Source organism: Ruegeria sp. BA12 (assembly GCF_056539625.1).
On the sequence record NZ_JBQFVF010000008.1, the window covers coordinates 57,672 to 172,326 of the forward strand.

A 114,655-nucleotide genomic window follows, 5' to 3' on the forward strand; every position below is an offset into this window, starting at 1 on the left:
CCTCGTTAACCCTGTAGCCGCAGGCATTCACCACAACATCGCAGTCGATGTCGCCATGTTCGGTATGCACGGTCCAAGTGTCGTCGCTGTGTTGTGTCAAGGCCGTAACGGGGGTGTTGCGATACACCTCGGCCCCGGCTTTGCGCGCCCTGCGCGCCAGCGCCTGACACAGCTGGGCCGGGTCGATGTCTCCATCCATGGGATCCCACAGCCCGCCAATCAGGTTCTCGGTCGAGATCAAAGGGTGGCGGCGGGCGCATTCCTCGGCGTCGATCACTTCGAATTCCACATCCATCCCGCGTGCCATCGATGCGAAATGGCGATAGCCTTGCATCTGGGCCTGCGTGTTGGCGAGACGGATACCACCATCGCCATGATGATAGTTGATCGGATAATCCGGGTCCTCGGCCAGTTCCTTATACAACCGGATCGAATGAGATTTCAGACCGACCATTGTCTGGTTCATGCCGAAATTCGTAACCTGTGCCGCCGAATGCCATGTCGTGCCCGAGGTCAGCTCGTTCCGCTCGACCAAAACCACATCCGTCCACCCTTCTTGCGTCAGGTGGTACAGCGTCGAACATCCGGCGATCCCGCCGCCGATGACAACGACCTTGGTGCGCGACTTCATGGCTCTGCTCCCTCTTGTCCCCGACAAGTCTTGCGGAAAAAAGGGCTGAGCCGACAACAGAGGCATCGACTGTATTGAAAAATCGAAACTGCGATTGAGGATTTTGAAATTCGCAAATCCCCTTTGCCGTAGACTGGATTTGCCGATTAGGGTTTCCGAAAGACGCGCGGGAAAGGAAAGGGATGTCCTCGGAAGGTGCTAAACGAAGCGGTCGGCGGGCCCGGCATGCGCAGCGCGCGGCCAAGCCTGTGATCGATCCCTGTCCGCCCGGTCAAAAGGGCGGCGCGTTCAAGCCATTGACGCAGCCCGAGATCACACAAATCTACGACACCGCCCTGCGCCTGCTGGAAACATTGGGCATGGGCGAGGTGCCGGATCGGCTGGCCACAGATCTGCGGGCGGCTGGTGCGCAGCCGGGTGAACAGGGTCGGTTGGTGTTTCCACGAGAAATGGTAGAGCGCGTAATCCAGGGCGCCGCCAAGACATTCACCCTCCACGGTCGGGACGAAACCCGATCCATTCAGGTTGGCGGCGACCGCGTGTTCTTTGGCACCGGAGGAGCCGCCGTACAGACCCTGGACATGGATACCGGTCTGTACCGGCCTTCGACATTGGCTGATCTGCATGATTTCGCGCGGTTGCAGGACACGTTGGCCAATGTCAGCTGGTTCACTCGCTGTTGTGTGGCAACCGACCTGCCGGATGTACGTGATCTGGATGTCAACACGGTCTATGCGCTGGTGCGCAACACGACCAAACCAGTGGCAACTTCATTCACGCTGGCCGAGAATGTCGCCCCGATTGTCGAGATGCTGGATATCGTGGCCGGCGGGCCGGGTGAGTTCGCAAAACGCCCCTTTCTGAAGGCCCATATCAGCCCGGTAATATCTCCGCTGCGTTACGGCGAAGATGCTGTGGACGTGGTCTATGAATGTATCGCAAACAACATACCCATGTCCTGCATCACCGCAGCGCAAGCAGGTGCAACCGCCCCTGCAACACTCGCGGGGTTTCTGGCGCAATCGCTGGCCGAGACACTGGCCAGTTTGGTCATGGTCAACGCGATCCAGCCCGGCTTTCCGATGGTGTTTTCCAACTGGCCCTTCATCGTGGACCTGCGCACCGGCTCGTTTGCCGGGGGCAGCGGTGAAACCGCCATCCTGAACGCCGCTTCGGCGCAGATCACCAACTGGCTGGGTCTGCCCTCGGGTGTGGCGGCGTCGATGGCCGACGCAAAGGCCATCGACGCGCAATACGGCGCGGAAAAGGGGATGACATCGCTGGCTGCCGCACTGGCCGGGGGCAACCTGATCTATGAAAGCTCGGGCATGACTGCCTCGCTATTGGGTGTCAGTTTCGAGGCTTTTGTGTTGGATAACGAAATGCACTCGCACACCTACCGGGCGTTGCGTGGGATCGAAGTGACTGAGGAAAACCTGGGCTTCGACGCGATCTGCCATTCGGTTCTGGGAGACGGTCATTTTCTGGGCAGTTCGCATACGTACGCGGCGATGGAGCGGGATTACTTCTACCCGGACCTGGCCGATAGGAACGAGCCGCGCACGTGGCAGGAAGAAGGCGCACCAGACGCTTGGTCGGCGGCACGCGAAAAGGCCAAAGAGGTGTTGGCCAAGCATCATCCGAAGTATCTGACCGACGCTCAGGATGCCGAAATCCGCAAACGCTTTCGCATTCTGATCTGAACGCGCCAAACCATTTTCAATCGACAATTCTGCCGCTAGGCTCACCCGCAACCGACAGAGAATGGGGACCTCATGACCAATTCGTTTTTTCAGCCGGTCTCGGCGATGGAGCTTGCCCGGTTCGCCGGCATTCCCACCTTCATGCGGCTGCCCAGCATGACACTGGATCACGACCGCATTGCCGAGGTTGAACTGGGTCTTGTTGGCATTCCTTGGGATGGCGGCACCACCAACCGCCCAGGCGCGCGGCATGGTCCGCGTCAGCTGCGGGATTTTTCGACAATGATCCGCGCGATGAACCCGGTGACCGGGGTCGCGCCATTCTCAATGGTCAATTGCGCCGATCTCGGCGACGTCGCGCCGAACCCGGTGGATATCGGGGATACGCTGGAGCGGGTGACCGCGTTCTACTCGGATTTGCAGGATCGCGGCATCACCCCCCTGACCGCTGGAGGGGATCACCTGACCACCCTGCCCGTCCTGCGCGCGATGGCCAAATCCGGCCCGCTTGGCCTGATCCAGTTCGACAGCCATACCGACCTGTTCGACACCTATTTCGGTGGTCATAAGTTCACCCACGGCACCCCGTTCCGCCGCGCGGTCGAAGAAGGACTGGTCGACCCGAAACGTTTTGTTCAGGTCGGCATTCGCGGTACCGCCTATAACACGGAAGACATCGAATGGGGCGAGGCGCAGGGCATCCGCATCATCCGCATCGAGGAACTGTTCGATCGCGGCATCGACGACGTCATGACCGAAGTGCGTAGTATTGTCGGAACGGCACCGACCTATTGCACCTATGACATCGACTTCGTCGACCCGACCTATGCGCCCGGCACCGGCACGCCCGAAATCGGCGGGCCGAACAGTTTTCAGGCGCAGCAGGTCATTCGCAAGATGGCTGGCGTCAATTTGGTCGGGGCCGATCTGGTCGAGGTCGCGCCGCCTTTCGATCCCGAGGGCGGCACAGCCTGGCTTGGTATTTCGCTGATGTTCGAACTGCTCTGCGTGCTGGCACAGGCAGTGGATGCGCGGCGGTCTTAGGCCGCGCTGACGTTCTCAGCGATCATCGAGATCATCTCGAACATCACCGCCGCTGCTGTCAGGGCGGTGATGTTGTTGGGGCTGTCCTTGGTGGGCATCATGCAGACGACGTCGCCGCCCACAATGTTCAACCCGCGCGCGGCGTGCAGAATGCCGACGGCTTCGTCTATGTCGAAGCCCTTCTCACCGGGCTCCAGATTGGACACCGCAGGCGCAACCGTCGGGTCGAGGCAATCTAGATCAAAGGTGATATAGACCGGACGATCACCCAGAACCTCTTTAGTCTGCGCCACCACATCTGCAAGCCCGCGCTGGCGGAATTCGCGCATGGTGACGATGTTATAGCCATAGTCGTATGAGGGTTGCAGCCAGTCCAGACTGCGCGGATGGCCACGAAGACCGATCTGCATGGATCGTGTCGGGTCGACCTGCCCCTGATCGGCCAGATAAGCCCCCCAATGCGCCGCAGATTTCTTGGCACCCAGAAAGTGATCGACCTTGGTGAACACATCCGTGTGGGCGTCCAGATGCAGAAAGCTAATCGGCTCACCGCCCGCCAGCTTGCCCCGGCCCAACGCTTGCACGATTCCGCCCGTTATGGAGTGATCGCCACCCACCGAAACAGGCCGCGCACCAGCTGCATCGATATCTTTGTAAAACTGCGTGATGCGCTCGATGCAGTCCTCGTTGTCATTGGCCCTGGGGAACGGCACGTCGCCCACATCGGCAATCCGCGCAGTGTTCCAGGGATCGATCCCAAACAGCGAATGAACACGGCGCTGCACGGCCGAGACATGGCGCAAGGCGCGCGGACCGAGATGCTGATCCCGCTCGGTCGTGCCATTGCCGGTGGAATGGGGCACGCCAGCCAGCGCGATATCCTGCCCTTCAGGCCCGACATTCGGGCAGCGGAACAAGGTGGGCACCCCCCACCAGTAAAGGTTTTCCATCATGGATTGTTCATAACGGTCTGTCATTGTTGTCCCCGGTAAAAGAAAAACGCCCCCGGCGGAAACCGGGGGCGAGTATGTTCAGAGTTTCTCGTCTTCTCGCCGGAAGGCCCCTTGCACGATCCGGTCCATGACCATGGCCAGGAACAGGATTGCAAAGCCGCCCAGCAGGCCCGGACCCTTGGCGGCGTATTGCAGCGCCTCAAGGATTTCCTTGCCCAAACCACCACCGCCGATCAGCGAGATGATCACCACCATCGACAGACACATCAGGATGGTCTGGTTCACCCCGGTCATGATGGACGGCAAGGCCAGCGGGATTTCCACATCTTTCAGCAACTGCCATTTGGACGCGCCAAAGGCGACGGCCGCTTCCTTGATGCTTTCCGGAACCCCGCGCATACCCAGCGCAGTCAGACGGATCACCGGTGGCATGCCAAAGATGATCGTGGCCAGAATGCCCGGCGGGTTACCCGTGCCAAAGAAGGCAATGATCGGGATCAGATAGACGAAGGCCGGAAGCGTCTGCATCAAGTCCAGCACAGGTTCCGCTGCGCGATAGGCGCGTTTGGACTTGCCAAACCAGATGCCCAGCGGGATGCCGAACACAACACACAGCAGAACCGCAGCCCCAACCAGGGCCACTGTCTCCATCGCCACATCCCAGTAGCCCAGCAAGGCGATATAGGCCAGCGAAGACGCGGTGAAGATCGCCACGCGCGGACCCGCCGCACGCCATGCGGTCACGCAGATGACCAGCATCACAACCGGCCACGGCGACCCGATCAACGCCACCGTCAACGCATCCAGAACCGAACGGACACCGGCGACAATCCCGTCAAAGACGTCTCCCCCAGCAGCGGCAGCAGCGTCAATCCTCGCCTCCATCCAACTGGCCAGGTTAGAAAACAGCGTTCCCTCGCCCGGGCCCAAAATGATCTCGGACACCTGTTCCTCGGGGAAGGCATCCAACAGGGGCAACGAAGCGTTCACCGTGAACTTATAGACGATCAATGGCGCAATCGCGGCCACCAGAATGGCACCCATCACTGTGTTGCGCGTGGAACGGCCGCTTTCCGTACTGGCCGGATCCGTCCGCCATTTCGAATACTGCTTTTCATAGACCCGATCCGCGTAAAACCCCTGCACCAGTTTGAACACCAGCAGCATCAGCAGGCCAGTGACCATAATACCCACAGCCTCGGACTGTGCAGCAGCAGCCTTTTCAAAGCTGGAATCGGCGGCCTTTTGGATGTTTTCAGCCAGTTTGGTGAATCGGTCTATGTCGGCCTTTTCCGTGGCTTCCCCAGCCCGTTCCAGCAACTCGTTCGCGCGGGCCTGCTGGCGCTCGGCACGCTCGGCCAAGTCGGCCCCGGGGTTACCCCAGGCACCTCTACCGATCTGAACCCACGCGATGATTTCCAGGATCAGGAAGGTCCAGAACATGCCCCAGATTGCGCGCGACGCCGACCAGAAAGGCCCAAGCACCGCTGCCCACAGGTTGAACGTGTTCGGAACCGGGCTGGTTGCGTCATGGATTTTGTGGAACGCGTTGACATAGTAATCACCGCTCGGCCCGACGAAATCGTGAATGGACTGGTCCAGCGCCTCGCGGTCGACCTCGATATCTGAGGCGGCCGTTACTTTGACCTCTGTGGTTGCATCAGTCATTTTTGCCCCCCTGAATTCCGCGCAGCAGGCGCGGTTTGGTCACAACGCCCACATCGGCACCCGCGTCAGTGATGATCACTGGCATATCCGTATTGACGGCCAGGTCGATCAACTGATCCAGATCCGCCCCTTCGTCTGCACGTGGCGCGCCCTCGGTCGGGCCGGAATAGCTTTCCATGGGTTCCATGATCGAATGCGCCTTGACCAGTTTGAGCTTGGAGATGCCCTGTACAAACTCGCGCACATAGTCGTCCGCCGGGTTCATGACGATGTCTTCCGGCGTGCCGATCTGAACGATCACGCCGTCTTTCATGATCGCAATCCGGTGACCGATGCGAATGGCCTCATCCAGATCGTGAGTGATAAACAATGTCGTCTTCTGCAACTGCGCCACCAACGCCTTGAACTGATCCTGCAATTGCAAGCGGATCAGCGGGTCAAGGGCCGAAAACGGTTCGTCCATCAGCAGAATTTCCGGGTCCGAAGCCAACGCGCGGGCAATCCCCACCCGCTGCTGCATACCGCCCGACAGTTCTTTGGGCAGGCGATCCTCATATCCAGTCAGGTCCACCAGACCCAGCGCGTGATCGGAAACCGCCCAGCGTTTCGATTTGGAAACCTTTCGAATTTCCAGCGGATAGGCCACGTTATCGCGCACCGAACGGTGCGGCATCAGCGCCATATGTTGGAACACCATCCCGATCTGCTGTGCCCGAATGCGCCGCAGTTCATTTTCGGAAATCTTGGACACGTCGTGCCCCAGAATTTCGATCTTGCCTGCGGTCGGCTCGATCAGGCGGTTCACGTGCCGCACCAGCGTCGACTTGCCCGAGCCCGATAGGCCCATGATGCAGAAAATCTCTCCCCGAGGCACTTCGAAGGTGGCACCCTGCACACCCACGACACAATTAAATCTTTCCAGAACTTCGGGCTTTCCTATGCCCTCGTTCCGCACTGCGGTCATGGCTTCTTCGGCCCGTGCGCCAAAGATCTTCCAGACATCCGTCAGTTTTACGACTGTTTCTGTCATTTTTGTCCCTTCGATGCAGAACAGGCCGCCGGTCAACTCCGGCGGCCTGTCCGAGTTTCAGCCCTGATTGGCGTCACTCACTGTGACATCCAGTCCAAAACGGCATCTTCGTTGGCTGCCACCCACTCTTCCGCATAGGCAGCAGGCTCTTTGCCTTCGATCACCAGCGCATAGGTCATGGCGGAAACCGAATCGGTATCCAGCTTCATGTTGGCCAGCAATTGGGCAACTTCGGGATATTCATCCTCAAGCGCCTTTGCATAGTGCAGGTGCAGATAGGCCAGATCCCAGGCTACACCGGCCTCGGACTTTTCAAGCCAATCCGGATCGTCGGTGGGCTGAAGCACATTCCACTTGGACGCGTCATAGGCCGGCTCTTCCAGAATCTGCATATCGTGCAGGGCAAACACGTAGTGCGGCGTGTAGCAGAACCCGACCCATGGGTCGCCTGCCTTGATCGCATTGTCGAGGTTCGCATAGGCGACGGTCTCGTCAATCTCGGTCAGCTCCATAACCTGATCGTAGCCGTAGGACTTGGCCCGGATTTTTTCGACATTGGTCGAGGCCCAACCCGGCGCACCGATCCATACTTCACCCTGACCGTCACCATTGCTGTCGAACAGCGCGGCAATGTCGGGGTTGGTCAGATCGTCGATCGAACGGATGTCGTTGGCATCCGCTGTCGCCTTGTCGACACACATGCCCTGGAACGCTTCAACACCATTGGGGTTGAACGCAACGGTGCCTTTGTCGGTCACATAGGTGTCGTGCAGGTTCTGCTGGTTCGGCATCCAAACTTCGGGGTGAACATGCATCGCGCCCGAATCCATCGCCTCAAAAACGATTGGGTTGGTACCGTTCTGCAGTTCGACCTCAAGCCCGAGGTTCTGTTCAATCGCTACCTTCAGGATATGCGCTGTCGCATTCACCGATGGCCAGTTCGGCACACCGATCACGATGTCCGCGGCCATAGCAGGCCCGGCGATCGCCATTGATGCGCCTCCCAGTAGCGTTGCAAATTTTTTCATCTGATATCTCCATGTTGGTCGTCTTTAGTGCTTATTGTTGTCCCCGGTCTGACCGAGACGCACCTTTCGAACAAATTCCGGAAAGCCGAATTACCTGTCTTCTTAGGTAAACAACTTGCTACTCCGGGATTGCCCGAAAATTCAAACATGCCAGCACGCCGCCCATCAAGAGCTTCGCGCGACAAATTCCTTAATACGACATTATCGTAGGTTAGTTTCGCTTTTTTGCAAATCGAATGGCTGTGACGTCTGAATTTTTTGCATGAAGGCTTCTGGCATAACTTTGTCCATTTTGTTTAGAAAGATAACAACCGTGATGATAACCATGAAACGGTTGCGGGTTGGACCTACCCCAACCGGAAGATCAATTGTCATGGCCGCCAGAATAGCCAACCCTTCAGGGTCGCTCAGCAATACTGCTTGGTCCTGGCAGTGCATCAACGGGCACTTTCAAATCTTTTCGAATAGAGCTGTCGCCTCTTTGTGGGTGGTCGATGGATGTCACCGGCGCATATTTTAGAGCAAACGGTTATTCTTCAGGAGCATACATGAACGCCAAGTATTTCGCGCCGCACGGGGGCCATCCCGCGCAGGACCAACTGTTGACTGACCGCGCTGTTTTTACGGACGCTTATGCCGTCATTCCCAAAGGCACAATGCGGGACATCGTGACCAGCTTTTTGCCGTTTTGGGACGACACGCGCTTGTGGGTAATCTCGCGCCCGCTGAGCGGCTTTGCCGAAACATTCTCGCAATACATAATGGAGGTGCAGCCGGGCGGGGGTTCTGACCGGCCTGAGGTCGACCCCGAGGCCGAAGGCGTTTTGTTCGTTGTCGAAGGAACAGCGACGTTGAACGTCGAAGGCGAAACCTACGAATTGACCCCTGGTGGCTATGCCTATTTGCCTTGTGCAAGTGAATGGACGCTGCACAACCACGCTGAAGAAACGCTGCGGTTCCACTGGATCAGAAAAGCCTATGAGGCGGTCGAAGGGCTGGATAAGCCCGATGTTCTGATCCTCAACGAAAACGATATTGAGCCGACAACCATGCCCGGCACAGACGGCAAATGGGCCACAACACGGTTTGTCGACCCAAGTGACCTGCGTCACGACATGCATGTCACGATTGTCACGTTTGAGCCGGGTGCAGTCATCCCATTCCTCGAGACGCATGTAATGGAGCACGGGCTCTATGTCCTCGAAGGAAAAGCTGTTTACCGGTTGAACAATGACTGGGTCGAGGTTGAGGCCGGCGATTACATGTGGTTGCGCGCGTTTTGCCCCCAGGCCTGTTACGCAGGTGGTCCGGGCAAGTTCCGGTATCTTCTTTACAAGGATGTAAATCGACACATGGCACTGAGACCGGGATCGGTTGCCTACCCTCAGCAAAAGCGCCTCAGTACGGCGGCTAAATAGCAACTATATAGCCAGGAACATACGATGGGCCGCCTCGATTTCGGGGCGGCTTGGTCGTTCAGCCTCTGGTTCCTCAAATCTGATCCTGACAGTAGGATTTAGGAACAAACAAAAGCGGCGTACCTCGGCACGCCGCTTTTTTTACTGTGTCACGTGGAATGCCAATTCAGGCATCATTAGACGTGATCGTCATGTCCAATCGACCCCTGACCGTGACCTGCCATACCACCTGAAACCTCTTCGGTTGCCTCGTCCGAAAGTTCCTCGGGCAGAACCAGGTTCAAAACAATCGCGATGACGGCGGCGGGAAGGATGCCTGAGGTGGCCAGAACCTTTAATGTGCCGGGCAGATACTGCAAAGCACCGGGCTCAAGCTGCAATCCAAGGCCAAGGCTCAGCGCAATCGCAAAGATCACCATGTTGCGACGGTTCCAGTTCACGTCCGACAACATCGAGACACCCGCCGCGACCACCATGCCGAACATAACGATTACGCCACCGCCAAGCACTTCGATCGGGATGGATGAGATAATCGCACCAATTTTCGGGATCAGGCCACAAATGATCAAGAAAAGCGCACCGATGGTGACAACCATGCGGCTCATTACACCGGTCATGGCGATCAGACCGACGTTCTGGCTGAACGACGTATTTGGCAACGCGCCAAATAGGCCCGAGATTGCGGTGCCGACACCATCGGCATAGGTCGCGCCCTGAATTTCCTTGTCGGTCGCTTCTCGTCCAGCGCCGCCCTTGGTGATACCGGACACGTCGCCCACCGTTTCGACCGCTGATACAAAGGACATCGCGCAGAAGCCAATGATCGCCGCGACCGAAAATTCAATGCCGAAATGCAGCGGGTTCGGCAGTGCGAAGGAAGCCGCGTTGCCAACATTGCCCAGATTCACCTGACCAAGTGCAAATGCCACCGCGTACCCGACCAACAGGCCGATCAGCACCGCCGACACAGACAACATACCCCGCGCAAAGAACTTCAGACCAAGCGTGACCACGATCACGGTGCTTGCCATGAACCAGTTCAGGCCCGAGCCGTATTCTTCGGTACCGATGGCGGGCACACCGCCAGCGGCGTATTGAACGCCGACCTTCACAAGCGCCAAACCAATCATGGTCACCACAAGACCTGTCACCAGTGGCGGCAGCGCAAATCGAAGACGTCCGATGAACAGCCCCAAGAACGCATGGAACAGACCACCAACAACAACGCCGCCCATCAGGACAGCAATGGCATCAACGCCCTTTCCAACCACCAGCGGGATCATGATCGGGATGAAAGCGAACGATGTTCCCTGCACGATGGGCAAACGGGCTCCGACAGGACCCACACCAATGGACTGGAACAACGTGGCGACGCCCGCAAAGAACATCGACATCTGGATCATGTAGATCATCTGCGGAAAATCAGGACTGTTCGAGCCGAACCCAAATCCGGCCGCGCCGCAAACGATAATGGCTGGCGTAACGTTCGAGACGAACATCGCCAGCACGTGCTGAATGCCCAGTGGGACCGCTTTGATAAGTGGTGGTGAGTAATTCGGATCGCGGAGCTGCTCCGGCGTTCCGATGGTTGCATCTGACATTTTGTCTTTCCTCCCTTGAGAGACGTTAACCGGCTCCTCTTCCGGCTAGGTTTCTCATTCTGTGATTGTGAAGGGCTCCTCGAACCAATGCTCCTGAAGGTTGGGCCCGGTTCCAATTCGGTCGACCACTGCAAAAAGCCCGGGCGCGTGGAGCGGGGTCAGAACCCCATGCCACGTGTTGCGGTGATAATTCACGCCCTGCCCCGGTGCTGTTTTGAATGCGATAGGCTGTCCGGGGACTCCATCTTCGTCGGGCGCCACGACCACAACAAAGGGTTTGTCCGACAAGGGCAGGAAGGCCTGACTTCCATCCGGGTGACGTTCGACCATGTCCAGTTTGATCGGCAGGCTGAACGCCTCGGACTGAAACACGCTGATCCCGGCGCGCCCGTCACGGAAATCCAGCGCGGCGCGGTCATGATACCGCGCGCACTTGCCCTGATTGATGTATTTGTCCACATCACCAGCCACTTCGATGACATCGCCGAATGGCGCAAAGGCCTCGGACGTCAGGGGCAGAAGATTCAGGACAGTCGTCATCCCGCGAACTTCTCGATCAGGCGCAGTTCCGCGATCCGTTCGACCTGGCGGCAGGCTTCGGCAAATTCGGTGTCGCGGTCGCTGTCGATACGGCGGTTGAAGGCGTCTAGAATGCTGGCTTTCGTGTTGTCCTTGACCGCGATGATGAAGGGAAAGCCGAACTTGGTTGTGTATGCCTCGTTCAGCGCTGTGAAATTCGCGCGTTCTTCGTCCGTCAGCATATCCAGACCGGCCCCGGCCTGTTCAGCCGTGCTTTCCTTGGTCAGACGACCTGCTGCGGCAAGCTTGCCCGCCAGATCCGGGTGGGCAGTCAGAACACCCAGACGTTTTTCGGCAGAGGCCGTGCGGAACACCCGCGCCAGCGCGTTGTGAACTCCGGCAGCATTGTCATGGGTCGGCCCAAGCTCCAGATCATACGCGCCTTCGGCAATCCATGGGCTGTGTTCGAATATGCCGCCGAATTCGGCAACAAAGGTGGGCTGGTCCATTTCGGAAGGGGGCAAGCGTTGCATCGGGGGGTTCTCCTTTGCCCAGTGATCGGCAATCTGTTCGCGCGTCGCGAACCAGACACCGTCATGTTTCATGAAATGCTCCAACGCGCGTTTCAGCGCCATGGCGCGGCCCGGCCGGCCAATCAACCGACAATGCAGACCAATTGAGAGCATCTTGGGCGCACCGGCTTCGCCTTCGGCATACAGCATGTCGAAGCTGTCTTTCAGATAACTTTCGAACTGGTCGCCAGTGGTGAACCCCGCCTGAATCGCAAAGCGCATGTCGTTGCAGTCCAGCGTATAGGGCATGATCAACTGATCTTTGCCACCGGCCTTTGTCCAATAGGGCAAATCGTCGGCATAGCTGTCTGCGATATAGGCAAAGTCGCCTTCCTCGGCGGCCAGATCGACTGTATTCATCGAGCAACGGCCCGTGTACCAACCGCGCGGCGGCTGGCCCGTGACCTCGGTATGCAGACGGACCGCTTCGCGGATTTGCGCGCGTTCTTCGTCTGGGCTCATGTCTTTGTGTTCGATCCACTTCAAGCCATGGCTGGCGATTTCCCACCCTGCGTGCTGCATTGCCGCAACTTGTGCCGGTGCGCGGGCCAACGCAGTGGCCACGCCATAAACAGTGATGGGGAGGTCTTGGAGAAGCTGGTGAACGCGCCAGAATCCGGCACGGCTGCCGTATTCATAGATCGTCTCCATGTTCCAGTGTCTTTGGCCGGGCCAAGGGGCGGCACCGGTGACCTCGGACAAAAATGCCTCGGACGCGGCATCACCATGTAAGATGTTGTTTTCACCGCCCTCTTCGTAGTTCAGCACAATCTGAACCGCGATTTTGGCATCATTGGGCCAATTGGCTGTGGGCACTTGCCCACCATAGCCGGTCATATCTCGTGGATAACGCGTCACATCAATTTCCTTCTTCTTGAAATGATGAATACCCCAGATAATCGACGATGTTTTTCAAAAAATACAACAAAGAGTTTCGGCCAGTCAGCCTTTGCCTCTAGGGGAGTAATCGGATTAGTAATTTCCAAGTTTTAGAGAGAGGCGCAAATGTCAGGTTACCTAACTACACATGTTCTGGACACGGCGCGGGGGTGCCCTGCCGAGGGTCTGAAAATCGAACTTTTTCGAATTGAGGGGACTGGCCGTACATTGCTGAAAACCCTGGTCACCAATGACGACGGCCGCACGGATGAACAAATCCTGCCCGAAGCCGAGTTTTCATTGGGCGAGTACGAATTGATTTTCTACGCCGGGGAATACCTGGACGCATCTGGCACTCCGCCCGAGGATCCACGTTTTCTGAACATAATCCCAATCCGCTTCGGGATGTCCGAACAGTCGCATTACCATGTGCCGCTGCTTCTTTCGCCCTTCGGGTACTCAACCTATCGCGGCAGTTGAGCCGACTTTTAGGGCGTGTTTGTCTCAGCAATCGTTGAACCAATACGCTCGATTATGAACTCCATGAACAGGCGTGTCTTGGGGTCCTGCATACGACGGTGGGTAAACAAACACGCCATTTGAATCGGTTCCGGTGGTGTTTTAACCGCGACCGGAACCAAGGTGCCGGCGTTGAGGTACTTTGAAATCTCAAATACCGGCTTCAACGCGATGCCGTGCCCGGCCAGGGCCCAATCCGTCAACACGTCGCCATCGTCTGACTCGTACCGCCCTGAAACACGGAATCGCTTTGGTCCGGTTTCGGTTCTCAAAAGCCACTGGAATTCAGTTGCACCGGGAAACCGCAGGCTGAGGCATTCATGCCCGTTGGCGACAATATCGTCGCCACTTTCTGGCATCCCATGTTTCTTGATGTATTTCGGGGAAGCACACAGAACCCGTTCCACGTCAGCAATCTTTCGAATGCGCAAATTGCTGTCTTCGGGCTGACCAAGGAAGAAAGCCAAATCCAGGCCTTCGGTCGTGATATCCACATTTCGATCAGTCAGCCTTAGCCGAACATTCACCTCAGGGTATTCTGCCAGAAATTTTGGCACCTGCGGAGCTATCAGACGCCGACCAACCCCCAAGGGGGCGGCGATATATAGCGATCCCTTGAGGTTCTCTGTGATATTGACGATTTGCGCTTCGGCGTTCTGGACGGCTTCAAGAATTTCCGTCGCCCCCCGATAAAACGATTTTCCCTGTTCTGTCGGCGTCAGGCTGCGCGTTGTACGTTGAAACAGACGTACACCAAGATGTTCTTCAAGCTGGGAAATCCTAGCCGAGGTTACAGCCGGTGAAACCCGCAAATCGCGGCCCGCGGCAGACATGCTGCCCAATTCATAGACACGGACAAAAGTGCGGATGTTATCGAAGTAGGACATTTTTTTGCATTTTTTGATACTGCTTGGTCTTTCGCAGCAATACCAGAACAAACCTCTATCGCATAGAGTGCACAGGAACTTTGAACTTTAGGAGCAATGCCATGTACGACTTGGCCGTAATGTGGGAGTGGATCGCCTTTTCTGTCCGCTGGCTGCATGTGATCACCGCGATGGCGTGGATTGGCGCGTCATTCTATTTTATCGCGCTGGACCTCATGCTTAAGCCAAACCCTGCCCTACCGGACGGGGCTTATGGCGAGGAATGGGAAGTACATGGCGGCGGGTTCTATCACACCGTCAAATACCTTGTGGCGCCTGCCCGGATGCCCGAACATCTGACCTGGCACAAATGGCAGAGCTATACGACCTGGCTATCTGGAGCGGCCCTTCTGATGATCATCTACTGGGTCGGCGGTGAGCTGTTCCTGCTTGATCCAACCAAGGTGGATTTGGCGCTGTGGCAAGGCATCCTGATCTCTGGCGGTTCACTGACTATCGGATGGTTGCTGTACGATCAGATGTGCAAATCCAAGCTCAGCGACCACCCGACCGTGTTGATGCTGTTGCTATTCGTGATCCTGGTGATCATGTCTTGGGGTTATAACCAGATCTTCACTGGCCGCGCTGCGCTCTTGCACCTTGGTGCGTTCACGGCAACGATCATGACGGCCAACGTGTTTTTTCAGATCATGCCGAACCAGCGGATCGTGGTCGAAGACCTCAAGGCCGGTCGGACGCCCGACGCGAAATACGGCAAGATCGCCAAGGTGCGTTCGACGCACAACAACTATCTGACCTTGCCGGTCGTGTTCCTGATGTTGTCGAACCACTACCCTCTGGCTTTCGGAACCGAGTATTCGTGGATCATTGCCAGCCTGATCTTCCTGACAGGCGTGACCATCCGGCATTACTTCAACACCATGCACTCGACCGGGGAAGGCCCGCACTGGACCTGGGCTGTCACGGTCATTCTCATGGTCATAATCGCTTGGCTGTCTTCGGTCAGGCCAACAGAAACATGGGAAGACGCCGAAGCCCGCGAGCTGACGCCATATGAACAGAAATATGCGTCAGCCGCCGGTTTTGAGGCCGCGTATGACACGGTGCTGGGCAATTGCTCCATGTGTCATGCGCGCGAGCCGGTCTATGGCACAATGAAATGGGCACCCAAGAAGGTTTACCTTGAAACACCCGGTGACGTGGCCCGGCAGGCCGACCAGATTTATCTGCAGGCCGGGATCAGCCACGCGATGCCGCCACCATCGGCGGTTCAGATGGATGAAGAAGCACGCCAGACCATTGTTGCGTGGATCAACGAAGTCAGAGATGAATAGCACCAACAGAGAAATTGGTGACAGGCAAACTGGGTTTTCATACCCAGTTTTTTGTTTTTCAGCCCGGCGCGAAAAAGCGTTTGCTGTGCTGCGCGATATGTTCGACGAACAGGCGCACCTTGGGGTCCTGAAGCTTTTTATGCGGATAAAGGCACCCGAAAATCGTCTGCACTGGGGGTGTCTTCGGTAGGACCTCGACCAGTCGACCGTCCTCAAGATAGTCCCGCACGTCAAAGCGTGGTTTGTTAACGATCCCTTTGCCCGCCAGCGCCCAGTCCGTCAGCACGTCCCCATCATCCGCATCGTATTTACCGTGAACTTCCAGCTTTCGCGGTCCCATGTCGGTGTTGAGGGTCCAGAAGTATTCGGGCGATCTGGGATACCGCAGCAAAAGGCAGTTATGGGGCGTATGCAGAAGGTCATCCGGCGTATTGGGCACGCCAAAGTTCGACAGATATTCCGGAGACGCACACAGCACGCGATCGCAATCCGCAAACTTCCGCAGTTTCATGGTGGAATCGCCGGGCTCACCGATAAAGAACGCGATGTCCAATCCGTCGGCCATCATGTCCACCTTGCGGTCCGAAAGACGCATGCGAATCTCTGTTTCGGGGTAGAGTTCCGAGAATTCCGGCACCAGAGGCGCGACGATTCTACGCCCGACACCCAGCGGCGCGGTGATGCGAATGGCACCTCGCGGGGCATCGGAAAAGCTCGCAACGCGCGCTTCGGCGTGATCGATCGCCAGCAGAACGGCTTTGGCCTCATCGTAGAAAACTGATCCGACTTCGGTTGGGGTCATCGACCGGGTCGTTCTGTTGAACAGCCGCACACCCAAATGGTTCTCAAGCTCTTTCAATCGTTTGCTGGCCACCGCCGGGGTTAACCGCAGGTCGCGCCCGCCGGATGTAATGCTGCCCAGCTCCATCACTCTGACAAAAACACGCAGGCTTTCGATGTACGACATTCGATCCTCTCCTTGCGGAAAGACTGCGCCATGGCGTTTTATTTTTCAACGATCTGTTGAAAGTATTTGCCGTTTCCGGCGATTTTAAGACTCAATCGTTGCGCCTATGGTCCCCCCGATCACCCACCTGAAAGGCAGGGGCATAGGGAGAATACCATGACGCATCGCACCGACATCCAATTTGTCCTGAATGGCAAGGATGTGTCCGTTCCAAACGTATCCGCAGACCAGACGCTTCTGGATTTCCTGCGGTTGGAGCGTCGGCTGACAGGCACAAAAGAAGGCTGCGCCGAGGGCGACTGTGGCGCGTGCACCGTTCTTGTTGGACGGCTTGGCGGTGAAGGTCTGGCCTATGTTCCCGTGAATGCCTGCATCCGGTTTCTTGCCTCGGTCGATGGCTGCCATGTCGTGACGGTCGAACACCTGTCCGGCCCGGACGGTCGTCTGCACCCGGTACAACAGGCGATGATTGATCACCACGGCAGCCAGTGCGGGTTCTGCACGCCGGGCTTCGTCATGGCGCTATATGCACTGTGGATGCAAACGCCCGAGCCGACCAAAGCGCAGGTTGAAACCGCGCTGCAGGGCAACCTGTGTCGCTGCACCGGGTATGAGCCAATCATCCGTGCCGCCGTTGCCGTCAGCCGCTATGGCACCCCGGCATCGGACCACCTGAATACCGAACGTGAAACCATGACCGCACGTCTGGCCGCGCTCAAGGACGATCGGCGCGTTGTATCCGGACCGGAAGACAACCTGAGCATTATCCCCTCCAGCGTTGATGACCTTGCCGATTGCCTGCAGAACTATCCCAAGGCCACGATCGTGGCCGGTGCCACGGATGTGGGTCTTTGGGTCACCAAATTCCTGCGTAACATCGGGCCTGCCATCTTCACCGGTCATCTCGAAGACCTGAAAACAGTCGAAAGACAGGGTTCCCTCCTCCTGATCGGTGCTGGCGCCAGCTACACCGATTGCCAGGAACTTCTGTCTGAACACCTGCCACACCTGTCCTCCTACTGGGATCGCATCGCAGGGTGGCAGGTGCGGAATATGGGAACCGTCGGCGGAAATATCGCCAATGGCTCGCCCATCGGGGATACGCCGCCGGTTCTTATCGCGCTTGGAGCGGAAATCACGCTGCGGCGCGGTTCCGAAAGCCGGACGCTGCCTCTCGCTGAATTCTTCATCGACTACGGAAAGCAAGACCGCCAACCCGATGAGTTCGTCGCAAGCATCCATGTGCCCCTGCCCGGACCCGATGATCTGAATGCGGCCTACAAGATTTCCAAACGTCGTGACGAGGACATCTCCTCGGTCGCTGCTGGCATTCACATTACGGTCAAGGACGGCACCATCAGCAATGCGCGCATCGCATTCGGCGGTATGGCTGCCACGCCCAAGCGAGCCACTGCTGCCGAGGCGGCGCTGAACGGTCAATCCTGGTCGCGGGAAAGCTTTGAGGCCGCCGCCGAGGCGCTGGCTGAAGATTTCAGCCCTCTCACCGATTGGCGCGCATCGTCTGACTACAGAATGCTATCCGCCCAAAACCTGCTGCGTCGCTTCTACCTTGAAAACGACGCCCAAACCGACGCCCCCGTTCAACTGGCTTGCGCCTGATAAGGAGACAAAAAATGAAAGATAACGTTTCCATCACCGGGGCGGCCCACACCAATGTCAAACATGACAGCGCGATCAAGCATGTCACCGGACGGGCCGATTACACCGACGATATTGCCCAGCCCGAAGGCACGCTGCACGCGTATCTCGGCGTCTCGGACGTAGCGCACGCCAAGCTATTGGGCATCGACTTCACCGACGTTCTGGCCACGCCCGGCGTTGTCGGAGTGTTGACCGCGGATGATGTGCCGGGGGCCAATGATATCAGCCCGACACATCTGAACGATGAACCGGTTTTCCCGACCGATGCCATTCAGTTTCATGGGCAGCCTTTGTTTGCCGTTGTTGCCGAAACCCGCGACATCGCGCGCCGGGCCGCGGATCTGGCAAAAATCAACTACGAAACTCTGCCCCATGCGCTGGACCCGATTGCCGCGCAGGAGGCCGGTTACCCGCATGTCACGGCACCGCTCAAGCTGGAGCGCGGAGATGTCGCCCCGGCGCAGGCTACCGCCCCCAACCGGATCAAGGGCCGCATGAGCGTTGGCGGCCAGGATCACATGTACCTCGAGGGTCACATCGCCTTTGCCATTCCGGGCGAAGACGACGATGTGGTCGTGCATTGCTCAACCCAACACCCGTCCGAGGCGCAGCATATGGTGGCGCATGTCCTGGGCGTGCCGTCCAACGCCGTTGTGGTCAACGTGCGCCGTATGGGCGGTGGCTTTGGCGGCAAGGAAAGCCAGATGAACCTGTTCTGCGCGGTTGCTGCCATGGCTGCCAAAAAGTGGAACCGCGCCGTGAAAATCCGCCCCGACCGGGATCAGGACATGACGGCGACCGGCAAACGCCATGACTTTGTGATCGATTATGACGTCGCCTTTGACGATGATGGCCGCATTCAGGCTGTCGAAGGCAGCTTTGCCGCGCGCTGCGGGTTTTCAGCAGACCTTTCGGGGCCCGTGACCGACCGGGCGCTATTCCACGCAGACAACGCCTATTTCTATCCGAACGTGCGCCTGAACAGCCACCCGATGAAAACCAACACGGTTTCGAATACCGCATTCCGTGGGTTTGGCGGCCCCCAAGGTGTGATCGCGGCAGAGCGGATGATCGAAGAGATTGCCTATGCCACCGGGCAGGACCCGCTGGATGTACGCAAGGCCAACTTCTACGGCACCACGGACCGCAACATCACCCCCTACCACCAAGAGGTCGAAGACAGCATTCTCGACCGGTTAATCGGAGAGCTGGAAGAGACATCGGAATATCGCAAGCGCCGTCGGGAGATCATCGAATTCAACAAGACGTCGCCGATCCTGAAAAAAGGCATCGCGCTGACACCAGTCAAATTCGGCATTTCCTTTACAGCGACTTGGTACAATCAGGCTGGCGCACTGGTGCATGTCTACAATGACGGTTCGATCCACCTAAACCACGGTGGCACCGAAATGGGGCAAGGCCTGAACACCAAGGTTGCGCAGGTCGTGGCCGAAGCCTTTCAGGTCGATTTCAGCCGGATCAAGATCACCAAAACGACCACCGAGAAGGTTCCCAACACCTCAGCCACGGCTGCCTCGAGCGGGACTGATCTGAACGGCATGGCTGCGTTGAACGCGGTCGAGCAGATCAAAGCGCGTCTGGTGAAATTCGCCGCTGAGAACTGGGATGTTACACCCGAGAACGTGGCCTTCCACGCCAATCAGGTGCATATCGGCGACGAAGTTCTGCCTTTCGACACGTTCATCAAACAGGCCTATCTAGCACGTGTGCAACTTTCGGCGGCCGGGTTCTACAAGACGCCGAAAATCCACTGGGATCGGGCCAAAGGACAAGGCCGCCCGTTCTACTATTACTCCTATGGCGCGTCCTGTTCGGAAGTGACAATTGACACCCTGACTGGTGAGTACCGGGTAGAGCGTACTGATCTTTTGCACGACGTTGGACGCTCGTTGAACCCTGTGCTGGACAAGGGCCAGGTCGAAGGCGCGTTTATTCAGGGCATGGGGTGGCTGACCACCGAAGAGCTTTGGTGGGACGACGCGGGCCGTCTGCGCACCCATGCGCCGTCGACCTACAAAATTCCGCTCGCGTCCGACCGTCCGCGCATCTTCAATGTGAACCTTGCCGACTGGTCGGAAAACCGCGAGCTGACCATCAAACGCTCCAAAGCTGTCGGAGAACCGCCGTTCATGCTGGGCATTTCGGTGTTCGAGGCGCTGTCGATGGCCGTGGCCTCTGTCGCTGATTACCGCGAATGCCCGCGCCTTGACGCGCCAGCCACCCCCGAACGTGTGCTGATGGCAGTTGCGCGGCTGCAAGCGGGGCCCTGAGCCATGACTGCCCCCGGTTCCCTTAGCGAATTCCTGTCCACGCAGCACAGCGTGATCCGCGTAGCACTGACACGTGTGCGCGGGTCGTCGCCGCGCAATGAAGGGACAGAGATGTTCGTGGCACCCGGGGCGCTGTGGGGAACCATCGGTGGTGGCCAATTGGAGTTCATGGCCATCAACGCCGCCCGCGACATGCTGCGCGACGGGGTGTTGCATCAGGATCTGGATGTGCCGCTTGGCCCGGAAATCGGCCAGTGCTGCGGTGGGCGGGTCGAGATGAAACTGACCCGCATGCGTGCGTCCGACAAATGGGCCGCCACGGAACGCGCGACCCAGCGCGACGAGGCTTTGCCACACGTCTATGTCATGGGCGCAGGTCACGTGGGGCGCGCTTTGGCCAATCAGTTTCAGCATCTGCCGGTGCGCTGCATCCTCGTCGACACCCGACCCGAAGAGGTCGAGCTTTGCACAGCCAATGTCGAAACCCGCGTCAGCGCGATCCCCGAGACGGATATCTGGGGTGCGCCTGCGGGCAGCGCCTTTATCGTTCTGACTCACGATCACGGGCTTGATTTCCTGCTGACATCCGCCGCGCTGGAACGTCAGGACACCGCTTATGTGGGGATGATCGGATCCGCCACCAAGCGAGTGAAACTTAAGAACTGGGCGCACAAACACTGTGACGGACAGTCTATCGAACACTTGAAATGCCCTATCGGGGCAAGCGGTAGCCGCGACAAGCGGCCCAGCGTCATCGCCACCTTCGTGGTGGCCGAGGTGATGGCTGAATTGACCTCTGAAACTGCCGCGACCGCCCCGACCGGGGCAAACCAGGCGCCCCTGCGGGGCCACCATCACGACCGGAAAGGGAGATCGGCCTGACATCTGTCGGGCCATTCCGGTCACATCAGAGGAGGAGACCGTCATGGACGGGAGGACCTACGAATACAAGCTGTTTACCCGCAGCGACTTCAGCGCTTTCTGGGCGCTGTTTACTGACAACCTCGTGAATCTGCTGATCCTTTCCGGGGTCTGCCAGTTCGTGTTTCAGATGCCCGCCGAAATCGTGTTTGGCCGCATTGTTCCCGGTGCCGCCGTCGCGATTTTGGCCGGTGTTGCCGTTTATACGTACCTCGCCAAATGGGCCGCAAACAAACGGGGTGAAGACGTCACCGCCTTGCCCTACGGCATCTCGACGCCGGTTATGTTCGTCTACTTGTTCGGTGTGATCGGACCCATCTACTGGGCGACCAATGATCCCATGCTGGCATGGCAAGTGGGCATTGGCGCCGGGTTCATGGGCGGCATCGTTGCGGCCTTGGGTGCCATTGTCGGGCCTTATCTGAAGCGGATCACGCCGCGCGCCGGGATGCTGGGCACGCTGTGCGGTATTGCGCTGGTCTTTATCGGTTCCGTTCCGTTGGCCGAGGTGTTCGAAAACCCCATCATCGGCTTCACGTCGCTGCTGTTTATCCTATGGGGTCTGATCGGGCGTTTTCGCCTGCCGGGCAATGTTCCGGCCGGTCTGGTCGCAATTGCTGCCGGTACGGTGATTGCTATCATCCTTGGTGAATCCAAAATCGACGTCAGCGGCATCGGCTTTTACCCGCCGGTCCCCTATTTCGGTGACCTCATCGCCGGTGTGCAATACCTGTTCGCCAACCCCGAGCTGTTCCTGGTGCTGATCCCGGTACAAATCTACAACTTCATCGAAACCATGAACAACGTGGAATCGGCCGAGGCTGCAGGCGACCACTACCCGGTTGGACTGTGCCAAGTAACGGACGGCGCAGGCACAATGTTGGGTGCGCTTTTTGGTTCGCCCTTCCCGACAACCGTTTACATCGGGCACCCTGCCTACAAGCGGCTTGATGCACATGCCGGTTACATCGTTGGTGTGGCTGTTGTGATCGCTGCCGCCGCTTTCCTGGGCTTCTTGTCCTTCCTTGCGGGCCTGATCCCGATTGCCGCCGCGGCTCCGGTCCTGGTCTTTGTTTCGGTCAGCCTGATCACCAACACGGCCTGGGCTGTAAAGCCGATGCACATGGCTGCCGTATCCTTTGCGATCCTGCCTCACATCTCGGCCTTCCTGATGGTCAAGTGGGGGTCTCTGATGAACGCTCTGCGCAGCACCGGTGTCGAGGGACTGCCCTCGCTGGGTGACGAAGGCCTGACCGCAGCACTACTGATGGAAGGTGCCCATTACGAAGGACACCTTGCCCTGAGCCAAGGTGCGATCATCACGGGTCTGGTCTGGGGTGCCATTGTGGCCGACGTAATCGACGGCCGGTTCCGGATGGCGGGCGCGTTTGCTGTCGCTGGTGGGCTGATGTCCTCTGTTGGGATCATCCATTCCTACACGTTGCAGGTGCCTCAGTTCGACGGGATCACCATTGGTTACTTGATCATCGGCGCGTTCCTCTACGTCTATCCGATGTTCGCACCCAAAGAGGATCTTGAGCATCGTGTAATCGTACCGGATGAGCCTGATCTGATCGACGACGACTCACCTGCACAACAGGCCTAATCCATAGCGGGGCAGTCGCAGGGCTGCCCCCTACTCTTTCCCTATCCTACAAACGAGACCTTTCATGACACAGAGATTGCTTCGCGGTCGTCTGCTGACCTTTCATCGCGAACCCCTAAGCGGCGAAGATTCCGGCGCGTATACCTATCTTGAGGACGGCGCCCTGCTGATCCAGGACGGAATCATTCAGGATACCGGACCCTTCGCCGAGATCAGCGCGAAAGCCGGGGATGTGCCTGTGACAGACCATCGCCCACACCTTATGATGGCCGGGTTTATCGACACGCATATTCACTTCCCCCAAGTGCAGGTGATCGCCTCATGGGGCGCACAGCTTTTGGACTGGCTCAACAATTACACCTTCCCGGAAGAAACCCGTTTTGCCTCGGATGCACACAGCGCGAACATGGCCCGGGCATTCTACGATCAGCTCGTCACGCATGGCACCACGACCGCGGTGGCCTATTGCTCGGTCCACAAAACCTCGGCGGATGCGTTTTTTACTGAAGCGACCAGACGAAACATGCGCATGCTTGGCGGTAAAGTCCTGATGGACCGCAATGCGCCAGAAGGTCTGCAGGACACGCCGCAAACCGGGTACGATGACACCAAGGCGCTGATTGCGGACTGGCATGGCAAGGGCCGCAACGGCTATGTCATCACACCTCGGTTCGCGATCACATCGACGCCGGAACAGATGGCCATGACGCAGTCCTTGGCGCAGGAGCATCCGGATTGTCACATCCAGACGCATCTGTCGGAAAACAAAGATGAGATTGCCTTTACCAAGCAGCTTTATCCGCAGGCGCGCGATTATCTGGATGTCTACCAATCCTTTGGTCTGCTGGGGCAAAAGACTCTGTTGGGGCACTCGATCCATCTGGAGGCACGCGAGATCGACGCGCTTGCAGAAACCGGTGCACATCCCGTGTTTTGCCCGACCTCGAACCTGTTCCTGGGCAGCGGCCTCTTTGATCATGGCGGGCTGAGCGCGCGCGGTATCTCAAACGGGATCGCAACGGATGTCGGTGCTGGCACCAGCTACTCGATGCTGCAAACCTTGAACGAAGGGTACAAGATTCTGCAATTGCAAGGGCTGGCTCTGCATCCCCTGCAGGCCTTCCACTGGGCTACGCGAGGTAATGCCTGCGTTCTGGGTCTGGAAGACAAAATCGGAAACCTCGACCCCGGAACCGAGGCCGATGTCGTTGTTCTGAACGCCCGCAGCACCCCCGCCATGGCCCTGCGTATGGATCGCGTTGGCAGTCTTGCAGAAGAATTGTTCGTCCTGCAGATGATGGGAGACGATCGCGCTGTTGAAGAGGTCTATGTATCGGGTACGCCCAGCAAATCTGTGACCGGCCAAACCTCCGAAACCAACTTTGCGTTCGATCCCGCGTAAATAATAACTGACCTGTGTTTGGCCGCTCCGTAACCGGTTAACGGCCAAGCATTTCAACGAACTGCCGGTGCAGCCCGGTGCGGCCCGGCGCAACTAACGATCCTTTCCGCTTTTCATCATTACTAACCGAGATCGGGTTTTCACCGCTCTCAGTTCGAAAATAAATTGTCATGGTTGACAAAGTATATTTCTCGCTTATTTGTCATTCGTGACAATAAACGAGATCCTGATGCCCAGACCTTCGCTAAAAGACCAAAGATCGCACGAAATACTCGACGCCTATCTAACCTGCGTGGCGCGGTTCGGGCTGGAAGGCGCGACCCAGGCGCGGATCGCCGATGAAGCCGGCGTCAAGCGACCGCTCTTACGCCATTACCTTGGAAACAAGGACGAAATGATAACCGCGCTGGCCGAATACGTGATTGCCGGATTTACCGCGTCATTGGACGGTTTGCGTCAGGCTTTGCCAGACACGGCGACACCTTCGGACCTGGTAGACACCTTGTTTTCCGAAGATAGCGGAACCGATCCACGGCTGATGCTGGCCTATCAGGCACTGGTCACCACAGTGCCCGATCGCCCCGATCTGCGCCAAGGTCTGATGGACAGCCTCACGGATTTCTTCGACGTGGTCGAAGCAATCCTGCGGCGCGCGGCCCCAATGGCACCAGACGCAACCTTACGCGCAGCAACACAGGGCATTTCGGCAATCTTTGTCAGTATGGACGCCCTGTCCCCGTTGGACCCACCCGAAGCATGGCGCGCCGAATTGAAACTGGCCGCCTCTCTACTGGCATCGACACTGGAGGCTAAAGTATGACCCCGACGCGAACGGTGAACTACATTGCCCTGCCCATCCTGCTGGTGGCCACTGTGCTTGGTCTCTACTGGGTTTGGGGGCTGCTCTTTGTCTGGTGGATCGTCCCAACCATCATGAACGGACAAGCCTTTCTGGTGTTCGAAATCAACCGCGACGATGACCCGGTTCTGTACTGGGCCATCGTCGGCCTCTGGGCTGTGCTGGGTCTGATGATGATCGCCGCCAGCCTGTTTCCCCAATATGCCCATCTTCTTGCCTGAGGTACTCTGATGACCAAAATGTATCACCATCTACCGGTCGAGGCTTACACCTCGCAGGACTGGTTCGACCGCGAACAGCGCCAGATCTTCTCGCGCACTTGGCGTTTTGCCGGGCTGGTTGAAGATATCGAAGGACCGGGCCATTACCTGTCGATTCAGGCCGGGCTGAACAATCTGTTCATCGTCATGGGGCGCGATCACCGGCTGCGCGCCTTTCACAACATCTGCCGGCATCGGGGTACCCAGTTGATCCGCGCGGTCGGCAAGACACAAAAAGCGCTGACCTGCCCTTATCACGACTGGACCTATGATCTTGAGGGCAACCTGATCTCGGTCCCGGATGAGGCGTCGGAGTTTCCCAACGGTGTCGACAAATCCTGCCTTGGCCTCAAACCGGCCAGCGTGGATGTCTGGCGCGGGATGCTGTTCGTGCATCCGGACCCTGACGCCCCCACCCTTGCCGAATGGTTCGGAGAGGTCGATCCCCTGTTAGGCCCGCACAAGCCCGAGGAACTGGTCGAGTATACCGACGGGCGCAACACCTATGAAATCAAGGCCAACTGGAAGATCGTTGTCGAGAATTACATCGACGTCTACCACTTGAGCCATCTGCATTCGAATACGCTGCATATGTATGACCATGCCAAGGCGGAATACGGATGGAAGGGGCCGCATTACCACTTTTGGGAACCCCCGTCCGAGGCCTACGCGAAGGACCACGAAGCCAAACTTCCTATGCCGCGTGTGATCGCTGAACCTCATACCGGTGCGTGGGTTCCTATGCTGTTTCCCGGCATTGGTATCGGGGCCAGCGAAGAAAGCTGGAATCTGTTCATCATCACACCGTTGGCCCCCGATCTGACACGGATCGAGAACCGCACAAAGGTTGCCAACGCTTCGAACTGGGAATTCCAGAAGCAACAGTGGAAAAGCGCGGGCTTTTGGAGGGATTTTGGCGGCCCGAAATATCAAGGCGACGATGCAGCAGGCGCAGATGATCCGATGACATCGGGCGATTTCACGACCGAAGATATCTATGCCTGCGAACAGCAGCAGAAATCGCTGAAAAGTCCGTATCTGGAAATCGGCCCCGCTGGGATTGGCGAAAGCCCGATCACGCAGCACCAGAAAGTGGTGCTGGATTTCATGCAAGACAGCTGAATGCCCCGGAGATTGATCATGAAACCAATCCAAGCCACCCTGATCGGAGTTGCGCTTGCATCGGTTCTGGTGCTGACGGCGCAAGCTGACGCACCGGAAGACATCGCCGCGCGTATCCTACAAGCGCAGGATGAACAAAGCCTGCTTGCCACCTGGAGCGATTGGCACCCCGATGCCACGCATCAGATCATCCTCAAATACGGGATGGGGCAGCCGGACGACGTGTTCTCGTACCGTGTCGGGGATGACACCGACGCGGAAGACCCCGAGATCGCGAAGGCGTTGGAAGGTTACTCAGAAACAGCCCGATCAGCGCCCGTGATTTCATCGCACACCGAGGATGGCGTGTCGCACGTCACAGCCGTGACCGATGTCGATTATGATTGGCAGGGATACAGCGGCAGAATGCGTCAGACAGACAACTTTGTCTTTGCGCCTTATCTTGGCGGGACGGTGATCCAGTCCTTGACCACGACCTATGATTACCGATGACGGGACCTTGTTATGCAACGTGACTTTCATACCCTGACCGTGTCCGACACTCGCCGAGAGATCGGCGGCGCGGCCACCAGTGTAACTTTCGACGTCCCGCCCGATCTGACCGATCTGTTTCAATGGACGGCCGGGCAACATCTGACGCTCAGGTTTCAGATTGCCGGTGCGGAGCAAAGGCGCAGCTATACCATCTCGAACCCGCCGGGATCGGCGCTGCGTATCACGGTCAAGCGTGTAAAGGATGGGATCGTTTCCAACCACATAGGCGACACCCTGTCGCCCGGTGGCACGGTCGAGGTCATGCCCCCATTCGGGCATTTCACCTTACAGCCCGGAGCCCTGAAACGCCGCACCCACTATTTCTTTGGAGCCGGCAGCGGTATCACGCCGCTTTACGCGATGATCAATTCCGTTCTGACCGATGAACCCCATTCTTCGGCCCATCTGGTCTTTGGCAATGCCAATGCGAACAGCATCATTTTCCAGGATGAGCTTGAGCAGTTGCTGGAACAACATCCGAACCAGTTCACCCTACGCCATGTCCTGTCGCACCCCTCCATGCTCAGCTGGTTTTCACCGTGGCGCACAGGGCGGTTGGACGCAGATGTCATTCAGGCGGCAATCACTGAAACGCCTCCGGTGGCGCAAGACACTCACTATTGGATCTGCGGCCCCGGCAGTATGAATACGGATATCCGGGCGGCGCTGCGGAATCTGGATGTGCCAGACGATCGCATCCACATGGAAAGCTTCGGCGGAGACGCCCAAGACGACCTGAGCGAACCCGGCATGGCCGCAACCGCCCGGATCAGGCTTGACGGCAAGGTCTCGGAGGTGCCTGTTGCTGCTGGGCAAACCCTCCTTGACGCGGCGATTGCAGCCGGTCTGAACCCACCGTTCAGCTGCCAATCCGGTGTGTGTGGTGCCTGCGTCGCCCAGCTTGAGGACGGCGCCGTTCATATGCGCAACCGGATGGCTCTGGAGGATCGTGACGTCGAGAAGGGGTTGATCCTGTGTTGTCAAAGCGTCGCAACACAAAAGGAGCTATCCCTGCAGTTCGAAGATTAGGTTATGTCAGGGCGTTTTGACATAACCCACCTTACTTGAACGTCAGATCAGGTGCGCCGCGCGTGACATTTTGCGTGCGGCTTTTACCAGCTTGATCAACCCGCACGGCCAGATTTTCAGCCGTCGGGAATCGTTCGAAATATGCAAAGTGGATGGCCTCAATCACGTCGATATTCTTGCATCTTATCAGGTATTCAGCCTGAAATTCGTTTGTGTCATCACCATCCGTCCGCGTGGTGTCTGTGTCTTGCCCCAAACCTATGGCCGAAAGTGTGACATTGGCCATCGCGGCAAAACACTCGGCCTCTTCGGGCACAACAAACAACTCCAGAGGTTTGGACAGGTCGGAAATGGCGACGGCAATAGAGTCCCGCCCTTCATCGTTTTGTGCAGGCTTCTCGGTGCCAAGAATGCCGGCGGCGGGGACTGCCAGTGACAAGGTGAACTCGGCCCCGGAAACCACAATGTCCAGATCAATCGCGGTATGATCCTGCGCGACAGCGGTATGCGCCTGCGACACAAAAACCGCAGAGATCAGGATCAGGGCGAAAGCTGCGCTTTTCATAAACAGGCACCACTAAACAAAGAATCACCCGGATTATTCTAATATGTTTCAAATCCCGTGCAATCTTGGGCCCACGCATCGCGCCCCACCAATATTGGGGAGTATCGGGGCGACCAATATTATCCGACTATAAAACTCAGGTTGACATAGGTGACTATTTCACTCAGTTAATACATCATACGCGCCACATAACCGGCGTATGAAAACCTTTTTCTGACTGGAAAGTGTCACCCCCATGACCCGATTTTTCACCGCCACCAGCATCCTTACAATTGGTGCTGCCTCCGCAGCTTTTGCAGCTGACGCACCCTCGAAAGCCGAAGTTCTGAATACCTACGCAAACATCGCCGAAGCCAAATATGACGATAGCCTGATCGCTGCCAAAGCGCTGCAAGAGGCCGTAAACGCCCTGATCGCCGACCCATCCGATGCCACCCTGAACGCGGCCCGCGCCGCCTGGGTCGCCGCGCGCGTGCCCTATCAACAGACCGAGGTCTACCGCTTTGGAAACGCCATCGTTGATGACTGGGAAGGCAAAGTGAACGCCTGGCCGCTGGACGAAGGCCTGATCGATTATGTCGATGCCTCCTATGGCGGACCCACTGATGAAAACGAGTTTGCCGCGCTGAACGTGATTGCCAATCCAAGCTTTGAGTTGTCGGGCGACGCCATCGACGCCAGCGAAATCACCCCCGAACTGCTGGGCGAAACCCTGCACGAGGCTGACGGGATCGAGGCAAACGTCGCCACCGGCTACCACGCCATCGAATTCCTGCTATGGGGTCAGGACCTGAACGGTAACGGCGCGGGCGCGGGCAACCGCCCGTATACCGATTATGTTCAAGGTGACGCCTGCACCGGCGGCAACTGTGATCGCCGCGCCCAGTATCTGAGCGCCGCGACCGCCCTGCTGGTCAGCGACCTGGAATGGATGGCCGCACAATGGGCCGAAGGTGGTGAGGCGCGTGCTGCACTGAACGCGAATGAAACCGCTGGTGTCAGCGCGATCCTAACCGGCATGGGTTCGCTGTCCTATGGCGAGCAAGCAGGTGAACGTATGCGCCTTGGCTTGATGCTGAACGACCCCGAAGAAGAGCATGATTGCTTCTCGGACAACACCCACAACAGCCACTATTACGACGGCTTGGGCATTCAGAACGTGTATCTGGGCAGCTATACCCGCATCGACGGCACCCCGGTTTCGGGCGCTTCGCTATCGGACTTGGTGATCTCGTTCGATCCGTCGCTGGACGCCGAGATGAAGGTCAAGCTGGCCAAAACCATGCAGGCCCTGGGCCGCCTGAAGTCGACCGCCGAGGCCGGTTTCGCCTATGACCAGATGCTGGAACGCGGCAATGAGGGCGGCGAGCAACTGATCATGGGCGGCGTCAACGGTCTGGTCGATCAGACCAAGACGATCGAGCGTATCGTGACCGCTCTGGAACTGGATCAGATCGAGTTTGAAGGCTCCGACAGCCTGGATAACCCTGACGCGGTTTTCCACTAAGCAAACCCCGGATCGGGGCGTGCGCAAATTCACGCCCCCGGCTTTCCTGTCACGCAAAATTGTGACTTTCAGCTGGACCCGAAACAAATAACTTACTAATTAAGTAAGAAATCTATCGAGCACAGATTCGCTATGATCGTATGTCACTGCACAAATATAACTGACCATGATATCCGCGCCGCGATCGATTGGATGCGGACAGCAGATGCACACACGATCATCACCCCCGGCAAGGTCTACCACGCCCTTGGAAAATCAGCGGATTGTGGCGGCTGCATGCCGCTTTTTCTGGACACAATGCGATCGAACGATAATCTGGAAGTCCCCATGCAGCTCCGTGCCCTACGCACCAGAGCAACTCAGGAGAAAGCAGATGAAGGGCAACCCCAAGGTAATAGAATACCTCAACAAATCTCTGCGGCATGAGCTGACAGCCGTCAGCCAGTACTGGCTCCATTACCGCCTGCAGGAAGATTGGGGCCTTGGCCACATGGCCAAGAAAAGCCGTGAAGAATCCATCGAAGAGATGGGGCATGCCGACAAGCTAATCGAACGGATCATCTTTCTGGAAGGCCATCCCAACCTGCAGAAACTGGACCCGCTGAGAATTGGTCAGAACCCCAAGGAAACACTGGAATGCGACCTGGCAGCCGAGCAGGACGCGCGCGCGTTGTACGTAGAAGCGCGGGATTACTGTAGAGAAGCACAAGACTATGCCTCTATGTCGCTGTTCGAAGAATTGATCCGCGATGAAGAAAGTCATATCGACTTTTTGGAAACGCAGCTCGACCTGTACGAAAGGATTGGCGACGCCAATTATGCGCAACTCAACGCATCGAAAATGGACGAGGGCGAGTAGCCTTTTCATCCTGTCGGTGGTCGCCCTTGCGGCCACCCAAACCCCAGCCGCCGAGCTGCGGGACTATCACCTGAATTTCGAACCCAGAACCGAGGATGAGCGTGCGCGCATCGCCCGTGTCACCGCTGCGCCCACCGATTTCAGCACGCTCCAAAGGTTCGAGGACTTGCCCGCCGGTGCCGCAACCGTTCGCACCCGTGCCGACGCTGATGCATTTTCGCAGCCCTCGGGCAACCTGAGCTTTGAGCAAGAGCTTGACTTTAAGGTTGGAAACGGGCTGTTCAAGAAAATCTGGGTGTCTTCTCCGGCCTCAACTCTGGCCTCGGATGGGCTGGGACCGCTGTACAACGCCCGCTCGTGCCAGCGCTGCCATATCAAGGACGGGCGCGGGCACACGCCCAACGGTCCGGATGACAATGCAATTTCGATGTTCCTGCGGGTCTCGATCCCCGGTGGCGGCGGATATGACGAGATTGAGGATTACATCGCCACCCAGCCCGAACCAAATTACGGCGGCCAGATGCAGGATTTGGCACTGCCCGGTCATCCGGCTGAATATCGCCTGGATATCACTTACAAAGACGTCCCGGTCACTTTGTCAGATGGCGAAACCGTCACTTTACGCAAACCGACCTACGCGGCGGCTGACCTTGGATACGGGCCGCTGCATCCAGAGGCGATGCTCAGTCCTCGTGTGGCGCCACAAATGATCGGCCTTGGATTGCTCGAAGCGATCCCGGTCGCGGATCTGCTGGCCAACGCTGATCCCGACGATGCCGATGGGGATGGGATTTCCGGGCGTCCCAATATCGTCTGGGCGATGGAATATAGCGCCCCGATGATGGGTCGGTTCGGGCACAAGGCCGGGATGCCCACGATCATGGAACAATCGGCGGCGGCTTTTGCCGGTGATATCGGCATATCAAGCCCACTTTACCCCGCCAGCCACGGCGATTGCACCGATGCTCAGATTGGTTGTGCGACCGCCCCGCACGGGGACGGTGACGTGCGCGAGTTCGAGATCGACCAGATCGGAATGGACCTTGTTGCCTTTTACAGCCGCAACCTGGGCGTTCCCGCCCGGCGGGACGTGGACGACCCTCAGGTGCTGCACGGTAAGCAGGTGTTTTACGACACTGGCTGCGCGTCCTGCCACACGCCTGCCTTTGTCACCCATCGCATGTCAGACCGGCCCGAACAGAGTTTTCAGCTGATCTGGCCTTATTCCGACCTGTTGCTGCACGATATGGGCGAAGGGCTGGCTGATAACCGCCCCGAGGGTCGCGCCACAGGGCGCGAATGGCGCACGCCACCGCTTTGGGGCGTTGGGCTGACTGAACAGGTTTCGGGCCACACCCAGTTCCTGCATGATGGTCGCGCGCAATCCTTGCTGGAAGCCATCCTCTGGCATGGGGGTGAGGCACAGGCAGCCCGCGATACGGTCGTGGCCATGCCCAAACCCGACCGCGATGCCCTGATCCATTTTCTGGAAAGCCTCTGAAACATGCGTATCCTTGTTGCTGCTGTTGCATTGACGCTGCCCCTAACTGCGCTGGCGCAGGACCATGGGCCGATCTTGTCAGATGCGGTCGAAGGGCACATCCTTCCAGGCTTTGCCTCACTGGCTGAAACGACCGGGGTGTTGGCCCAAACAGCACAAACCGATTGTACCCAAACCTCGCCCGAATTGCGGGGCGCCTATCACGCGGCCTTTGACGACTGGATCTCGGTCAGCCATCTGCGCTTTGGCCCGTCCGAGGTGGACGACCGCGCCTTTGCGCTGGCCTTCTGGCCCGACACCAAAGGGTTCACCCCCAAAGCCCTGTCCAGCCTGATCGCGACCGAGGATGCGGCTGTGGAAAGCCCCGAAGGTTTTGCCGAGACATCCGTCGCCGGACGTGGCTTTTTTGCGTTAGAGCAGATGCTTTATGAGCCCAATTTTGCCGATCAGGGCAGCGCCACATATCGCTGCGCGTTGATACAGGCCATCACCACCGATATCGTCAGCAATGCCCGCGCGATAAACGCAGATTGGGGCGGCTATGCAACTGCCCTAACCCAACCGGGCGACGACAGCCCCTATCGGTCCGACGATGAGGCCATGCAAGAGCTTTACAAGGCGTTGGTGACCGGACTTGAATTCACTGGCGACACCCGCCTTGGTCGTCCGATGGGCACCTTCGACCGCCCGCGCCCCAACTGGGCCGAGGCACACCGTTCGGAACGCGCGCTTCGTCATGTGGAACTGTCCCTGACCGCCCTGCGCGATCTGGCCGCGCGCCTGTCAGCGGACCACCCCAAGATTGCCGCCGATCTGGACAGCGCCTTTGACAAGGCCATCATCCGCGCGCAATCGCTGGACGACCCGGTGCTGGCCGGGGTCGCCACTCCGCAGGGCCGCCTTAGGGTCGAGGCGTTGCAGCAAGCCATCAACGATATCCGTGCGATTGCCTCGGCCGAGCTGGGTCCGACGCTAGGCATCAGCGCCGGGTTCAATTCACTGGACGGGGACTGACCTGTTGCCCAGCCGTCGTCATTTTCTGGCCGGTCTGGCCGCGACCAGCCTTTCGCCGATACAAAGCTGGGCCGCAGTTGGTTCGCCCGACTATCTCGCCGCTGCCCTGTTCCCGGATAGCAGCTATCGACTAGCCGGGCTGGATACGGGTGGAAACATCCTGTTTTCCATACCTCTACCTGCGCGCGGCCACGCGGCGGCAGCCCATCCGCACCGCGCAAAGGCTGTGGCTTTTGCCCGTCGTCCCGGCACATTTGCGGTGGTCATCGATTGCGCCACAGGCACCGAAGTCACCCGACTTAACGCCCCACACGGTCGCCATTTCTATGGCCATGGCGTCTTTTCCCCCGACGGCACTCGTCTGTTCACAACTGAAAACGACTATGATTCCGGAGACGGCGTGATTGGCGTCTGGAACACAGACAGCTACACCCGCATAGGCGAGTTCACTTCGGGCGGGATCGGTCCGCATGACATGCGATTGATGCCCGATGGTCAGACGCTGGTCATCGCCAATGGCGGCATCGAAACCCACCCCGAGACAGGGCGCACCAAGCTGAACCTGCCAACCATGCAGCCACGGCTGACCTATCTCGATTTATCCGGCACGGTTTTGGAGCAGGTGGAACTACCACGCGCGCTGCATAAGAATTCGATCCGCCATTTGGCTGTACGGCACGACGGTATGGTGGCATTTGCGATGCAGTGGCAGGGGGACAAGGTGCATCACCCCCCTCTGCTGGGCCTACATCGTCGGGGCGAAGCACCGCGTTTGCTTTCAGCGCCTGATGCCGCGCAAAGCACATTGCAAGGCTACGCGGGCAGTGTCGCCTTTGCCGGGGATGAAACCACGGTTGCCATCACCTGCCCACGCGGCAACGCCTTGCACCGGTTCGACGTCGCGAATGGCCAACTGAACGGGGATTTCCCGTTGGAAGACGTCTGTGGCCTTGGCTTCGGCCCCAAAGGGTTCGTTTTCACCACCGGCACCGGGATAGTCGGAGAGCTGACATCCACCCCCCGCATTTCAGCCTGGCCGGACTGTCATTGGGACAATCACCTGATCCCAATTCGCAAGCCTGCATAAACTCGGCAAATCCCCCCACATAGATTACACTTGGAAGAATCAAAATGCTGCCGTATTGGCGGGCGCTAAACCGGCACTTTAACCGCAAGGACTGACCTGATTGAAACAGACGCCCGACGCACCGCATTCCATCTACGGGGTAGAGAAATGGGGCAAACGCCTCATTGAGGTGACGGAGCAGGGCGAGATCGGTCTGCGCAATCCCCTAGTGCCCGAGGCGGCGGCAATCAGCCTGCCAGGTATCCTGCATGATCTGGATGAACGCGGTATTAAGGCACCGATGTTGCTGCGCATCAGTTCGTATCTGGAAAACGAGATTGCGCATATCAACGAAAGCTTTCACGATGCGATTGCACGTGTCGGCTACAAAGGCAGCTATCGCGGCGTATTCCCGATCAAGGTGAACCAGCAGGCCCAGGTGGTCGACCGGATCGTCGAGTTCGGTAAAAAGTACGACTATGGGCTCGAGGCTGGCTCCAAGCCCGAACTGGTTGTCGCACTGGCGCACCGTCTGGCCCGCGAGGCGCTGATTGTCTGCAATGGCGTCAAGGATGCCGAGTTCATCCAACTGGCCATCCTCAGTCGTAAGATTGGCTTCAACACGGTCATCGTTCTGGAAAGCCCGAAAGAGGCGGACACGGTGATCGAGGTCTATAACGAACTGAGCATCGAACCCCTGATTGGTGTGCGGGTCAAACTGACCAATCAGATCAGCGGCAAGTGGGAAGAAAGCTCGGGCGACCGGTCTGCCTTTGGCATGAACACTGACCAACTGGTCGCCACGGTGGACAAGCTGAAAGCGGCAGGTTTGCTGCATTGTTTGAAGCTGCAACATTCACACCTGGGCTCTCAGGTGCAGGACGTCAACGACGTGCGCCGCGCCGTTGGCGAGGCCTGCCGGTACTACACCGAACTGACGCGCGAGGGCGTGCCGTTGACCCATCTGGACCTCGGTGGCGGCATGGGTGTGGACTATACGGGTGAGAAAAAGGCTGCCGAGAACTCGATCAACTACACGGTCGAGGAATACTGCGCCAACGTGGTTGAAACCGTGGCCTACGCGATGGACGAGGCCGAGGTCGAACATCCAACGCTGGTGACCGAGAGCGGGCGCGCCGTGGTGGCGACGTCGTCGATGCTGGTGTTCAATGTGCTGGAAAGCACCTTGTATGACGCACCGAACGGCCCCGAGGTCGAAGCGGACGATCACCATCTGGTCTCGGACCTTGCCGCGATCAACGGGTACCTCAGTACCGAGCGTTTGCAAGAATGCTGGAACGACGCAAATTTTTACCGCAACGAGCTGCGCGCGTTGTTCCGCCGCGGCTATGTCGATCTGCGTCAGATGGCCCGCGCCGAACGCATCTATTTATCGCTGATGGCCCGCCTCAAGGCGCTGGCAGCAAGCGATGATTTGGAAACGGATGTGGACGACCAACTGGAAAAAGTGGCCGATATCTACCACTGCAACTTCTCGCTGTTCCAGTCGCTGCCCGATGTCTGGGCCATTGACCAGTTGCATCCAATCGTGCCTCTGCAAGGTCTGAACCAAACTCCGGACCGCCGCGCGGTCCTGTCCGACATCACCTGCGACAGCGACGGTAAGATCGACCGGTTCATTCTGGCCGACGGTGTCTCACCCAGCCTGCCGGTGCATACCCTGCCCGAGGACCAGGAATACCTGATGGGCGTGTTCTTTGTCGGTGCTTATCAGGAAACACTGGGCGATCTGCACAACTTGTTCGGGGACACCAATGTCGTAACCATCGACCTGCGCGCTGACGGTGGCTTTGACCTGCTGCACGAACAAGAGGGCGACACCATCAGCCAGGTCCTGTCCTATGTCGAGTTCGACCCCAATGATTGCGTCGCCGCCTTCCGCAAAATGGTGGACGAGGCGATCTCGACCGGTACTCTGATGGCCAAGGACCGCAAAACCCTGATGAGCGCCTATCGCGACTCGATCAACGGCTACACCTATTACGAATAACCCCAGAGAGGAGATTACCCCCATGGGAACTTTGAGTGGCAAAACACTGGTTGTCGGCGCGGGCGGCGTATCCCACGCCGCCGTGCACAAGATGGCAATGAATTCGGACATCTTCACCGAAATCACTCTGGCCAGCCGGACCAAATCGAAATGCGACGCCATCGCCAAAGCGGTGAAAGACCGCGTGGGTGTTGATATTGCCACGGCCGAGTTGGATGCCTACAAAGTCGAAGACACCGTCAAGCTGATCAAGGAAACCGGGGCCGAACTACTCGTGAACCTCGCCCTGCCCTATCAGGATCTGGTGCTGATGGACGCCTGCCTTGAGGCCGGGATCCACTACCTCGACACAGCGAACTATGAGCCCGAGGATGAGGCCAAGTTCGAATACCACTGGCAATGGGCCTATCAGGAGCGGTTCAAAGAGGCTGGGCTGACCGCCATTCTTGGATCGGGCTTCGATCCGGGCGTGACCAGCGTCTTTGCCAAATGGCTTAAGAAACACAAGCTGGACACCATCCGCCAGATCGACGTTCTGGATGCCAATGGCGGCTCGAACGATCAGGAGTTCGCCACCAACTTCAACCCCGAGATCAACCTGCGTGAAGTGCTGGCCGAAGTGCGCCATTGGGAAAACGGCGAATGGCACCATAGCCCGGCGCTGACCAACAAAGTCGAATACGACTTTCCTGCCATCGGGCGGAAAAACATGTACCAGATGTACCATGAGGAACTGGAATCGCTCTCAACCCATTTCCCCGAGATCGAGCGCGCCCGATTCTGGATGACGTTTGGCGACGCCTATATCAAACACGCGACCGTACTGCAGAACGTCGGCATGACACGCATCGATCCGGTCATGCATGACGGCAAGGAAATCATCCCGATCCAATTCCTGAAAACTCTGCTGCCCGATCCCGGCGATCTGGGTGCCGAAACCAAAGGCAAGGCCTGCATCGGCGACATCGCTACCGGTCAGGCCAAGGACGGCTCGGGTGAGAAGACCTATTACATCTACAACATCTGCGATCACGAGGAATGCTATGCTGAGGTCGGCAGCCAGGCTGTCAGCTACACCACCGGCGTCCCTGCCATGATCGGCGCGGCGCAGGTGATCAAAGGCAACTGGTCCGAGCCCGGCGTGTGGAACATGGAACAGCTTGACCCCGACAACTTCATGGACATGCTGAATGAGCATGGCCTGCCTTGGCAAGTCCACGAACTCGACGGCCCGGTCGAGTTCTAAGTCCACTCATTTCATCTTTTGCCAAATACTCCGGGGGTCCGGGGGCGGAACCCCCGGCCTCTCCACCACAAGGAAACGCCGGACATGTCCGACATGATGACCACACAGGCTGGCGACGCCGGAGCCTTCCGCAATTTCGACCTGAACCGTGTGCCAACCCCCTGCTTTGTGGTCGATGAAAAAGCGGTCGAGCGAAACCTGACCATCCTCTCCGTTATCGGCACCCTGTCCGGCGCGCATGTCCTTTCGGCGCTCAAAGCGTTTTCCATGTTCTCGTTGGCCCCACTGGTGCGCCAGCACCTCGGTGGCACCTGCGCCAGCGGCATTTACGAGGCCCGGTTAGGCCGCGAAGAATATGGCGGCGAAGTCGCCACTTTCTGCGCCGGGTACAAAGATGCCGACATGGACGAAATCCTGTCGCTGTCCGACCACATCATCTTTAACAGCCCGGCACAAAAGGACCGGTTTTTGGCCAAAGCACAGGCCGCAAACGTGCAGGTTGGGTTGCGCATCAACCCCGAGCATTCCGAAGGCGAGATTGCCAAATACGACCCCTGCGCGCCCTGTTCACGTCTGGGTACCCCGATTAGCCAGTTGACCGCCGAGACCATGAACGGCATCGATGGCCTACATATGCACACACTCTGCGAACAGGGGTTCGATCCCTTGCAGCGGACATGGGCCGCCGTAGAACCAAAAATTGCGCCCTATATCAATCAACTCAAATGGCTGAACTTTGGTGGTGGCCACCACATAACGCGCGACGACTATGACCGTGAGGGACTGGTGGGCTTCATCAAGAGCATCCGCGAAACCTATGGCATCGACGTTTACCTTGAACCCGGCGAGGCTGTCGCTCTGGATGCAGGTATTCTGGTCGGCGAAATCCTCGACCTGCCCACCAACGGAATGAACCTTGCCATCACCGATATCTCGGCCACCTGTCACATGCCTGACGTGATCGAAGCCCCTTATCGCCCCGCGCTGATGGACGAGGCCGAGGCAGGTCACACCTACCGTCTGGGCGGCCCGTCCTGTTTGGCCGGTGACGTGATCGGAGACTACACATGGGACAAACCGCTGGAGATCGGCCAGCGTTTTGCCTTCCTTGATCAGGCGCATTACTCAATGGTGAAAACCAACACGTTCAATGGCGTACCCCTGCCCACCATCGCCCTGTGGAACAGCGAAACGGGCGAGTTGAAGATCATCAAACAGTTCGGCTATGACGACTTTAAGGACCGACTCTCATGAGCATTTTCCTCGACAGTGAACTGACCGCAACTGAGCGCACCGAAGATGCCCGGTTCCGCGTGATCCCGGTACCGCTGGAGCGCACGGTATCTTACGGTTCGGGAACGGCCAAAGGCCCCGAGGCCATCATTGAGGCCAGCAATGAGCTGGAACGTACCACCGGCCACGCCGAGCCCTGCGTCGAGGGGATTTTCACCGAAGAGCCCGTAGATTGCGATGCGTCCCTGTCCGAGATCATGGAGCGCCTTGCCCAGCGCACCGAGGCCGCCATCCGCGCGGGCAAGGTGCCGGTCACTTTGGGGGGCGAACATTCGCTGAGTTACGGCGCTGTGATGGGTGTGGCTCGCGCCTTGGGTCAACCCATAGGCATTGTCCAGATCGATGCCCATGCCGACCTGCGCAATGCCTATCAGGGGGAAAAACACTCCCACGCATCGGTCATGCATCTGCTCGCTGAAGAAGGTATCCGATTGGCCCAGTTTGGCGTGCGCGCCCTTTCGACCGAAGAAGTGCAAAGCCGCCTGAAAAATCACGTTTTCCACGTGGATGCTGAGGAATTGGTCACCGGTAATATCCACGCCGTCGACCTGCCCGAGGGTTTTCCTGAGCTGGTCTACGTCAGTTTTGACGTGGACGGGCTGGATCCCGCCATCATGCCCGCCACCGGGACACCGGTGCCCGGCGGGCTGGGCTACTATCAAGCGCTGCGGTTGGTCGAACATACCCTGAAAGGCCGCAAATGCGTGGGCTTCGACGTGGTCGAACTGGCCCCCAATGGCAATGCCGCCTGGGACTTTACCGCAGCGCAGATCGTCTATCGCCTGATGGCTGCCTGTTAACCCTCGGCGGTCTCGTTCAACTCCATGTGCCCCTCACCCTTGTTCAGGACACGACGCAACATGGGTTCGAAGAACTCCAGCGGTTTGGTCGGGTAATCCGGGTCGAACGCCTTTTGGTCGTATTCATGGCAGAAATAGCGGCAGTCCTCCCAATAAGGGCTGTCGCGATACTTGTCGCGGGCGTTGCGGTCGCCTCCTAGATGATGGTTGTAATAATACCCCTGAAACACACAGTGATGTTTGAGAATCCAATAAGTTTTCTCACTGACATAGGGCTTCATCATCGCCGCTGACAGCTCACCATGGTTATAGGGTGACAGAATATCGCCGGTGTCGTGGATCAGTGCTGCGACCACGATTTCCTCGTCCGCGCCGTCTTCAAAAGCGCGCGTCGCGGCCTGCAGGCTGTGCTGATAGCGGTTCACGGGATAGGGCGTCCAGTCTTCGTCCAGCGACCGGATCGCGTCCAGAATCCGGTCAGGCAAAGCGGCATTGTATGCCTCTTCATACTCCATGACGGCGTCCCAGTCGGCCTTGGTGGCCTCTTCGAAACTGGTCCAGGTGGGTTTGTGGCTTTTGTCCAGCATGGCGCGGTCCTTTGGCTGATCTGTTGGAATCAGAGTAACGCATCCCTCCTGCTCAAAAAAATGAATTGATTTTATCAATCTGATGAAAAAATAGTATCGCCATGCAATTCAAAGCAATCGAGACCTTTCTATGCGTGGCCGAGACCGGGGGCTTCCATGCCGCCGCGCGCAAACTGAACGTGACACAAACCGCCGTCAGCGCCCGTATCCGGCTGATCGAAGACGAAACCGGCAAGGCGTTGTTCACCCGCGGTGCAGGCGGCACCAGCCTGACTGAATTCGGGCAACAGTTCCGACCATATGCCGAACAGATGCTGTCGCTTTGGTCATTTGCATCGCGCGAGCTGCCAGCCCAAACGCAGAACCGGATCGCGCTGCGTCTTGGTGCGCAACTGAGCATCTGGGACCCGCTGCTAGTCGATCTGGCCGTTCAGTTCGAACAGCGCCTCGGGCAACTTTTGCTGACGTTGAACTATGACCACGATCTGAACATGGTCGACGCGGTCGCCACCCATGTTCTGGACGCCGCATTGACCCACGAAACACCCAACGATCCGCGCGTGCAATCGCACGAGTTAAACCCCGAACGCCTGTTGCTTGTCAAAACTCCGGAAACGGACGATCCAGTTTTCGTCAATCTGGAACTGGGAGAGGTCTATCAGGACCACGTCCGTTCGGCTGCGCGGCAGGCCACGGGGCAAACGGTGTTTCTGGGCAATTGCCTGATGGCCCTGCGTTATGTCCTGCGGCGGGGCGGAACCGGGTATTTCCCGGAATACGTCATCCGAGATCATCTGTCCGCGGGTCAACTGACACCCGTGGCCGGGGCCATTGACCTGCTGCTGCCGCTGCATCTGGTAACCCGCAGTGACAGCACAACCAGCGACGATGTTCTGACCTGCCTGACCGAGCTGCGCGCAGCCTAGGCTTGAGAGATCGCGCTCGAGGCATCTCTGTGGCGCCTGCGCAGCAACGGCCGCCCGGCAACCAGCAAGAACAGACAGGCGACCGCGATGCCGATGACCGCCGGCAGATACAACAGTATCCACAATTTCGGTTCTTCGATTACAACGGGTGAAACAAAGCCCCGCACGCCTTCCAGCACGACCAGAATCGAAAACGCCCCCAGAATCTGCGGCCACAGACCAAATCGCGAAAAGCTACCCAACATCAACGTGGCATACCCGGCCATTGCCACGGCGATACAAATGGCAACCCACGAAAACCGCTGATGCAATTCGTCAACCAATTCCCCGACGGGAAAGCCTTCGGCCGTACTGATGGCGGCGCGGTCTCGCAAAAGTTCAACGGTGGGGATGGCTTCGAGACTGCGCTCTGCCATGACATTCGAATTCGTCAGTGCGGAAATGTCATATGAGGCGTCCTCGAACAGCGTCGAGGACAAGGTTCTGCCCTCCTGATCCAAACGCAACGCGATCCCGTCCAACATCACCAAGTGGATCCCAGATTCATTGTTGACCAAATAGGCCGTTTTTGAGGAATAGCTGACCGGGTTCAGCGCATCTCGCCGATCTGATACGAAGACCTCAGACAGCGTGCCGTCCAGGTCAATCTTGCCGATATAGACAGTAACGCCAAAGGCGGGATGCAGGAATTCGCCCTCGTTCAGCAATTGCGCGGTGACGTCCCCTGCAACCTCGGCCTGGCGCTGCTCAAGCTGTTCGACCGATGCGGGGCGCAAAAAGACGCTGATGACTGCCATCATCAGCCCGGTCACCAACCCAAACAGGAATACCGCACGGGCCAGCCGCCATGGGCTGGAACCGGTGGCCAGCATCACCGTCATCTCGCTTTCGCGGCTCAGCCGGTTGGTGGCATAAACAGCGGCGGCAAACACCGCCATCGGCATCACCGTGCGGATCAGCGTTGGCAATGTCAGCGCCGAGAATTCCAGAAACACCATGGCCGATTGGCCACCGCTGATGACTCGGTCAAACAGGCTAACCGATCGGGTGATCCAGAACACACCGACCAGAACCAAGGTGAAAAAGCCGAACAGAATCAGCAATTGCCGCAGGAAATATCCATCAAAGCGCGACATGGGTCCTCTTACGTGTGTTCGTGGTGGTCGGACATTATGTCATTCCGTCGCTGTAGGAAACCGGGATTGGCCAATTGTCACCACCACGAAAAGCGCGGCAATGGCCTGGCTTGCTGAACCCAAGACTGTGGCGTGGCCGATTCACGCGAACTATACCTCTGGAAACTCTTACATTCGGATCAAGGTGTGTCCTCCTTACCCGCCCATCCCGCTGTATCTCGGCGCTGTGTATCTACCTCTTCGAATTCCTGCTAAACATAAACAAAACAAAAAAACATCATTGAGCAGACGAGCAGATGAGAGGTCTAACGGCAGCGTTGGCAGTGCTCTTGACTATGAGCACGCCATTGGCATCGAAAGAAATACAGGTTGGCAATGATCCAGGCGGGCGGATTCTGGACCGCAAGGTTCAGATCGAAATCGCCAATAGGACCAACGCGCGCATACACATTGTCGGGGATTACTGTAACTCCAGCTGCACCATGCTGTTGGGGGCAGACGATGTGTGTGTATCCTCCGAAACGCTTTTCGGGTTTCACGGCCCGTACCGAGTAAACCGGACAAAGATGACCGAAATGGAATTCGACCAGAAAAGCACTTCGCTTGCCACGTACTACCCGCGCCCGATAAGAAACTGGTTCATGTCCAAGGCAAGGTTTGTGGGCCCGGATGAGTTTCTGTATGTGTCCGGTGAATATCTGATAAGCATCGGCGTGCAAGAGTGCGCGTAAGACTTCTGCAGGCTGTCACATCTCACAACAACCCATATACAAGTCGCACGACTGTTGCGCATCCATTGAAACAGCGATTTGAGTGGAATGGCAGGGGCAGCAGGGTTCGAACCCGCGACCTACGGTTTTGGAGACCGTCGCTCTACCAACTGAGCTATACCCCTAAGGTGGGCCTCAGATATGCCAGCCGCGCGACGGACTCAAGAGGCTTTTTCAGATTCCGCGCGACAATTGCATTCGACAAACAAGTTGCGTGCGGCGTTGAGTTCTATAAGACACGGTTTGGTCAGTACGAGGGACCCCATCCGTGAGTATCCGCAAAAAGATCGCCGACAGCGAAGCCGTTCTGAACTGGGCTGCGCGCCGCATCGCAAGCTATATCCGGATGGTCAATCGCAACACCAAATGGCAACGCATCGGGTACGACGAACTGGACCATCTGGTCGAACAGGGTGAGCCGGTGATCGTGGTGCTGTGGCACCAAAGGCTGGCGCAATCCCCTTATTTCTTTCCTTTGGAAAAAGGGCCGATCTGTTCGATCACCTCATCCGCAAGAGCGGGTAGTATGGTGGGCCGAGTGCAGAAACTGTTCGGCATGGATACCATCGCCATGACCAGCAAAAACGCAAATAACATTGCGATATCGCGCCAAGTGATCGGCAAGATTAAGCAGGGCATTTCCATAGGCATCGCCGCGGACGGTCCGCGCGGTCCCGAACGGGTACTGTCCACTGTGCCTCTGGTCTGGGCGCGCACCTCGGGCAAGCGGGTGTTCGGCATCACCTTTTCGGCAGAACATGGCCGCGAGGCGGGGACATGGGATCGCCTTTTGATGCCGCGCCCCTGGCGGAATAAGGGTGTCTTTCTGTGCCGGGAATGGACTGAAACCGTGCCGCGGAAAGCGTCCGAAGAACAGGTCGAAACCCTGCGCCAAAGCCTTGAGCAGCACATGAACGACATCACCGCCGAAGCCGACCGCATGGTCGGGCGCGAACCGTGGTCGCCTAAGGGTTAGCCGCCCCTCAGCCGTTGCATCAGATAGATTTCGCTGCCTTCGGGGATCGGTTCGGTTAACCCGCTGGCGATAACCCGCCCGTCGATGGCGATGGACACCCCCGCATCAATCGGGGCCTGCAATTGCGGATGGATCTTCACCAATTCTCGCAGCAACTCGCCTGTGGTCTTGGCCTCAACCTCCACCACCTGCTGGCCCCCGGTCAGTGACCGGAGGCTGGACCAGAGGTGAACCTCAACCATTGTCCTTTAGCGCCGCCAGAATGCGGGGCGGTGACATCGGCAGTTGCTTCATCCGAACGCCCGCCGCATGCGACACCGCATTTGCGATGGCGGCCAAAGGTGGCACGATGCCCGTCTCACCCACACCACGCACGCCAAACGGATGGCCAGGGTTGGGCACTTCGACAATCACCGTGTCGATCATCGGCAAGTCACTGGCGACAGGAATACGGTAATCCAGGAAGATCGAGTTCTGCAGGCGGCCATCCTCGCCATAGATATATTCCTCGTTCAGTGCCCAGCCGATGCCTTGCGCGGCACCGCCCTGATACTGGCCTTCCACATAGGTAGGATGGATCGCCTTACCCGCGTCCTGAATGACCGTATAGCGGGTAATCGCAGTCTTGCCTGTTTCCGGATCGACCTCAGCATCAACGATATGGGTGCCAAAGGATACGCCTGCGCCTTCTGGCGTGGCCTCGAAATGGCCCGAGATAGGCCCGCCGGTTTGACCCATGTGGGCGGTGATATCGGCCAGTGGGCGCGGGTCGAAATCACCCGCGTTTGGACCCGAAGGTACAGCGCAGCCGTTTTCCCATTTCACCGCATCCGCCGGAATTCCCCAGCTGGCGGCAGCTCGTTCGCACAGCTTTTCAACCGCGTGTTTTGCTGCCTTGATGGTTGCCAAGCCGCTTGCATAGGTCACGCGCGAACCATGCGAAACGTCGTTATACCCCAGCGTCGCAGTATCGGCGACGGTCACACGGATGTTCTCATACGGAATGCCCAGAACCTCGGCCGCCATCAGCGCCATTGACGCGCGTGAGCCGCCGATATCGGGCGTGCCCACCATCAACTGTGCCGAGCCATCCTCGGACAGCGCCAGCGAAACCGACGTTTCACCCCCGTGGTTGAACCAGAACCCGCAGGAAATCCCACGACCCTGCCCCGGCTTCAGCGGGGCTGAGTAATGCGGGTGGGCCTTCGCGGCCTCAAGCGTTTCCACCAAACCGATCCGCTCATACGTCGGGCCATAGCTGGCTTTGGTGCCTTCATGGGCGGCGTTTTTTAGACGAACTTCGATCGGATCGAGGCCCAGCTTCTTACACAGCTCGTCAATCACCGATTCAACCGCAAAAGCCCCCATCGGCGCACCCGGCGCGCGGTAAGCGGCCTGTTTCGGGCGGTTGGCCATCACGTCATACCCAATCTGGCAGACATTGGTCAGGTTATAGGGTGCAAAGGCACACATGGCGGTCATGTCACCCGGGGCGCCCGGAAACGCCCCGCCCTGCAGGCGGAACACGCCTTGGGCTGCCGAGATGGTGCCATCCTTCTTCATCCCGATCTTGATATCCATCGACGCCGAGGATGTCGGGCCAGTGGCCCGGAACACCTCGGACCGGGTCATCACCAGCTTAACCGGGCGGTTCGCCTTGCGGCTCAGTGCCAGCGCGACAGGTTCGATGAAGACTGTGGTTTTACCGCCAAAACCACCACCAATCTCGGACGCAGTCACGCGCAGTTGCGAGGTTTCGATACCCAATAGCGCCGCGCAGGTCTTTTGCGCGATCCAGTGGCCTTGAGTGGTACACCACAGCTCACCCTTGCCGTCGTTGCCCAACATGCCCAAACAGGCATGCGGCTCGATGTACCCCTGATGGGTCGCCTCGGTGACAAAGCTGTCTTCGATGATCAAGTCAGCTTCGGCAAAGCCAGCTTCTACATCGCCGTGCCCGCTTTCGTGGTACCGCACGACGTTTGGGTGCATCCCCTCGGGTACGGAATAATCCGCAGCACCCTCGCGTAAGACCGGCGCATCCGGCTCCATCGCTTTGTCTACGTCGGTGACGTGCGGCAGCACCTCGTATTCAACCTCGATCAGCTTGAGCGCATCGCGCGCCGCCAAAGCCGAGGTCGCCGCCACAGCCGCAACTGCGTGCCCGTCATAGAGCGCCTTTTCACCCGCCATGACGTTTTCCAGAACATTCCAGAATTCACCCTCAAGGCCGGGTTTGAACGGCACTTCGGCAAAATCCGCGCGGGTGACGACGGCTTTGACATCCTTGTGCGCTTCGGCCTGCGAGGTGTCGATCTTCACAATCCGTGCGTGGGCGTGGGGCGAACGCAGGATCGCGCCGTGCAGCATGCCTGGCGCAGAAACATCCGCCCCGAACTTGGCGCGACCAGTGACCTTGTCCAGACCATCGGGCCGATCCGGGCGCGTGCCGACGAAGGTGAATTGCGTTTTACGATCGTCGAGTGCCATTATGAAGCCTCCCGCAGTTCTTCGGCCGTTTCCATCACGGCGCGAATGATCTTGTCATACCCAGTGCAGCGGCACAGGTTGCCTGCCAGCCAGTACCGGGCCTCTTCCTCGGTCGGGTTGGGGTTCTTCTCCAGCAGCGATTTGGCCGCGACCAAAATGCCCGGCGTGCAGATACCGCATTGCAGGGCGGCATGCTCGATGAACTTTTTCTGCAGCGGATGCAGAACGTCACCCTCCGCGATGCCTTCGACGGTTTCGATCTGCTTGCCATCGGCCTCGACCCCTAACATCAGGCAGGAACAGACCAAACGGCCATCAACCGTGACCGAGCATGCGCCGCAATCGCCGGTGCCGCAGCCCTCTTTCGCACCAGTCAGGTTCAGCTTGTCGCGCAGACAATCCAGCAGGGTTTCGCGCGGATCGCAAAGGTAATCGACCGCGTCACCATTCACGGTGGTGGATACGTGGAACTTGCTCATGCTTCCTCTCCCTTGGCGCGGGCATAGGCGATTTTCGCGGCGCGCTTGGCCAGAACGCCGGCGACCTCGGTACGGAATTCGATAGTGCCGCGTTTGTCGTCAATCGGGTTGCAGGCGGCGGATGCCGCAGCGGCCAGTGCATCCAATGAAGCGTCGTCCAGCGCGCTGCCGATGATGGCCTTGGCACAGTCCTCAACCAGCAGCACGGTCGGCGCGACAGCGCCCAATGATACGCGCGCCTCGGTGACGGTGTCCCCGTCCAGACGCAGGCTGACGCCAACGCCAACCACGGCAATGTCCATCTCAGTGCGCGGGATAAAGCGCAGGTATGCGTCGCCGCCATTGTCGCCCCGTGCGGGGATGTGGACGGCCGAGATCAACTCGCCCTTGGCCAGCGACGTTCTACCGGGTCCGGTTGGGATGTCTTCGACCGCTACCTCACGGTCGCCATCCGGGCCGGTCACCGTGACCGTGACACCCGCCGCAACCATGGCAGGCACCGAATCCGCCGCCGGAGAGCCGTTGCACAGGTTGCCGGTCAGCGTCGCGCGCCCCTGAACCTGGGTCGAGCCGATCAGATCCATCGCCTCGACCACGCCGGGCCAGTCGCGACCCAGTTCCAGATGTTCGCTCATCTCGGCACCAGTGGCAGCGACGCCCAGCGTCCAACTGCCGTCGGCGTTGCTGTTGATATCGCGCACGCCGTCGATCTTCTTTATGTCGATCAGCGTATCGGGCGTCACAAGTTCTGATCGCAGTTGCACCAGAACATCGGTGCCGCCTGCCAGAAACCGTGTGATGCCCGTCGCGTTTGCGGCCAGTGCCGAAGCTTCGGCAAAGCTGGCGGGGCTGTGATAATCCATGAAATACCTCGCACCTGTTGATCAGGATTCACTGGGTTCAGAGGGGACGTTAGTGCAGCAGCATGGCCGCGTCCATGGCAGGAGCGACCAAATTTCATGTTACCCGATGTCGTTTCCAGACCTGAGGTCAGAGGTCGATCTCGATCACGCCGTCTGGCTGCGCCGCGCGACTTTGGCACAGGATCATCGCATCCGCGCGTTGCTGGTTCGACAGAACGAAATCGCGATGTTCAATGTCTCCCGAAATCACACCGCATTTGCAAACCCCACATATGCCGTCTGAGCATTTGACGTCCACGTGAATCCCCGCCTCGGTCAACACCTGTGCGGCGTCCTTTTCCACAGGTACGAACAATTCCCGACCCGATTTTGCCAGCCGTAAGGTGAACGGATGGTTTTCATATTCAGGCTGTTCAGGGACCGAGAAATACTCCAGATGCCGCGCGTCCTCGGGGAAGCCCTGCGCCTCGGCCGCTTGTATCACACTGTCCATGTAGCGGTCCGGCCCACAGGTATAAACGTGCCAACCCGGTTGGTAGCCTGACAGAACCGCATCCAGATCGGCGCGGGTGCCTTCGTCCGAGAAATGAAAATGTACATGTTCCGCCCAGGGCATCGCCGCCAAATCGTCCAGAAACCCCGCACTGGCGCGGGTTCTGGCTGAATAATGCAGCGCGAACGGCTTGCCCAGCGCGTGCAGGCGGTGGGCAAAGGCGATCATGGGGGTAATGCCAATCCCGCCGCCCATCAAAAAGGTCTTGGTGGCCGTCTCATCCAATTCGAAATGGTTGATCGGTTTTGAGATGAACACCTTGCGCCCTTCGTTAAAGATGCGGTGCAAAAGGGCTGAGCCGCCGCGCCCGTCATCCTCGCGCAGCACTCCGATTTGATAGGAGGACCGGTCAGACGGATCGCCAGACATAGAATACTGCCGCAGGAATTCCGGCGCGACCAGCACGTCCAAATGCGCCCCTGCGGTCCAGTCGGGCAAGGGCGCGCCGTCGATGGCCGCAAATTCGTACTTGGTCACATCCGCCGTCATCTTGTCGACTTTGGTCAGCTCAACCCGCATCACTGGCGCGTCGCCCGCAATAGTGTAGCGGTGGATTACCGACACATCACCGGCCGCTTTGCGGGCCTTGTATTCCTCAGCCGTGACCATCGCCTGATAGGCAGCAATCCCAGCCTCGCGGTCCATCGCAAAGGGATAGGGCCACGGGTGCGGCGCCAGATAGGCGGGGTAGACGGCCAAAGTCTGATCTTCGTATTTCAGGTCAAGGTCTGTTTGCAGACCACGCCGGTTCAGCGGGTGAGCGGTGGGGCGATAGGCACCATCAGTCTGCAGTTCGATATCCCACCACCACTTCTTGACGTCGTTCAAACCGCCATTTCCGACCGCATCATCCAGCTTTGCCAAAACAGCTGCGGCCTGAGGCAGGTTAATCGCGGCCCAGCGAATGGGCCGCTCTTGAAATATACCTTCAAGGTTCCACGGGCAGGTTTTCATGCACCGCCCGCACATGGCCCCACCTGACGTGCCGATCCGGTACGTGGCACATTTCTGGCTGTCAGATTTCCAGATTTCATAGCCATTGAACATCAGTTTCGGCCCGGCCGTGATCGCCCCCGAAGGACATTCACGCGCACATTTGTTGCATGCCTCACAAAAGCTCTGCAGACCGAAATCGATGGGCTTGTCGTGACTAACCGGCATATCCGTTGTCACCACACCGGACTTCAGGCGCGGCCCCAGATAGGGGTTCAGGATCACCTCTCCGATCCGACTGACCTCACCCAGACCAGACAGAAGCAACAGCGGCGGTTGCAGCACTTCGCCGTCCATGACGGTATGCGCCTTGGCCTTGTATCCGAGGTTACGGATTTGCTGCGCAATCACGCCGCCAAGAAGGGAAAACCGCAAGTAAGCCCGCATGGACTGGCTGACCGCGATCCAGTCGTCACCACTGGACCCTTCCATGGTTTCACGCCCCTGGTCGATGATCATACTGATCGCCTGATCATGCGGGGGGGTGATTTCCTCTCCAGCAGCGTCGTGGGAATACCAGCTCCATTCAGGGCACCGGCTGAGGCCAACGGCATCGGCACTTAGAAAATAGCTTGCGGCCTTAATATTCGCGGCATTGCGCGCGGCATCGGTAGGCTGCGACACCTCAGCACTTTCACCATCCTGCAAAAGCACGAAGGCCCCAAGCGCCCGGCGCTGCGCAAAACTGGGGGCAGATTTGCGGACATAATGCCCACCCTTTGCCGCGTCCTGCAGCGGTTTGCCCATATCGCCAAACAACGCACGGGCGAACATGTCAGCACGCTTGGGGACGCGGGCGACATTTTCTTCGTCGATATAAGTGGTAGGGCTCTCAACGCGTTTAAGCTTTTCGAACGGATGTGCGCCGTCCACATAGCGCCGTTTGGCGTAAACGTCGCGGTTCAAGGCGTTCTTGGCAAACCCGGTGCCCAACCACCAGGCCGGACCCTGTGTGTGAAACCACGGCTGTTGCGCCATGGGCAACAGAGGCTGGTCATGCGTGATCTCTAACTCGGTCGTTACGGCGGCCAGACCGAACCGTTTGCCCAACCACGGGGCCACTATGTCGCCACCCTCAACCGTGGCTAGACCCGCCGCCACTGCCAGCCGGCCCAGATCAACCTCGGACGACATCGCGGTATGCGCCCGCGCATCATAACCCAGCAGGCGGATGTAATTGGCGATCACCACCGCGTTCTCGGTCGCCAGCAGACAGGCACGATGATCCTGCGCGTCGATGATCCACTCGGCCCCTGGCTCGGCCGGGTCTGGATCACGATTGTGTTCGTACAGAAAAACGATGGTGTGGCGATGCGTGTCCATCGGTTTGGGCGCGGCCTCCATGCTTTCCTTCAGGTCCGCCATGATCAGGTCGATCCCCGAAGCCAACGTTTTGGTCTGTCGCGTCTTCAGCGCATGGGCCAACCGGTCGATATCGGGGTTGCGACGTGGCTCAGGCAACAACGCCTCAGACGGCAACGGGCCGCAGCCCATCATCGAGGCATCATTGAAATAACCAAATGCCTTAAGGTGGTTGGCGCGCTCGGACGGGTCCTCCGGAATCTCTGATCTCACCGGGTTCACGAACCCGTCGCGGATGGCGTCCATCATCGCCTGAAACTCACCCATCGCGTTGACGATGCTTTCGGGTTGGTCCGGTTGGCGAAATCTCAGCTTTGGCATCGGGGGCACTACAGACAGATCCGGCATCTCGATCTGCCGCTCCAACCGCTCCAGCGGATACCGGCCCATATGGACAGGTCTGTTCTTATCCGAGAAAAAGCGGATTCCCATTGCGCGCCTCCTGTTGCTGACTGTCACCTAATGCGCCGTAGACAGCAAATCCATTCATGAATAGTCATAGATGATATGAGCAAAACTGATTTCACCGATCTAGACGGCAAAGTCTTGCGCACCTTTCTGACGATCCTCGAGGAAAGCTCGGTTTCAAAGGCTGCCGACCGGCTGGGTGTGACGCAATCAGCAATCAGCCACACGCTGGCCAAACTGCGGCAGGTTCTGGGGGATCCGTTGTTCGTGCGCTCGGGTCAGGGCCTGACCCCGACCGAGCGCGCCTTATCGCTGAAAGAGCCGGTACAACAGGTGCTGGACGGCATGCGGGCGCTGACTGACGAGCGTCCGTTTGATCCGCTGGCCGATGAGATCAGCATCCAGATCGCCACCAACGACATGCCGCGCGACCTGATCTTTCCGCCATTGCTGCACGCACTTCGGGCCGAAGGCGTGCGCCTGCGGCTGGGTTTCATCCCGTCCGGCGTCCCCGACCCCGACCTGCTGCGCAGCGACCGGTGTCAGTTGATGCTGACCCCGCTGCCGCCCGATGGGCCGGATATTTTTCAAAAACGCGTACTGATCAGCCCGCTAATGATTTTCTACGATGCCGATCAGCGCAATCCGCCAGACAGTTGGCAGGCCTATTGCCAGTCTGAGCATATCGAGGTGCGATTTACCGACGGACGCAGTTCCCGCGCGGTGATGCGTGGTGTGGACCAAAGCCAGATCCGGCCACCCACCGTCACCCTGCCGCATTTCCACGCGATTCCGTCCTTTGTGAAGGGCAGCGACCTGATATCGACGGACACTGTGCTGATGAAACACGGGCCTTTGGCGGCACTGGACTGCGCGCCATTGCCGTTCGAGTGCGAGCCGGTCTCGATCTACATGGTCTGGCATCAACGCTCGGCCAATGACCCGGCCCATCGCTGGTTGCGCGCACGGATCGAGACCATCGCCACGACGCTGCAGAATTGATCACCGGGGCGGTCGCGGATCAGAACCGTGCTTTGATCAGATGCATCAACGTCGCGCCGGTCTCAAAATAAGCACGTCGCAGGGCGGTCCAGCTTTCGCGGTATTCAGGAACCGCAGGCACAGGCAGCAGGCTCGGGTCGTCCTGCAGCAGGCTTTCTGCCATCAAGCGGCCAAAAACCGTACCCGGACCGATGCCCCGTCCAGAATATCCGTGTGCTGAAAGGGCCCTGGGGCCGATCTGCGTGATCTTGGGGATGTGGTCCGAGGTCATGGCGATGCGCCCATGCCACCCCTCGGTCAACGGCTGATCTGTAAGTTGAGGAAACAACTCGGCCAGTTTGCGCCTGCACCATGCCGCGTGAACCGCCCGGCCCGCCTGGCCCAGATCACCCATGCCCCCGATGATCAGCCGCCCTTCGGCATCCATACGGAAAGAGGTCATGACCAACCCGGTGTCCCAGCACCCCTCCGCCCCCGGCAGAATACTGGCCCGCAGATTGTCCGACAGCGGAGCCGTAAAGAACTGGAAGTAATAGACCGGAACATAGTCTGGGGCTGTAGCTTGAAGACCCTGATGATAGGCATTGGTGGCCTGAATTACCGATTTCGCCCGCACCGAGCCATGCGGGGTTTTCAGCACCCATTGACCGTAGTCGTACTGCATCGACTGCACCGGGCATTGGGTGACAATCCGCGCCCCGGCCTCGGCAGCGGCACGGGCCAGACCACGCACATAGCCCAATGGGTGAATCGTCCCCGCACGCGGATCAAACAGCGCGCCATGGAATGCCGCGCTGCCAGTCCGTTGGGTAGCCTGATCGGCGGGCAGCAATTTAACCGGGGCTCCCGTGGCGCTCAACTGGGCGTGACGCCTCTGCAAATCCTGCAGGCCCGAGGCGGAATGCGCGCAGTGTAACGTCCCATTGCGAACAGGATCACAGTCGATGCCATGCCGTTCGATCAGGTCAAACACATCCGCAGGTGCCGCCGCCAAAAGATCGATCAACCGATCCCCGGCCCGCTTGCCCAGATGCGCGCGGATATCCTCGGGCGGCAACCACAGCCCCGCATTCGCCAGACCGACGTTTCGGCCTGAACCGCCGTGGCCAATGCCTTGCGCCTCCAACAGGCAGACCGACGCCCCGGCCTGCGCTGCCGTCAATGCTGCGGAACAGCCAGTATAGCCGCCGCCGATTAAGGCCAGATCAACCGTTAGATCACCGCTTAGGGGGCGGTCTTCCACATGCTCGCGGCAGGTTTTCAACCACAGGGATTGGTCGTGGTCACTCACGCTGGGCTCCAGAATTTTGCGCGGATCATCGGGGCTGATTCAGCCGGTTGCAAGTGCCCTTTGATCATCACGGCCCATTGCGATCAGAAACGGCTCGACCTGTTGCTGCGTCTGAAACGCCGCCTTGTCCGATATGCCCTTCCAATCGGCCAGTACCAGTGATTGCGCCACGGCACCCCCCAGGGTCGCGCCCGGGCCGGTGACGATGAACAGGTCCGGAGCGAACTCGCGCGCAGCGGTCTGGATGGCCCGGGTAAAATCATAGGTCTCGGTCACCTGATGGCCCAGAGTGTAATCCCACAGCGCCTGCGTATCTGTCGCGCCCGGCCACCAGATTTTGCCGCGCCCATCGATCAAGGGGCGATCAGGCTGCGCAAACAGATCCGGTGCCAGTCGCGCGCGCCCTTCTGCAGCGACCGGAGTCTGCAAGGACGTATGAAACGCCGCGTGGTTCGCCAACCGCATCGGAAAGCGTTCCTGTACAACAGGCTGAGAAGCTTCGAACGCCTTCAACCCCGCTTCGTTCCCGGCCAGCACCAACATCCCACCCAGATCAATGGACAGCGCCAAATCACACCCGTCGGTTGCGTTGATCCTTGCCACATCCACCAGCAACTCGGCCTTGCGCGTTGGGGCGTCCCGCCAATCGTCGCCCGCGTATGGATAGACAAGCTGCCCGCCAATCAGCTGTTCCTGCATCAGCGTGCCCATCGTGTTCACCACCCGAAAACCATCCTGCGGCGACAGCGCACCACCAGCGGCCAGGGCAATATACCAGCCCATCGAATTGCCGGTGACCGCGATAACCTCGATATCGTCCGCCAACGCCAGCGCATCGGCAAACGAGGCCGCATAGATTAAGGGCGAGGCCACATCGCCCCGCGAATACTTGGACATCGTATACCGGCCTGCACCATCCAGGGCGGTCACGGCGTCCTGCCCCGTCTCGGCACGGATGGCGTCGAAGCTGTGGAACAGGTCCATCCGCTGCGCGTGATGGCGGTGCAGAAAGCCCAGCTCGGGCTTGTTATAGGTGCCCCGACCGGGGCAGATGACGACGGCTGTGCGGGTCATTGGCGGCCTCCGGCCAGTTTCAGCGCGGCGGCAACGATACCGCCCCTGGATGGCAGTGGCGCGGCATAGGCCGGACCCGTGGCGATAAAGCAATCCTCGGCCACAACGCGTGCGGTTGGCGTTGCGGGATTTTCTTCGGCGAAGAACGTCATCAGCGCCTCGGACTGGCTGCCGGTGCGGCGGCATTCATCCACGACCAGAACATGTGCGCAGGGCTTGGTGGCCTCGCGCAGGGCCTCGACTGGCAAAGGCGCCAGCCAGCGCATGTCGATGATGCGCGTCTTTATCCCGGCTGCGTCCAGTTTGGGCAGCGCCTGTTGCGACAGATAATGCCCGTTGCCATAGGTCACGATGGCCAGATCGGTGCCATCCCCATGCACGCCAACCTCACCCAACGAAATACGTTGATCCGGCGAAGGGTAGGTGCTCATCCATCCGCCATCTTGCGCCCCGTGCAAATCGCGCATCGGATACAGCGCGATGGGCTCTAGAAACACCACCACCCTTTGCTCTTCCCGCGCCAACCGCACGCATTCACGCAGCATCTGTGCCGCATCTGCACCAGAGGACGGACAGGCAATGATCACGCCGGGAATGTCGCGCAGCACCGCCAGGGAATTGTCGTTGTGGAAATGCCCGCCGAACCCTTTCTGATACCCCAGCCCCGCAATCCGCAGCACCATCGGGTTCGTGAACTGCCCGTTCGAGAAGAACGGCAGCGTCGCGGCCTCGCCCCTGATCTGATCCTCGGCATTGTGCAGGTAGGCCAGGAACTGAATTTCGGGGATCGGAACAAAGCCGTTGTGCCCCATTCCTATCGCCAGCCCAAGTATGGATTGCTCGTCCAACAGCGTGTCGATCACCCGATCCGGACCAAAGCGTTGTTGCAATTTCTGCGTCACACCATAGACGCCTCCCTTACGGCCCACGTCTTCACCCATACAGACGACTTCACCGTGTTCCAGCATCAGATCTGTCAGCGCCCAGTTGATCAGGCGGCTCATGGGCTGGGGGTCATTCATCGCCCGCAAATCGCCGCCAAAGGCTTTGGCGCGCGCCTCGGCATCTGGGCCGTTGGTGGGTTTGCAGATACGTTTCGGTGGAACCAGACTGGCCACCACCTCGGCGGCATCTGACAAGTGAGGGCGGGTGGCGGCCTCGGCGGCGATGCGATCCGTGCGGGCGCAGGTGTCATTGTAAATCTTCAACGCCTGATCCGGCTGCAACGCGCCCGCTTGATCCAACAAACGCACAGTATGCAGCAGCGGGTCGTTGGCCTCATCAGCTTCGACCTCGGTTTTAGACAGATAGGTGGTCGGCACATCCGCCCCGGCGTGACCGTAGAGGCGCACTGTTTTCAGGTGCAGAAAGGCGGGTTTTCGGCGGGTTCGCACGTAATCAGCGGCTTCCTTGGCCACGGCGTAAGTCTCGAATATGTCTAACCCATTGGCTTGGAAATACTTGACGCCCGGCCGATGCTCCATCGACGATTGAATCCAGCCCTTCGGTGTCTTTACCGAGATTCCGATCCCGTTATCCTCGCACACGAACAACAACGGTAACGGCGTCGATTGCACGCTGGTCCAACCGGCCGTGTTGAGCGCCCCCTGCGCGGTCGAATGGTTGGCCGAAGCATCCCCAAAAGAACAAACAGCAATCCCGTCCAAGGGCAACTCGCGGTGTTCCGGATCATGCCGCCGCGCCGCGCCCAGGCTATAGGCCGCGCCCACCGCTTTGGGCAGGTGGCTGGCAATGGTCGAGGTCTGCGGCGGGATCGTCAGCGCATTTGAACCCAGCACCTTGTGTCGCCCGCCCGAGGTCGGGTCATCCTTGGAACATGCAAAGCTAAGCAACATGTCCCAGGCGATCTGCTGGCCCGGCACCTGTTCGGCCCGGGCAATCTGAAACGCCGCATCGCGATAATGCAGAAAGGCAATGTCGGTCGGGCGCAGCGCGTGGGCGACGGCTGCCATCCCCTCGTGCCCCGAAGAGCCTATCGTATAGAAGCCCTGCCCCGCCTTTTGCATCGCACGGCTGGTGCGGTCCAGCGCACGGCTGAGGACTTGCGACCGAAACAATGACACCGCATCGGGGTTGCTCAGACCCGGTCTGGGGGCGGCCCCGTCGGGTAAATCGCGCTGTGCGACTCGGGTCAGGAAATTCTCGTGAACGATCTGAGCGCGATCCATGGCCAGTTCCCTGATCCTGTGTGACTTAATCCGGAGTGTTGCCGCAGCAGCACCCCCCCTTTCTTGCAGGCATTCGAGGGCAGAGGCAAAAGAAAGTCGCAAGCACCCGGGAAATAAACCTCCGATCCGATGCACAGGCTTACACGCACATACCCTGAAGAAATACCTGCATTTATATCGGGCTGGCGCGCGGCAAAAGCCAGTGATATTCCTTTCGAAAGGTATGAGGATTTGTCATATGATCGCCCCGCGCCGCTTTTTGCCCTCGATCCCCTCTTTGCTGGCGCTTGAGGCCGTTGATCGCCTTGGCAGCGCCTCTGCCGCCGCCGAAGAGCTGTCACTGACGCAAAGCGCAATCAGCCGTCAGCTCAAGACGATGGAGGAACAGCTTGGCGTCGCCCTTATCCAGCGCAGCCAAATGCGGTTGCATCTGACGCCTGCGGCAAAGGAATATGTCCAGGTCGCCCGCAAAGCGCTGAACCAACTGGCGCAGGCGTCGCTGAAGCTCAAGGCCAACCCGACCGGAGGGTCGCTAAACCTGTCGATCCTGCCTGCATTCGGCATGCACTGGCTGGCGCCACGCCTGCAGGATTTCGCCCGCCGCCATCCAGAAGTCACGGTAAATCTGAATACGCGGCTGCGGCCCTTTGATTTCGACACGGAACAATTCGACGCCGCGATCCACTTTGGTCAACGCGACTGGGCCGGCGTGAATTACCTGCCCATTATGCGCGAAGATGTGGTGCCCGTTTGCGCACCCGATATGCTGCCCGACGACAGCGATGACATTGAGTGGTTGATCAAAGCGCCCCTGTTGCATTTGGAAACACGCCCCGAAGCCTGGGAGAAATGGTTCGCCGCACAAGGCCGCGAGGTTTCTGGGATACAGGGAATGCTATTCGATCAATTCTCGACCATGGGACAGGCCACTATCCACGGGCTGGGCGTGGCATTGCTCCCAAGTTACTTGATCGATGCTGATCTGGCAGCGGGGCGGCTTGTCCCAGCGTGGCACGGTCCGGGTGTCAGCCTTGGGAATTTCTATCTGGTCTGGCCACAATCGCGGGCGGAATCCGAACCACTCAGATCATTCCGAGCGTGGCTGCAAGGTCAGATTGATCAGGCCCCCAACACGTAAGCCAGAGGTGCAATGCGGCTCTGCGCCGCCTTCGGCCTTGCGTCCTGCCTGGCCCAACGGGAGGAGATGTTTCGTCAGAAACATTGATGACGGGCGGGAGTAACCGGTCTGATTAAGTATCCAAAGATCGGGCAATGAGTTCCTTCATGATCTCATTGGTGCCGCCATATATCATCTGAACGCGGGCATCCGCGTAAAGGCGGGCAATCGGGTATTCCATCATGAACCCATACCCACCGAACAGCTGCAAGCATTCATGCATGATTTCGTTTTGAACTTCCGACCCCCAGTATTTCACCATCGAAGCGGTCGCCGCATCCAGCGTGCCAGCTTCAAGCCGTGCGATGCAATCATTGACGAAGCTGCGCAAAACCTCGGCCTTGGTCTTGCACTCGGCCAGCTTGAAGCGGGTGTTCTGGAAATCCATCACCCGTTGACCAAATGCCTTGCGTTCTTGCGTGTACTTCACCGTCTCAGCGATGGCGAAATCAATTGCGCCCAGCGCACCGATGCCAATCGTCAGGCGTTCCCAGGGCAATTGGTTCATCATTTGGTAGAACCCCTGCCCCTCTTCCGCGCCCAGAAGGTTGGTCATAGGCACCTTAACGTCTTCAAAGAACAGCTCAGCCGTGTCATTGGCCTTCATCCCCAGCTTCTTGAGGTTGCGCCCCTTGCGAAAGCCCTCGGCGCTCTCGGTCTCAACCCCAATCAGTGAAACCCCTTTTGAGCCCAGCGCCTTGTCCGTCTTGCACGCCACAAGGATCAAGTCTGCCGATTGCCCGTTGGTGATGAATATCTTGGATCCGTTCAAACGGTAGGAATTTCCATCCTTGTCGGCCGTCGTGCGAATGGCCTGCACATCCGAGCCAGTCCCGGGTTCGGTCATGGCAAGCGCGCCGACCATCTCGCCCGACGCCAGTTTCGGTAACCAGTTTTGCTTTTGATCCTCGCTGCCATAGGCGTTGATGTAGTGAATGACGATGGATTGGATCGCATAACCCCATCCGGAATCCCCGTGCGAGGATTGCGCGTACATCGTAACTGCATCAAATCCGATGCCACCACCTACACCGCCGTAAACCTCGGGGATCGCGCCTGCCATTAGCCCTATGTCGCCAGCCTTGCGCCACATATCGCGATCCACGACACCATTTTCGATCCAGCGTTCGATATTGGGGATCAGCTCATCATCCATGAACCGATCCGCCATTTCGGCAAACATCCGGTGTTCTTCGGTTACCCAACTGGCGGTCGTGGTAAATAGCTGCATGCGGTATCCTCCCCAAATCTTCCGTTGATCAAGGTAGCTTTGGAGGCATTGCAATCCAATCCATCCAACGCGTTGGAACGTAACGTTCTTTTGAATGTTCGGGTCTGGTCAGGCCAGCGCCGCGTCCAGCAAGACCCGGGCAGCCGCCTTAGCATCCCCCGCCGGGTCACAGGTTTTCAAGAACACAGCCGTCACAATCGCGCCTTCCTGCAATAGAACAATCTGGCAGGCCAGATGTTCTGGATCACGGGCACCGGCCTTCCGCGCCAGATCGATAAAATGATCGAGCAATATGCGCTTGTGCTCGGCGGATTGCTTGTGGATCGGGTGGTCAATTTCCTGATACTCCGCCCCTGCTTTGATGAACATGCAGCCGCGGTATTCTTTCTCATCAAACCACTCGCCCAGCGCATCGAAACTTGCGAGCAACTGGCCGACAGGGGTATCTGCGAGCTCCTCGATCCGAGAAAAGAACTCTTTTCGGAAGTTCTCATCCCGCAACTGCAAGGCAGCCAGAATCAGCTCTTCCTTGGTGCGAAAGTGTTTGTACATCGAGGTTTTTGACACGCCCGTTTCCACCACCAGCTTGTCCATTCCGGTGGCGTGAAATCCGTCACGATAAAAGACCTGCAAAGACTTGCGGACCAGTTCATCGCGTTTGTTTGGGCGCATGTGTCACCTCCTACATGTACAGATCAGTACATAATACCGCACTGTCCTCACGGCAACCGTAGAGTGCGCTGCGGTGAAATTTCAAAATAAGACTTGCAAAAGTTTACAGATCGGTACACATTGCCAACAAGATGTACCGATCAGTAAACCATGGAGCGTTCAGATGAGACACCATGCCAGCCTTTTCCCACCCCAGTACGTCCCGGTTGTTTTAACCTTGGCGATGCTTGCAGCCATACTGACATGAAAGACCACGCAATGAGCCGACCCCCGCTGCCCCCGTTCAGTTTGGAAACCGCCAAACAGAAAGTCCGAATGGCGGAAAACGCTTGGAACAGCCGCGACCCGGATGTGGTCACTCCGGCCTATACTGATGACAGCCAGTGGCGAAACAGGGCAGAGTTCCTAAACGGTCACGCCGAAATCCACGCCTTTTTGACCCGAAAGTGGAGCAAGGAACTGGATTATCGCTTAATAAAGGAACTGTGGGCCTTTTCCGGCAACCGTATCGCCGTGCGCTATGCATACGAATGGCGGGACGACAGCGGACAGTGGTTTCGGTCCTATGGCAACGAGAACTGGGAATTTGCACAAGATGGGCGGATGGCCAAACGCTATACCTCATTAAACGACTTACCAATTTCCGAGGGCGATCGCCTGTTTCATTGGCCACAAGGGCCCCGTCCCGATGATCACGCCGGGCTGTCTGACCTGGGGTTGTAAAGGGGTAAAAACATGCCGCGTGCCTTTTCCGAACTGACATTTACACCAGCCGTCCGTGCGCATCAGGAAAGGATGGGCTCAGCCAAGACTTACGCCAAGTTTGTTGACGGCGGTCCGCAGCAAGGCCATCAGATCGGACCGGTTGAAAAGGCCTTTATCGAAGCGCGCGATGGATTCTATCAGTCCACCGTTTCCGAGACCGGCTGGCCTTACGTTCAATATCGCGGCGGACCGATTGGGTTTCTAAAGGTTCTGGCCCCACAGACCATCGGATACGCCGATTTCACGGGGAATAAACAGTATATTTCGCGCGGGAACCTGGATGGAAACGACCGGATCGCCCTGATCCTGATGGACTATGCCAACCAGAGGCGCCTCAAGATTTTGGGTCGGGTGGAGTTTACTGAGGGCGCGGCCGCCGCCGCCGACCTTTATCCCGAAGGCGCAAAAGCCCCCACCGAACGCGCCGTCCGAATTCGGGTCGAGGCGCTGGACTGGAACTGCCCCAGCAACATCACACCCCGCTTTACCGAAGCCGAGTTGCGCCCGCATCTTAACGCGCTGGGCCAGCAACTGGCTCAGTTACAGGCCGAGAACGAAAAACTAAGACAGCAACTAGCGCAACGGTCCTGACCCCGTTGCACCCAAAATTCGCAAACTAAATCAGATAATAGGGTCCACAACCATGCTACGCTTTGCCTTGAATGTTGTTCATCTCGGCCTGATTGGGGCGCTGTTGCTGGCTATGGGCCTTGCGTTGGCGTTTTTTGCCTCGCCTGAATCCGTGCGCTCCCCCCTTCCCTTTTCGCACGATTCCCTTTTGCTTGATCAGCTATCGAACAATTGATCTGCGCTGCGGAATTCTACGGATATCTGACATGACCCCTTGACCTTCCCGTGACTGGAACCCTCATCTGGAGGGTAAAAGTGACGATAGGATGAGTCGGATGGCTGCGCCGCAGACAACTCAGTTGAAAATCTCAGGCATGGGATGTGCCTCTTGCGTCGGTCGGGTGGAAAGCGCCTTGCTGGATGTGCCGGGTGTGTCTGACGCATCGGTCAACTTTGCGACGGAAACCGCGCAGGTTACCTATGACGGTCAGGTCGGCGGTTTGATCAACGCACTGTCACATGCCGGATATCCCGCTGCGACCCGGCAAACGACCCTGAAGATCGCCGGTATGAGCTGTGCCTCGTGCGTCTCTAAAATCGAGCGCGCGTTGAAATCTGATCCGGCAGTGGTCGACGCTCAGGTCAATCTGGCCACGGAAAGCGCGCAAATCACCTATGTAGACGGCGCAACCGATCCACAGGTGCTGGCGAAACGCTGCGAAGAGGCCGGGTATCCGGCGCGCGTGGCGGACGCTGCCGACCCCCAGACCGATGGGCGCAAAACCGAAGAGGCCCATGCGCTGACCCGCGCCACCCTGTTTGCCGCCATCCTGGCCCTGCCCGTGTTCGTATTAGAGATGGGCGGGCATATGATCCCGGCTTTCCATCACTGGGTGCAGGCAAGCATCGGCGCGCAAACCAGCCATCTGATCCAATTCGCGCTGACCTCTGTGATTTTGCTGGGGCCCGGGCGGGTTTTCTACGCAAAAGGCATCCCCTCGCTGCTGTGCGGATCGCCGGATATGAATGCGCTTGTGGCAATGGGCACGGGCGCGGCGTACTTGTTCTCGGCCACGGCCACCTTTGCGCCGCAGATCCTACCGCAGGGCAGCGCAAACGTGTATTTCGAGGCCGCCTCGGTCATCGTCGTTTTGATCTTGCTGGGTCGCGTGATGGAAGCCCGCGCAAAGGGCCGCACCGGGGCCGCAATCCGCAAACTGGTAGGCTTGCAACCCAAAACCGCGCGGGTCGAAATGGACGGTCGCTTCATCGACCGTCCGATCGCCGACATTACTGTTGGGGACATCCTGCAAATCCGCCCAGGTGAGCGGGTTCCTGTGGACGCAGAGGTGCTTGAAGGCACCTCCTACGTGGATGAAAGCATGATCACGGGCGAGCCCGTTCCTGTGGGCAAATCCCCAACCGATCAGGTTGTTGGCGGAACGGTCAACGGCACCGGCGCGCTGCGTCTGCGCGCCACGCGGGTCGGGGCTGATACGGTTCTGGCGCAGGTCATTCGGATGGTCGAACAGGCGCAAGGGGCCAAGCTGCCGATTCAGGGGCTGGTCGACCGGATCACCGCATGGTTCGTGCCGGTGGTCATCGCCGTCGCGCTGCTGACGATTGTCGTCTGGCTGATCTTTGGCCCTGCGCCTGCGCTGCCGATGGCACTGGTCACCGGGGTCTCGGTCCTGATCATTGCCTGCCCCTGCGCGATGGGTCTGGCAACGCCAACCTCGATTATGGTCGGCACCGGGCGCGCAGCTGAACTGGGGGTTTTGTTCCGCAAAGGCGATGCGCTGCAGCAATTGCAGCAGGCTAAGGTCATCGCGCTGGACAAGACCGGAACCCTGACGCAGGGGCGGCCCGAACTGGAAAGCGTCACCACCACGAACGGCTTTGATCGCGACACCGTTCTGCGGTTGGCCGCAGCGGTAGAGGCGCAGTCAGAACACCCCATCGCCACCGCAATCACCCGCGCGGGCCCGGACGATCTGCCCGCAATATCCGCATTTAAATCCCTAACCGGGCTAGGCGTTCAAGCGACGGTCGACGGACACGATCTGTTGATCGGGTCGCCGCGGCTGATGGCGCAGAACGGGGTGGACTTAACCACCCTGACTGCCGAGGCCGATCTGCGCGCCAGCGAAGGTGCCACACCTCTGTTCGTCGCCATTGACGGTCAGGCGGCGGCTCTATTGGCGGTCTCGGACCCGGTGAAACCCGGCACGCAGGACGCGTTAGAACGATTGCACGCGATGGGCCTGAAACTGGCGATGGTGACCGGCGACAATGCCCGCACTGCACAAGCACTGGCCGACAGGCTGGGCATCGACCATGTCACGGCCGAGGTTTTGCCGGACGGTAAACTGACCGCGATTACCGCGCTGCGTGAACAATTCGGCACATTGGCGTTTGTCGGCGACGGTATTAACGACGCCCCAGCGTTGGCGGCGGCGGATATCGGCGTGGCCATCGGAACCGGCACTGACGTGGCGATTGAAACGGCGGATGTGGTGTTGATGTCGGGTGATCTGCGCGGTGTGGCCAATGCGGTCGAGATCAGCCGCCGCACCATGCGCAACATTCGCCAGAACCTGGGCTGGGCCTTTGGTTACAACATCCTGCTGATCCCGGTGGCCGCTGGGGTGCTGTTCCCGTTCAGCGGGCATCTGCTATCCCCTGCCCTCGCTGCCGGGGCAATGGCGTTGTCCAGCGTCTTCGTGGTCGCCAACGCGCTGCGCCTGCGCCGTGTCCGGGCTGCACTGCCCGAAACATCCCAAGACCACACATCCCAAACGGTGACGCCATGAATATCGGAGACGTTGCAACCCAAACCGGCCTGCCCGCCAAGACGATCCGGTATTACGAGGATATCGGCCTGATCAAACCTATGCGGGACGACAACGGCTATCGCCGGTTCCGCGAACAGGACGTGCATAAGCTGAACTTTCTAGGCCGCGCCCGCGCGCTGGGGTTCACGATCGAGGATTGCCGCACTCTGATGGCCCTTTATGAGGATGAAACCCGCGCCAGTGCCGATGTCAAAAAGGTTGCCCGCGCGCATCTGGCGCAGATCGAAACCAAGATCGCCGACCTCAACGCGATGCGCTATACGCTGGGCCACCTGATCGACGCCTGTGCCGGAGATGACCGGCCTGATTGTCCGATCCTGCAGGATTTGGGTGGCAAACCCTGACACGGGGTTGCTCTTTGCGCGTGGCTTTGCTTTGTCTCTGCCTGGCAATCCGGCCCGCCAAATGAAATGGCCCGGACAACAGAGAGGATCACAATATGGCAAAAGTTGCGTTTCTGGGTTTGGGCGTCATGGGCTATCCAATGGCTGGTCACCTGCAGGCGGCGGGCCATGAAGTAACCGTATACAATCGCACTGCCGCAAAGGCCGAAGCCTGGGTTGCCCAACATGGTGGCGCGATGGCGACCACCCCGAAAGAAGCCGCCCAGGGCGCGGAGTTCGTCATGGCCTGCGTCGGCAACGATGATGACCTGCGGATGGTTTGCACGGGTGAAAATGGTGCCTTTGACGGAATGGCCGACGGCACAACTTTCATTGATCACACCACCGTTTCCGCCAAGGTGACCCGTGAGCTTTATGCGGCGGGCCAAAGCAAGGGTATCGCATTTGTGGACGCCCCGATCTCGGGCGGTCAGGCGGGAGCCGAGAATGGCGTCTTGTCGATCATGTGCGGTGGTGATCAGGCCGCCTATGATGCGGCTGAACCGATCATGCAGGTCTATTCCAAGATCTGCCGTCGGATCGGCGACAGCGGCGCAGGGCAGATGACCAAGATGAGCAACCAGATCGCCATTGCCGGTCTGGTTCAGGGTCTCAGCGAAGCGCTACATTTCGCTGAAAAAGCCGGATTGGACGGTCGATCCGTTGTTGAGGTGATCAGCCAGGGCGCTGCGGGCAGCTGGCAGATGGCGAACCGCTATGAAACCATGCTGGATGATCATTTCGAACACGGTTTTGCGGTTGACTGGATGCGCAAGGATCTGGGGATTTGCCTTGAGACGGCAAACGAAACCGGGGCGTCCCTGCCGGTTACGGCGTTAGTCGATCAATTCTACAAAGATGTGCAAAAGCTGGGCGGCGGACGGTGGGATACATCTTCGCTGTTCAAGCGGTTGCGCGCGTTGGACTGACGGCATTGGGGGGCTGTCTGCCCCCTTTTGGACCGTTCGGCCAATTCACCCCCGAGGATATTTTCGGCCAGATGAAGGGGAACCTCGTGAAAATTGGACAGGGAAGCGTATGAGCGACTTGACCGTATTCTGGGCGGATGCCCTGCGCGCCCATTGGGGGCTGGACGCCAAGCTGACGCGGCTGGATGGCGAATATGATCTGAACTTTATGGTGCGGGCTACCAATGGTCAGGATTATGTACTGAAAGTCTTGCGCCCCGGATGCGAAGCAGAGTTCGTTGATCTGCAGGTCAAGGCATTGGCCCATATCGCGGGTGAGGCGCCGGGGCTGCCATTCCCTCAGGTCTATCCCGCCCTTACCGGGGCGCAGCTGCCGCAAATTGCCGATCAGCAAGGGCAGATGCGGCTGGTCTGGTTGCTGGAATGCCTGCCGGGGCAATGTTACGCCAAGGCCGCGCCTAAATCCGAGGCGTTGATCTTAAAATTGGGGCGTGTTTTGGGTGCCACCGACAAAGCGTTGGAGCGGTTTACCCATGACGGGCTGCATCGTGCAGATTTCAAATGGGACCTTACGCAAGCCGGTTGGATCGCCGATCGGCTGGATGCGATCACTGATCCTGCTCGTCGGGTTTTGCTGTCCGAGATTTGTGACCAGTTCGCGGCGATCTCGGGTCCGTTGGCGGAACTGCCGAAACAGGCGATCCATAATGACGTCAACGACTACAACATTCTGGTTGAGGGCGAACTGGGTCAGCGTCAGAGTATCTCGGGCCTGATTGATCTGGGCGATATGTGTGCTGCGCCGCGTGTCTGTGATCTAGCGATTGCGGGGGCCTATATCGTTCTGGATCACCCTAAACCGGAACGCGCGCTTGCCGCTCTTGTGCAGGGCTATCACGCGGCTAATCGGCTGCGCCCCGATGAGATTGATTTGATCTGGCCCTTGCTGCGGATGCGGCTGGCGGTGTCCGTTGTAAACTCGACCCTTATGGCGATCGAGAACCCGGACGATCCTTATGTGACGATCAGTCAGGCCCCCGCATGGCGGTTCCTTGAGAATGCAGGCGTGAACGGTGACCTGATGGCGGCGCGGCTACGAACGGCCTGCGGTTTGCCCGTTACTGACGGGGCCGAACGCATCCACGCCTATCTGTCCGAACATCGCGGCCAGTTCGCCCTGATGTTCAATCAGGATCTGAGCGATGCGCCCATGGGCTCACTGTCGGTTGAGAACTCGACCTGGCCGCAGAACCCGTTCTACATGCCACTGGAAGAGGCAGCGCGTGTGGGTGAGGAATTTGGCCAAGGCCTTTGGTTGGGCTATTACAACGAACCCCGCCTGATCTATGCCGAGCCCGGGTTCCGCAAGGGGCCCTGGAAGGCTTCGGACCGGCGCACCGTGCATTTGGCGGTGGATGTGTTTGCCCCGGCAGGCACCGTGCTGCACGCGCCGATGAGCGGCCGGGTCGAAGCGGTCGAGAACCGCGACGCCCATTTGGACTATGGCGGCGTCGTGATCCTGCATCATGAAACGCCCGAGGGCGATCCCTTCTATACTCTTTATGGTCATCTGGACCCCGAAGTTTGTGACCGTCTGAAGCCGGGCGATCCGGTGGCGCAAGGCGCGGCATTTGCCCGGCTGGGCGATGCTAGTCAGAATGGCGGCTGGGCCCCACATGTGCATTTCCAACTGGCGCTAACCACGGATGGGATGCAGACCGACTGGCCCGGTGTCGGCGATCCCGATGAGATGGAGCTGTGGCACGCCGTCTGCCCCAACCCCGCGGCGCTGTTGAATCTACCGGATGAGAAAGTGTTCTATCGCCCCACCGACAAGCAAGCGATCCTGCAGGGGCGGCACGATCATTTCGGCGGCAACCTCAGCCTGACCTATGACGATCCGGTCATGCTGGTGCGCGGTTGGAAACATCACCTGTTCGACGAATGGGGACGGCCCTATCTGGACGCCTATAACAACGTCCCCCATGTGGGCCATGCGCATCCGCGAATTCGGGCGGTGGCGGCGGATCAGCTGAAGCGAGTGAATTCAAATACGCGCTATCTGCACCCTGCCCAAACGACCTTTGCCGACAAGATTCTCTCGAAACTGCCGGATCATTTCGAGGTCTGCTTTTTTGTCAACTCAGGCACCGAGGCGAACGAGTTGGCCTTGCGTCTGGCCCGCGCCCATACCGGCGCCAAGGGCATTGTCACCCCGGATCACGGCTATCATGGCAACACCAACGCGGCTGTTGCGATCTCGGCCTATAAGTTCAACAAACCCGGCGGTGTCGGTCAGGCCGACTGGGTCGAGTTGGTTGAGGTTGCCGACGACTATCGCGGGTCATTCAAACGTGACGACCCGGACCGCGCTACAAAATTCGCGAATTTTGTAGACCCTGCAATCGCTGCTCTGCAAGACAAGGGGCACGGGGTCGCAGGATTTATTGCCGAGACCTTCCCCTCGGTCGGCGGCCAAATCATTCCGCCCAAAGGTTACCTGCCAGCGGTATATGAGAAAATCCGCGCTGCGGGCGGTGTGTGCATTGCCGATGAAGTACAAACCGGGCTTGGGCGACTGGGTGAGTACTATTTCGGCTTTGAACATCAAGGCGCGCTGCCGGACATCTTTGTCATGGGCAAACCTATCGGTAACGGCCATCCGCTGGGCGTACTGGTTACGACCAAGGAAATCGCCCAGAGCTTTGACAACGGGATCGAGTTCTTTTCAACCTTTGGCGGCTCGACCCTGTCATGCCGGATCGGCAAAGAGGTGCTGGACATCGTCGATGACGAAGGCCTGCAGGACAACGCCCGCGATATGGGCGCGCGCCTGATGGATGGTCTGCGTCAGATTGAGTCCGATTTCGGATGCGTTGGCGATGTGCGAGGAATGGGCCTGTTCCTTGGGGTTGAGCTGATCAACCCGGATGGGTCCGAGGGCACCGAAATCTGCAAATACGTCAAAAACCGGATGCGCGATCATCGTATTCTGATCGGCAGCGAAGGGCCCAAGGACAACATCCTGAAAATCCGCCCACCGCTGACGATCGAGGCCGAGGACGTCGACATGATCCTCTGGGCTTTGCGGGACGTTTTGACCGGAGTGGGTGATTTCACCCCTGCCCCAGCCTGCGATCAGGGGCATCACCATGCTGGGTGCGGGTGCTGCTGAGAAATAAACCCCGGCCTAGGGAGGGCCGGGGTTCTGCGCCACGCTGCTGCTCAATGCAGCAGGGCTGCGGGGGGTTGGTGCCCGGTTGTGGGCAGCGGAATCGACGCGGTCATACGACGCAGCGCCAGTCCAAGTTCTTCTGATAATGAGGCCAGAGCGGGGGCAAAATCCGGTCGCACAATCAGGGACGCCATCATCATCGCGTCTTCACGGGAACCTTCAGAGGCCGCTGCGATCATCTGCGCAAAGCAATTTTCGTCAGCGCCAAGACAAGAACACCCCAATCCGTGACGGATCAACGGGCGGCGCCCGTGATGCGCGCACAGCGAACACAGGCGGTCAAGCGACATCATCGCAGCGCGCCCGCATTCTGCGCCCAACGCAATTTCAAAATCGCTGGCGGCATCTGCGCGGCCCTGGGCACCATCACCCCAAAGCCGCAAGTACATCACAGCTCCGGCTTCGACGGGGCCAAGGTCAGTTAAGCGGCCAACAGCCGCCCCACCCCGAGAGGAATTCGCGCTCATTTCGTCAGGATCAATTTGCCTGCGCGGGTGATGCGCAGCGTATACAGCTGGTCGCCCAATTCGATATGGGCCAGGTTACCGCCATTGGTCAGTTCTTCGGCCTTATGCGATGGCAGCATGGATACAGCATAGGATTGGCTGGGATTCGGGGTCTGCATATTCATCAGGACAACTCCAGAGGGGGCTGGGGCGAAATGCCTTAATCTGTTCGCGTTTCACTTGATCTGGCTGACCCTGACAGGGGTTGGCTGTGGACTTAAATAATAATCTGATTAAAATAGTCAGGTATGTCAAGGCCCGTTCTGGTGAATTCTCCAACCTCGCACGATTGCACCAAAAATTCAGGCAGGGTACCACTTTCTCAGAATATCAAACCAAGGGGGCAGTCAATGGCCGCGACTATCATGTTTGACCTGGATGGAACGCTCGTGGACAGTCTTCCTGATCTTGCAGCGGCCGCGAACAATATGTTGCGTGACGCCGGCGTAGCGCCCTTATCACAGGACCAGATCAAACAATTTGTTGGCAACGGGCTACCCAAACTGGTCGAGCGTGTGATTGAGCATTGCGACCTGCCGATGGTCCAGCACGGTGATCTGACCCGGTTGACGCTTGCCCATTACAACGCCGCCTCCAGCGATAAAACCGTGGTCTATCCCGGTGTGTTGCAGGCGCTGGAACATTTGCTTGACATGGGCTGCGTTCTGGGGGTTTGCACCAACAAACCCGAAGCCCCTGCCCGCCATGTGCTTGAGGCGATGGGGCTTGCACCCCATTTCGATGCCGTCCTTGGAGGTGACAGCCTGAACACCCGCAAACCCGACCCGGCCCATCTTGAGGCCAGCTTTGCCGCCGTTACCGCAGCCGGTCCGCAGTTGTTTGTCGGAGATAGCGAGGTGGATGCCGAAACCGCTCAACGCGCACAAGTGCCGTTTTTGTTGTTCACCGAAGGTTATCGAAAATCACCGGTTGCCGACATTCCACATACAGCAAGCTACGACCGATCCTCTGAATTGCCCAATCTGGTTGCACAAGTACTGCTATCTCTGGAGCAAAGCGCCTGAGAGCCTATTTCTAGAGGGGGATCGAAACGGGTCGCGGCCAGTGACTGAGGGGCCGGCCGAGGGGGTAAGTAGCCAGCCCCTCACAGGGGAAAAGTGGTATCGTCCGATATGACCCGTTCGATAAAACACAGTTAACGAATCGGCCTGAATTTCGATATAGGGGGTTTCCCGTAGCGCGCCGGACAGTGTTGAAATCACAGTTAATTTTTTCGCCCATTTTAGCGCAAACAGGGATTTTGCCCTGAAAACAGATAAAATAGGCGAACCCTTAACGCGCTTGTAAGGCAGGACCGTGCGGCTGCCTGTCCTACCGGGCAAATGACGTTGGACGGTACAGTCCACCACCTTGGCGTTGAACTGGAAAATACGCTGGATCACAGATTTTTTTGGATCACACCGCACGGCCGTGGTCGAAAAATCCGCCGGTTCAGCGGCCATTCATCTTCCACTCTATACATCCGGTTCGTCTCTCGGTAAGGAGCGTGCTTCGACAATGATCCGTGTGTTGGACGCTCTGAGGGTGACCGCATCACCCAAGAGAGCCGAGCTATGAAACAGACAATCGCAGATGCGCTGAAGCGCAAAGGATATGACACCCTGACCCCGGTCCAGGAGTCCGTGTCCGCACCTGAATTGCAAGGAAAAGACCTGCTGGTTTCGGCACAGACAGGATCGGGAAAAACCATCGGGTTCGGCCTGGCCATCGCGCCGACCATTTTGGGCGATGCGCAGGTTTTTGGCACCTCAGACGCGCCTTTGGCACTGGTGATCGCGCCAACGCGAGAGCTGGCAATGCAGGTCAAACGAGAATTGGGATGGCTTTACGCCGACGCGGGGGTGTTCATTGCCTCGTGCGTTGGCGGAATGGATATGCGCGACGAACGCCGGGCCCTGTCACGTGGGGCGCATATCGTGGTCGCGACACCGGGGCGTTTGCGCGATCATATCATGCGCGGGTCGATTGATCTGACGGCCGTGCGCGCTGTGGTTTTGGATGAAGCCGACGAAATGCTTGACCTTGGGTTCCGCGAGGATCTGGAGTTCATTCTCGACGAAACGCCCACAGACCGCCAAACACTGTTGTTTTCCGCCACGGTTCCGCGCGCCATTGCCACCCTTGCCACCCGGTATCAACGGGATGCCGAGCGTGTAAGCACCGTCAGTGAACGGACGCAACACGCCGATATCGAATACCGTGCAATGAATGTGGCCCCGCGCGATGGTGAAAACGCGATCATCAACGTGCTGCGTTATTACGAGGCCCCGAACGCCATCGTCTTTTGCAACACACGTGCGATGGTTGCACGCCTGACTGCCCGCTTGTCGAACCGTGGGTTCTCGGTTGTGGCTTTGTCCGGTGAACTGACCCAAAGCGAACGCTCAAATGCCCTGCAGGCCATGCGCGACGGGCGTGCCCGCGTCTGTGTGGCGACCGACGTGGCCGCGCGCGGGATTGACCTGCCGAATCTGGATCTGGTGATCCATGCCGAACTGCCCAACAGTCACGAAACTCTTCTGCACCGTTCAGGTCGAACCGGGCGCGCGGGGCGCAAAGGGGTCAGCGCCCTGATCGTCGCACCGGCTTCGTTCAAAAAGGCTCAACGGCTGTTGAAATTCGCCAAACTGACTGCTGATTGGGGTCCGGCACCTTCCGCAGACGCAGTCAACGCACAGGATCTACAGCGGATGTTCGGCTCGGACGACTGGCAGGTGGATCTCGTCGAGAGCGAGCGCACATCGGTCGACGAACTGGTGGCCAGATTCTCGCCGGAACAACTCGCCGCGGCCTATGTCCGTCAATACAAACGTCAGCATTCTGCTCCGGAAGAGTTAAGCGACGTCAAAACCACAGGGACAAAGTCAGAGGCACCTTTTGGCCCGAGTGTGTGGTTTTCGCTGTCGGAAGGACGCAACGATAACGCGTCTCCGCGCTATGTTCTTCCCATGGTGTGCAAGGCCGGGAACCTCACCAAATCCGATATCGGCGCGATCCGCATCGCTGACGATGTGACCTTTATCGAAATTCGCGAGAGCAGCGTTTCCGGATTTTTGGACGCGATCGGACCTGAGATGAAGGTCGAGGGCACAAAAGACATCGTGCGGTTGGACACGGCCCCCGACTTTTCGAAACCGACAAAGACAGGCCCAAAACGAGGTGTGAAAGGCAAGAGAGACCCGCAAAAGTCTGAGCGCAGACCGCCTCGCCTTGTCGATCCACAGCCTGCGAAGGCGCGAAAAAAGACGGCATCAAAGCCGCCTGAGAAAACCAAAGTCGACACTAAGCCCAAGCGCGATGGCGATAGCCTAAGCAGCAAAGGCAAAAAACCAAACCGCGGCCCAAAGGGCCCGCCGCCGCCCAAGGGTAAGCCAAACAGCAAGAAAAACCGCGCACGCGCTGCCGCGGCAAAGGGCGGCAATTCTGTACCGAGACGTTCCAAGTAAGCTGAAACGTTCCCCCGACCCGAATTCGCCTGGGTTCGTTCTTGGGAGGCAAACAAGCCGCACTGAAAATGCAGCTTTTCTCGCGCTGTCAGAAAAGGTTTAATCCACCCGTTCTAAGCTTTTGCTAAATGGGTCAGTGGCATGAATATTGCAGACATCGTCGACTTTGGGCGTTACCCTCTGGGAAATGAAGATTTCGGTACGAAGGCAAGATCGTCACTGAATGAAAACGGTGTCTTGGTCCTTGAGGAATTTATCCGCCCCGAGGCACTGGCAATGATGCAAGCCGAGGCTTTGACGGGACAAGACCAGGCATATTTCTGCACTCAAAGCCACTCGGTCTACCTAACGCCGCCAAATCCAGAGTTTGACGCATCACACCCGGCAAATCGGCAAGTGGAGTCATCCAAAGGATGTATCTGCGACGACGTGGTGTCACCGACATCGCCCCTGCGCACTCTGTATAACGACCCATTATTCCACAGCTTCATCAAGCAGCTCACGGGCGAGACTGAACTGCACCCTTATGTCGATCCGCTGTCGTCAATTAACATTCACTACGCAACCCGAGGGCAAGAACTCGGTTGGCATTTCGACAATTCCTCGTTCGCAATCACATTGCTGATCCAGAAACCCGACGCCGGTAGCCGTTTCGAATATGTAAAGGACCTGCGGGACGCGAGCGCAGGCGACATGAACTATGAAGGTGTCAGGGCCGTTCTGGACAAAGAATTGAAGCCACAAATCCTGAACATGGATCAAGGAACGCTGGTTCTGTTTCGCGGTAGAAACTCCATTCACCGGGTCTCACCGAATGAGAGTGACAAGACAAGAATGCTCGCCGTGTTGGCCTATAACTCGGAACCTGATGTGGAACTGTCAGAGAGTGCCCGCATGACCTTTTACGGTCGATTGAACTGACGTCGGCTTACTGCAATGCAGTACGAATATGCGCAAGATGGGACCTGGAAGGCCGCCAGTTATTCCACTGAGTCCAATTCTGAGGTGGCTCGTAGAAGCGCCGTCTCGCTATTTAAGATATCGATTTAAAATCAAAATGACTTGGAAACATCGACTGCAAGACAAACAAGCAGATTTTCAAAGCCTCTTCGGGTTTGAAAATCTCAGAGTGTAAATGGAAGTCGGTCCAGAGCCCTTCCAGCAAAGCAATCAATGCATCTGTTGCAAGTTTGGCGTCTACGTCTTTGTACCCACCTTCGCTTATGATTTGCTGCAACAGTTCAAGGATCACTGCCCGGAAACTTTTGTCCCGTGAGTCGATGAAAGGAAATATGTCGGGGTTCGAGAGAGCTTCGGCCCGAAATGAAAACCAGATCGCAACGTCCCGTGCATTCAGGACCAAAGGGTCGAAATCCGCCTTGAGGATTGAGATTAACTTGTCCGCAGGGCCTAATTCCGGACTGTCCGCGATTGCTTTCCACTGCCCGGCATAGCGCGCCGACAATTCCTCGGCCACGGCAAGCAGCAGTTTCTCTTTGGAACCAAAGTGCAGGTTCACCATCCCCCTCGACAGTCCTGACAGCTCCTGGATTCTGGCCGAGGTCGTACCGCGAATACCGTATTTATGGATGGCATCCGCAGCCGCCTGAATCAGCTGCTGTCGGTTCTGCAACTTACTCAGATCGCGGGCATTGGTCGGAGTATCGGCCTCGAGAGTAATCTTGATTTTCCTTCGCTGGGTTACTCGCCTTTGCTTTCTCGCATCTAGTGAAGCGAAAGTTCAAGGATTGACATTGAATGAATGTTTGTTCATTTTGTGATATATGTTACATCAAGGTGCCCCATGACTCTGTTCAACTCCGACTTTCAGCCCGTACGTGACTGGGACAACGAACACTTCCTGCATCCGTGGGAAGGGATGTCATTCCTTGGCCAAAATGAACGGACCTTTGCCGAAAGTGGCCAAGGCGTTCACATCGTGACAGAGGACGGAAAACGCTTGATAGATGGGCCTGCGGGGATGTGGTGCGTTCAATTGGGCTATGGGAACGCTGAAATTGCAGATGCGATGGCCCAGCAAGCGAAAGAGATGGCGTATTTTTCGCCCTTCAACAACGCCAACTCGGCCCCAGCCCGGCTGGCACATGAGATCGCCAAAAGAACGCCGGGTGACCTGAACCATGTGTTCTTTACAACCGGCGGCTCAACAGCCGTTGATAGCGCCCTGCGGTTTGTGCAGTTCCGCAATAACCTGCTTGGCAAACCTGAAAAAAAGATCGTGATATCGCGGCAAAAGGCCTATCACGGTTCGACTTATTTGGCGGCCTCAGTATCTGGAAAAGAGCGCGACAAAGGGTGGTTGGACCAAGCCTCTCACCTGACGCGCTTCCTGCCGAATGTGAACCCGTACACGCGCCGCGCCGATCAAACCGTTGAAGATTTTCTAAACGAAAAAATCGCTGATCTAGAGAACATGATCCTGGAAACCGGCCCTGACAAGGTCGCGGCTTTCATCGCTGAACCGATCCTATGTTCTGGTGGGGTCATCGTGCCTCCGCAGGGGTATCATCAGCGCTGCTTGGATATCTGCCGGAAATACGATGTCCTGTATATTTCAGATGAGGTTGTGACTGGATTTGGGCGGCTTGGGCATTGGTTTGCATCCGAAGATGTCTTTGGTATTCAACCAGATATCATCACCTGTGCCAAAGGTATGACGTCTGGCTATGTCCCCATGGGGGCCTGCATCATCTCTGATCGACTGATCGAAGATGTGAGCGGTGAGAACGCACAGGAGGCTACGTTTTCAAACGGGTTCACCTATTCGGGCCACCCGGTAAGCGCGGCAGCTGGTTTGAAAACCATAGAAATCATGGAGCGCGACGGTATTCTGGAACATGTCCGCGCGCTTACGCCGCTGTTCGAAGAACGCCTTCAGGCTCTGGCGGCCTTGCCGCTTGTGGGTGACGCCCGAGGTATGGGGCTGGTTGGCTGCGTCGAATGCGTTGCCGATGCTAATGCTGATAATCTTTTGGACCTTGATAAGTCTGTTGGCGCATTGATTGACCAGCATTGCCAGGAAAACGGGCTGATCCTGCGACCGATCATCAACATGTGCGTGTTTTCCCCACCGCTGATCATCACGGAAGGCGAGTTGAACCGGATGTTCGATATCCTTGAGAAAGGTATTCGGTTGGCGACTGAAGACCTGACACAGCAGGGTGCGTTTAAGGCTTAGAAGCCGTCTTGATGCGGCATCACTATTTTACAAGTTTCAATACCGCATCGCCTTCCGCTGTCCTCAACCCGCCTGCATCGCCTCAGGCGGTAATTTAATCGGAAACTTGGCCCGCACCTCTGCATCAGCCTTGCTGCCAAAGTAGTTCGGATAGTGATTGGATAGGATGTCGTTGACCACCGACCGACTCCGCTCAAACATGTCCTGTCGACCTGCCTTTTCCCAAGTATCGGTCAGTTCCCGATCCAGCAGGGTCGGGTAGACATATTCCGTCTCCATATATTGCAGGGTCTGCGCGTTACCAAGGAAATGACCAGGATCAATTGCGCATTCATGGATAACGTCGACCGAAAGCGTGTCGTCGCTCACCTCAATCCCGCGCAGCGTTCGCGAGATCATGCCCGCGGCCTCGTTGTCGATGACCATAGACTCAAAGCTGCAGCCCATCAGACTGCCAAGCATACCGCCAAATTCGCAGAGCCTGTTGGCACCGGCATGCGCCGCCAAAGCAAAGGTCAGTGCCTTTTCCAAACCGTATTGCGCATCCGGGATTTTAGAATCCGTCATACCACACCCAACACTGGTCGGCAGGTTATAGAAATTGCCCATCTGGATGGCCGCAGCTGAAATTAACGCCTGTTCGCCACTGCCGCCAGTAAAGGACCCAGTACGCAAGTCGGTGATGAAAGGCCAAGCTGCAAAAACGACCGGAGTGCCCGGATTGATGAGGTTCGCAATAGCGACGCAAGACAAGGTCTCAGCAACCGCTTGCGCTAAGGTTCCTGCCAAAGGCGCCGGCGAAGTCGCCCCGGCCTGTGGGGGAACGGCAAGATCGCACACCAGCCCCATCTTCGCCGTATCGATCAAGATCTCCAGATTTTCGCGCCCGAACCTAAGCGGGGATACGATGGGACAGCCTCCAAAGATGACCGAGGGCTTTTCAAGGAACTTGCCCTCGCCACCCGATGCCAGATCGAACAGATGGATCGCATCCTGAATGTGCTCGCGGGTTCTGAAGGTCAGGCAGGAAGGTTTTTCGCTGCCTGCCAGAATGGCGTAGAGCATGCTCATGTCATGCTCATAATCCTGTGGCACATCCGTCGCCAAAACCGTGTCACCGGTCATGTGAATATTATCGAGCCGGTCGACCAAGCGGGTGAAGTCGTAAATATCCTTAAGCGTTGATGGCCTGTAACTGCGAGTCTCGGCATCAAAGGTTGTCACCGCCGTGCCGGAATTTGCGTAATACACCTTGTCCTTGGTGCAGTGCATGTCGTCCTTACCGGCCCGCGATCCGCGTGCATGGACAAAGAATTCACTGGCGGCTTTGGCCAACAGATCTTCCATCAAGGCGCGAGGAAAGCACAACCTGCCGTGCGCGTTCAATGTCGCCCCTTTTGGCACCACAAGATCGAGAACTTCCTGCGTTGGGTCCCCCACGCCTGTGCGTTCCAGAATGCTAAGCGCGGCCTCGTGAATGCGCGACATGTCCGCGTCTGACAGGGGCTTGTATCGCCCACCCGAAATACCCGGCCAGATTGCTTGCGAGGCTGCGTTGCTGGTTCGCACGGCTGCGCGTGCCTCACGCCCGCCCCCGCGCCGTCTTGATCTGCGCTGCGTTAGCTCTGTCATGTTCTTTCTCCGAATTTTGCGCGTCTCAGATCATGCTGAAGTAGTTGCGATAGAAGCCCGAAATGCTCCATTCCATCTCGGACAATGGCCCGGGGACGAAATGGTGCGAGTTCACGCCTTCCTGATTGTGCCGGATGATCCGTTCGTCATCGAGCGACGTGACATGCCACAGCCATGTCAGGGTATCCTTGTCATAGTCGCGCCCCTCTTCGGCGTCGCCGCGTACGTACCAGACGATCTGAATATCGGTGTCTTGCAGAGCACGCGGCACGAACCGATACCCGACCACGTGATCGGCATAAACGAGGAAATAGTTTAGCGTACCGATCCCCAGATCGGTGGCCCCGCCGTCTTGGGATTTCAGCTCACCCAATGGCGGCGCCAAGGGCGCGCCATCCTTGCTGCCGGTCAAGTAGCCGGGGAACAGTGGGTAACGCCGCCAATAGACATCTGCGCCCGGTGCGACTGCGTTTTCTCCAGTCAGATCAAGCTCCTCGAGGGGAACCCCGGCTTCTTTCATCCGCTCGTGCAGGGCCCCGCTGAACTCAAGAACCTGGGCCGGATCTTTCAAGGAATGACTGCGCGAATAGTCCTGATGAGATGGCGCGCAGTGATAACATTCCAAGTAATTCTCCAGAGCAAGCTTCCAGTTCGCCGGAACCGGGTATGAGGCCTCATGGGCAATCTTCAGATTCTCAAAACCGAACGGCTTTGACAGCGGGGCCAGCCTATCCAAAGCGGCGTCCAGCGGCGGCGCGTCTTCGGACGGGCAAACAAAAATCAGACCCTGAAATATCTTTACCTGAACCGGAAACAAACCGTACTGGCCCGGGTCAAAATCCGCCCCCATTGACCGCCCGTTTCTGAGCTTACCGTTCAGGTCAAAGGTCCACGCGTGATAGGGACAGATGAAGTTTCGCGCCTTGCCTTTCTGTTCAATGCAAACGCGCGATCCCCGGTGTCGGCAAACATTTTGATGCGCGCGCACCTCACCCTCGCGATCCCGAACGATGATGATGGATTCAGGTCCGTAGTCGAACAGGAAATAGTCGCCCGGCTCGGCAATCTGGCTGATATGTCCGACCCAGATCCAGTTGCGATTCCAGAACGTGCTGATATCGTTTTCGTATACTGCCTGAGACGTATAGAAATGGCGCGGCAAGGCGAACCCTTCCCGCTGCGCTTCCATCAAGTCGCGCATTACTTGCAAGTCATCTTTTGGCATAGCGCACCTCATGCAGATTCAAGGGAAACGATTTCCCGACGGAAAAATTCACGGTCGATGTCGCCCGCGTCGCGTTCAAAATTCCTGGCTGCCATGTGGCCCGAATATACAGCGTCAGCGATCAAACCGGGGTTTGCCGCATCACCGATCAGTTCCAGACTTGTCAGTGGCTTGTCGGGCAAATTTCGCAGTTCCTCATAAAGGGCAGTCTCTCGCGCGCGCTGCGTGACCAAAACAACTGATGCGCACTCGACGCTTTGTTCGCGTCCGGTATAGGCGCATTGAACTTTCGCCATTCCGGGCGTGATTTCGACCAGGGTCTGGGACAACACCAGCCGAACACCTTTTTCCAACAAGCCGCGTTGCACTTTGACCTGTTCCAAGGTCAATTCAGTGAAAGGTGAAACCATCGAGGCCGGGGTTACAAAGACGACCTCTCGCCCGGCCTGCGCCAGATGATCCGCCAACACACCACCGAGATAGGCCTGATCATCATCGTAGACCATAATCGGGCCATCCCCCGGCATTACCCCTGACATGATGTCGTCCGGAGTGAATACTTGTGAACCTACCTCTATCGATACGCCCCGGAACGCAGACTTCCCGCGACCGTCTCGCCGCCATGACGCGCCAGTTGCCAGAAAGACATTCGGAATGCCCAACTCGATAACCTCGCTTGCTGACAAGGAACTGTCGGTGAACAGTTGCACGTTCCCGCGTTGCTGCAAGTCATAGATCCTGTGATCTGTCACGCGCCTCCATGCGGATAGCCCGGCCAGACCGGATTCTTGCAACACGCGCCCCCCAAGCTCTTGCTTGGCTTCGGCCAAGGTTACGTCATAGCCCCGACGCGCCAATTGCATGGCGCATTCAAGCCCGGCGGGACCGCTGCCGACAACAAGCGCCGCTTCTTCTTTTCCTCGGCTCTCTATGATTTCAGGATGCCATTTCCGGCGCCACTCCTCCCCCATCGTCGGGTTTTGAGTACATCGGATAGGAACGCCCAGCGCGTCGGAGGACACACAGATATTGCAGCCAATACACTCGCGAATTTCCTCGATCCGACCTTCCTTTATTTTGTTGGGAAGAAACGGGTCGGCAATGGATGGTCGCGCTGCGCCGATGAAATCAAGGATACCTTTCCTGACAAGTGACACCATCAAGTCCGGAGACGTGAAACGCCCGACACCCACAACAGGCTTGGACGTCACCTGTTTGACGAATTCAATGTATGAGGTTTGAAAACCGTCGCGGGGCTCAAAACGTGTCGTCGCCGAGTCATTGCTCCAGTCCGCGACGTTGACGTCCCATAGGTCTGGCAGGTCTGCCAGCAATTCGACTACGGCACGGCCTTCTTCCTGCGCCTGCATCCCGTCTGATCCCAGCATTTCATCAACTGCGAAACGCAAGGCGATAGCACACTCATCCCCGACCTCTTCTCTGGTTTCTTCCAGAAGCTCTCGGGTTAAGCGCACCCGGTTCTCCAACGAGCCTCCGTATTCATCCGTTCGGTCATTGAACTGAGGCAGCAGAAAATGATGCGGCAGGGTCATGTGATGACCGGCATAAACATACACGATGTCAAAGCCCGCCTCGCGCGACCGCCGCGCCGCCGCGCGGTGCCACTTGCGAAACTCGCGAATGTCCGACTTATCCATCGCCCGAGCCTGTTTGGGATACGCTGTTTGCAAGGCAAGTTCTGACGGGCCTAGCAAAGGCGCGCGGCTCAGGTGGTTCTGCGCATGGTGGCCGTTATGTGCCAATTCAATGGCCGCCAACGAACCCTTGGCATGAACTGCATCAGTCATCAGGCGCAGCGCTGGAATATCCCGTTCGTCCCATAGTCGGTTTTCCGCATATGGGGACAAATCTGAAGTGGGATGAATTTCCGTCTCCTGATTGGACACTACGGCCCAACCACCCTCGGCCTTCATTGCCCGCATGGCAGCTTCGGCCTGCGGTCGCAGATGTCCCATACCATTGCAGTGGGGCACCTGATAAAACCGGTTTTTGGCCGTCACTGGCCCGATCTGAACCGGTTCAAAGAGAACAGAATATCCGTCAGCGCCTGACATTGCCGCGCTTCCTCCAGAAGAATTGGAAATGGTTCTGTGGGATCGGCGGGCTTTCTAAGGCACCGCCAATCCCAATTGTGTAGTTAGATGGTTCTAAAAGCCCGCTTTGATGCGCTCGAACTCCTTCAACATCTTCGCTTCAATCTCAGGATTGACCGCGTCGAAGAACAGGCTGCCGTCAAAGAAGCTGTCCACGTCCGAGAACCCGTAGGTCTCAATCAACTCTGGATCAGCTTGCGCAAATGCGTCTTCATTGGCATGGGCATAACCCCAGCTTTCGATGATATACTTACCGCTGGCGGCCGAGCTGAGCGCGTTGAGCATGTCGTAGACCTGTTCATCGGACTGTTTGGCAGACTTCAGATGCACGTAACCACAGACCCAGGTGGCGATGCCTTTGTCCACATCACGCATCATGACTGCCGGGGTTTCGTTCCAAATCAGGTTCAACTCCGATTGGTTCCAGCCCCAACCCAGGGTCACCTCACCACTGGCAATGGCTTGATCCAGTTGACCTGCATCAGACCAGTAGAAACGTACATTGGGATGAATTGCCCGCAGGTAATCCGCCGCCTTCTGGAACTCCTCTTCGCTCATATCGGAATAGCTTGAGGCACCAGTTGCCAGTGCAGCCATGGCGAACGCGCTGGAGGCTGCATCCGGAACGGCAACCTTGCCCTGATAGGCCGGGTCTAACAACAATTGCAGCGAAACATCATCAGCCGAAATCATGTCGGTGCGGTAGATCAGGCCAGTGTTCCCCCATTCGAAGGGTACCATATAGGTCTGCCCGTCGATCGTGATACCATCGACCTCTTTGATCTTGGGCATCAGTTTGTCCCAGTTTTCCAGCTTGCTGGTGTCAATCGGCTTGATCATATCCGCTGCGACCCATTTTCTCAGGGCGTCCGTACACGGATGGGCCAGATCGGCCTCAAACCCGGATTGAAGTTTGGTGAAAGCCTCTTCCACGCTGCCGAAATAAGTGTAGCTGGGCGGCCCGCCGTATTTTTCGACGTAATCACCAAAGAATCCCTGATCCTCATATCCGGACCAGTCGAAAACGGTCAGATCAGCCGCGTCGGCCAAAGCTTGGCTTGCTGTGAAGGTGGCAACCACTGCTGCCGTAAGTGATGCTGTTTTATTCATGTGTCTCCTCCCAAAGATTCACGTTTGCCCAAGTCGATCACCGAGGCGCTTTGAACCCCAAGCCAGACGGTATCGTCGCGGCTGTGATCAACTGTGTGAAAGTAGTTTGGCACTGCAACGGCGATGCTTTCCGGCAACCCGTCGACGCGCACATAATAGTGGACGCTTTCGCCATAGAAGGCGACGTCCGACACCTTGCCCTGAACATGCGCGTCGTACCCATCCGGTTTTTCTGCGCTGATCTCCAATTGCTCGGGGCGAACGCCGACCAATAGATCCATGTCATGCACCTGAACGTTGGGGTTCACCCCAATAGTCATCGAGCCAAACCCTTGAACATTCACGTCCAGCGTGTCGGCGTTCTCAGCAGTCACTTCGGCATTCAGAAAGTTCATCCCGCCGATGAAAGAGGCCACTTCTCGGTTGCAAGGTTGGGAATACAGAACCTCGGGCTTGTCGACTTGCTTGAGCTGCCCAGCAAACATGACCCCGATCCGGTCGGACATGGTCATCGCCTCATACTGGTCATGCGTGACCATGACGAAGGTAATGCCAAGCTTTTGCTGCAGGCGGCGCATTTCCAATTGCATCGCTTCGCGCAGGTTTTTGTCCAGCGCGGATAATGGTTCATCCAGCAGCAACACCTTGGGTCGCATGACCAATGCGCGGGCAAGCGCCACACGCTGCCGTTGCCCACCTGACAACTCATTGGCCTTGCGGTCTTGCAAGCCGCCGAGTTCCACCATCTCAAGCGCCTCGGCAACGCGTTCCTTGATTTCATTTCGCGACAGCTTTGTCTTTCGCAAGCCGAACCCGACATTGTCACCCACATTCAGATGCGGAAAGATCGCATAGCTTTGGAACACCATGTTGGTGGGCCGCTTGTTGGCGGGCACCTCGCCCATCGTCCGTCCGTCAATCCGGATTTCGCCCTCTTCGTGATCCTGAAACCCCGCGATGATGCGCAAGGCCGTTGTCTTTCCGCAGCCCGAAGGCCCAAGCAGCGAAAAGAACTCGCCCTCTTTCAAGGTCAGGTTCAGGTCGGACACGGCCACAAAGGAACCAAAGCGTTTTTCGACGCCCTGTATTTCGATGATGTTCTGTTCGCTCATCAGGTTGGTTTCCTTTGGCTTCAATCTGTGGATTGGATGGAACGGCGGCGAAAATATTCGGCAATCAACAGCAGCAGAACCGAGGACAGCAAAAGCAGCGACCCCAGCGCCAGTGTATTAGGCAGCTTTGCCGGAAAGCGGATCTGGCTCCAGATATAGACCGGCAATGTCGGGCTGTTGCCGGACAGGAAGAAGGCCAGAACAAACTCGTCGAATGACACGGTGAACGTGACCAAAAGACTGGCGATGATGCCCGGTGCAACGATTGGTAGGGTGACACGCCGAAAGGTTCCCACAACGCTTTCGCCCAGATCAAACGCGGCCTCTTCCAACGACTGGTCGAAATCGTCAAAGGCCGATTTCATGATCGACACGGCAAAGGGCAAGGCCACAAAGACATGGCCAAGGATCACTGTCGTCAGCGATGGCTTCAGCCCGACGCTGATGAACAGCACCAGCATGGAACTGGCAACGATAATACCGGGAACGACCAGCGGGAGCATGACCAGACCTTCGGAGAATTCCCGCCCTTTGAACCGGTACCGGACATAGGCGCGCGCAGCGAAAAGGCCCAGAGACGTCGCCATCAAGGCAGTCACGCTGCCAACGATCAGCGAGTTCACCATCGCTTGAAGCAGCGTGTCCTGCTGACCCAACTGCGCGTACCATTTCAACGTAAAACCCTTTAAAGGGAAGGCCACGATGGTTCCGTCATTGAACGAAAACAGCGGCAAAAGCAGAACCGGCAGGTAGAGAAACACCAGGTAGGCGATCGCGTAAACAAGCAACCATGGGATACGAATGGCCTTGGTCATCTGATCCTCCGCCCCACAGCGGTGACGACCACCACGAACAGGATCGCGACGCAGCCAACTGAAAGCATGGCAAGCAGAGACAGGGTTGCACCCAAGGGCCAATTATTGGCCGCGCCAAACTGAACCTGGATTAAATTGGCCACCATTTTCCCCTGCGATCCACCGACCAGGGCCGGCGTGACGTAGTCGCCCACTGTGGGGATGAAGATGATCAAGCAGGCGGCGATGATCCCCGGTACCGTTAGGGGCAAAGTCACGCGCACAAACCGTTCCAGCTTGCTGCAACCGAGATCGGTTGCGGCCTCTAACAAGCTGCGGTCGATCTTTTGCAGCGACACGTAAATCGGCAGGATCGCAAATGGCGCCCATGCATGTGCAAGTGTAAGGACAACGGCGAATTCATTATAGAGCAGGAAGGTCAGTGGTTCCTGAATCAGCCCCAGCGAAATAAGGGCCGAATTCATCACCCCATTAAAGCCTAGGATCAGTTTCCAACTGAACACCCGCAGCAGGTAGCTGCTCCAAAAAGGAATGGTGATCAGCAATAGCCAGAGGGTCTTTTTCTGCGTCCGAAATGCGATGAAGTAAGCAATCGGATAGGCCAGACTGACTGTTGCCAGCGTCACCGCCCCCGCAATCGCAACCGATCGGATCATAAGATGCCGGACCAACGGATCGGTGAACGCCTCTTGGTAATTCGCCCATGTCAGCGTGCGGTCAATCTCGACATAGGTCTGGGTCCAAAAGCTGTAGGCGACAAGAATGCACAGGGGCACGGCCACAAGCAGACCGACATAGAGCGTCGCAGGCGCGCTCAGTGCCAGGCCCTTGCCCGTTTCACTTCGTATGACTCCAGCCATGCTTCCCTGCTGAACTTTGCTTTCGGTGGCGCGACAATATCGATCACAAAATGGACAATCGTCCATTTAAATCTGGAATTTTAGGGCTAGCTGTGTCAACTGATATTTTCACAACCGGGGCTGGCCAATTTCCCAAAGGCCATTAAAAGAACCCGCAAGAGACTGAAAACAAACAAAACCACCTGATCAGATGACTGGAAGACGACAAGAAATTCGAGAACGAAACCGCCTATCACTGATCGAGGCGGTACTCGACTCGGTCGCAGAAAAGGGGATTTCCGAGACGTCGGTCAGCGAAATCATTCAACGCGCCGATTTATCCCGCGGCATGATTCACCTTCATTTCGGGGGTAAGGACAACCTTGTCGACGAAGCTGCGCGCTATTCGTCCGAGCAATATTACAATGGCATTTATGCCATGCTGGAAACGACCGGACAAACAGGCCAGGAACATATTGAGATGATCGTTCGGGGTGACTTGAGCGAAGCCATTCTCAATAAGAAAAACGTCGCAATATGGTACGCGTTTCGAGGTGAGGCCAGGAACAGAGCGGCAATCGCTGCGTTTTCAGATACCCGCGATGCAAAGCTTCGGAAACTGATCTTCAACGCGTTCGCCCGCATAGCGAAAGAGACTGAAATCGAACACCCAAATCAAGTTGCGCGCGACGCCACTCACGGCACGCTCGCCATGTTGGAAGGCATGTGGACTGACTACCTGCTTCACCCGGATTCCTTTGATCGCGACGAAGCAATGCGAATTGTCTTTCGGTTCCTGAGGGCAATGTTCCCCAAACATTTCGACCTTAGTGGCGCCCGGTTATATCAATGAAGCTTGCGACACTGTGCCTGTCTGGCCACTTTAGCTTGGGGTACCCGACAAGGTTTGCGCTTTCCTTCTTGTGTTGCAGTCACAAGACTGACTGAACGCGCCAGGTTTCCATACATAAGATTGCCTACAGCAATAGGCGTCCTTCGGTGGTTCGTCCCTGCCCTCATCAGGATTCAGTCGGCGCATAGCTTCCGTCTTTGCGATGCACTTCGCGCCCGCTGAGTGGCGGATTGAAGACGCAGACAAGCCGCAAATCAGCGTCTGTTGCGCGAACGAGGTGCCGGTCATGTTGATCCAATGCATAAAGAGTAAATGGCTCAAGCGAATGCCAGGTTTCATCGCCTGAGGTCTTTATCTGCCCTTTGCCTTCGATACAGTAACACGCCTCTAGATGATGGGTGTATTCAAGCTCAAGCATTTCACCCTTTTTGATGATCGTATCCGTAAGCGAAAACCCCATGCCATCAGATGCCAGCAACAGTCGTCTGCTGTTCCAACCCGGACCGGAAACATCCCGATCTGTACCTAGGATTTCATTGAGTGCCCTAACAATCATATTTCTGCCTCGTTGCTACCGAACCGCGCGGTTCATCCCGCCGTCGGACAATATACTCTGACCGTTAATATACCGGGCTCCCTCGCTGGAAAGAAAGACACAAGCCTGTCCAATCTCTTCAAAAGTTGCTGACCGCTGAGCGGGAATTTCACGGCGGGCCCGTTCGGACAGGTTTACGTTCTCGCAGAAGCCGGGCAGCAGGTTATTCATTCGAATATTGTAACGTGCATAGCGATCCCCATAGAGCTTTGAGAAACTGTGCAAAGCGCCGCGCAGCATGCTCATGGGATAGGGCGCACGTGGTTCGATTGTGTTCATGGACGAAATATTTACGAAAGCGCCCCCGCCTTGTTCAATCAAGATAGGCGTGACGATACGAGCAATCTTGACGACGTTCAGCACATACATGTCCAGACTTTCGTGCCACAACTCATCGCTCAGCTCCAAAAGCGGTCCGTCAAAGTCGGGGTCGAATCCCACCGTTTTGATGGCTTCGGGCACCGTTCCGCCGTGGCCCATGTTGCTGACGATTGCATCAATCCGCCCATATTCGCTCATGGTGTCGTCGATCATTGCTTGCAGATCATCGACATCCAGCACAGAACCGCGGCGGCCGATGCCCCCAAGCTCCTCGGCCAGTTCGACCGAGCGGTTCGACGGGGACATCAGCGAGACCTTGTAGCCTGCTTTTGCCATTTCGACCGCACAGCCCCGGCCAATGCCTTGGCCTGTACCTGTCATCAGCGCGACTTTGGATTCGGGCATGGGAATTCCCTTCTTTAGGCAAGCAAAGTGTGAGATTTTTTGTGTTTAGATCAGTCTAACTTCTTACATTTAAGCGCAGCTATCGAATTTTTGGCACGTTACTGTTAGATTTTCTCACATGATGGAAAATCTCAGACACCTTCGTGCCCTTCAGGCGTTTGACGAAACTGCAACCCATTCCAGCCTGACCAAGGCAGCGGGTGTGCTGAACGTCACCCACGGAGCGATCAGCCGACAAATAAAGTTGCTGGAACTGCACCTTGGGGTGACACTCTTTCATCGCCGCCCCAACGGCGTTGAATTGACCAAAGCCGGCGAACGCCTGCACCAATCAACACGCGGGGCATTTTCTGCATTGCAGTTGGGCGTGATGGAGGTGAAGCGATTACATCACCGCCAGTCGATTACAGTGTCTTTATCCACATCATTGGCGCTCAAATGGCTTGTGCCGTTACTAAGTTCGTTTCAACAAGAACATCCGGGTATCGCGCTATTGCTGGACACAAATGATGCCTTTGCCGATTTCGATACGTCCGAGGTTGATGTAGCCCTGCGATTTGGAGAACCGGGTTGGGACGGGCTTTATCACGAGCAAATAAGACAAGAGGAGCTGGTCGTCGTAGCCGCGCCATCGCTTGTCGAGAATACACAGCTGCCAATGCTTGCCACTGACATCACCGATCTTCCATTGTTGCACGATGCCTTCAACATCGGCTGGGAAAGCTGGGCCGCGCAAGTTGGTCTGAACGCGGATCAGATCAACTCGCAGAGCATCAAATACGTGGATAGTGCTGTGCTTTTGGAGGCCGCGATTGACGGACAGGGCGTGGCATTGGCAAGACACCTCTTGGCGGCGAGAGACTTGGAATTTGGTCGTCTGATCCGTCTGGACGAAAGCCATGTTCCACTGGATCGCGGGCTCTACTTTGTCTGTCGACCCAGCGATCAGGATCGAGTCTCGGTGAGAATTTTCAAGAAATGGCTTTTGTCGATTTGACCAACGGGTTTCATCAAATTCCCCCTAGACGGATACGGCCTGCAACAACTGATCACGCGTAAGGTTATCTCTTGTGCCTTTGATCATGACTTCGCCACGCCGTAACACGACAAGCCTGTCAGCAAGGTCATAGGCAAAGTCGAAATACTGCTCGACCAGAACAATTGCCATTCTACTTGTCGTTCTGAGGTGCCGGATCACTTCGCCAATCTGTTGGATGATGTTCGGTTGAATGCCTTCGGTTGGCTCGTCAAGCAGCAACAGGTTCGGCTTTGTGATCAGCGCCCGCGCGATGGCCAGCTGTTGCTGCTGGCCGCCGGAAAGGTCACCGCCGCGCCGGTTCTGCATCTGTTTGAGGACCGGGAACAGGTCGAATATCTCATCCGGGACGAAATGCTCACTGACAGGCAGGCAAGAGAACCCAGTTTCCAGATTCTCGCGAACTGTCAACAAAGGGAATATCTCGCGCCCTTGCGGGACATAGGCCACACCTTTCCAGGCCATCCGATGCGCAGGTAAGACACCCAATTGTTCCCCGTTAAGCTCCAGTTTTCCACCGGAACGCGGATGCGTGCCCGAGATTGCCTTCATCAGGCTGGTTTTCCCGACACCGTTGGTCCCCATGACGCAGGTCACTTCACCTTGCCTGGCTTCCATGGAAATCCCGTTAAGAATTTGCGAGTGCCCATAGTGCAAAGTCAGATCGGTCAGCTTCAGCATTGTTTAGCGCCCCAGGTAGACATCGATGACGTCCTGATTAGATGTCACGTGATCAAGACCGCCCTCGGCCAAAACAGATCCTTCGTGCAAAACCGTGACCTTGCAGTTCAGACGCCGCACAAACTCCATGTCATGCTCAACCACCACAACAGCGCGGGTTTTTGCAGCCTGAACAAGCAAGTCTGTAGTGTGTTCACGCTCTTGCGGTGTCATGCCCGCGGCGGGTTCGTCAACCAATAGCAGACTTGGGTCTTGTGCAAGCAGCATGCCAATTTCCAACCACTGTTTCTGCCCATGGCTCAGTTCACCGGATTTGCGGCTTAGTTCCTGATGCAAACCAATTTCGGCGGCCAGATCTTTGACTTTCTGCAGATCATTTGCCGAAGGGCGATAAAGTAACACACCCAGCCAACCACGTTTGTTTTTAAGTGCCATCAGCAGGTTATCCTGTACGGTCTGATCTTCGAAGACGGTTGGTTTCTGAAACTTCCGCCCGATCCCTGCCTGCGCGATTTTTGCCTCGGTCATGTCCAACAAAGAAATGGACTTCTTTCCCCAGATAACCCGCCCCTCATCAGGTCGTGTCTTACCTGTGATGATGTCCATGAACGTGGTCTTGCCTGCACCGTTAGGGCCGATTACGGCGCGCAATTCGGCATCACCAATTTGGAACGACAAGTTATTGATCGCGCGGAAACCGTCAAAAGTGACCGAGACGCCGCTCACCTCTAGCAGAGTACTCATTCAATGGCCTCCTTTTCACGCAACGCTCCGTCATCGGGGCCCAGGTTGGCACCGTGGCGATCCGGGTGTCGCCGGTCGCTCCATAAGTCGAATAACCCGCCTATCCCTTGCGGAGCGAACAGAGTGACCAGCACGAACGAGACGCCCAGCAGCACCTGCCACCAGTCGACCCATTTGACGGTGTAGAAACCCAACGGAATGTTGGGCGCTTGCCCGCCGGTGAACCAGGTGCTGAGCAGGCTTACAAAGGCCGCACCGATCACGGCACCATAGAGACGCCCGCGCCCACCGATGGCGACCCAGACGGCCAGATAGATAGACGCGATGGGGGCCATCTCCTCGGGGTTGATGATGCCTGCCTGCGGGTAATAAAGCGCACCCGCGATGGCGGCTATGCAGGCGGTCAGGGTGAAGACGGTCAGCTTGTAAACCTCGACCGAATATCCAAGAAACCGCACCCGCGCCTCGTTATCGCGGATGCCGCGGATGACCGAGCCAAACTTACCCGAAACGATCCACGCCGCCAGCATGTAACCCAGTCCCAGCGCCAATGCCGAAGCCCAGAGGAACCAGATCGACACCACGTCCTGCGAGGCGGTCACGCCGGGCAAGTTCTGCAAGCCCGACAGCCCATTGTTACCACGCAAACCGCTGTCGTTTTGGAACAGATACAGCGCCAAGGCCAATGTCATCGCCTGAGTTAGGATCGACAGGTACACACCAGTAACGCGACTGCGGAAAGCCAACCAGCCAAAAATCAGCGCCAGAAGACCGGGCACCAGCACGATCAGCGCCAACTGCAGAACCAAACTGTGCGAAAATGCCCAGATCAGCGGGAATTCCGATGATCCGACGACGCCGAAAATCTGCGTCCCGATGGCGTCCACGACCTCGGACGGTGTTGGCGGGATGTCGGCCTGCGACAACGACTCGACCACGATCAGGCGGGTGCGTTCGTACATCAGCCACATGCCGATCATGTAGCCGCCCAGCCCGAAGAAGGCGAAGTGGCCCAGCGACAGGATACCGGTGAAACCCCAGACCAGATCCATCGCCACTGCGATCAGGCACAGGCATAGGGTCTTGCCCAATGTTTTGACGAAACTGGTTGAGATTACTCCGATCCCGAACCCTTCGGACAGGATGGTCACGCCCAATGTGAACAATGACAGGATGGCCAGAAAGACCAGCACGGACGGGTTCTTGGCGACGAAGCTGCGTTCCATGTCTCAATACCCCGCCGCGCGACCTTTGAGGGCGATGATGCCCCTTGGTCGGAACTGGATGAAAACAATGATGAAGACGATCATGTAGGTTTGTGCCGCAAGGGTGTTCGAGGGGTTCATCCACTCGATCCCTTTTTGCAGGAAGCCGATCATCCCCGCCCCGGCCAGTGCCCCCCAGATGTTGCCAACGCCGCCTACGACCACGGTCATGAAGCTTTGAACAATATAGTCGCTGCCCAGATCCGACGTGACCTTGGCAAAAAGGCCAATGGCGACCCCTGCAATCCCGGCGATGCCGGAACCCAAGCCAAAGGTCAGCATATTCACCCGCCCGGGATTGATCCCCATTGATCCAGCCATGCGTGGGTTCTGCGTAACCGCGCGCATCTCAAGACCCAGCCGTGTGCGTTTCATGATGTACAGGAACAGCCCCAGAAAGATCAGAGCCAGCACGAAGATCGCGATGCGGATATAGCTGATCGAAACCACATCATTCAGCACCCACGCCCCATCCAGCCAACCCGGCGCTGTCAGTGGACGGGCCTGCGTGCCAAAAATGTTCTTGGCCAGTTGTTGCAGGGCAATTGAGATGCCGAATGTCGCAAGAAGCGTCTCGAGCGGGCGGGCATAGAGCCAGCGGATCACCAACCGCTCCATCGCGACACCCATGGCGAAGGTGACGGCAAAGGCCATCGGGATCGCTACGATAATCGACAGCGTGTGGTCGGGGATGAATTGCTGAACGACATAGCCCGTATAGGCACCCATCATGATGAATTCGCCATGGGCCATATTGATCACGCCCATCACCCCAAAAGTGATGGCCAAACCGATGGCCGCCAGAAAATAGATTGATGCCAGTGAGATCGCGTCCAGCAACAGGTCGAGTGTCTGGTTCAACCCGACCTTGAATTCAATATGATCCAAAGCCTTCTCGGCAGCGGCAGTTACCGCAGGCGAGGCCTCGCGATAGGTTTCAAAGAAGACATGTTTGCCCAGCGCGTCATCGATATCCGCCTCTGTTACCAACGCGGAAACCGCCCCCGTTTCAGCCAAGGCGGCATATGCTTGAGTGCGAGCGGGTTCGTTGTTCAATTGTGCAACCGGGACGCCACCGACGCGGCCTCGGTCGATATTCGCTGACAAAGCCGTGCGGATGTCGTCCTGAGACACACGCGGAGTCGCAAGGTTACTGGCGACCAGCAAGTCATATGCTTCGTCCCGCGACAAGGCCTCTGATCCGGGTTCCAGAACGACAGCGATATTCTCATCCGTCGGCAGATTCGGCGCGACCATTCGTGTGGTCACCACCAAAGGGTTCAGCGCCGCGCGCACGTCGACACCCAAGTCGTTTGACATTTCCTCAACCGCAGCCACGCGAGCCGTGGTGTCTGCGTCGTACCCAATGGTCAGCAATCGTTCGAGCCGCTGTTTCTGCGCCTTCAAATCTGCATCCGTTTCATCCTCGATCGAGGCGCGCAAAGGTTCAAGCAGAGCGCCTTCGGGGTCACGTTGAATAGATTGCAGAGCGGCCAGGCGTCTTTTTCGATCCTGATCGGTCAGTTGGTACTGCACCAAAGCGGTCCCGATCATGGCGCGGACGCCGCTGTTGGGTTTCAATTGTTTCAGATCGGATTTCTCGTAGGTGCCGATTACCTCGCCTGTGTCGAAATCGGTCAGCTCGTATGACCGCCCTTCAACCCTTTTTCCCGCAAAGAACAAACCATCGGATTTGCGCATCCACATGTCCTTGGCGGCCCATGTTTCAAGCATCACCTGCGCTTGTGGTAACCCACTGGCCGTAATCGCATCAATCGCCGGTTTGATCGTCTTGCGCGAGCTTTTGGCGATGATCTCCTGATGGCTTTGCAAGATCGGCTCCAGGCCAGCCTCTTGCGCGTTGGCGGGCAGGCAGGCAAACAGAATTGCGAGGCTCGCAAGGAATAGTCGAAACATGTGGTGAAACCCGTGTGTCTTGGCGGCAAGGCGGGCGATTACACCCGCCTTGCTTGCAGATTAGTAGTTCGACAGGGTCTGAACGCACGTCTTGGTTTCGGTGTTGTACATACCGCAACCAAGATCTTTCCAATCCGATTTCAGGACCGCCGATTCCGGCAGGTAATCGGTCCAGGCGTCGCCTGGCACAACATCTGTCTCGCTAATGATGTCGAACTGGCCGTCTTCCTGAATCTCGCCAATCAGAACCGGCTTGGCGAGGTGGTGGTTCGGCAGCATGACAGCAGTACCACCGGTCAAGTTCGGGAATTCCTGCCCGTACATCGCGGCGCGCACAGCGTCGACTTCGGTTGAACCGGCTGCGGTCGCGGCGTTCACCCACATGTTAAAGCCGATGTAATGCGCCTCCATCGGATCGTTCGTCACGCGCCCGTCACCCATGGTGGATTTCCAGGTGTCAACGAATTCGGCGTTCTCATCGGTGTCGGCCGACTGAAAGTAGTTCCAAGCCGCTAGATGGCCGACAAGGTTGGCGGTATCGAGACCCGACAATTCCTCTTCCCCGACCGAGAAGGCCACAACCGGGATGTCATCCGCCGATACGCCGGACGCGGCCAGTTCCTTGTAAAAGCCGATATTTGCATCACCATTGATGGTCGAGATCACGCCAACCTTCTTGCCATCTGCGCCCAGCGCAATCACGTCAGCCACGATCTTGGACCAGTCGGAATGGCCGAAGGGCGTGTAATTGACGAAGATATCGTCATCCGCGATCCCCTTCTGCTTCAGATAGCTTTCCAAAATATTGTTCGTGGTTCTGGGATAGACATAGTCGGTGCCAAGCAACGCAAATTTCTCGACTCCCAGTTCATCCAGGAAATAGTCGGTCGCAGGGATTGCCTGTTGGTTTGGCGCGGCACCGGTGTAGAACACGTTTTTCGAGCTTTCTTCTCCCTCGTACTGAACCGGGTAAAACAAAAGACCGTTGAGTTCTTCGATCACCGGCAGAACCGACTTGCGACTGACCGATGTCCAGTTGCCAAAGATCACATCCACCTCGTGAACAGTCAGCAACTCACGCGCTTTTTCCGCGAACAAGGGCCAGTCCGATGCGGGGTCCACGACGACCGCTTCAAGCTGTTTACCCAACAGACCGCCCTTGGCGTTTTGCTGATCGATCAGCATGAGCATGGTGTCTTTCAGCGTCGTTTCCGAGATTGCCATCGTGCCCGAAAGCGAATGCAGCACTCCGACCTTGATCGTATCTTCGGCCGACAATGCAGCAGTAGCTATGGCCGCAAAGACAACCGATCCGGCGAGCGTGGATTTGAGCGGTTTCATGTAATCCTCCTGGCGGGGCCGGGAGAGAGGGCTTGCGCAAAGGCACGTTTCTCTTCTACCTGATCCCCGCAACTGTTGTTGCGTTTACGTGTGGCGGTTGTGTTCGAGGTCCAATTCGCGCAGCCGTCACACACCCCCGGGTCATCTCCGCGGTGGCACCTATACGGTTTCTGCATTGCAGCAAGATTGGCAACTTGCCTCTAACTCAATTTACGGAATCAGCCAGAAGCGCCCAATTTTTCATCCAAGACTAAGGTCACTGTCTAAAAATTAGACGCACGATGTGGAAATAAGCAGTTTCCGACACTGCAAGTTAGTGTTTTGACCCTTCAACAGAGAAACAAGAGGCACCAAACCACGCGCTAAAGGTGCCTTATTACCCAAGTTTCAGCCATATTACCCACGCACAGTGCGGTGCCGCCGCGTGCTGCTGGCACCGTCAGTTTGAGCACCAAGAAATTGGGCGACAGAACGGTTCTGGACAAGTTTCGCCAGTCGGGGTCCTTTAAGTGCCTGTTTCCCAGAACCACGACGCCTGATCTTGATGCCGTTCTATTGAACACAGCAGGTGGCGTGACCGGAGGCGACACATTCCGGTTTTCCGGCAAGGCAGCGGAAGGCACGGCGCTGACATTGACAACACAAGCCTGCGAACGCGCTTACAAGGCTCAGCCCGAAGAATGCGGCCAGATCACCAACCATCTGACAGTCGAGACAGGCGCCCGGCTGAACTGGTTGCCGCAAGAAACCATTCTGTTCAATGGCTGCACTTTGGACCGACGCCTCAGGATCGACCTGTGCCCGGATGCCGAGACGCTGATGGTAGAGCCGCTGGTCTTTGGGCGCGCGGCCATGGGCGAAACATTGACCGATATCCGCCTAAACGATCGGATCGAGATACGGCGCGAAGGGGTGCCGGTGTTTCTGGATGCAATCCGGTTCTCTGGCGATTGGCACGCGCATATGTCCAAGCCGCATACCGCAAATGGCGCAGGGGCGATGGCGCTGATCGTCTTTGCCTCAAGGTCCGCCGCAGGTCAGTTGGACCCTGTTCGCGAAATGCTGCCCGAAACCGCCGGTGCAACCCTTATCCGGGACGACCTGCTGGTTATCCGTGTTCTGGCCAAAAGCAGCTTTGCCCTTCGGAGCGCGTTGATGCCGCTTTTGCGCAGACTGAACAAAGACACGTTACCCCGATGCTGGATGCTCTGACATGAACCTGACCCCTCGTGAAAAAGACAAACTGCTGGTTGCCATGGCAGCCGAGGTCGCCCGAAAACGGTTGGTCCGCGGCGTCAAGCTGAACCACCCCGAGGCTATCGCCCTGATCACCGATGCCGTGGTCGAGGGCGCGCGCGATGGTCGTTCGGTCGCCGATATGATGCAAGCCGGGGCCGAAGTGATCACCCGAGGCCAATGCATGGAAGGCGTGCCCGAGATGATCCACGAGGTACAGGTCGAAGCCACCTTCCCGGATGGCACCAAGCTTGTAACAGTCCACAACCCCATTCGCTGATTACCAAAGGAGATACAAATGAACCGCATGCTCTTTCCCGCTCTTATTCTGGCTGGTCCGGCCATGGCCCACACGGACACTCATGTTCATGCACACGGCAGCGATTACGCCGCGTTGGCAGCTGGGTTGGCCTTGATCGCCGTCATCGCCATCACCGTGATCTTGAAGCTGCCGAAATGATCCCAGGTGAGATCATACCTGCCGAAGGGTCACTGACGCTCAACGCCGGTCGCAGCAGCCGTCTTGTTGTTGTCGCCAATACTGGTGATCGGCCAGTTCAGGTCGGTAGCCACTACCACTTTGCCGAAGCAAACTCTGCCTTGGATTTTGATCGCTACGCGGCCTTGGGGATGCGGCTGGACATCCCCGCAGGCACCGCTGTGCGTTTTGAACCGGGCCAAATTCGCGAAGTTATGTTGGTGCCATTTGAGGGGCGCCGGCACATCTACGGTTTCAATATGCACATCATGGGGGCTTTGAAAGATGCCGGGCAAGATCAGTCGGGGTGATTATGCCTCTATGTTCGGCCCAACGGTCGGCGACAAAGTACGATTGGCGGATACCGATCTGATCATAGAGGTTGAAAAAGATCTGATCGTGGAACGCGCAACAGCTGCACGGTTCAGCGAAACCGGACACCGCGAAGATGTGTATGGAGAAGAGGTCAAGTTCGGCGGTGGCAAAGTCATTCGCGACGGGATGGGCCAATCTCAGGCCACACGCGCCGAGGGGGTCGTTGACACGGTCATCACCAACGCACTGATTGTAGATCATTCCGGAATTTACAAAGCGGATGTAGGGCTGAAGGACGGGCGTATCGCCAAGATCGGCAAAGCCGGAAACCCGGATACGCAGCCTGGCGTGGACATTATCATTGGCCCAGGAACCGAGGCAATTGCAGGCGAGGGCCGCATCCTGACGGCGGGCGGGTTCGACAGCCATATCCACTTTATCTGCCCGCAACAGATCGAAGACGCCTTGCATTCCGGCCTAACGACAATGCTTGGCGGTGGTACCGGCCCGGCACATGGTACTTTGGCGACCACTTGCACCCCCGGCCCTTGGCATATCGGTCGGATGTTGCAAGCTGCGGATGCCTTTCCGATGAACCTTGCCTTTGCGGGCAAAGGCAATGCCTCACTACCCTCGGCGCTGGAGGAACAGGTCAAGGCCGGGGCCTGCGCGCTGAAACTGCACGAGGATTGGGGAACGACCCCTGCCGCCATCGACTGCTGCCTGTCAGTGGCCGATGCGATGGATGTTCAGGTGATGATCCACACCGATACGCTGAACGAATCCGGATTTGTCGAGAATACCGTGGCTGCCATGAAAGGTCGCACCATCCACGCCTTCCACACCGAAGGCGCAGGTGGTGGTCACGCCCCAGATATCATCAAAATCTGCGGTGAGAACCATGTTCTGCCGTCCTCGACCAACCCGACGCGACCGTTCACCGTGAATACGGTCGAAGAGCATCTGGATATGCTGATGGTCTGCCATCACCTCGACAAATCGATCCCCGAGGACGTGGCCTTTGCCGAAAGCCGCATCCGGCGCGAGACCATTGCCGCAGAAGATATCCTGCACGACATGGGCGCGTTCAGCATCATCGCCTCCGACAGTCAGGCCATGGGCCGTGTGGGCGAGGTGCTGATCCGTACATGGCAAACGGCTGATAAGATGAAGAAACAACGGGGCCGGCTGCCCGAGGAAACCGGGGACAACGACAACCTGCGCGTCCGCCGGTACATCGCGAAATACACCATCAACCCGGCTATCGCCCATGGGCTCAGCCATCAGATCGGCAGTATCGAAGAAGGCAAACGCGCTGATCTGGTGCTGTGGAACCCGGCGTTTTTCGGCGTGAAACCCGAAATGGTTTTGCTGGGCGGCACGATTGCCTGCGCGCAGATGGGCGATCCCAATGCCTCAATCCCGACACCGCAGCCTGTCTATAGCCGTCCGATGTTCGGGGCCTATGGCCGCTCGGTCGAGCATTCGGCGATCACATTTGTCTCTGAGGCCGCACAGACCGACGGGATTGGTGATTCACTGGGCTTGGCGAAGCAAACTGTCGCCGTGCACAACACGCGGAATATCGGCAAACGCGATCTGTTGCTGAACAATGCAACACCCCAGATCGATGTCGACCCGGAAACCTACGAGGTCCGTGCGGATGGTGAATTGCTAACCTGTCAGCCAGCCGAAGTTCTACCGATGGCACAGCGATACTTCATGTTCTGATTAAAAATTTCGCTGCATTGCAGCAAGCGCATCCCGGGCATGACCAATTGCCCACTACTAAGCGAGTGCAATATGACGGATACTATCACGCAAGGGAGGACCAACGTCTCGCAAGCATACGAGGGTCCCAATGGCACACACAGAAAATCAACCGCATTCCGGTTTTTCCGTATTCGGTCTGTTCTCGACGATTGGTTCGTCGATCTATTCGGCTCTTGCTCGATTGGCCGAAGCACGATCGCGCACCGATCAAATCCAGTTCCTGCAATCGCTGAGCGACGAAGAACTGCGCAAACGCGGCCTGTCCCGCGACCGTATCGTACAACACGTTTTCGCGGGTTCTATCTGGTAACAGCTGCCCGTTCCACAGAGGGGGCGTTGGCATGACCATCCTCCTTTGTACAGCACGGCAATATTCTGATCATTTACACGGCGAGCCTGCGGACGCCCTGTCACTGACCTATGATGACCGTTTTTTGCGCCGCAAGGTTCTGACCTGCGAAAGTGGCGAACAGATTCTTGTCGATCTGGCGCAAACGACGTCGTTGAACCACGGCGGCGCTTTGGTTCTGGATGATGGCCGCGAAGTAGAAATACAAGCTGCACCCGAAGCGTTGCTGGAAATAACCGCCCCGGATCTGACGCGCGTCGCTTGGCATATCGGCAACCGCCACACGCCTTGTCAGATCGAAAAGGATCATCTGCTGATCCAAGTCGATCACGTCATCCAAGACATGCTTTTGAAAATCGGGGCTTCGGTGCGGGAAGTGCATGAACCGTTCACCCCCGAAGGCGGGGCCTATGGCCATGGCAGGACTCATGGCCACGCCCACTGACGCCGACATCCTGACGCTGACGCAATGGTTGTCGCCCGCTTACCCTGTAGGGTGCTTTGCCTATTCTCACGGGCTAGAGACCGCAATTGACGAAGGGACCGTCACCGATTCACGATGCACCCAAGCCTGGATTTCAGATGTGCTGGAACATGGTTCTGGTTGGAACGACGCTCTGTTCGTTGTTTCGGCATACAACGCGCCGGATAAAGATGAACTTATCGGCATCGACGTTACTGCACGGGCCTTTTGCGCGTCCTCCGAAAGAAAAATGGAAACCGAGTTCCTAGGACAGGCATTCGGGACGGTGACTGGAAATGTCTGGGATTTAGACCTTCGAAAGTACTCCTATCCCGTCTCACTAGGCCAGGCCGCGCGTTTGCAAGGCCTTCCCCTTTTGCTGACGACAAAGATGTTTCTGCAAGCCTTTGCAAGCAACCTAGCCTCTTGCGCAACACGCCTTGTGCCGTTGGGCCAGACCGCGTCTCAGAAAGTGATCCGAGAATTGACACCGCTATGCGCCCGTATTGCCGAAACGGCGCAAAAGGCCAGCCTGGATGATTTGAACTCGACCGCGTTCCTGACAGACATCGCGTCGATGAAACACGAAACACAGTATTCAAGGATGTTCCGAACATGAGCAGTATGAACGGCCCCCTGCGCGTTGGCATCGGTGGTCCGGTGGGCGCCGGAAAGACCACTTTGACCGCAGCGTTATCCGAAGCCCTGCGCGATGTCTGCTCAGTGGGCGTTATCACCAATGACATTTACACGCAGGAGGATGCCGAAGCGCTGATGCGCATGCAGATCCTGCCGCAAGACAGGATCATTGGCGTGGAAACCGGTGGGTGCCCACACACAGCGATCCGCGAAGACGCCTCGATTAATTTGGCTGCGGTCGCCGAAATGCAAGACCGCCATCCCGATCTTGATGTGGTTCTGATCGAAAGCGGCGGGGACAATTTATCGGCTACGTTCAGTCCGGAACTCGCAGACCTAACAATTTATGTGATTGACGTCGCCGCCGGAGAGGAAATTCCACGCAAAGGCGGGCCGGCGATTACGAAATCGGACATTCTGGTCATCAACAAAACCGACTTGGCGCCGCATGTTGGTGCTTCGTTAGAAGTTATGGAACGTGATGCGCAAAGAATGCGCAAAGGACGGCCGTTTTTGTTCTCGTCCCTTCGTCGCAGAAAAGGGGTCGACGCAATTGTGGACCTCCTTGTGAAAGGCGGAGGTCTAAGGATTTCGCAAGCGCGTTAGATCGCCAGCAAAGATGGTAAGTTGTCGGCACACAAAGCCGATGTTGGACATCGATTGAAGGGGTCAAAAGGACAATCGTGTTTTTCACGCTTGTCCGGAAGCTACCTAAGATTGGTGCGCACGATCATCCTGTGCGCACCAAACTCAACAGGTGCGGATTACAACTCTACAACCACTTTCCCGACCGCAGCTCCGCTCGTCAGGTGCGCATAGGCTGCGCCGACATCGGCCCACCCAAACTTGTGTTCGTCAACAATAGGTTTGAGCCCCCCTGCATCCGCCAGATTCGCTAATGTCTTGAGGATGTCACCATGGGTTTGCCGCCCGACATCATGCATCATCGGGATCAGCATGAAGACGACGTGCAGGGACAGACCTTTGAAATGCGCGGGCGTCAAATCAATCTCGACCATCGCAACGGTTGAGGCGACATGGCCGTTGAGCTTGGCCGCTGCGAACGAGTTTGTCATGTTCGGCCCACCAACGCTGTCGAACACCACATCAAAGCCCACGCCATCAGTGTGCGCAGCCACGTAGTCTTCAACCTTTTGCGTTGTGAAATCCAAAGGACGCGCACTCAACCCCTCAATCAGAGCCATCTGATCCGCGCCGCGACCTGTTGCGGACACGGTTGCACCAAGGTGACGGGCAATTTGCACTGCGACATGGCCAACGCCTCCGGCGCCGCCCTGTACCAGCACGGTCTGCCCATCGCCTACACCAGCACGGGTCAACCCTTCGTAGGCGGTGATACCGACGAGGGGCAGCGCTGCGGCTTCCCGCATACTCAGCGATTTGGGTTTGTGTGCAATCAGGCGGGCGTCTGCGTTCATGTACTCGGCCAGAGTGCCAGGAATGTCCATCAGACCACCGGCGCAGCCGTACACCTCATCACCTAGGGCGAAGTTTGTCACTCCGTCGCCCAATGCAACGACTGTGCCTGCAAAATCCATGCCAAGTACGGCAGGCAGCGCGGGGGACAGGGGCAGTTCTGCCCCCATGCTTCGGATCATCGTGTCGACTGTGTTGACGCTGGTGGCCGCCACCTGGACCACCACATGTCCGGGTGCCGCAACCGGGTCTGGCATTTCTGCGGGCTCAAACTGTGCGTCGGGTCCATAGGTATTCAGAACCATTGCTTTCATTGGGAAATTCCTTTTCTAGCACCACGCTGGGGCGCGCATCGAGATATCGGGCGCCTGGACATAGTTATTTTGATGGGGGTTCAGTTGATATCTTGCACCTGCATAACCAGGTCGCCCCACTTACGCTGATTTTCGATGTCGTGTTCCAAACCTTGTTCATCCGCGATGGCAAACCGTTTGACAGCCGGGGTTTTGCTGGTGGCCTGATAAAGCCAATAGGCTTCGGCCTTCAGTGCCTCATGAATGGGTTTGTCGATGGATTCATAGACCATCTGCTTGCAGGCGTTGATCGACTCTGCCGGAAATTGCGCGATCCGTTCGGCCAGCGCGGTCACATATGGGCCAATCTCATCCGGCTCCAAAGCCTTGTTGATCGTGCCCAGACGCTCTGCATCATCCGCGTCATAATCCTGCGCGCTCAGGATGATCTCAAGCGCTTTGCCAAGGCCGGTTTGGCGTGCCATCCGCGACGCGCCACCGCCGCAGGGCAGGATGCCCATACCGACCTCCATCTGCATGAACTTGTACTTTCCCCGCGCGGCAAAACGCATGTCGAGCGCCAGTGCCAATTCGTGCCCGCCACCGCGTGCGAACCCCTCCAGCTTAGCAATAGTGGCCTGCGGCACCTTGCTAATCCGTTCGCAAACCGATTGCAGGTCCAACAGCTGTGCATCCTCGCGGGATACCGCCTCGGTCGACATGTCTTTGAGAAGATCGGTGTCGTAGTGGCAAACCCAGATTTCTGGGTTGGCGGATTGGAAGATCACTACTTTGGTGTCGCGGTCGCGCTCTAGCCGCATGGCCAGGCTGTTGAGGTCGGCCAACATTTCCTGGCCTTGCACGTTCACGGAACCGAAATTGAATGTCACCGTGGCGATACCTTTTCTAACGGCAACCTCAAAAGTTTGGAAGTTTTCGTATTTCATAAGGCAGTCCTTTCTTGGGCCTCGACGCGGCGCGCGTGAGGGGTGATAGGAGGTAAAGGTGGATGTGTGTTTGAGGCTACCGCGCCGCCCGGATCAGCCTGTCTGGCTAATCAAGCCCTTGATTGTGTTCATGACGTTGGCCGCGTGATCTTTGTCGAGCGCTGCGGCATGTGGATCAGCGAAGGCCCCACTGTCATTGTCAAAATAGGCACCTGACGCGTCAGCAAACCGCCCGCCCAGGGCCGCATCCATCAGTATATCAGCGCCAATGCTCATATCGTTCCCAGAAACGCCAAAGCCCTCTTTCACCATCTTCGAGGCCAAAAGCGATCCGGGATTCACTGCCACCATCACCGGCCCATCGGGTTGTAATTTGGCCCATTCCCTGCTCCAGATCGTGATAGCCAGCTTGCTTTGGGCATAGGCCTCCATATCTGTCAGCGGCACATTGCCCTGCATGGCCTTGACGTTTACCGGGGCCTGCGCCGCCGATGACAAGTTCACAACGCGCCCGTCGGAGGGAATGATCGGCAACAACAATTCGGTCAGCAGATAGGGTGCAAGCGTGTTCACGACAAAGCGGATGTCCTGCCCATTCTCAAGCACCGTTTGCGGGGCTTTCAACACACCCGCGTTATTGATCAACACATCCAGTTGGTCATGTTTGGCGCGTATGGATTCGGCTAGTTTTCGAACCCCGGACAGATCGCTTAGATCAGCGGTATAGGTTTCGACATTGCTACCGACTTCGGCGGCGGCGCTCTCCAATTTGGATGCGCTGCGCCCGTGCAAAAGCACTTGGTGCCCGTCAGCGGCCAGTTTCTTTGCTGTCAGCAAGCCAATGCCGTCAGTTGAACCGGTGATAAGAACAGTCTTGGTCATCAGTTTTATCCTTTAGGAAAAGTCTGGCAGCACAACGTCCGCCAGACGTTCAAGTGTTGTGTCGATGGGTGCTTGATTGAACCTGAGGTTCAGCGCGACGTGATTGACGCCAAGGGTTTCAATCTCGCGCAGATAGTTGCACAGGAAATCAGTTCCGGACTGAAACCCAAGGTGGATCGGGCGCGGAGATGCAGCGGGATCGGCAACGACATCGACATAAAGCGATTGCATAACCGGCTTGTCCGGTTGCCCTGCCGCCTTCGTGCGCGTTCGGTATTCCGCGATGACCCGCCCTTGGGCTGCGGCGTTGCGTGGATAGGTCATCCAACCGTCCCCGTTCTGTGCCACCCAATCGGAGGTTTGCTGGCTGCCACCAGTGATAAGCAACGGCAAACGCGTGCCATGCGGCTTTGGCAACAGATCAATGTCGCCAGACAGTGTGCCCTGCCCGCTTTCATGCGTGGGATAGCCCAATCCGACCGCGCGGATGTACTCAACACTATCGCGGAATCGTGCCCCCCGATCGTCAAAGCCCTTGCTCATCGCCGGGTACTCCTCGGGCCGGTCACCAGAAGCAACACCCAAGAGCAACCGACCACCCGATAGCACGTCCGCGGTCGCCGCCGCCTTGGCCACATGGGCTGGGTGACGCAGAGGCAGGATCACACTCGACGTTCCTAACGCAATCCGGTCTGTCACCGTTGCCAGCGCACCCAAATAGACAAAGGGATCGAAAACCTGTCCGGCATCACCAAAACTTGGAACATTGAAAGGCACGTCGCGCAGCCAAAGTGCTGCAAACCCAAGGTCCTCTGCCCTCCGCGCGGCCTCTAAGTGGCCCTGCATCGTCGGCTCTGCGCCGACCGCGTAGGATTCAAGCGGCAACACAAGGCCGACACTCAGCCGGCCCGGACGAAACACCCGGTTGTAGGCCACATTGATCTGGGCAAACTCGTTAGGCTGCATTTTATCCAACATCTCGGGACCCCTTTAATAGCGCACCAAGGTGCGGCTCTCGATGCTCTTGCGAATGGTGGTGACGTTTGGATCCTCGATCATATCAAGCGCGCTATGTGCCACCGACGGTAGCCCTTGACTGTCGTAGATGTTGAAAAACGCAACCTCGTCCGGCGTCATCTTGGAAAGATAGACCCATTCATGGTCAGAGTTTCCCACCAACCCCATGATTTGCCCTTTGCGGTCGGGATAGATCAGGTCCAGCAGAATCCAGTCAGACGGGTCAACTGAAGACGGGCGAACAAAGCCCAGCGGGGCGGAATTAATCGGATGTTCAACAGGACGCCACACATTGACAAAGGCAAAGTGACCTTGCGCCCATTCAGCTGCGGTCTCGGCCCCCAGCAGATCGACAAGGCGCTGCTCAGCCCCGTCCTTGCTGTAGTCACTGTGGACGTTGCGCGCGGGCTTGCGCGTGGCACCGGGATCGTCGACCCGAACGGTGTGATCAAAAATCACAACCTCTTGCGCACTCAGCCTGTCCAGAAGCATCCCGGTCAGTTCCGCATCATATGTCTGTTTCCAGGAGTCCCCGGTAAAATCCCGGACCTGCGATTTCAGCAATGTGAATTCTGCGGCATCAGATGCAAATGTGACTGACGTTGCCTTCGTGCGGGTATCCGCCAGCGCAACAGTCGTTGGAGCCAGTTCTGGGGAAATCAGGTTGCCCGCAACCCCACCTGAATCAAGTTCAAAAGCTTGCCGATAGGGCTTGTGAACATGGTAGTTGACTGTGGCTGTCCGTGTCATCTGCGCCTCCTGCCTAGGCCCTTTTGCGTCTACAAAAGGGATTTAATGTCGATCAAATTGCAGATAAACCGCCAATATCAGGATTTATAATTCGGGTTTTGGATATAATGAGCCTTGATACAGATGCGCTCCGACTGTTTGTAAGGGCGGCAGAAATGCTCAACATCAGTGCTGCGGGGCGCACGTTGGGCATGGCCCCAGCTGTCTCCAGCGCAAAGCTTGCCAAGTTGGAACAGAGCCTGCGCTCTGAACTATTGCACCGAACGACCCGCAAAGTGTCGCTGTCTGTCGAAGGGGCCGATTTCCTGCCTTTCGCCCGCGAGATCATCGCGCAGGAAGATGCCGCGCTTGCGGCCCTGGGCAAGCAGACGACAACGATCCGAGGCACATTGCGCTTTGCTGCGCCAAGCAGCTTTGCCCAACTCTACATCGCGCCGATCCTACCGACGTTTCTTCAACAGCACCCTGACCTCACATTGGACTTGCGCCTTTCTGATGTTCAGTTCGACCTGATCGAAGGCAGCTTTGACCTTGCACTTAGGAACGCGCCGCTTGTGGACACCAGCTTGAAAGGCCGCAAATTGGCCGATGACCGGCGCATCCTGTGCGCCGCGCCGCACTATCTTGAAACGCACGGAACCCCCAATACGCCCGCCGAACTGGCAAACCACCATCTGATCGCCTTCCAAAACCGTCAACCGCGCCCGCTGACAGGCCCGGCAGGCGAACGTGCTGTATTCGACCCCGCATCTGCCAAAGGTCAATTGATTATCGACGACGGCCAAAGCCAGGTCTGCGCCACGCTGGCAGGGGCCGGTATTTCCTTGAACGCTTTATGGAGTGTGCATGAGCAACTGAAGTCAGGCCGGCTGACACAGGTTTTGCCGAACTTTGAAGCCGCAGAGGACAATGTCTTGTGGTTGATCTATCCCAAGTCCAACGTGCTATCCCCCAAAGTGCGGGTGTTCATGGACTTTCTGATCGCAGAGATTGGCGCAGCCCCACCATGGGAAACATGAACCGGAAAAGATCTGTCGCTGTCGTGTGGGCACAGATCGGGTTCTATGGCATCAAGCGATGTTGATTTTGCCAAGGCCGCCAATCTAAGTTGATCGTTGCCGTACACGGCTTAACGTCCAATACGCCAATGAAATCCTTGACCTACTTTGAATCAGAGTTCTTCATTGAGTAGAACATGATCAGAAAACACCGTTTGCACGACGGGTCAAACCAACAAGGGGAAGCATGCTGGTAGGGCGCAGGCGATAGTTCTGCTGAAACGGCAAGCAAAAATGTAGATGTCCGATATAGCGTCTTGGCTAATAAAACATGGTTTGTCCAAGTATGCTGCTGCCTTTGCAGAACACGAAATCGAACATGGTGATCTTTCTGAGCTAACAGACGATGACCTTGTGACAATCGGCCTCCCCCTCGGACCAAGGCGGCGTTTCATGAAGGCTGTTCGCTTCGATGCAGAGCCAGGCCTAGACCCACACAACACCGGTACTGGCCCCGAGATCATCGCGGAACGGCGACAGCTTACCGTCATGTTCATCGATTTGGTCGGATCAACGGAAATTTCACAACGCGTCGATCCGGAAGATCTGGCCGATGTTCTTCGACTTTTCAAAGAAACATGTGCTGCGTCGGTTGCTGCGTTTGATGGCCATATTGCCAGCTATTACGGCGATGGGATTATGGTCTTTTTTGGATTTCCCCACGCGCATGAAGATGATCCAGAGCGGGCAATTCGGGCGGGCCTGCGCATTATGAATGAAATGCCGAAAATTCGCACCCACGCGAAACTTAACGTCCGTATCGGGGTTGCGACCGGATTAGTTGTCGTCGGTGATCTGCGTGGCGAAAACATGTTTGAGGACGGGACGGCGATGGGTGAGACGCCGAACCTGGCCGCGCGCCTTCAGGCAATGGCGGATCCAGGTACGATGATCGTCGCCCCCAGCACGCATCAGTTGGCCGGTGATACCTTCGAATACGTTCTGCGAGGCGCGTTCAAGCTCAAGGGTTTTGCTAAAGAGGTCGAAGCTTGGCAGGTGACGGGTGAGCGGCAAACCGTCAGCCGTTTTTTGGCAATAGATGATGTGTTGCTTAAGCCGTTGGTGGGTCGCTCCGCAGAATTAGAGACCCTCAATGACAAATGGACGCTTGCCAGCGGTGGTCAGGGACAGGTTGTGTTGGTGTCGGGCGAGCCTGGAATTGGCAAGTCGCGGCTGGTGGAAGAATTCAGGCAAAATTCTTCGGATCTGCCGGGCATCCAGATGCGATATCAGTGTTCTCCCTACCATTTTGCGACTGCGTTCTATCCTGTCATTCGACAACTTGAGAATGTCGCCAAGCTCCGTTCCGAAGACTCGAACGAGGCAAAGCTTGAAAAAGTCCGCGCTGTTCTGGACGATCATTCCAACGATGCATTGAAGCTGGCCGCGTCCCTTCTGTCCATCCCATTCGAGGATCAATTGGGCCCCCTGAACCTGACGCCTCAGCAGCTCATGGATCAGTCATTAGACCTGCTGCTAGGCAATCTCACGTCTGAAGCAAGGGAGCGGCCGGTTCTATTCTTGTTTGAAGATGCGCATTGGATTGATCCAACGACCAAGCTGCTTTTGGACCGAATAGTGGACCGAATTCGCGACCTTCCGGTTCTGGTCGTCATGACATTCAGGCCCGAGTACGACCCGGGCTGGACGCTGCAATCGAACCTCACGAAAGTTGTTTTGAAGCAGTTGGATTTTCAAGAGGTGAAGAGCATTGTGGACGAAGTCGCCAAAGGAGAGGTGATCTCGGACGAGATGTACGACGCGGTCGCGGCGAGATCTGACGGAGTGCCGCTATACATAGAGGAAGTGACCAAAGATCTCCTTGAATCTGGTATTCTAACCAAAGGCCGAGACACTTACACGATGGGTGGGGCCTCTCCGGCCAACTCGGTGCCCAGCACGTTACATGATGCACTTATGGCGCGCCTTGATCGTTTGAGTTCTGCCAAGGAGGTGGCCCAGATAGGGGCCGTAATCGGGCCGCAATTCAGCTATCCTTTGATCTCTAAAGTGGCCGGTATTGGCGATGAAGCGCTGCGTGCGAATCTGGAACTATTGCTAGAGGCAGGCATCGTTACCGTTTCTCGCTCTGAAGATTTTGAAACCTTCAGCTACTGTCATGCCCTCATTCGTGACACTGCCTACAACAGCCTATTAAAGCGGGAACGTCGCGTTCTGCACTCTCGCGTAGCGCAACAACTTGATGACACTTCGACGCACACGGGTGATGCCAGCCCAGAAGTGCTGGCCCATCATTACACTATGGCTGGCATGCGTAAGGAGGCCGTCAATTACCGGTATCTTGCCGGTCAGCGTGCTGTCCAACGATCCGCGAATACAGAGGCGAACACGCAGCTTTCCTTGGCGATCGAACAGTTGAGTGAACTGGAACAAAGCACTGAGCGAGACCGCAAGGAAATTGAGATTCAGGTTCTGAAAGCAGGCGTTCTACGATCAACCGCTGGGATTGCAGCGGATGAGACCGGCTCGGTCTACGCAAGGATTCGCGACCTGTGCGAACGCGTTGAAGAAACCGATCATCTGTTCCCGGTTCTGAACGGTTTGTATTCCTTTCATTTGGTGCGCGCCGAGTATGATTTGGCCAAGAACGTTGCCACGCAATTGCTGGAATTGGCGACTACAACACGCGAGACGCAGCACCAAATGGTGGCACATCGCGCCATGGGCGCCGTGTTGTTTCATATCGGGGAATTGGGTTCAGCATACGAGCATTTGAACAAGGCGTTAGAACTCTACAGCCGGAAACGTGATGGCCACCTTGCGTACATTTACGGGTCGGACCATGCGGCCATCACTTCGTGCTTTTTAAGTTTGGCCATGTGGATGCGCGGGGATCCAGACAACGCTCTTGAAGTTCAGACGCAAGCGGTGGCGGGCGCAGAAGAACTTGAGCATGCCCACAGCATTGCGCAGTCGCTGACCTATCTGTGCATGCTTTACCTCCTGAGACGTGAACCTGATAACGTACTCGGGGCTGTTGAAAAGCTTGAGGCGCTTTCAGTCAAACACTCATTCACGTTCATGTCCTTGACTGCGACCCTCTGGCGATGCTGGGTGAATGCGTATCTTTCGCCAAACCGGGAAACGATCCTTTCGTTACTGAAAGCTTCAGAAGCTTGGTGGGCAAGCGGGGCGGGAAACTATAAGCCGTTCTTTCTTACTCTGATTGCCGAACTCGCACTCAAAACCGGTGATCGGGAAGGTGCCTTGAGCTTTTTGACTCAGGCGCGTGAATACCAAACTCAAACCAATGAGGGATGGGCCCAATCTGAGACGGATCGGGTCTATGCGCTTGCGCGGTGCGAGAATGAAGTGGCCGAACAAGAGTTTCGTGAGGCTTTGAAATCTGCGAGGCGGCAAAAGGCAGGAATGCTCGAGCTACGCGTCTCGGTAGATTACATCAAGCAATGCAATCGTTTTGAACAAGCGCAGATTGCCGCCTTTGATCTAAGTGCCGTTTTAGAGAGGATCACAGGAGGTGAGCATACGACCGATGTGAGTGATGCATTGAAGCTAATTGCTGAAAAATCTGTCAGTTGAACCTCAGATATCCGCATGAAATGGCCGAAGCTGAAGCTTTTTGTTTTCGTTAGGTATTTGTGCAGATTTTTTAACGGCAGTCGCGCAGTTTGTGTCCGTGCAGCCTTTTTTTACGCACGCGGCGAATAGCTAGTTTTACCGTCCGCAACCCAGCAAAAAATAACTTGCTACAAGCGGCTAGAATGGGTCGCAATCTCTTTTCATTGATGGACTATCAGGAATTGTGCTCTTGTTCAGAAGATTCTACGGGCTCATCCAGATCCAACACTGCGGGGTCGATCATGCGTTTGTTTGCGCTTATCTTGACAGAATTCCGCATTGCCTCACTGCGCCAGAGCAATCGCCGGAAACGCGCTTCGTCGAGCATGAGCAGTGTCGAGGGGGCCAATGCCCGCACGTTTACGCGACGGGGCCTTTTCAACAGCATGGCCAATTGCCCAAACATTTCACCACGACCTAACCGCGTAGTATGTCTGCCGAGTTCCACTTCGACTGCCCCAGAAGCGATAAAGAATACACTCCCCGCGAATTCGTCTTTGGATATGATCGTGTCACCCGCGTTGGCATATCGGGTTCGCAATGCTCTGCTGAGTTTCCTCAGTGACGCTTTGTCGAGATCAGAAAATAGTGGAAACTGCCGGACCAGATCCCGTCCTTTAAGGGCAATGTCCAGTACCGGACGCCCTTCAGACAAAGCACGTCGCGCCGCCACTTCCTGCATCAACACCGAATAGAGCTCTTCACCCACAAGGCCGTCCTCGCGCATGACCGCGTATTCACGCTCTTCCAGCCGCAGCGCCGTTCGCCGGATGAACCGCCGTTCCAGCTTTTCGGCGTAGCCTGGATATTGGAGCCGCAATCCGTCAAGCGCTGCCTCAACCGCCTCGGATCGACGCGCCAACAGGTCGTCAAGCAATTCCGCAACCCGGCGGCCGTGGATTCGACGTATGCGCCCACGGACGAACCCATCAAGGTCCCGCAGGATCAGGCGTTGCATGAGCAGTCTTTCAAACCGATCCGTTGTAATACGCGTGAGTGGAAACGAGATTCGAAGCCGGTTGTGCAAAAAAACGGCGATCCGGAAAGACCTGCCGTAAACGACGGACCGGTTTGACGCGCGCTGATAGCCGAGCCGCCCTCCGGTCCGTGCGCCTTCAATGAGGCGATCCGCGTCGGACAGAATCTTCTCACTCAGCACAGATGACATGGTGCGCTCTCGCATCCGGGCCAACACGGAATCCCGCTCTGCCCCAGCCAGCGCAATAAGGCCAAGTGTGATCCGATCACGATCAAGAATCTGCGCGCTGTCTTCAGCAGCGTTTACGGCCTCGTCGAGGCGTTCACTGAACTGTTTGGCTTCGTTTCTGACGATATCGTGGGTCAAGTCGTAGTTTTCTGCAATGCGGGACACGTCCTCGCGCACCGATTGCAAGGCGACGGCGACCACTTGGCGTGACAGTGCCGTATCAAGCGGAGAGAGCCTATCGAGCCCCAGTTTTGTGATCACTGCGCGCAAGGTTGTTCCCTGCACAATCAGTGTAAACAGCGTAAAGCCAGTGGCCAGGATGCCGACCAGTCGCTTGGTCTCCAGCGGGATATGCGTGCTTTCGGTGACTGCCAGCGCCAGCGCCAGTGTCACGGCACCCCGCAATCCACCCCACAGCATCGCGGTGCGATAGGGGCGATCAACAGCTGGCGACAGACCGATTGTCGTGAGCAATGGCAACAAGCCGAACAGCACCGCCGCCCGTGCAAATACTGCAGCAAGAACCACCACGGCCAACAGGCCGAAGTCAGACGGCTGCACCCCTTCCAACAGTCTCGGAATCAGCAATGCCGCAAGAATAAAGATCAGCGCGCCCGCCCAATGTGCCAGCAGGTCCCATACTTCTTGAAGATTTGTCCAACCGGCCGGTGACAAACGACCGGGACCCGTAAGGTTAAGCGTAAGACCTGCGGCCACCACGGCGATAACGCCAGAAGCCCCGATGCTTTGTTCCGCAACGATATACGCGAGATAAGGCAGTGCAACGGAAATAGAAATTTGTGCCATATCCCAGCGGTCGACGAACGCCATCACCCAAACAGCCATGCGCGCCATGAGCCAACCGGTGAAAGCACCTCCTGCGATTAGCAGCGGAAATTGCCCTACAGCTTCACTTAGCAATGGGTCGGGCCTTCCGAGCATGACAAAGCTCATGAATAGTCCGAAAAGAGCAATGGCAGCGGCATCGTTAAGGAGGCTTTCGCCTTCGATAATTCGCGACAGCCTGCGCGGCGCGGAGATTGATCGAAAAATGCTGACAACCGCCGAAGGGTCAGTTGTCGACACAATTGCACCGATCAACAGACAGGCGGCCAGTGGCAGCGTACTTACCCAACTCAGCGCATAGCCAATGGAAAGTGTCGCCACGATCACCGCGACAACCGCCATCATCAGGATGGGCATCCAATCGTCCAGCATCCTGCGCAGGTTCATGCCAAGCGTCGCCTGAAAGAGCAATGTTGGCAGGAAAACATAGAGAAAGACGTTAGACCGGATCGGCAGGTCAATAATCGCTTGCGCGCCCGGGTTCAGCGCATCCGTCAGGTCGGTTTTAAGAAAGAATGCCGCGCCAAGCCCAATCACTATCCCAAGAACAGCGAGGATAACGCTGTAGGGCAAGCGCAATCGCGCGGCCAGTGGTTCCGCCACCCCGATTACAACAAAAAGAGAAGTGATGATGGTCGTAATGACGACGATATCCATCCATACGTATTACCTGAGAACTCGACCTAATGGAATCCACCCTTCAAGCGTTTCGACCACATCGGATCAAAGTGTTAAAATACACTCGCCAGGCTGTGCAGTTGCAGCCGATGCCAGCAGTGACTGGGCAAACTACGGCACCAGACCCACGATTTGACGGATTGAATAAGCCAACCGATTAGGCCGCCCCCAGGCGTTAGGTTCCGATGACTTCAATGGGCGCCAAACAACTTTAAGATCACTGGCCACATTCGGAGCAGTGCTATCCATCAAGCTGTGACCATGAAGAAGTTGCACGGCGCGTAAGCTGCTAGCTTTCTTGTGGTACCCTCTGCCATATCAGCGGCAGAGGGCCTATTGCGTCACAGGGCCTTTCGGAAGATAATCTTGTCATCGCCCTCCGCCCAGAAATCGCGGATGCGCGCTTCTTCCTCATAGCCATTCTGAGCATAGAACTTGCACGCGAGTGCAAAGTTGTCAGTGCCAGATGTGTCTACGATTAAGATACGTTGCCCTTTGTCTTTCAAATACTGTTCCGCGGCCTTGACCAAGGCCGCGCCCAGACGTTTGCCTTGCAAGTCTGGGCGCACCGCGAGCGCGAGCATATTCCAGGTTCCGTCAGCAAGGTCTTCCGGAACGATGTAGCACAAGCCGACGGCTTCGTCGTCTGAGTGGCACGTAAGCCAGAGAGCTTCTGTTTCCCCTGACAATGTAGGTGCCAGCATATCCGGAAGCATCTCGCTTGGGAAAAGTCTTGTATTGTCCAGCACGGCTTTGAGATCCGGAATGTCGTCAGAAGACGTTGGCTTGATTATTGGATTTGTCATTTTCTAGTTTACCTTAAGGCACGATGCGGGCAGCAATCCGGAGCGACTTTTTTTCGACACTCCGACGCAGTGTTTCAGCGCACGATAAGGCAAAGGTAAGACCAGCACCCCACTTTCTGTGCCTTTTCGTCAGTTACAAGCCGACTGGCCTGCATACATTCCAAGTCCGGCACCAGCCGCCGTTGCAAGGGTCTGGCCTGTGCCCGAACCAACCTGATTGCCTAAGACGCCACCCAAGGCTGCACCCCCCAAAATCCCAGCGGCACATCGGGCGTCGTTTTGTGCTTGAGCCTGAGTTGGTGTTGTCGGGGCTCCACATGCTGCCAAGAGCAACGTGCCACCAAGCAGGCATACTACTGCTGTCTTCTTCATGTCGGTTTCCTTACGTTCACGCGTATGTCTTAGATGCTTGTTTCTGGACATGTAGGGTCTGCTCAACCTCTCTCCAACCCGTGGCTGATCCAGGCGCGAAAACCCGCCTAGTGGCGCGGTGTTTCGCCAATTGAGAAATATCGCCGCGCAATACCGGGGTGAACCGCAGCTTAACCCACCATTGGCTCGCCCATCACACCCAGGCCGAGAAAAGCAATTTTTGCCATTACCGTTTCTTATCTACAAAAGGTCTCGCGGTGTTTTTCCAGCAAAGAATGCGTCTAAGTTGTCCAATGCGCGAAAGCCCATGGCGTCCCGGGTTTTAGTCGTGGCGCTACCTATATGCGGCAACATGAAGATGTTTTCGTGCGCTGCGAACTTTGGATTTCCGCCCGGTTCTGTCTTAAAGCAATCAAGCCCTGCGGCAGCCAGCTTTCCACTTTCAATGGCTTGCAGCAGCGCGTCTTCATCAACAAGAGCGCCACGAGCTGAGTTGACGAGTATTGCATCGTCAGGCAGCGCAGCCAACCGTTCGGCATTCATAAGGTCCAGAGTTTCGGGCGTCGCAGGACAGTGAAGCGATAAAAAGTCGGCCACTGGCAAAAGAGTATCGACGCTTTCGTGATAAATTGCCCCCTGTTCCTTATCAGGTGACAGGCGGGTGCGGTTGAAATAGTGAACTTCCATATCAAACCCGCGCGCTTTTGTTGCAAATGCCCGACCCACGCGCCCCATCCCGACGATGCCCAGACGCGCACCCGTGAGTTGCTTGCCGACCATGAAAGATGGGCTCCAACTGTCCCAAGCACCTGTACGCATAAGGCGATCGCCTCGGACAGCGTGTCGCGCCGCACCAAGCATGAGCAACATTGCAAGTTCCGCCGTAGCGTCAGAAAGGACATCTGGTGTGTTTGTCACCACGATCCCCCTTGCTGCCAAGGCCGGCAGGTCGCAATGGTCCACACCAACAGAATGGTTCGCGACAATTTTCAAACGCGGGTCAAGCTTTGACACGACCTCTGCTGAGAAGTGTTCCGAATGGCAGGGCATTATTGCGTCCACCTTGGAACTCATCTCAATGATCTCTTCTGACGTGCCCGGAGTATCGGCTTCGT

At 57.3% G+C, this 114,655-nt stretch carries 104 protein-coding genes and 1 tRNA gene (2 of these 105 only partly in view); 53 read left to right on the forward strand and 52 right to left on the reverse strand.

Annotated features, from left to right (window positions below; genetic code table 11):
* Positions 1 to 631: the 5' portion of a GcvT family protein gene (locus ACR0B0_RS15100; RefSeq protein WP_480648501.1), read on the reverse strand. Its footprint begins 1,805 nt before the window's first position; 631 of the gene's 2,436 nt are visible here — the first part of the coding sequence; the start codon lies at positions 629 to 631; its stop codon lies beyond the left edge, outside the window.
* 182 nt (positions 632 to 813) lie between these two features.
* Here ACR0B0_RS15100 and ACR0B0_RS15105 point away from each other — a divergent pair, with 182 nt between their 5' ends.
* Both ACR0B0_RS15105 and ACR0B0_RS15110 read left to right on the forward strand, forming a co-directional pair.
* Entirely contained in the window at positions 814 to 2,334 is a 1,521-nt protein-coding gene (locus tag ACR0B0_RS15105) for a trimethylamine methyltransferase family protein (RefSeq protein WP_480648503.1), read from the forward strand.
* 72 nt (positions 2,335 to 2,406) lie between these two features.
* A complete protein-coding gene (locus ACR0B0_RS15110) occupies positions 2,407 to 3,378 on the forward strand; it encodes an agmatinase (RefSeq protein WP_170350901.1) in 972 nt (323 codons plus the stop codon).
* Here the strand turns inward: ACR0B0_RS15110 and ACR0B0_RS15115 are convergent.
* The 5 genes from ACR0B0_RS15115 to ACR0B0_RS15135 all read right to left on the reverse strand — a co-directional run bounded on the left by ACR0B0_RS15115 (position 3,375) and on the right by ACR0B0_RS15135 (position 8,495).
* Entirely contained in the window at positions 3,375 to 4,355 is a 981-nt protein-coding gene (locus ACR0B0_RS15115; protein WP_170350900.1) for an arginase family protein, read from the reverse strand. The two genes, ACR0B0_RS15110 and ACR0B0_RS15115, sit on opposite strands and share 4 nt — an antisense overlap.
* A 54-nt stretch (positions 4,356 to 4,409) precedes the next feature.
* Positions 4,410 to 5,999, reverse strand: a complete 1,590-nt coding sequence (locus tag ACR0B0_RS15120; RefSeq protein ID WP_170362101.1) for an ABC transporter permease — start codon at positions 5,997 to 5,999, stop codon at positions 4,410 to 4,412.
* Positions 5,992 to 7,029, reverse strand: coding sequence for a quaternary amine ABC transporter ATP-binding protein (locus ACR0B0_RS15125; protein WP_170350898.1), 1,038 nt, complete (start codon positions 7,027 to 7,029; stop codon positions 5,992 to 5,994). The genes ACR0B0_RS15120 and ACR0B0_RS15125 overlap by 8 nt, the downstream gene beginning before the upstream one ends.
* 77 nt (positions 7,030 to 7,106) lie before the next feature.
* Positions 7,107 to 8,057 carry an ABC transporter substrate-binding protein gene (locus ACR0B0_RS15130; RefSeq protein ID WP_170350897.1) on the reverse strand — a complete coding sequence of 317 codons (951 nt, stop codon included), beginning with the start codon at positions 8,055 to 8,057 and terminating at the stop codon, positions 7,107 to 7,109.
* Positions 8,058 to 8,258: 201 nt separating this feature from the next.
* On the reverse strand, positions 8,259 to 8,495 hold the full coding sequence (locus ACR0B0_RS15135; protein WP_425082068.1) for a hypothetical protein: 237 nt from the start codon (positions 8,493 to 8,495) through the stop codon (positions 8,259 to 8,261).
* Between the two features lie 110 nt (positions 8,496 to 8,605).
* Between ACR0B0_RS15135 and ACR0B0_RS15140 the strand changes: the two genes are divergently transcribed.
* Positions 8,606 to 9,475: a bifunctional allantoicase/(S)-ureidoglycine aminohydrolase gene (locus tag ACR0B0_RS15140; protein ID WP_170350895.1), complete on the forward strand. Its 870-nt coding sequence runs from the start codon at positions 8,606 to 8,608 to the stop codon at positions 9,473 to 9,475.
* Positions 9,476 to 9,651: 176 nt separating this feature from the next.
* Here ACR0B0_RS15140 and ACR0B0_RS15145 read toward each other — a convergent pair whose 3' ends face one another.
* The 3 genes from ACR0B0_RS15145 to puuE are packed head-to-tail and all read right to left on the reverse strand — an operon-like array spanning position 9,652 to position 13,025.
* On the reverse strand, positions 9,652 to 11,076 hold the full coding sequence (locus tag ACR0B0_RS15145; RefSeq protein ID WP_170350894.1) for a uracil-xanthine permease family protein: 1,425 nt from the start codon (positions 11,074 to 11,076) through the stop codon (positions 9,652 to 9,654).
* A gap of 54 nt (positions 11,077 to 11,130) precedes the next feature.
* Entirely contained in the window at positions 11,131 to 11,616 is a 486-nt protein-coding gene (locus tag ACR0B0_RS15150) for an ureidoglycolate lyase (RefSeq protein ID WP_170350893.1), read from the reverse strand.
* Positions 11,613 to 13,025, reverse strand: a complete 1,413-nt coding sequence (gene puuE / locus ACR0B0_RS15155) for an allantoinase PuuE (RefSeq protein WP_480648505.1) — start codon at positions 13,023 to 13,025, stop codon at positions 11,613 to 11,615. Before puuE ends, ACR0B0_RS15150 begins: the two co-directional genes overlap by 4 nt.
* A gap of 147 nt (positions 13,026 to 13,172) precedes the next feature.
* On the opposite strand from puuE, the gene uraH reads away from it, so the two are divergent.
* Positions 13,173 to 13,526: a hydroxyisourate hydrolase gene (uraH, locus tag ACR0B0_RS15160; RefSeq protein WP_170350891.1), complete on the forward strand. Its 354-nt coding sequence runs from the start codon at positions 13,173 to 13,175 to the stop codon at positions 13,524 to 13,526.
* 8 nt (positions 13,527 to 13,534) lie between these two features.
* On the opposite strand, the gene ACR0B0_RS15165 is transcribed toward uraH, so the two are convergent.
* Positions 13,535 to 14,452: a LysR family transcriptional regulator gene (locus ACR0B0_RS15165; protein ID WP_170350890.1), complete on the reverse strand. Its 918-nt coding sequence runs from the start codon at positions 14,450 to 14,452 to the stop codon at positions 13,535 to 13,537.
* A gap of 101 nt (positions 14,453 to 14,553) precedes the next feature.
* Here ACR0B0_RS15165 and ACR0B0_RS15170 point away from each other — a divergent pair, with 101 nt between their 5' ends.
* Positions 14,554 to 15,786 carry a urate hydroxylase PuuD gene (locus tag ACR0B0_RS15170; RefSeq protein ID WP_480648507.1) on the forward strand — a complete coding sequence of 411 codons (1,233 nt, stop codon included), beginning with the start codon at positions 14,554 to 14,556 and terminating at the stop codon, positions 15,784 to 15,786.
* Positions 15,787 to 15,844: 58 nt separating this feature from the next.
* Here the strand turns inward: ACR0B0_RS15170 and ACR0B0_RS15175 are convergent, their stop codons facing one another.
* Positions 15,845 to 16,753, reverse strand: a complete 909-nt coding sequence (locus ACR0B0_RS15175; protein ID WP_480648509.1) for a LysR family transcriptional regulator — start codon at positions 16,751 to 16,753, stop codon at positions 15,845 to 15,847.
* A gap of 156 nt (positions 16,754 to 16,909) precedes the next feature.
* On the opposite strand from ACR0B0_RS15175, the gene xdhA reads away from it, so the two are divergent.
* The 10 genes from xdhA to ACR0B0_RS15225 all read left to right on the forward strand — a co-directional run bounded on the left by xdhA (position 16,910) and on the right by ACR0B0_RS15225 (position 28,439).
* Positions 16,910 to 18,373 (forward strand): xanthine dehydrogenase small subunit, encoded by a 1,464-nt coding sequence (xdhA, locus tag ACR0B0_RS15180; RefSeq protein ID WP_480648511.1) that lies wholly within the window; start codon positions 16,910 to 16,912, stop codon positions 18,371 to 18,373.
* Positions 18,374 to 18,387: 14 nt separating this feature from the next.
* On the forward strand, positions 18,388 to 20,706 hold the full coding sequence (gene xdhB / locus ACR0B0_RS15185; RefSeq protein ID WP_480648513.1) for a xanthine dehydrogenase molybdopterin binding subunit: 2,319 nt from the start codon (positions 18,388 to 18,390) through the stop codon (positions 20,704 to 20,706).
* 3 nt (positions 20,707 to 20,709) lie between these two features.
* A complete protein-coding gene (xdhC, locus tag ACR0B0_RS15190) occupies positions 20,710 to 21,588 on the forward strand; it encodes a xanthine dehydrogenase accessory protein XdhC (protein WP_480648515.1) in 879 nt (292 codons plus the stop codon).
* 43 nt (positions 21,589 to 21,631) lie between these two features.
* Positions 21,632 to 23,233: a xanthine/uracil/vitamin C permease gene (locus tag ACR0B0_RS15195; protein ID WP_170350884.1), complete on the forward strand. Its 1,602-nt coding sequence runs from the start codon at positions 21,632 to 21,634 to the stop codon at positions 23,231 to 23,233.
* Positions 23,234 to 23,297: 64 nt separating this feature from the next.
* Entirely contained in the window at positions 23,298 to 24,635 is a 1,338-nt protein-coding gene (guaD, locus tag ACR0B0_RS15200; RefSeq protein ID WP_480648517.1) for a guanine deaminase, read from the forward strand.
* A 229-nt stretch (positions 24,636 to 24,864) separates the two neighbouring features.
* Positions 24,865 to 25,455, forward strand: coding sequence for a TetR/AcrR family transcriptional regulator (locus tag ACR0B0_RS15205; RefSeq protein WP_170378014.1), 591 nt, complete (start codon positions 24,865 to 24,867; stop codon positions 25,453 to 25,455).
* The gene (locus ACR0B0_RS15210) at positions 25,452 to 25,715 is read left to right on the forward strand and encodes a hypothetical protein (protein WP_480648519.1); all 264 of its coding nucleotides are present in this window, start codon (positions 25,452 to 25,454) and stop codon (positions 25,713 to 25,715) included. Before ACR0B0_RS15205 ends, ACR0B0_RS15210 begins: the two co-directional genes overlap by 4 nt.
* Before the next feature lie 9 nt (positions 25,716 to 25,724).
* Positions 25,725 to 26,876 carry an aromatic ring-hydroxylating oxygenase subunit alpha gene (locus tag ACR0B0_RS15215; RefSeq protein ID WP_480648521.1) on the forward strand — a complete coding sequence of 384 codons (1,152 nt, stop codon included), beginning with the start codon at positions 25,725 to 25,727 and terminating at the stop codon, positions 26,874 to 26,876.
* Between the two features lie 18 nt (positions 26,877 to 26,894).
* Positions 26,895 to 27,368, forward strand: a complete 474-nt coding sequence (locus ACR0B0_RS15220; protein WP_170552764.1) for a hypothetical protein — start codon at positions 26,895 to 26,897, stop codon at positions 27,366 to 27,368.
* 12 nt (positions 27,369 to 27,380) lie between these two features.
* Positions 27,381 to 28,439, forward strand: a complete 1,059-nt coding sequence (locus tag ACR0B0_RS15225; protein WP_170362082.1) for a ferredoxin--NADP reductase — start codon at positions 27,381 to 27,383, stop codon at positions 28,437 to 28,439.
* A 31-nt stretch (positions 28,440 to 28,470) separates the two neighbouring features.
* Here the strand turns inward: ACR0B0_RS15225 and ACR0B0_RS15230 are convergent, their stop codons facing one another.
* Positions 28,471 to 29,004, reverse strand: a complete 534-nt coding sequence (locus ACR0B0_RS15230) for a ZrgA family zinc uptake protein (protein WP_480648524.1) — start codon at positions 29,002 to 29,004, stop codon at positions 28,471 to 28,473.
* Positions 29,005 to 29,239: 235 nt separating this feature from the next.
* On the opposite strand from ACR0B0_RS15230, the gene ACR0B0_RS15235 reads away from it, so the two are divergent.
* From ACR0B0_RS15235 to speB, 10 genes are all read left to right on the forward strand, one after another.
* Positions 29,240 to 30,511: an imelysin family protein gene (locus tag ACR0B0_RS15235; protein ID WP_480648526.1), complete on the forward strand. Its 1,272-nt coding sequence runs from the start codon at positions 29,240 to 29,242 to the stop codon at positions 30,509 to 30,511.
* A 132-nt stretch (positions 30,512 to 30,643) separates the two neighbouring features.
* Entirely contained in the window at positions 30,644 to 30,937 is a 294-nt protein-coding gene (locus ACR0B0_RS15240) for a (2Fe-2S)-binding protein (protein ID WP_170350875.1), read from the forward strand.
* Entirely contained in the window at positions 30,885 to 31,370 is a 486-nt protein-coding gene (gene bfr / locus ACR0B0_RS15245; RefSeq protein ID WP_170350874.1) for a bacterioferritin, read from the forward strand. The genes ACR0B0_RS15240 and bfr overlap by 53 nt, the downstream gene beginning before the upstream one ends.
* Positions 31,330 to 32,871: a di-heme oxidoreductase family protein gene (locus ACR0B0_RS15250; RefSeq protein ID WP_480648528.1), complete on the forward strand. Its 1,542-nt coding sequence runs from the start codon at positions 31,330 to 31,332 to the stop codon at positions 32,869 to 32,871. The genes bfr and ACR0B0_RS15250 overlap by 41 nt, the downstream gene beginning before the upstream one ends.
* A 3-nt stretch (positions 32,872 to 32,874) precedes the next feature.
* The gene (locus tag ACR0B0_RS15255; RefSeq protein ID WP_480648530.1) at positions 32,875 to 33,885 is read left to right on the forward strand and encodes an imelysin family protein; all 1,011 of its coding nucleotides are present in this window, start codon (positions 32,875 to 32,877) and stop codon (positions 33,883 to 33,885) included.
* 4 nt (positions 33,886 to 33,889) lie between these two features.
* Complete coding sequence (locus ACR0B0_RS15260) at positions 33,890 to 34,972, forward strand: DUF1513 domain-containing protein (protein ID WP_480648532.1); 1,083 nt, start codon at positions 33,890 to 33,892, stop codon at positions 34,970 to 34,972.
* A 100-nt stretch (positions 34,973 to 35,072) separates the two neighbouring features.
* A complete protein-coding gene (gene speA / locus ACR0B0_RS15265) occupies positions 35,073 to 36,962 on the forward strand; it encodes a biosynthetic arginine decarboxylase (protein WP_480648533.1) in 1,890 nt (629 codons plus the stop codon).
* A gap of 22 nt (positions 36,963 to 36,984) precedes the next feature.
* Positions 36,985 to 38,208: a saccharopine dehydrogenase family protein gene (locus ACR0B0_RS15270; protein ID WP_170350869.1), complete on the forward strand. Its 1,224-nt coding sequence runs from the start codon at positions 36,985 to 36,987 to the stop codon at positions 38,206 to 38,208.
* An 84-nt stretch (positions 38,209 to 38,292) separates the two neighbouring features.
* Entirely contained in the window at positions 38,293 to 39,462 is a 1,170-nt protein-coding gene (gene nspC / locus ACR0B0_RS15275; RefSeq protein WP_170350868.1) for a carboxynorspermidine decarboxylase, read from the forward strand.
* Positions 39,459 to 40,301, forward strand: a complete 843-nt coding sequence (speB, locus tag ACR0B0_RS15280) for an agmatinase (protein WP_170552792.1) — start codon at positions 39,459 to 39,461, stop codon at positions 40,299 to 40,301. Before nspC ends, speB begins: the two co-directional genes overlap by 4 nt.
* Here speB and ACR0B0_RS15285 read toward each other — a convergent pair.
* Positions 40,298 to 40,888 carry an HD domain-containing protein gene (locus tag ACR0B0_RS15285; RefSeq protein ID WP_170350866.1) on the reverse strand — a complete coding sequence of 197 codons (591 nt, stop codon included), beginning with the start codon at positions 40,886 to 40,888 and terminating at the stop codon, positions 40,298 to 40,300. The two genes, speB and ACR0B0_RS15285, sit on opposite strands and share 4 nt — an antisense overlap.
* A 101-nt stretch (positions 40,889 to 40,989) precedes the next feature.
* On the opposite strand from ACR0B0_RS15285, the gene ACR0B0_RS15290 reads away from it, so the two are divergent.
* The gene (locus tag ACR0B0_RS15290) at positions 40,990 to 41,814 is read left to right on the forward strand and encodes a LysR family transcriptional regulator (protein WP_480648536.1); all 825 of its coding nucleotides are present in this window, start codon (positions 40,990 to 40,992) and stop codon (positions 41,812 to 41,814) included.
* Here ACR0B0_RS15290 and lptF read toward each other — a convergent pair.
* Positions 41,811 to 42,950: an LPS export ABC transporter permease LptF gene (lptF, locus tag ACR0B0_RS15295; protein WP_480648538.1), complete on the reverse strand. Its 1,140-nt coding sequence runs from the start codon at positions 42,948 to 42,950 to the stop codon at positions 41,811 to 41,813. The two genes, ACR0B0_RS15290 and lptF, sit on opposite strands and share 4 nt — an antisense overlap.
* 335 nt (positions 42,951 to 43,285) lie before the next feature.
* On the opposite strand from lptF, the gene ACR0B0_RS15300 reads away from it, so the two are divergent.
* Complete coding sequence (locus ACR0B0_RS15300) at positions 43,286 to 43,681, forward strand: hypothetical protein (protein WP_480648540.1); 396 nt, start codon at positions 43,286 to 43,288, stop codon at positions 43,679 to 43,681.
* An 88-nt stretch (positions 43,682 to 43,769) separates the two neighbouring features.
* On the opposite strand, the gene ACR0B0_RS15305 is transcribed toward ACR0B0_RS15300, so the two are convergent.
* Positions 43,770 to 43,845, reverse strand: a tRNA-Trp gene (locus ACR0B0_RS15305).
* Between the two features lie 143 nt (positions 43,846 to 43,988).
* Here ACR0B0_RS15305 and ACR0B0_RS15310 point away from each other — a divergent pair.
* Entirely contained in the window at positions 43,989 to 44,696 is a 708-nt protein-coding gene (locus ACR0B0_RS15310; protein WP_480648542.1) for a lysophospholipid acyltransferase family protein, read from the forward strand.
* On the opposite strand, the gene ACR0B0_RS15315 is transcribed toward ACR0B0_RS15310, so the two are convergent.
* From ACR0B0_RS15315 to ACR0B0_RS15335, 5 genes are all read right to left on the reverse strand, one after another.
* Entirely contained in the window at positions 44,693 to 44,938 is a 246-nt protein-coding gene (locus ACR0B0_RS15315) for a MoaD/ThiS family protein (RefSeq protein ID WP_170350861.1), read from the reverse strand. The two genes, ACR0B0_RS15310 and ACR0B0_RS15315, sit on opposite strands and share 4 nt — an antisense overlap.
* Complete coding sequence (locus ACR0B0_RS15320; protein WP_480648544.1) at positions 44,931 to 47,186, reverse strand: xanthine dehydrogenase family protein molybdopterin-binding subunit; 2,256 nt, start codon at positions 47,184 to 47,186, stop codon at positions 44,931 to 44,933. Before ACR0B0_RS15320 ends, ACR0B0_RS15315 begins: the two co-directional genes overlap by 8 nt.
* Complete coding sequence (locus ACR0B0_RS15325; RefSeq protein ID WP_170350859.1) at positions 47,186 to 47,665, reverse strand: (2Fe-2S)-binding protein; 480 nt, start codon at positions 47,663 to 47,665, stop codon at positions 47,186 to 47,188. Before ACR0B0_RS15325 ends, ACR0B0_RS15320 begins: the two co-directional genes overlap by 1 nt.
* Positions 47,662 to 48,528, reverse strand: coding sequence for an FAD binding domain-containing protein (locus tag ACR0B0_RS15330; RefSeq protein WP_170413541.1), 867 nt, complete (start codon positions 48,526 to 48,528; stop codon positions 47,662 to 47,664). Before ACR0B0_RS15330 ends, ACR0B0_RS15325 begins: the two co-directional genes overlap by 4 nt.
* A 127-nt stretch (positions 48,529 to 48,655) precedes the next feature.
* A complete protein-coding gene (locus tag ACR0B0_RS15335) occupies positions 48,656 to 51,868 on the reverse strand; it encodes a reductive dehalogenase (protein WP_480648546.1) in 3,213 nt (1,070 codons plus the stop codon).
* A gap of 75 nt (positions 51,869 to 51,943) precedes the next feature.
* On the opposite strand from ACR0B0_RS15335, the gene ACR0B0_RS15340 reads away from it, so the two are divergent.
* Positions 51,944 to 52,846 (forward strand): LysR family transcriptional regulator, encoded by a 903-nt coding sequence (locus ACR0B0_RS15340; RefSeq protein WP_170362063.1) that lies wholly within the window; start codon positions 51,944 to 51,946, stop codon positions 52,844 to 52,846.
* A 19-nt stretch (positions 52,847 to 52,865) separates the two neighbouring features.
* Here the strand turns inward: ACR0B0_RS15340 and ACR0B0_RS15345 are convergent, their stop codons facing one another.
* From ACR0B0_RS15345 to ACR0B0_RS15355, 3 genes are read right to left on the reverse strand one after another with little or no spacing between them, the layout of a single operon-like run.
* The gene (locus ACR0B0_RS15345; RefSeq protein WP_480648548.1) at positions 52,866 to 54,137 is read right to left on the reverse strand and encodes an NAD(P)/FAD-dependent oxidoreductase; all 1,272 of its coding nucleotides are present in this window, start codon (positions 54,135 to 54,137) and stop codon (positions 52,866 to 52,868) included.
* Positions 54,138 to 54,176: 39 nt separating this feature from the next.
* Positions 54,177 to 55,211 carry an ACP S-malonyltransferase gene (locus ACR0B0_RS15350; protein ID WP_480648550.1) on the reverse strand — a complete coding sequence of 345 codons (1,035 nt, stop codon included), beginning with the start codon at positions 55,209 to 55,211 and terminating at the stop codon, positions 54,177 to 54,179.
* Complete coding sequence (locus ACR0B0_RS15355) at positions 55,208 to 57,400, reverse strand: dehydrogenase E1 component subunit alpha/beta (protein WP_480648552.1); 2,193 nt, start codon at positions 57,398 to 57,400, stop codon at positions 55,208 to 55,210. Before ACR0B0_RS15355 ends, ACR0B0_RS15350 begins: the two co-directional genes overlap by 4 nt.
* A 238-nt stretch (positions 57,401 to 57,638) precedes the next feature.
* On the opposite strand from ACR0B0_RS15355, the gene ACR0B0_RS15360 reads away from it, so the two are divergent.
* On the forward strand, positions 57,639 to 58,538 hold the full coding sequence (locus ACR0B0_RS15360) for a LysR substrate-binding domain-containing protein (RefSeq protein WP_170507159.1): 900 nt from the start codon (positions 57,639 to 57,641) through the stop codon (positions 58,536 to 58,538).
* Positions 58,539 to 58,650: 112 nt separating this feature from the next.
* Here ACR0B0_RS15360 and ACR0B0_RS15365 read toward each other — a convergent pair whose 3' ends face one another.
* The gene (locus tag ACR0B0_RS15365; RefSeq protein WP_480648554.1) at positions 58,651 to 59,808 is read right to left on the reverse strand and encodes an acyl-CoA dehydrogenase family protein; all 1,158 of its coding nucleotides are present in this window, start codon (positions 59,806 to 59,808) and stop codon (positions 58,651 to 58,653) included.
* Between the two features lie 108 nt (positions 59,809 to 59,916).
* The gene (locus ACR0B0_RS15370; RefSeq protein WP_170350850.1) at positions 59,917 to 60,480 is read right to left on the reverse strand and encodes a TetR/AcrR family transcriptional regulator; all 564 of its coding nucleotides are present in this window, start codon (positions 60,478 to 60,480) and stop codon (positions 59,917 to 59,919) included.
* A gap of 258 nt (positions 60,481 to 60,738) precedes the next feature.
* Between ACR0B0_RS15370 and ACR0B0_RS15375 the strand changes: the two genes are divergently transcribed.
* From ACR0B0_RS15375 to ACR0B0_RS15400, 6 genes are all read left to right on the forward strand, one after another.
* Positions 60,739 to 61,203 (forward strand): nuclear transport factor 2 family protein, encoded by a 465-nt coding sequence (locus ACR0B0_RS15375; RefSeq protein WP_217354102.1) that lies wholly within the window; start codon positions 60,739 to 60,741, stop codon positions 61,201 to 61,203.
* 12 nt (positions 61,204 to 61,215) lie between these two features.
* Positions 61,216 to 61,836: a pyridoxamine 5'-phosphate oxidase family protein gene (locus ACR0B0_RS15380; protein WP_480648556.1), complete on the forward strand. Its 621-nt coding sequence runs from the start codon at positions 61,216 to 61,218 to the stop codon at positions 61,834 to 61,836.
* Positions 61,837 to 62,150: 314 nt separating this feature from the next.
* Complete coding sequence (locus ACR0B0_RS15385; protein ID WP_480648558.1) at positions 62,151 to 64,628, forward strand: heavy metal translocating P-type ATPase; 2,478 nt, start codon at positions 62,151 to 62,153, stop codon at positions 64,626 to 64,628.
* A complete protein-coding gene (gene cueR / locus ACR0B0_RS15390; protein ID WP_170350846.1) occupies positions 64,625 to 65,014 on the forward strand; it encodes a Cu(I)-responsive transcriptional regulator in 390 nt (129 codons plus the stop codon). Before ACR0B0_RS15385 ends, cueR begins: the two co-directional genes overlap by 4 nt.
* Positions 65,015 to 65,109: 95 nt before the next feature.
* The gene (locus ACR0B0_RS15395; protein ID WP_480648560.1) at positions 65,110 to 65,982 is read left to right on the forward strand and encodes an NAD(P)-dependent oxidoreductase; all 873 of its coding nucleotides are present in this window, start codon (positions 65,110 to 65,112) and stop codon (positions 65,980 to 65,982) included.
* Between the two features lie 109 nt (positions 65,983 to 66,091).
* Positions 66,092 to 69,157 carry an aminotransferase class III-fold pyridoxal phosphate-dependent enzyme gene (locus ACR0B0_RS15400; protein WP_480648562.1) on the forward strand — a complete coding sequence of 1,022 codons (3,066 nt, stop codon included), beginning with the start codon at positions 66,092 to 66,094 and terminating at the stop codon, positions 69,155 to 69,157.
* Between the two features lie 50 nt (positions 69,158 to 69,207).
* Here the strand turns inward: ACR0B0_RS15400 and ACR0B0_RS15405 are convergent, their stop codons facing one another.
* The gene (locus tag ACR0B0_RS15405) at positions 69,208 to 69,684 is read right to left on the reverse strand and encodes a hypothetical protein (RefSeq protein WP_170350843.1); all 477 of its coding nucleotides are present in this window, start codon (positions 69,682 to 69,684) and stop codon (positions 69,208 to 69,210) included.
* Positions 69,681 to 69,848 (reverse strand): hemin uptake protein HemP, encoded by a 168-nt coding sequence (hemP, locus tag ACR0B0_RS15410; RefSeq protein WP_170350842.1) that lies wholly within the window; start codon positions 69,846 to 69,848, stop codon positions 69,681 to 69,683. Before hemP ends, ACR0B0_RS15405 begins: the two co-directional genes overlap by 4 nt.
* Positions 69,849 to 70,073: 225 nt before the next feature.
* On the opposite strand from hemP, the gene gph reads away from it, so the two are divergent.
* On the forward strand, positions 70,074 to 70,748 hold the full coding sequence (gene gph / locus ACR0B0_RS15415) for a phosphoglycolate phosphatase (protein ID WP_480648564.1): 675 nt from the start codon (positions 70,074 to 70,076) through the stop codon (positions 70,746 to 70,748).
* On the opposite strand, the gene ACR0B0_RS15420 is transcribed toward gph, so the two are convergent.
* Positions 70,725 to 71,186 (reverse strand): hypothetical protein, encoded by a 462-nt coding sequence (locus ACR0B0_RS15420; protein WP_480648566.1) that lies wholly within the window; start codon positions 71,184 to 71,186, stop codon positions 70,725 to 70,727. The two genes, gph and ACR0B0_RS15420, sit on opposite strands and share 24 nt — an antisense overlap.
* Before the next feature lie 111 nt (positions 71,187 to 71,297).
* Between ACR0B0_RS15420 and ACR0B0_RS15425 the strand changes: the two genes are divergently transcribed.
* The gene (locus tag ACR0B0_RS15425) at positions 71,298 to 73,190 is read left to right on the forward strand and encodes a DEAD/DEAH box helicase (RefSeq protein WP_480648568.1); all 1,893 of its coding nucleotides are present in this window, start codon (positions 71,298 to 71,300) and stop codon (positions 73,188 to 73,190) included.
* 141 nt (positions 73,191 to 73,331) lie between these two features.
* A complete protein-coding gene (locus ACR0B0_RS15430; RefSeq protein WP_170350839.1) occupies positions 73,332 to 74,111 on the forward strand; it encodes a HalD/BesD family halogenase in 780 nt (259 codons plus the stop codon).
* 112 nt (positions 74,112 to 74,223) lie between these two features.
* Here the strand turns inward: ACR0B0_RS15430 and ACR0B0_RS15435 are convergent, their stop codons facing one another.
* Positions 74,224 to 74,823, reverse strand: coding sequence for a TetR/AcrR family transcriptional regulator (locus ACR0B0_RS15435; protein ID WP_170350838.1), 600 nt, complete (start codon positions 74,821 to 74,823; stop codon positions 74,224 to 74,226).
* Between the two features lie 171 nt (positions 74,824 to 74,994).
* Here ACR0B0_RS15435 and ACR0B0_RS15440 point away from each other — a divergent pair, with 171 nt between their 5' ends.
* Positions 74,995 to 76,389, forward strand: a complete 1,395-nt coding sequence (locus ACR0B0_RS15440) for an aminotransferase (protein WP_480648571.1) — start codon at positions 74,995 to 74,997, stop codon at positions 76,387 to 76,389.
* A 63-nt stretch (positions 76,390 to 76,452) separates the two neighbouring features.
* Here the strand turns inward: ACR0B0_RS15440 and ACR0B0_RS15445 are convergent, their stop codons facing one another.
* The 7 genes from ACR0B0_RS15445 to ACR0B0_RS15475 form a co-directional block, all read right to left on the reverse strand.
* Complete coding sequence (locus ACR0B0_RS15445; protein ID WP_170350836.1) at positions 76,453 to 78,021, reverse strand: trimethylamine methyltransferase family protein; 1,569 nt, start codon at positions 78,019 to 78,021, stop codon at positions 76,453 to 76,455.
* A 25-nt stretch (positions 78,022 to 78,046) separates the two neighbouring features.
* Positions 78,047 to 79,246: an aromatic ring-hydroxylating oxygenase subunit alpha gene (locus tag ACR0B0_RS15450; protein WP_170350835.1), complete on the reverse strand. Its 1,200-nt coding sequence runs from the start codon at positions 79,244 to 79,246 to the stop codon at positions 78,047 to 78,049.
* An 8-nt stretch (positions 79,247 to 79,254) separates the two neighbouring features.
* Positions 79,255 to 81,321 (reverse strand): oxidoreductase, encoded by a 2,067-nt coding sequence (locus ACR0B0_RS15455; RefSeq protein WP_480648573.1) that lies wholly within the window; start codon positions 81,319 to 81,321, stop codon positions 79,255 to 79,257.
* Between the two features lie 93 nt (positions 81,322 to 81,414).
* Positions 81,415 to 82,470, reverse strand: coding sequence for an ABC transporter substrate-binding protein (locus tag ACR0B0_RS15460; protein WP_170413609.1), 1,056 nt, complete (start codon positions 82,468 to 82,470; stop codon positions 81,415 to 81,417).
* Entirely contained in the window at positions 82,467 to 83,582 is a 1,116-nt protein-coding gene (locus tag ACR0B0_RS15465) for an ABC transporter ATP-binding protein (protein ID WP_170413612.1), read from the reverse strand. The genes ACR0B0_RS15460 and ACR0B0_RS15465 overlap by 4 nt, the downstream gene beginning before the upstream one ends.
* A gap of 20 nt (positions 83,583 to 83,602) precedes the next feature.
* Positions 83,603 to 84,397 carry an ABC transporter permease gene (locus tag ACR0B0_RS15470; protein WP_170398019.1) on the reverse strand — a complete coding sequence of 265 codons (795 nt, stop codon included), beginning with the start codon at positions 84,395 to 84,397 and terminating at the stop codon, positions 83,603 to 83,605.
* Positions 84,394 to 85,257 (reverse strand): ABC transporter permease, encoded by an 864-nt coding sequence (locus tag ACR0B0_RS15475; protein WP_480648575.1) that lies wholly within the window; start codon positions 85,255 to 85,257, stop codon positions 84,394 to 84,396. The genes ACR0B0_RS15470 and ACR0B0_RS15475 overlap by 4 nt, the downstream gene beginning before the upstream one ends.
* A gap of 190 nt (positions 85,258 to 85,447) precedes the next feature.
* Here ACR0B0_RS15475 and ACR0B0_RS15480 point away from each other — a divergent pair, with 190 nt between their 5' ends.
* Complete coding sequence (locus ACR0B0_RS15480) at positions 85,448 to 86,089, forward strand: TetR family transcriptional regulator C-terminal domain-containing protein (RefSeq protein ID WP_170350829.1); 642 nt, start codon at positions 85,448 to 85,450, stop codon at positions 86,087 to 86,089.
* Between the two features lie 166 nt (positions 86,090 to 86,255).
* Here ACR0B0_RS15480 and ACR0B0_RS15485 read toward each other — a convergent pair whose 3' ends face one another.
* Both ACR0B0_RS15485 and ACR0B0_RS15490 read right to left on the reverse strand, forming a co-directional pair.
* Positions 86,256 to 86,645: an ectoine synthase gene (locus tag ACR0B0_RS15485; protein ID WP_170350828.1), complete on the reverse strand. Its 390-nt coding sequence runs from the start codon at positions 86,643 to 86,645 to the stop codon at positions 86,256 to 86,258.
* Between the two features lie 15 nt (positions 86,646 to 86,660).
* Positions 86,661 to 87,410 carry an SDR family oxidoreductase gene (locus ACR0B0_RS15490; RefSeq protein WP_170350827.1) on the reverse strand — a complete coding sequence of 250 codons (750 nt, stop codon included), beginning with the start codon at positions 87,408 to 87,410 and terminating at the stop codon, positions 86,661 to 86,663.
* A 118-nt stretch (positions 87,411 to 87,528) separates the two neighbouring features.
* Here ACR0B0_RS15490 and ACR0B0_RS15495 point away from each other — a divergent pair, with 118 nt between their 5' ends.
* Positions 87,529 to 88,407, forward strand: coding sequence for a LysR substrate-binding domain-containing protein (locus ACR0B0_RS15495; protein ID WP_480648577.1), 879 nt, complete (start codon positions 87,529 to 87,531; stop codon positions 88,405 to 88,407).
* A gap of 24 nt (positions 88,408 to 88,431) precedes the next feature.
* Here ACR0B0_RS15495 and urtE read toward each other — a convergent pair whose 3' ends face one another.
* The 5 genes from urtE to urtA are packed head-to-tail and all read right to left on the reverse strand — an operon-like array spanning position 88,432 to position 94,394.
* Entirely contained in the window at positions 88,432 to 89,127 is a 696-nt protein-coding gene (gene urtE / locus ACR0B0_RS15500) for an urea ABC transporter ATP-binding subunit UrtE (protein ID WP_480648579.1), read from the reverse strand.
* A gap of 3 nt (positions 89,128 to 89,130) precedes the next feature.
* Entirely contained in the window at positions 89,131 to 89,871 is a 741-nt protein-coding gene (gene urtD / locus ACR0B0_RS15505; RefSeq protein WP_480648581.1) for an urea ABC transporter ATP-binding protein UrtD, read from the reverse strand.
* Positions 89,868 to 91,097 (reverse strand): urea ABC transporter permease subunit UrtC, encoded by a 1,230-nt coding sequence (urtC, locus tag ACR0B0_RS15510; protein ID WP_480648583.1) that lies wholly within the window; start codon positions 91,095 to 91,097, stop codon positions 89,868 to 89,870. Before urtC ends, urtD begins: the two co-directional genes overlap by 4 nt.
* Positions 91,098 to 91,100: 3 nt before the next feature.
* Positions 91,101 to 93,053 (reverse strand): urea ABC transporter permease subunit UrtB, encoded by a 1,953-nt coding sequence (gene urtB, locus ACR0B0_RS15515; RefSeq protein WP_480648584.1) that lies wholly within the window; start codon positions 93,051 to 93,053, stop codon positions 91,101 to 91,103.
* A gap of 60 nt (positions 93,054 to 93,113) precedes the next feature.
* Complete coding sequence (urtA, locus tag ACR0B0_RS15520; protein WP_170350821.1) at positions 93,114 to 94,394, reverse strand: urea ABC transporter substrate-binding protein; 1,281 nt, start codon at positions 94,392 to 94,394, stop codon at positions 93,114 to 93,116.
* 444 nt (positions 94,395 to 94,838) lie between these two features.
* Between urtA and ACR0B0_RS15525 the strand changes: the two genes are divergently transcribed.
* The 9 genes from ACR0B0_RS15525 (at position 94,839) to ureG (ending at position 100,253) form a co-directional block, all read left to right on the forward strand.
* A complete protein-coding gene (locus tag ACR0B0_RS15525) occupies positions 94,839 to 95,606 on the forward strand; it encodes an urease accessory protein UreD (protein WP_480648586.1) in 768 nt (255 codons plus the stop codon).
* A gap of 1 nt (position 95,607) precedes the next feature.
* Positions 95,608 to 95,910 carry an urease subunit gamma gene (locus tag ACR0B0_RS15530; protein WP_480648588.1) on the forward strand — a complete coding sequence of 101 codons (303 nt, stop codon included), beginning with the start codon at positions 95,608 to 95,610 and terminating at the stop codon, positions 95,908 to 95,910.
* 18 nt (positions 95,911 to 95,928) lie between these two features.
* Positions 95,929 to 96,090: a hypothetical protein gene (locus ACR0B0_RS15535; RefSeq protein WP_170350818.1), complete on the forward strand. Its 162-nt coding sequence runs from the start codon at positions 95,929 to 95,931 to the stop codon at positions 96,088 to 96,090.
* A complete protein-coding gene (locus ACR0B0_RS15540) occupies positions 96,087 to 96,419 on the forward strand; it encodes an urease subunit beta (protein ID WP_170350817.1) in 333 nt (110 codons plus the stop codon). The genes ACR0B0_RS15535 and ACR0B0_RS15540 overlap by 4 nt, the downstream gene beginning before the upstream one ends.
* The gene (ureC, locus tag ACR0B0_RS15545; protein ID WP_480648590.1) at positions 96,394 to 98,154 is read left to right on the forward strand and encodes an urease subunit alpha; all 1,761 of its coding nucleotides are present in this window, start codon (positions 96,394 to 96,396) and stop codon (positions 98,152 to 98,154) included. Before ACR0B0_RS15540 ends, ureC begins: the two co-directional genes overlap by 26 nt.
* A 130-nt stretch (positions 98,155 to 98,284) precedes the next feature.
* A complete protein-coding gene (locus ACR0B0_RS15550; RefSeq protein ID WP_170350815.1) occupies positions 98,285 to 98,506 on the forward strand; it encodes a DUF1127 domain-containing protein in 222 nt (73 codons plus the stop codon).
* 31 nt (positions 98,507 to 98,537) lie between these two features.
* Positions 98,538 to 98,990, forward strand: a complete 453-nt coding sequence (locus tag ACR0B0_RS15555) for an urease accessory protein UreE (RefSeq protein WP_170350814.1) — start codon at positions 98,538 to 98,540, stop codon at positions 98,988 to 98,990.
* Positions 98,962 to 99,627 carry an urease accessory protein UreF gene (locus ACR0B0_RS15560; RefSeq protein ID WP_480648592.1) on the forward strand — a complete coding sequence of 222 codons (666 nt, stop codon included), beginning with the start codon at positions 98,962 to 98,964 and terminating at the stop codon, positions 99,625 to 99,627. The genes ACR0B0_RS15555 and ACR0B0_RS15560 overlap by 29 nt, the downstream gene beginning before the upstream one ends.
* On the forward strand, positions 99,624 to 100,253 hold the full coding sequence (ureG, locus tag ACR0B0_RS15565; protein ID WP_170350812.1) for an urease accessory protein UreG: 630 nt from the start codon (positions 99,624 to 99,626) through the stop codon (positions 100,251 to 100,253). Before ACR0B0_RS15560 ends, ureG begins: the two co-directional genes overlap by 4 nt.
* A 158-nt stretch (positions 100,254 to 100,411) precedes the next feature.
* Here the strand turns inward: ureG and ACR0B0_RS15570 are convergent, their stop codons facing one another.
* From ACR0B0_RS15570 to ACR0B0_RS15590, 5 genes are all read right to left on the reverse strand, one after another.
* The gene (locus ACR0B0_RS15570; protein ID WP_170350811.1) at positions 100,412 to 101,398 is read right to left on the reverse strand and encodes a zinc-dependent alcohol dehydrogenase family protein; all 987 of its coding nucleotides are present in this window, start codon (positions 101,396 to 101,398) and stop codon (positions 100,412 to 100,414) included.
* A gap of 80 nt (positions 101,399 to 101,478) precedes the next feature.
* Positions 101,479 to 102,324 carry an enoyl-CoA hydratase/isomerase family protein gene (locus tag ACR0B0_RS15575; RefSeq protein WP_480648594.1) on the reverse strand — a complete coding sequence of 282 codons (846 nt, stop codon included), beginning with the start codon at positions 102,322 to 102,324 and terminating at the stop codon, positions 101,479 to 101,481.
* 93 nt (positions 102,325 to 102,417) lie between these two features.
* The gene (locus ACR0B0_RS15580) at positions 102,418 to 103,206 is read right to left on the reverse strand and encodes an SDR family NAD(P)-dependent oxidoreductase (protein WP_480648596.1); all 789 of its coding nucleotides are present in this window, start codon (positions 103,204 to 103,206) and stop codon (positions 102,418 to 102,420) included.
* A 12-nt stretch (positions 103,207 to 103,218) separates the two neighbouring features.
* Positions 103,219 to 104,184, reverse strand: coding sequence for an LLM class oxidoreductase (locus ACR0B0_RS15585; RefSeq protein WP_480648597.1), 966 nt, complete (start codon positions 104,182 to 104,184; stop codon positions 103,219 to 103,221).
* A 12-nt stretch (positions 104,185 to 104,196) separates the two neighbouring features.
* Positions 104,197 to 104,973 carry a CmcJ/NvfI family oxidoreductase gene (locus tag ACR0B0_RS15590; RefSeq protein WP_480648599.1) on the reverse strand — a complete coding sequence of 259 codons (777 nt, stop codon included), beginning with the start codon at positions 104,971 to 104,973 and terminating at the stop codon, positions 104,197 to 104,199.
* Between the two features lie 107 nt (positions 104,974 to 105,080).
* Here ACR0B0_RS15590 and ACR0B0_RS15595 point away from each other — a divergent pair, with 107 nt between their 5' ends.
* Positions 105,081 to 105,992 (forward strand): LysR family transcriptional regulator, encoded by a 912-nt coding sequence (locus tag ACR0B0_RS15595; protein ID WP_170350806.1) that lies wholly within the window; start codon positions 105,081 to 105,083, stop codon positions 105,990 to 105,992.
* A 279-nt stretch (positions 105,993 to 106,271) separates the two neighbouring features.
* The gene (locus ACR0B0_RS15600) at positions 106,272 to 109,592 is read left to right on the forward strand and encodes an ATP-binding protein (protein ID WP_480648601.1); all 3,321 of its coding nucleotides are present in this window, start codon (positions 106,272 to 106,274) and stop codon (positions 109,590 to 109,592) included.
* Between the two features lie 214 nt (positions 109,593 to 109,806).
* Here the strand turns inward: ACR0B0_RS15600 and ACR0B0_RS15605 are convergent, their stop codons facing one another.
* The 4 genes from ACR0B0_RS15605 to ACR0B0_RS15620 all read right to left on the reverse strand — a co-directional run.
* Positions 109,807 to 112,341 carry a cation:proton antiporter gene (locus ACR0B0_RS15605; protein ID WP_480648603.1) on the reverse strand — a complete coding sequence of 845 codons (2,535 nt, stop codon included), beginning with the start codon at positions 112,339 to 112,341 and terminating at the stop codon, positions 109,807 to 109,809.
* 362 nt (positions 112,342 to 112,703) lie between these two features.
* Positions 112,704 to 113,168, reverse strand: a complete 465-nt coding sequence (locus ACR0B0_RS15610) for a GNAT family N-acetyltransferase (RefSeq protein WP_480648605.1) — start codon at positions 113,166 to 113,168, stop codon at positions 112,704 to 112,706.
* Positions 113,169 to 113,297: 129 nt separating this feature from the next.
* Entirely contained in the window at positions 113,298 to 113,540 is a 243-nt protein-coding gene (locus ACR0B0_RS15615; RefSeq protein ID WP_170350802.1) for a glycine zipper 2TM domain-containing protein, read from the reverse strand.
* A gap of 240 nt (positions 113,541 to 113,780) precedes the next feature.
* Positions 113,781 to 114,655: the 3' portion of a 2-hydroxyacid dehydrogenase gene (locus ACR0B0_RS15620; protein ID WP_170378120.1), read on the reverse strand. It continues 88 nt past the right edge of the window; only the last 875 of its 963 coding nucleotides appear in the window; its start codon lies off the right edge, out of view; it ends in the stop codon at positions 113,781 to 113,783.

Excerpts from the sequence above, each read along its gene's own strand:
- ACR0B0_RS15105 (WP_480648503.1), top strand. The coding sequence starts at position 814 with ATGTCCTCGGAAGGTGCTAAACGAAGCGGTCGGCGGGCCCGGCATGCG.
- ACR0B0_RS15110 (WP_170350901.1), top strand. The coding sequence starts at position 2,407 with ATGACCAATTCGTTTTTTCAGCCGGTCTCGGCGATGGAGCTTGCCCGG.
- ACR0B0_RS15115 (WP_170350900.1), bottom strand. The coding sequence starts at position 4,355 with ATGACAGACCGTTATGAACAATCCATGATGGAAAACCTTTACTGGTGG.
- ACR0B0_RS15120 (WP_170362101.1), bottom strand. The coding sequence starts at position 5,999 with ATGACTGATGCAACCACAGAGGTCAAAGTAACGGCCGCCTCAGATATC.
- ACR0B0_RS15125 (WP_170350898.1), bottom strand. The coding sequence starts at position 7,029 with ATGACAGAAACAGTCGTAAAACTGACGGATGTCTGGAAGATCTTTGGC.
- ACR0B0_RS15130 (WP_170350897.1), bottom strand. The coding sequence starts at position 8,057 with ATGAAAAAATTTGCAACGCTACTGGGAGGCGCATCAATGGCGATCGCC.
- ACR0B0_RS15135 (WP_425082068.1), bottom strand. The coding sequence starts at position 8,495 with ATGCACTGCCAGGACCAAGCAGTATTGCTGAGCGACCCTGAAGGGTTG.
- ACR0B0_RS15140 (WP_170350895.1), top strand. The coding sequence starts at position 8,606 with ATGAACGCCAAGTATTTCGCGCCGCACGGGGGCCATCCCGCGCAGGAC.
- ACR0B0_RS15145 (WP_170350894.1), bottom strand. The coding sequence starts at position 11,076 with ATGTCAGATGCAACCATCGGAACGCCGGAGCAGCTCCGCGATCCGAAT.
- ACR0B0_RS15150 (WP_170350893.1), bottom strand. The coding sequence starts at position 11,616 with ATGACGACTGTCCTGAATCTTCTGCCCCTGACGTCCGAGGCCTTTGCG.
- uraH (WP_170350891.1), top strand. The coding sequence starts at position 13,173 with ATGTCAGGTTACCTAACTACACATGTTCTGGACACGGCGCGGGGGTGC.
- ACR0B0_RS15165 (WP_170350890.1), bottom strand. The coding sequence starts at position 14,452 with ATGTCCTACTTCGATAACATCCGCACTTTTGTCCGTGTCTATGAATTG.
- ACR0B0_RS15170 (WP_480648507.1), top strand. The coding sequence starts at position 14,554 with ATGTACGACTTGGCCGTAATGTGGGAGTGGATCGCCTTTTCTGTCCGC.
- ACR0B0_RS15175 (WP_480648509.1), bottom strand. The coding sequence starts at position 16,753 with ATGTCGTACATCGAAAGCCTGCGTGTTTTTGTCAGAGTGATGGAGCTG.
- xdhA (WP_480648511.1), top strand. The coding sequence starts at position 16,910 with ATGACGCATCGCACCGACATCCAATTTGTCCTGAATGGCAAGGATGTG.
- xdhB (WP_480648513.1), top strand. The coding sequence starts at position 18,388 with ATGAAAGATAACGTTTCCATCACCGGGGCGGCCCACACCAATGTCAAA.
- xdhC (WP_480648515.1), top strand. The coding sequence starts at position 20,710 with ATGACTGCCCCCGGTTCCCTTAGCGAATTCCTGTCCACGCAGCACAGC.
- ACR0B0_RS15195 (WP_170350884.1), top strand. The coding sequence starts at position 21,632 with ATGGACGGGAGGACCTACGAATACAAGCTGTTTACCCGCAGCGACTTC.
- guaD (WP_480648517.1), top strand. The coding sequence starts at position 23,298 with ATGACACAGAGATTGCTTCGCGGTCGTCTGCTGACCTTTCATCGCGAA.
- ACR0B0_RS15205 (WP_170378014.1), top strand. The coding sequence starts at position 24,865 with ATGCCCAGACCTTCGCTAAAAGACCAAAGATCGCACGAAATACTCGAC.
- ACR0B0_RS15210 (WP_480648519.1), top strand. The coding sequence starts at position 25,452 with ATGACCCCGACGCGAACGGTGAACTACATTGCCCTGCCCATCCTGCTG.
- ACR0B0_RS15215 (WP_480648521.1), top strand. The coding sequence starts at position 25,725 with ATGACCAAAATGTATCACCATCTACCGGTCGAGGCTTACACCTCGCAG.
- ACR0B0_RS15220 (WP_170552764.1), top strand. The coding sequence starts at position 26,895 with ATGAAACCAATCCAAGCCACCCTGATCGGAGTTGCGCTTGCATCGGTT.
- ACR0B0_RS15225 (WP_170362082.1), top strand. The coding sequence starts at position 27,381 with ATGCAACGTGACTTTCATACCCTGACCGTGTCCGACACTCGCCGAGAG.
- ACR0B0_RS15230 (WP_480648524.1), bottom strand. The coding sequence starts at position 29,004 with ATGAAAAGCGCAGCTTTCGCCCTGATCCTGATCTCTGCGGTTTTTGTG.
- ACR0B0_RS15235 (WP_480648526.1), top strand. The coding sequence starts at position 29,240 with ATGACCCGATTTTTCACCGCCACCAGCATCCTTACAATTGGTGCTGCC.
- ACR0B0_RS15240 (WP_170350875.1), top strand. The coding sequence starts at position 30,644 with ATGATCGTATGTCACTGCACAAATATAACTGACCATGATATCCGCGCC.
- bfr (WP_170350874.1), top strand. The coding sequence starts at position 30,885 with ATGAAGGGCAACCCCAAGGTAATAGAATACCTCAACAAATCTCTGCGG.
- ACR0B0_RS15250 (WP_480648528.1), top strand. The coding sequence starts at position 31,330 with ATGCGCAACTCAACGCATCGAAAATGGACGAGGGCGAGTAGCCTTTTC.
- ACR0B0_RS15255 (WP_480648530.1), top strand. The coding sequence starts at position 32,875 with ATGCGTATCCTTGTTGCTGCTGTTGCATTGACGCTGCCCCTAACTGCG.
- ACR0B0_RS15270 (WP_170350869.1), top strand. The coding sequence starts at position 36,985 with ATGGGAACTTTGAGTGGCAAAACACTGGTTGTCGGCGCGGGCGGCGTA.
- nspC (WP_170350868.1), top strand. The coding sequence starts at position 38,293 with ATGTCCGACATGATGACCACACAGGCTGGCGACGCCGGAGCCTTCCGC.
- speB (WP_170552792.1), top strand. The coding sequence starts at position 39,459 with ATGAGCATTTTCCTCGACAGTGAACTGACCGCAACTGAGCGCACCGAA.
- ACR0B0_RS15285 (WP_170350866.1), bottom strand. The coding sequence starts at position 40,888 with ATGCTGGACAAAAGCCACAAACCCACCTGGACCAGTTTCGAAGAGGCC.
- ACR0B0_RS15290 (WP_480648536.1), top strand. The coding sequence starts at position 40,990 with ATGCAATTCAAAGCAATCGAGACCTTTCTATGCGTGGCCGAGACCGGG.
- lptF (WP_480648538.1), bottom strand. The coding sequence starts at position 42,950 with ATGTCGCGCTTTGATGGATATTTCCTGCGGCAATTGCTGATTCTGTTC.
- ACR0B0_RS15300 (WP_480648540.1), top strand. The coding sequence starts at position 43,286 with ATGAGCACGCCATTGGCATCGAAAGAAATACAGGTTGGCAATGATCCA.
- ACR0B0_RS15315 (WP_170350861.1), bottom strand. The coding sequence starts at position 44,938 with ATGGTTGAGGTTCACCTCTGGTCCAGCCTCCGGTCACTGACCGGGGGC.
- ACR0B0_RS15320 (WP_480648544.1), bottom strand. The coding sequence starts at position 47,186 with ATGGCACTCGACGATCGTAAAACGCAATTCACCTTCGTCGGCACGCGC.
- ACR0B0_RS15325 (WP_170350859.1), bottom strand. The coding sequence starts at position 47,665 with ATGAGCAAGTTCCACGTATCCACCACCGTGAATGGTGACGCGGTCGAT.
- ACR0B0_RS15330 (WP_170413541.1), bottom strand. The coding sequence starts at position 48,528 with ATGGATTATCACAGCCCCGCCAGCTTTGCCGAAGCTTCGGCACTGGCC.
- ACR0B0_RS15335 (WP_480648546.1), bottom strand. The coding sequence starts at position 51,868 with ATGGGAATCCGCTTTTTCTCGGATAAGAACAGACCTGTCCATATGGGC.
- ACR0B0_RS15340 (WP_170362063.1), top strand. The coding sequence starts at position 51,944 with ATGAGCAAAACTGATTTCACCGATCTAGACGGCAAAGTCTTGCGCACC.
- ACR0B0_RS15350 (WP_480648550.1), bottom strand. The coding sequence starts at position 55,211 with ATGACCCGCACAGCCGTCGTCATCTGCCCCGGTCGGGGCACCTATAAC.
- ACR0B0_RS15355 (WP_480648552.1), bottom strand. The coding sequence starts at position 57,400 with ATGGATCGCGCTCAGATCGTTCACGAGAATTTCCTGACCCGAGTCGCA.
- ACR0B0_RS15360 (WP_170507159.1), top strand. The coding sequence starts at position 57,639 with ATGATCGCCCCGCGCCGCTTTTTGCCCTCGATCCCCTCTTTGCTGGCG.
- ACR0B0_RS15365 (WP_480648554.1), bottom strand. The coding sequence starts at position 59,808 with ATGCAGCTATTTACCACGACCGCCAGTTGGGTAACCGAAGAACACCGG.
- ACR0B0_RS15370 (WP_170350850.1), bottom strand. The coding sequence starts at position 60,480 with ATGCGCCCAAACAAACGCGATGAACTGGTCCGCAAGTCTTTGCAGGTC.
- ACR0B0_RS15375 (WP_217354102.1), top strand. The coding sequence starts at position 60,739 with ATGAGCCGACCCCCGCTGCCCCCGTTCAGTTTGGAAACCGCCAAACAG.
- ACR0B0_RS15380 (WP_480648556.1), top strand. The coding sequence starts at position 61,216 with ATGCCGCGTGCCTTTTCCGAACTGACATTTACACCAGCCGTCCGTGCG.
- ACR0B0_RS15385 (WP_480648558.1), top strand. The coding sequence starts at position 62,151 with ATGGCTGCGCCGCAGACAACTCAGTTGAAAATCTCAGGCATGGGATGT.
- cueR (WP_170350846.1), top strand. The coding sequence starts at position 64,625 with ATGAATATCGGAGACGTTGCAACCCAAACCGGCCTGCCCGCCAAGACG.
- ACR0B0_RS15395 (WP_480648560.1), top strand. The coding sequence starts at position 65,110 with ATGGCAAAAGTTGCGTTTCTGGGTTTGGGCGTCATGGGCTATCCAATG.
- ACR0B0_RS15400 (WP_480648562.1), top strand. The coding sequence starts at position 66,092 with ATGAGCGACTTGACCGTATTCTGGGCGGATGCCCTGCGCGCCCATTGG.
- ACR0B0_RS15405 (WP_170350843.1), bottom strand. The coding sequence starts at position 69,684 with ATGAGCGCGAATTCCTCTCGGGGTGGGGCGGCTGTTGGCCGCTTAACT.
- hemP (WP_170350842.1), bottom strand. The coding sequence starts at position 69,848 with ATGAATATGCAGACCCCGAATCCCAGCCAATCCTATGCTGTATCCATG.
- gph (WP_480648564.1), top strand. The coding sequence starts at position 70,074 with ATGGCCGCGACTATCATGTTTGACCTGGATGGAACGCTCGTGGACAGT.
- ACR0B0_RS15420 (WP_480648566.1), bottom strand. The coding sequence starts at position 71,186 with ATGGCCGCTGAACCGGCGGATTTTTCGACCACGGCCGTGCGGTGTGAT.
- ACR0B0_RS15425 (WP_480648568.1), top strand. The coding sequence starts at position 71,298 with ATGAAACAGACAATCGCAGATGCGCTGAAGCGCAAAGGATATGACACC.
- ACR0B0_RS15430 (WP_170350839.1), top strand. The coding sequence starts at position 73,332 with ATGAATATTGCAGACATCGTCGACTTTGGGCGTTACCCTCTGGGAAAT.
- ACR0B0_RS15440 (WP_480648571.1), top strand. The coding sequence starts at position 74,995 with ATGACTCTGTTCAACTCCGACTTTCAGCCCGTACGTGACTGGGACAAC.
- ACR0B0_RS15445 (WP_170350836.1), bottom strand. The coding sequence starts at position 78,021 with ATGACAGAGCTAACGCAGCGCAGATCAAGACGGCGCGGGGGCGGGCGT.
- ACR0B0_RS15450 (WP_170350835.1), bottom strand. The coding sequence starts at position 79,246 with ATGCCAAAAGATGACTTGCAAGTAATGCGCGACTTGATGGAAGCGCAG.
- ACR0B0_RS15455 (WP_480648573.1), bottom strand. The coding sequence starts at position 81,321 with ATGTCAGGCGCTGACGGATATTCTGTTCTCTTTGAACCGGTTCAGATC.
- ACR0B0_RS15460 (WP_170413609.1), bottom strand. The coding sequence starts at position 82,470 with ATGAATAAAACAGCATCACTTACGGCAGCAGTGGTTGCCACCTTCACA.
- ACR0B0_RS15465 (WP_170413612.1), bottom strand. The coding sequence starts at position 83,582 with ATGAGCGAACAGAACATCATCGAAATACAGGGCGTCGAAAAACGCTTT.
- ACR0B0_RS15470 (WP_170398019.1), bottom strand. The coding sequence starts at position 84,397 with ATGACCAAGGCCATTCGTATCCCATGGTTGCTTGTTTACGCGATCGCC.
- ACR0B0_RS15475 (WP_480648575.1), bottom strand. The coding sequence starts at position 85,257 with ATGGCTGGAGTCATACGAAGTGAAACGGGCAAGGGCCTGGCACTGAGC.
- ACR0B0_RS15480 (WP_170350829.1), top strand. The coding sequence starts at position 85,448 with ATGACTGGAAGACGACAAGAAATTCGAGAACGAAACCGCCTATCACTG.
- ACR0B0_RS15485 (WP_170350828.1), bottom strand. The coding sequence starts at position 86,645 with ATGATTGTTAGGGCACTCAATGAAATCCTAGGTACAGATCGGGATGTT.
- ACR0B0_RS15490 (WP_170350827.1), bottom strand. The coding sequence starts at position 87,410 with ATGCCCGAATCCAAAGTCGCGCTGATGACAGGTACAGGCCAAGGCATT.
- ACR0B0_RS15495 (WP_480648577.1), top strand. The coding sequence starts at position 87,529 with ATGATGGAAAATCTCAGACACCTTCGTGCCCTTCAGGCGTTTGACGAA.
- urtE (WP_480648579.1), bottom strand. The coding sequence starts at position 89,127 with ATGCTGAAGCTGACCGATCTGACTTTGCACTATGGGCACTCGCAAATT.
- urtD (WP_480648581.1), bottom strand. The coding sequence starts at position 89,871 with ATGAGTACTCTGCTAGAGGTGAGCGGCGTCTCGGTCACTTTTGACGGT.
- urtC (WP_480648583.1), bottom strand. The coding sequence starts at position 91,097 with ATGGAACGCAGCTTCGTCGCCAAGAACCCGTCCGTGCTGGTCTTTCTG.
- urtB (WP_480648584.1), bottom strand. The coding sequence starts at position 93,053 with ATGTTTCGACTATTCCTTGCGAGCCTCGCAATTCTGTTTGCCTGCCTG.
- urtA (WP_170350821.1), bottom strand. The coding sequence starts at position 94,394 with ATGAAACCGCTCAAATCCACGCTCGCCGGATCGGTTGTCTTTGCGGCC.
- ACR0B0_RS15530 (WP_480648588.1), top strand. The coding sequence starts at position 95,608 with ATGAACCTGACCCCTCGTGAAAAAGACAAACTGCTGGTTGCCATGGCA.
- ACR0B0_RS15535 (WP_170350818.1), top strand. The coding sequence starts at position 95,929 with ATGAACCGCATGCTCTTTCCCGCTCTTATTCTGGCTGGTCCGGCCATG.
- ACR0B0_RS15540 (WP_170350817.1), top strand. The coding sequence starts at position 96,087 with ATGATCCCAGGTGAGATCATACCTGCCGAAGGGTCACTGACGCTCAAC.
- ureC (WP_480648590.1), top strand. The coding sequence starts at position 96,394 with ATGCCGGGCAAGATCAGTCGGGGTGATTATGCCTCTATGTTCGGCCCA.
- ACR0B0_RS15550 (WP_170350815.1), top strand. The coding sequence starts at position 98,285 with ATGGCACACACAGAAAATCAACCGCATTCCGGTTTTTCCGTATTCGGT.
- ACR0B0_RS15555 (WP_170350814.1), top strand. The coding sequence starts at position 98,538 with ATGACCATCCTCCTTTGTACAGCACGGCAATATTCTGATCATTTACAC.
- ACR0B0_RS15560 (WP_480648592.1), top strand. The coding sequence starts at position 98,962 with ATGGCAGGACTCATGGCCACGCCCACTGACGCCGACATCCTGACGCTG.
- ureG (WP_170350812.1), top strand. The coding sequence starts at position 99,624 with ATGAGCAGTATGAACGGCCCCCTGCGCGTTGGCATCGGTGGTCCGGTG.
- ACR0B0_RS15570 (WP_170350811.1), bottom strand. The coding sequence starts at position 101,398 with ATGAAAGCAATGGTTCTGAATACCTATGGACCCGACGCACAGTTTGAG.
- ACR0B0_RS15575 (WP_480648594.1), bottom strand. The coding sequence starts at position 102,324 with ATGAAATACGAAAACTTCCAAACTTTTGAGGTTGCCGTTAGAAAAGGT.
- ACR0B0_RS15580 (WP_480648596.1), bottom strand. The coding sequence starts at position 103,206 with ATGACCAAGACTGTTCTTATCACCGGTTCAACTGACGGCATTGGCTTG.
- ACR0B0_RS15585 (WP_480648597.1), bottom strand. The coding sequence starts at position 104,184 with ATGTTGGATAAAATGCAGCCTAACGAGTTTGCCCAGATCAATGTGGCC.
- ACR0B0_RS15590 (WP_480648599.1), bottom strand. The coding sequence starts at position 104,973 with ATGACACGGACAGCCACAGTCAACTACCATGTTCACAAGCCCTATCGG.
- ACR0B0_RS15595 (WP_170350806.1), top strand. The coding sequence starts at position 105,081 with ATGAGCCTTGATACAGATGCGCTCCGACTGTTTGTAAGGGCGGCAGAA.
- ACR0B0_RS15600 (WP_480648601.1), top strand. The coding sequence starts at position 106,272 with ATGTCCGATATAGCGTCTTGGCTAATAAAACATGGTTTGTCCAAGTAT.
- ACR0B0_RS15605 (WP_480648603.1), bottom strand. The coding sequence starts at position 112,341 with ATGGATATCGTCGTCATTACGACCATCATCACTTCTCTTTTTGTTGTA.
- ACR0B0_RS15610 (WP_480648605.1), bottom strand. The coding sequence starts at position 113,168 with ATGACAAATCCAATAATCAAGCCAACGTCTTCTGACGACATTCCGGAT.
- ACR0B0_RS15615 (WP_170350802.1), bottom strand. The coding sequence starts at position 113,540 with ATGAAGAAGACAGCAGTAGTATGCCTGCTTGGTGGCACGTTGCTCTTG.